At 50.7% G+C, this 115,343-nt stretch carries 95 protein-coding genes and 1 tRNA gene (2 of these 96 only partly in view); 50 read left to right on the top strand and 46 right to left on the bottom strand.

Translation table 11 applies throughout. From position 1 onward, the window contains the following. From thrS to hemF, 4 genes are all read right to left on the bottom strand, one after another. A protein-coding gene (thrS, locus tag METH11B_RS0125800; protein WP_026604520.1) for a threonine--tRNA ligase crosses the window boundary here: on the bottom strand, positions 1-230 show its 5' portion. It extends 1,678 nt beyond the left edge of the window; the window shows 230 of its 1,908 coding nt (coding positions 1-230); it begins with the start codon at positions 228-230; the stop codon falls past the left edge of the window. A 48-nt stretch (positions 231-278) separates the two neighbouring features. Then, a tRNA-Val gene (locus METH11B_RS0125795) sits at positions 279-355 on the bottom strand. Positions 356-430: 75 nt separating this feature from the next. Next, complete coding sequence (locus tag METH11B_RS0125790; RefSeq protein WP_155931194.1) at positions 431-1,480, bottom strand: hypothetical protein; 1,050 nt, start codon at positions 1,478-1,480, stop codon at positions 431-433. A gap of 141 nt (positions 1,481-1,621) precedes the next feature. Next, positions 1,622-2,536, bottom strand: coding sequence for an oxygen-dependent coproporphyrinogen oxidase (hemF, locus tag METH11B_RS0125780; protein ID WP_026604517.1), 915 nt, complete (start codon positions 2,534-2,536; stop codon positions 1,622-1,624). Between the two features lie 288 nt (positions 2,537-2,824). On the opposite strand from hemF, the gene METH11B_RS0125775 reads away from it, so the two are divergent. The 6 genes from METH11B_RS0125775 (at position 2,825) to METH11B_RS0125750 (ending at position 8,110) form a co-directional block, all read left to right on the top strand. Then, complete coding sequence (locus METH11B_RS0125775; RefSeq protein ID WP_020481992.1) at positions 2,825-3,292, top strand: ProQ/FinO family protein; 468 nt, start codon at positions 2,825-2,827, stop codon at positions 3,290-3,292. A 547-nt stretch (positions 3,293-3,839) separates the two neighbouring features. After that, positions 3,840-4,586: a DUF5765 domain-containing protein gene (locus METH11B_RS0125770; RefSeq protein ID WP_020481993.1), complete on the top strand. Its 747-nt coding sequence runs from the start codon at positions 3,840-3,842 to the stop codon at positions 4,584-4,586. A gap of 134 nt (positions 4,587-4,720) precedes the next feature. Continuing rightward, the gene (locus METH11B_RS0125765) at positions 4,721-5,464 is read left to right on the top strand and encodes a TorF family putative porin (protein ID WP_026604516.1); all 744 of its coding nucleotides are present in this window, start codon (positions 4,721-4,723) and stop codon (positions 5,462-5,464) included. Between the two features lie 125 nt (positions 5,465-5,589). Then, positions 5,590-6,150, top strand: coding sequence for an RNA polymerase sigma factor (locus METH11B_RS0125760; RefSeq protein WP_026604515.1), 561 nt, complete (start codon positions 5,590-5,592; stop codon positions 6,148-6,150). A gap of 4 nt (positions 6,151-6,154) precedes the next feature. Further along, positions 6,155-6,862 (top strand): anti-sigma factor family protein, encoded by a 708-nt coding sequence (locus METH11B_RS28185; protein WP_026604514.1) that lies wholly within the window; start codon positions 6,155-6,157, stop codon positions 6,860-6,862. Positions 6,863-6,868: 6 nt separating this feature from the next. Further along, entirely contained in the window at positions 6,869-8,110 is a 1,242-nt protein-coding gene (locus METH11B_RS0125750; protein ID WP_026604513.1) for a S8 family peptidase, read from the top strand. On the opposite strand, the gene METH11B_RS0125745 is transcribed toward METH11B_RS0125750, so the two are convergent. From METH11B_RS0125745 to METH11B_RS0125690, 12 genes are all read right to left on the bottom strand, one after another. After that, positions 8,107-9,249, bottom strand: coding sequence for a glycosyltransferase family protein (locus METH11B_RS0125745; protein ID WP_026604512.1), 1,143 nt, complete (start codon positions 9,247-9,249; stop codon positions 8,107-8,109). The genes METH11B_RS0125750 and METH11B_RS0125745 overlap by 4 nt on opposite strands. 13 nt (positions 9,250-9,262) lie before the next feature. Then, complete coding sequence (locus tag METH11B_RS0125740) at positions 9,263-10,783, bottom strand: alginate export family protein (RefSeq protein ID WP_026604511.1); 1,521 nt, start codon at positions 10,781-10,783, stop codon at positions 9,263-9,265. A 14-nt stretch (positions 10,784-10,797) separates the two neighbouring features. Next, a complete protein-coding gene (locus METH11B_RS28180) occupies positions 10,798-11,637 on the bottom strand; it encodes a hypothetical protein (protein WP_026604510.1) in 840 nt (279 codons plus the stop codon). Further along, on the bottom strand, positions 11,627-12,838 hold the full coding sequence (locus tag METH11B_RS0125730) for a glycosyltransferase family protein (RefSeq protein WP_026604509.1): 1,212 nt from the start codon (positions 12,836-12,838) through the stop codon (positions 11,627-11,629). Before METH11B_RS0125730 ends, METH11B_RS28180 begins: the two co-directional genes overlap by 11 nt. Next, positions 12,835-14,637, bottom strand: coding sequence for an ABC transporter ATP-binding protein (locus tag METH11B_RS0125725; RefSeq protein WP_026604508.1), 1,803 nt, complete (start codon positions 14,635-14,637; stop codon positions 12,835-12,837). The genes METH11B_RS0125730 and METH11B_RS0125725 overlap by 4 nt, the downstream gene beginning before the upstream one ends. A gap of 20 nt (positions 14,638-14,657) precedes the next feature. Continuing rightward, positions 14,658-15,941 (bottom strand): aminoglycoside phosphotransferase family protein, encoded by a 1,284-nt coding sequence (locus METH11B_RS0125720; protein WP_026604507.1) that lies wholly within the window; start codon positions 15,939-15,941, stop codon positions 14,658-14,660. Beyond that, positions 15,938-16,582: a histidine phosphatase family protein gene (locus METH11B_RS28175; protein WP_026604506.1), complete on the bottom strand. Its 645-nt coding sequence runs from the start codon at positions 16,580-16,582 to the stop codon at positions 15,938-15,940. The genes METH11B_RS0125720 and METH11B_RS28175 overlap by 4 nt, the downstream gene beginning before the upstream one ends. After that, positions 16,569-17,903: an aminoglycoside phosphotransferase family protein gene (locus tag METH11B_RS0125710; protein WP_026604505.1), complete on the bottom strand. Its 1,335-nt coding sequence runs from the start codon at positions 17,901-17,903 to the stop codon at positions 16,569-16,571. Before METH11B_RS0125710 ends, METH11B_RS28175 begins: the two co-directional genes overlap by 14 nt. After that, positions 17,900-20,023, bottom strand: coding sequence for an alginate lyase family protein (locus METH11B_RS0125705; protein ID WP_026604504.1), 2,124 nt, complete (start codon positions 20,021-20,023; stop codon positions 17,900-17,902). The genes METH11B_RS0125710 and METH11B_RS0125705 overlap by 4 nt, the downstream gene beginning before the upstream one ends. Next, positions 20,020-22,017, bottom strand: coding sequence for an alginate lyase family protein (locus METH11B_RS0125700; protein ID WP_026604503.1), 1,998 nt, complete (start codon positions 22,015-22,017; stop codon positions 20,020-20,022). The genes METH11B_RS0125705 and METH11B_RS0125700 overlap by 4 nt, the downstream gene beginning before the upstream one ends. Further along, positions 21,992-23,347 carry a glycosyltransferase gene (locus METH11B_RS0125695; protein WP_026604502.1) on the bottom strand — a complete coding sequence of 452 codons (1,356 nt, stop codon included), beginning with the start codon at positions 23,345-23,347 and terminating at the stop codon, positions 21,992-21,994. The genes METH11B_RS0125700 and METH11B_RS0125695 overlap by 26 nt, the downstream gene beginning before the upstream one ends. Positions 23,348-23,413: 66 nt before the next feature. Beyond that, positions 23,414-24,670, bottom strand: a complete 1,257-nt coding sequence (locus METH11B_RS0125690) for a glycosyltransferase family protein (protein WP_026604501.1) — start codon at positions 24,668-24,670, stop codon at positions 23,414-23,416. 520 nt (positions 24,671-25,190) lie between these two features. On the opposite strand from METH11B_RS0125690, the gene METH11B_RS30030 reads away from it, so the two are divergent. After that, complete coding sequence (locus tag METH11B_RS30030; RefSeq protein ID WP_269319493.1) at positions 25,191-25,319, top strand: hypothetical protein; 129 nt, start codon at positions 25,191-25,193, stop codon at positions 25,317-25,319. Between the two features lie 321 nt (positions 25,320-25,640). Here the strand turns inward: METH11B_RS30030 and cysK are convergent, their stop codons facing one another. The 9 genes from cysK to METH11B_RS27430 all read right to left on the bottom strand — a co-directional run bounded on the left by cysK (position 25,641) and on the right by METH11B_RS27430 (position 39,670). Then, positions 25,641-26,618, bottom strand: a complete 978-nt coding sequence (gene cysK / locus METH11B_RS0125675) for a cysteine synthase A (protein WP_026604500.1) — start codon at positions 26,616-26,618, stop codon at positions 25,641-25,643. Positions 26,619-27,647: 1,029 nt separating this feature from the next. Continuing rightward, entirely contained in the window at positions 27,648-27,971 is a 324-nt protein-coding gene (locus METH11B_RS0125665) for a hypothetical protein (protein ID WP_020482013.1), read from the bottom strand. A 154-nt stretch (positions 27,972-28,125) separates the two neighbouring features. After that, positions 28,126-28,833 (bottom strand): rhomboid family intramembrane serine protease, encoded by a 708-nt coding sequence (locus METH11B_RS0125660; RefSeq protein WP_026604499.1) that lies wholly within the window; start codon positions 28,831-28,833, stop codon positions 28,126-28,128. A gap of 42 nt (positions 28,834-28,875) precedes the next feature. Then, positions 28,876-32,769 carry an ATP-dependent RNA helicase HrpA gene (gene hrpA / locus METH11B_RS0125655; protein WP_036278378.1) on the bottom strand — a complete coding sequence of 1,298 codons (3,894 nt, stop codon included), beginning with the start codon at positions 32,767-32,769 and terminating at the stop codon, positions 28,876-28,878. A gap of 96 nt (positions 32,770-32,865) precedes the next feature. Further along, on the bottom strand, positions 32,866-33,726 hold the full coding sequence (locus METH11B_RS0125650) for a formylglycine-generating enzyme family protein (protein WP_026604497.1): 861 nt from the start codon (positions 33,724-33,726) through the stop codon (positions 32,866-32,868). 109 nt (positions 33,727-33,835) lie between these two features. Then, complete coding sequence (locus METH11B_RS29650; RefSeq protein WP_026604496.1) at positions 33,836-36,841, bottom strand: formylglycine-generating enzyme family protein; 3,006 nt, start codon at positions 36,839-36,841, stop codon at positions 33,836-33,838. Beyond that, positions 36,841-37,824, bottom strand: coding sequence for an AAA family ATPase (locus tag METH11B_RS28165; RefSeq protein WP_026604495.1), 984 nt, complete (start codon positions 37,822-37,824; stop codon positions 36,841-36,843). Before METH11B_RS28165 ends, METH11B_RS29650 begins: the two co-directional genes overlap by 1 nt. After that, positions 37,821-39,329, bottom strand: coding sequence for a hypothetical protein (locus tag METH11B_RS0125635; RefSeq protein ID WP_026604494.1), 1,509 nt, complete (start codon positions 39,327-39,329; stop codon positions 37,821-37,823). The genes METH11B_RS28165 and METH11B_RS0125635 overlap by 4 nt, the downstream gene beginning before the upstream one ends. Beyond that, complete coding sequence (locus METH11B_RS27430; RefSeq protein WP_026604493.1) at positions 39,329-39,670, bottom strand: trypco2 family protein; 342 nt, start codon at positions 39,668-39,670, stop codon at positions 39,329-39,331. Before METH11B_RS27430 ends, METH11B_RS0125635 begins: the two co-directional genes overlap by 1 nt. Positions 39,671-40,066: 396 nt before the next feature. On the opposite strand from METH11B_RS27430, the gene METH11B_RS0125625 reads away from it, so the two are divergent. The 8 genes from METH11B_RS0125625 (at position 40,067) to METH11B_RS0125590 (ending at position 54,788) form a co-directional block, all read left to right on the top strand. Continuing rightward, positions 40,067-40,543 (top strand): hypothetical protein, encoded by a 477-nt coding sequence (locus METH11B_RS0125625; protein WP_026604492.1) that lies wholly within the window; start codon positions 40,067-40,069, stop codon positions 40,541-40,543. Between the two features lie 1,126 nt (positions 40,544-41,669). Further along, positions 41,670-41,930, top strand: coding sequence for a DUF2024 family protein (locus METH11B_RS27425; protein ID WP_036278366.1), 261 nt, complete (start codon positions 41,670-41,672; stop codon positions 41,928-41,930). A 354-nt stretch (positions 41,931-42,284) separates the two neighbouring features. Then, on the top strand, positions 42,285-44,252 hold the full coding sequence (locus tag METH11B_RS0125615) for a TonB-dependent receptor plug domain-containing protein (RefSeq protein WP_026604490.1): 1,968 nt from the start codon (positions 42,285-42,287) through the stop codon (positions 44,250-44,252). Between the two features lie 13 nt (positions 44,253-44,265). Further along, positions 44,266-46,335, top strand: coding sequence for a TonB-dependent receptor plug domain-containing protein (locus tag METH11B_RS0125610; RefSeq protein WP_026604489.1), 2,070 nt, complete (start codon positions 44,266-44,268; stop codon positions 46,333-46,335). Positions 46,336-46,377: 42 nt separating this feature from the next. Then, positions 46,378-47,007, top strand: coding sequence for a YfiR family protein (locus METH11B_RS0125605; protein ID WP_231499676.1), 630 nt, complete (start codon positions 46,378-46,380; stop codon positions 47,005-47,007). Between the two features lie 32 nt (positions 47,008-47,039). After that, positions 47,040-49,784: a response regulator gene (locus tag METH11B_RS0125600; RefSeq protein ID WP_026604487.1), complete on the top strand. Its 2,745-nt coding sequence runs from the start codon at positions 47,040-47,042 to the stop codon at positions 49,782-49,784. Then, positions 49,784-51,928, top strand: a complete 2,145-nt coding sequence (locus tag METH11B_RS0125595; RefSeq protein WP_026604486.1) for a putative bifunctional diguanylate cyclase/phosphodiesterase — start codon at positions 49,784-49,786, stop codon at positions 51,926-51,928. The genes METH11B_RS0125600 and METH11B_RS0125595 overlap by 1 nt, the downstream gene beginning before the upstream one ends. Before the next feature lies 1 nt (position 51,929). After that, complete coding sequence (locus tag METH11B_RS0125590; RefSeq protein ID WP_026604485.1) at positions 51,930-54,788, top strand: EAL domain-containing protein; 2,859 nt, start codon at positions 51,930-51,932, stop codon at positions 54,786-54,788. On the opposite strand, the gene METH11B_RS0125585 is transcribed toward METH11B_RS0125590, so the two are convergent. Continuing rightward, positions 54,785-55,615 (bottom strand): PHP domain-containing protein, encoded by an 831-nt coding sequence (locus tag METH11B_RS0125585; protein WP_026604484.1) that lies wholly within the window; start codon positions 55,613-55,615, stop codon positions 54,785-54,787. The two genes, METH11B_RS0125590 and METH11B_RS0125585, sit on opposite strands and share 4 nt — an antisense overlap. Then, positions 55,615-57,411 (bottom strand): ABC transporter ATP-binding protein, encoded by a 1,797-nt coding sequence (locus METH11B_RS0125580; RefSeq protein WP_026146849.1) that lies wholly within the window; start codon positions 57,409-57,411, stop codon positions 55,615-55,617. Before METH11B_RS0125580 ends, METH11B_RS0125585 begins: the two co-directional genes overlap by 1 nt. Before the next feature lie 103 nt (positions 57,412-57,514). On the opposite strand from METH11B_RS0125580, the gene METH11B_RS0125575 reads away from it, so the two are divergent. From METH11B_RS0125575 to galE, 5 genes are all read left to right on the top strand, one after another. Continuing rightward, on the top strand, positions 57,515-59,431 hold the full coding sequence (locus METH11B_RS0125575) for a transglycosylase SLT domain-containing protein (protein WP_026604482.1): 1,917 nt from the start codon (positions 57,515-57,517) through the stop codon (positions 59,429-59,431). Positions 59,432-59,508: 77 nt separating this feature from the next. Next, positions 59,509-60,024: a 3-hydroxyacyl-[acyl-carrier-protein] dehydratase FabA gene (gene fabA, locus METH11B_RS0125570; RefSeq protein ID WP_026604481.1), complete on the top strand. Its 516-nt coding sequence runs from the start codon at positions 59,509-59,511 to the stop codon at positions 60,022-60,024. Positions 60,025-60,034: 10 nt separating this feature from the next. After that, positions 60,035-61,255 (top strand): beta-ketoacyl-ACP synthase I, encoded by a 1,221-nt coding sequence (fabB, locus tag METH11B_RS0125565; RefSeq protein ID WP_026604480.1) that lies wholly within the window; start codon positions 60,035-60,037, stop codon positions 61,253-61,255. A gap of 44 nt (positions 61,256-61,299) precedes the next feature. Next, complete coding sequence (ttcA, locus tag METH11B_RS0125560; protein WP_026604479.1) at positions 61,300-62,157, top strand: tRNA 2-thiocytidine(32) synthetase TtcA; 858 nt, start codon at positions 61,300-61,302, stop codon at positions 62,155-62,157. 15 nt (positions 62,158-62,172) lie between these two features. Next, entirely contained in the window at positions 62,173-63,219 is a 1,047-nt protein-coding gene (gene galE / locus METH11B_RS0125555) for a UDP-glucose 4-epimerase GalE (protein WP_026604478.1), read from the top strand. Here the strand turns inward: galE and METH11B_RS0125550 are convergent. Then, on the bottom strand, positions 63,216-64,337 hold the full coding sequence (locus METH11B_RS0125550) for a sensor domain-containing diguanylate cyclase (RefSeq protein ID WP_036278360.1): 1,122 nt from the start codon (positions 64,335-64,337) through the stop codon (positions 63,216-63,218). The genes galE and METH11B_RS0125550 overlap by 4 nt on opposite strands. Positions 64,338-64,604: 267 nt before the next feature. Here METH11B_RS0125550 and METH11B_RS0125545 point away from each other — a divergent pair, with 267 nt between their 5' ends. The 5 genes from METH11B_RS0125545 (at position 64,605) to METH11B_RS0125525 (ending at position 71,313) form a co-directional block, all read left to right on the top strand. After that, positions 64,605-65,132 (top strand): RNA polymerase sigma factor, encoded by a 528-nt coding sequence (locus METH11B_RS0125545; RefSeq protein ID WP_026604476.1) that lies wholly within the window; start codon positions 64,605-64,607, stop codon positions 65,130-65,132. Between the two features lie 84 nt (positions 65,133-65,216). After that, a complete protein-coding gene (locus METH11B_RS0125540) occupies positions 65,217-66,179 on the top strand; it encodes a FecR family protein (RefSeq protein WP_026604475.1) in 963 nt (320 codons plus the stop codon). A gap of 186 nt (positions 66,180-66,365) precedes the next feature. Next, positions 66,366-68,780 (top strand): TonB-dependent siderophore receptor, encoded by a 2,415-nt coding sequence (locus METH11B_RS0125535; protein WP_026604474.1) that lies wholly within the window; start codon positions 66,366-66,368, stop codon positions 68,778-68,780. Positions 68,781-68,859: 79 nt separating this feature from the next. Further along, the gene (locus tag METH11B_RS0125530) at positions 68,860-70,134 is read left to right on the top strand and encodes a PepSY-associated TM helix domain-containing protein (RefSeq protein WP_026604473.1); all 1,275 of its coding nucleotides are present in this window, start codon (positions 68,860-68,862) and stop codon (positions 70,132-70,134) included. Positions 70,135-70,374: 240 nt separating this feature from the next. Then, complete coding sequence (locus METH11B_RS0125525) at positions 70,375-71,313, top strand: OmpA family protein (protein WP_026604472.1); 939 nt, start codon at positions 70,375-70,377, stop codon at positions 71,311-71,313. Between the two features lie 116 nt (positions 71,314-71,429). Here METH11B_RS0125525 and METH11B_RS0125520 read toward each other — a convergent pair whose 3' ends face one another. From METH11B_RS0125520 to METH11B_RS0125505, 4 genes are all read right to left on the bottom strand, one after another. Next, the gene (locus METH11B_RS0125520) at positions 71,430-73,265 is read right to left on the bottom strand and encodes an Hsp70 family protein (protein ID WP_026604471.1); all 1,836 of its coding nucleotides are present in this window, start codon (positions 73,263-73,265) and stop codon (positions 71,430-71,432) included. Next, on the bottom strand, positions 73,262-73,912 hold the full coding sequence (locus tag METH11B_RS0125515; protein ID WP_026604470.1) for a DUF2760 domain-containing protein: 651 nt from the start codon (positions 73,910-73,912) through the stop codon (positions 73,262-73,264). Before METH11B_RS0125515 ends, METH11B_RS0125520 begins: the two co-directional genes overlap by 4 nt. Positions 73,913-74,024: 112 nt before the next feature. Next, on the bottom strand, positions 74,025-74,411 hold the full coding sequence (locus METH11B_RS0125510) for a hypothetical protein (RefSeq protein WP_026604469.1): 387 nt from the start codon (positions 74,409-74,411) through the stop codon (positions 74,025-74,027). 533 nt (positions 74,412-74,944) lie between these two features. Continuing rightward, positions 74,945-75,343, bottom strand: a complete 399-nt coding sequence (locus METH11B_RS0125505) for a hypothetical protein (protein WP_020482043.1) — start codon at positions 75,341-75,343, stop codon at positions 74,945-74,947. Between the two features lie 266 nt (positions 75,344-75,609). Here METH11B_RS0125505 and METH11B_RS0125500 point away from each other — a divergent pair, with 266 nt between their 5' ends. The 14 genes from METH11B_RS0125500 to METH11B_RS28155 all read left to right on the top strand — a co-directional run bounded on the left by METH11B_RS0125500 (position 75,610) and on the right by METH11B_RS28155 (position 89,900). After that, complete coding sequence (locus tag METH11B_RS0125500; RefSeq protein WP_026604468.1) at positions 75,610-76,545, top strand: hypothetical protein; 936 nt, start codon at positions 75,610-75,612, stop codon at positions 76,543-76,545. Then, entirely contained in the window at positions 76,500-77,633 is a 1,134-nt protein-coding gene (locus METH11B_RS0125495; RefSeq protein WP_231499675.1) for a flavin monoamine oxidase family protein, read from the top strand. The genes METH11B_RS0125500 and METH11B_RS0125495 overlap by 46 nt, the downstream gene beginning before the upstream one ends. 15 nt (positions 77,634-77,648) lie before the next feature. Further along, positions 77,649-78,110 carry a hypothetical protein gene (locus tag METH11B_RS0125490; protein WP_026604466.1) on the top strand — a complete coding sequence of 154 codons (462 nt, stop codon included), beginning with the start codon at positions 77,649-77,651 and terminating at the stop codon, positions 78,108-78,110. Between the two features lie 26 nt (positions 78,111-78,136). After that, positions 78,137-78,757, top strand: coding sequence for a glutathione S-transferase family protein (locus METH11B_RS0125485; protein ID WP_036276457.1), 621 nt, complete (start codon positions 78,137-78,139; stop codon positions 78,755-78,757). 222 nt (positions 78,758-78,979) lie between these two features. Further along, positions 78,980-79,783 (top strand): spermine synthase, encoded by an 804-nt coding sequence (locus METH11B_RS0125480; protein ID WP_026604464.1) that lies wholly within the window; start codon positions 78,980-78,982, stop codon positions 79,781-79,783. Then, on the top strand, positions 79,780-81,861 hold the full coding sequence (locus METH11B_RS0125475) for a YgiQ family radical SAM protein (protein ID WP_026604463.1): 2,082 nt from the start codon (positions 79,780-79,782) through the stop codon (positions 81,859-81,861). Before METH11B_RS0125480 ends, METH11B_RS0125475 begins: the two co-directional genes overlap by 4 nt. A gap of 96 nt (positions 81,862-81,957) precedes the next feature. Then, on the top strand, positions 81,958-83,070 hold the full coding sequence (locus tag METH11B_RS0125470) for a DegT/DnrJ/EryC1/StrS family aminotransferase (protein ID WP_026604462.1): 1,113 nt from the start codon (positions 81,958-81,960) through the stop codon (positions 83,068-83,070). Next, a complete protein-coding gene (locus METH11B_RS0125465; RefSeq protein WP_026604461.1) occupies positions 83,067-83,789 on the top strand; it encodes a WbqC family protein in 723 nt (240 codons plus the stop codon). Before METH11B_RS0125470 ends, METH11B_RS0125465 begins: the two co-directional genes overlap by 4 nt. Continuing rightward, positions 83,786-84,466: a formyltransferase family protein gene (locus tag METH11B_RS0125460; protein ID WP_026604460.1), complete on the top strand. Its 681-nt coding sequence runs from the start codon at positions 83,786-83,788 to the stop codon at positions 84,464-84,466. The genes METH11B_RS0125465 and METH11B_RS0125460 overlap by 4 nt, the downstream gene beginning before the upstream one ends. 187 nt (positions 84,467-84,653) lie before the next feature. Next, on the top strand, positions 84,654-86,123 hold the full coding sequence (locus METH11B_RS0125455) for a lipopolysaccharide biosynthesis protein (protein ID WP_026604459.1): 1,470 nt from the start codon (positions 84,654-84,656) through the stop codon (positions 86,121-86,123). Further along, positions 86,113-87,006, top strand: coding sequence for a hypothetical protein (locus METH11B_RS0125450; RefSeq protein WP_026604458.1), 894 nt, complete (start codon positions 86,113-86,115; stop codon positions 87,004-87,006). The genes METH11B_RS0125455 and METH11B_RS0125450 overlap by 11 nt, the downstream gene beginning before the upstream one ends. A 271-nt stretch (positions 87,007-87,277) precedes the next feature. Beyond that, entirely contained in the window at positions 87,278-88,438 is a 1,161-nt protein-coding gene (locus METH11B_RS0125445) for a glycosyltransferase family 1 protein (protein WP_026604457.1), read from the top strand. Positions 88,439-89,009: 571 nt separating this feature from the next. Continuing rightward, positions 89,010-89,321 carry a hypothetical protein gene (locus tag METH11B_RS28160; RefSeq protein ID WP_026604456.1) on the top strand — a complete coding sequence of 104 codons (312 nt, stop codon included), beginning with the start codon at positions 89,010-89,012 and terminating at the stop codon, positions 89,319-89,321. Positions 89,322-89,345: 24 nt separating this feature from the next. Beyond that, entirely contained in the window at positions 89,346-89,900 is a 555-nt protein-coding gene (locus METH11B_RS28155) for a methyltransferase domain-containing protein (RefSeq protein WP_081733886.1), read from the top strand. Positions 89,901-89,944: 44 nt separating this feature from the next. On the opposite strand, the gene METH11B_RS0125430 is transcribed toward METH11B_RS28155, so the two are convergent. The 10 genes from METH11B_RS0125430 to pgaB form a co-directional block, all read right to left on the bottom strand. Continuing rightward, entirely contained in the window at positions 89,945-90,907 is a 963-nt protein-coding gene (locus tag METH11B_RS0125430) for a glycosyltransferase family 2 protein (protein ID WP_026604454.1), read from the bottom strand. After that, a complete protein-coding gene (locus METH11B_RS0125425; protein ID WP_026604453.1) occupies positions 90,904-92,145 on the bottom strand; it encodes a glycosyltransferase family 4 protein in 1,242 nt (413 codons plus the stop codon). The genes METH11B_RS0125430 and METH11B_RS0125425 overlap by 4 nt, the downstream gene beginning before the upstream one ends. Before the next feature lie 14 nt (positions 92,146-92,159). Then, positions 92,160-93,287, bottom strand: a complete 1,128-nt coding sequence (locus METH11B_RS0125420; protein ID WP_026604452.1) for a sodium ion-translocating decarboxylase subunit beta — start codon at positions 93,285-93,287, stop codon at positions 92,160-92,162. Positions 93,288-93,431: 144 nt separating this feature from the next. Beyond that, on the bottom strand, positions 93,432-95,237 hold the full coding sequence (oadA, locus tag METH11B_RS0125415; RefSeq protein ID WP_036276451.1) for a sodium-extruding oxaloacetate decarboxylase subunit alpha: 1,806 nt from the start codon (positions 95,235-95,237) through the stop codon (positions 93,432-93,434). A gap of 53 nt (positions 95,238-95,290) precedes the next feature. Further along, a complete protein-coding gene (locus METH11B_RS0125410) occupies positions 95,291-95,530 on the bottom strand; it encodes an OadG family protein (RefSeq protein ID WP_026604450.1) in 240 nt (79 codons plus the stop codon). Between the two features lie 189 nt (positions 95,531-95,719). After that, entirely contained in the window at positions 95,720-96,190 is a 471-nt protein-coding gene (locus METH11B_RS0125405; RefSeq protein WP_026604449.1) for a peroxiredoxin, read from the bottom strand. 4 nt (positions 96,191-96,194) lie between these two features. Continuing rightward, entirely contained in the window at positions 96,195-96,719 is a 525-nt protein-coding gene (locus METH11B_RS0125400; protein ID WP_020482067.1) for a glycine cleavage system protein R, read from the bottom strand. A 78-nt stretch (positions 96,720-96,797) separates the two neighbouring features. Beyond that, a complete protein-coding gene (gene pgaD / locus METH11B_RS0125395) occupies positions 96,798-97,235 on the bottom strand; it encodes a poly-beta-1,6-N-acetyl-D-glucosamine biosynthesis protein PgaD (RefSeq protein ID WP_026604448.1) in 438 nt (145 codons plus the stop codon). Continuing rightward, positions 97,232-98,578, bottom strand: coding sequence for a poly-beta-1,6-N-acetyl-D-glucosamine synthase (gene pgaC, locus METH11B_RS0125390; protein WP_026604447.1), 1,347 nt, complete (start codon positions 98,576-98,578; stop codon positions 97,232-97,234). Before pgaC ends, pgaD begins: the two co-directional genes overlap by 4 nt. Before the next feature lie 7 nt (positions 98,579-98,585). After that, positions 98,586-100,445, bottom strand: coding sequence for a poly-beta-1,6-N-acetyl-D-glucosamine N-deacetylase PgaB (pgaB, locus tag METH11B_RS0125385; RefSeq protein ID WP_231499674.1), 1,860 nt, complete (start codon positions 100,443-100,445; stop codon positions 98,586-98,588). Positions 100,446-100,844: 399 nt separating this feature from the next. On the opposite strand from pgaB, the gene METH11B_RS0125370 reads away from it, so the two are divergent. From METH11B_RS0125370 to METH11B_RS0125325, 9 genes are all read left to right on the top strand, one after another. After that, the gene (locus tag METH11B_RS0125370) at positions 100,845-102,437 is read left to right on the top strand and encodes a SulP family inorganic anion transporter (protein WP_026604445.1); all 1,593 of its coding nucleotides are present in this window, start codon (positions 100,845-100,847) and stop codon (positions 102,435-102,437) included. A gap of 226 nt (positions 102,438-102,663) precedes the next feature. Continuing rightward, on the top strand, positions 102,664-103,284 hold the full coding sequence (locus tag METH11B_RS29910) for a hypothetical protein (RefSeq protein WP_026604444.1): 621 nt from the start codon (positions 102,664-102,666) through the stop codon (positions 103,282-103,284). Continuing rightward, positions 103,274-103,948, top strand: coding sequence for a DUF2130 domain-containing protein (locus tag METH11B_RS29905; protein ID WP_026604443.1), 675 nt, complete (start codon positions 103,274-103,276; stop codon positions 103,946-103,948). Before METH11B_RS29910 ends, METH11B_RS29905 begins: the two co-directional genes overlap by 11 nt. A 221-nt stretch (positions 103,949-104,169) precedes the next feature. Beyond that, positions 104,170-104,424 carry an AbrB/MazE/SpoVT family DNA-binding domain-containing protein gene (locus METH11B_RS0125355; RefSeq protein ID WP_026604442.1) on the top strand — a complete coding sequence of 85 codons (255 nt, stop codon included), beginning with the start codon at positions 104,170-104,172 and terminating at the stop codon, positions 104,422-104,424. After that, positions 104,418-104,807: a type II toxin-antitoxin system PemK/MazF family toxin gene (locus METH11B_RS0125350; protein ID WP_026604441.1), complete on the top strand. Its 390-nt coding sequence runs from the start codon at positions 104,418-104,420 to the stop codon at positions 104,805-104,807. The genes METH11B_RS0125355 and METH11B_RS0125350 overlap by 7 nt, the downstream gene beginning before the upstream one ends. Before the next feature lie 181 nt (positions 104,808-104,988). Then, positions 104,989-105,231, top strand: a complete 243-nt coding sequence (locus METH11B_RS0125345) for a type II toxin-antitoxin system ParD family antitoxin (protein ID WP_026604440.1) — start codon at positions 104,989-104,991, stop codon at positions 105,229-105,231. Beyond that, positions 105,231-105,374 (top strand): type II toxin-antitoxin system RelE/ParE family toxin, encoded by a 144-nt coding sequence (locus METH11B_RS29645; protein ID WP_197027001.1) that lies wholly within the window; start codon positions 105,231-105,233, stop codon positions 105,372-105,374. Before METH11B_RS0125345 ends, METH11B_RS29645 begins: the two co-directional genes overlap by 1 nt. A gap of 352 nt (positions 105,375-105,726) precedes the next feature. Next, the gene (locus tag METH11B_RS0125330; protein ID WP_026604439.1) at positions 105,727-107,352 is read left to right on the top strand and encodes a P-loop ATPase, Sll1717 family; all 1,626 of its coding nucleotides are present in this window, start codon (positions 105,727-105,729) and stop codon (positions 107,350-107,352) included. Positions 107,353-107,460: 108 nt separating this feature from the next. Further along, positions 107,461-107,994 carry an REP-associated tyrosine transposase gene (locus METH11B_RS0125325; protein ID WP_026604438.1) on the top strand — a complete coding sequence of 178 codons (534 nt, stop codon included), beginning with the start codon at positions 107,461-107,463 and terminating at the stop codon, positions 107,992-107,994. A gap of 77 nt (positions 107,995-108,071) precedes the next feature. Here the strand turns inward: METH11B_RS0125325 and METH11B_RS0125320 are convergent, their stop codons facing one another. Next, on the bottom strand, positions 108,072-108,815 hold the full coding sequence (locus METH11B_RS0125320; RefSeq protein ID WP_155931193.1) for a hypothetical protein: 744 nt from the start codon (positions 108,813-108,815) through the stop codon (positions 108,072-108,074). Between the two features lie 214 nt (positions 108,816-109,029). Continuing rightward, positions 109,030-109,893 carry a hypothetical protein gene (locus METH11B_RS0125315; RefSeq protein WP_036278349.1) on the bottom strand — a complete coding sequence of 288 codons (864 nt, stop codon included), beginning with the start codon at positions 109,891-109,893 and terminating at the stop codon, positions 109,030-109,032. Positions 109,894-110,278: 385 nt separating this feature from the next. Here METH11B_RS0125315 and METH11B_RS0125310 point away from each other — a divergent pair, with 385 nt between their 5' ends. After that, the gene (locus METH11B_RS0125310; RefSeq protein ID WP_026604435.1) at positions 110,279-111,832 is read left to right on the top strand and encodes a phytoene desaturase family protein; all 1,554 of its coding nucleotides are present in this window, start codon (positions 110,279-110,281) and stop codon (positions 111,830-111,832) included. Positions 111,833-111,847: 15 nt separating this feature from the next. Here the strand turns inward: METH11B_RS0125310 and METH11B_RS0125305 are convergent, their stop codons facing one another. Continuing rightward, entirely contained in the window at positions 111,848-113,047 is a 1,200-nt protein-coding gene (locus METH11B_RS0125305; RefSeq protein WP_026604434.1) for a cation:proton antiporter, read from the bottom strand. A gap of 149 nt (positions 113,048-113,196) precedes the next feature. Here METH11B_RS0125305 and METH11B_RS0125300 point away from each other — a divergent pair, with 149 nt between their 5' ends. Further along, a complete protein-coding gene (locus tag METH11B_RS0125300) occupies positions 113,197-114,477 on the top strand; it encodes an NAD(P)/FAD-dependent oxidoreductase (RefSeq protein WP_026604433.1) in 1,281 nt (426 codons plus the stop codon). 74 nt (positions 114,478-114,551) lie between these two features. Here METH11B_RS0125300 and METH11B_RS0125295 read toward each other — a convergent pair whose 3' ends face one another. After that, positions 114,552-115,343: the 3' portion of an IS110 family transposase gene (locus METH11B_RS0125295; RefSeq protein WP_026604432.1), read on the bottom strand. 162 nt of this gene lie beyond the right edge of the window; the window shows 792 of its 954 coding nt (coding positions 163-954); its start codon lies beyond the right edge, outside the window; it ends in the stop codon at positions 114,552-114,554.

The following is a 115,343-nucleotide window of genomic DNA, read 5'->3' as shown; positions in this document are numbered from 1 at the left end:
TGCGCAGTGGAGTGGCGAATTACATCAACACCCTCTTCGTCCTTGGCAGTGACGATTTGCAAGCTGACATCGGAATCGATTAGCGTGGAGGCATCCACCAACTTGCCATTGACCTTGCCAGCTAACGTGGCCTTCGCCAGACCCGTACCGATAGAAAGGGCCACATCCATTACAGACACCGCTTGGTCGAATTGACGCTGAGAGCCGTCGGGCAAAGTGATTACAGGCATTTTCGATTCCACAATAAAAAAAGCACCGTCATGCGGTGCTTTATGTTTTGGTAGGCGCGAGTGGACTCGAACCACCGACCCCCACCATGTCAAGGTGGTGCTCTAACCAGCTGAGCTACGCGCCTAAAGTCTATCGTTCGAGCCGCGCATTATAACGATCTAAACAGCTTATGCAAGCTTTTTCTCCGACGACCGCTGGTTCAAGCCGTTGCAGTTAAAATGGAACCCTTAGCGCCAGGGGTTGGCGAGTTGCTCTCACGATTACCGGACAACTTGTTTAAGAACTCCAACAAAGTCGGTTTTTTACCATTCACAGGAGTACCCAGCAAATTCACTAGCTCGTTAAAACTATCTTGCAATTCCTTATATTTACCGCCAGTTGCACCATTTGCGTCACTCAGAGCCGTGATCAAATTTTGCAAATTATCGGTGAATTTACCGTAGCCATTTCGACCTACCCCTCTATCACCATGCTGAACATCATCGTCGGAGCCGTGACGCCGATCCGCACTGTATTTCAAAGCCTGACGCAAATCGTGCAAGAAGCTGTGTAAGGCCTGACGAACATCGGCGACAGTTGCGCGTGGCGCGGACGTAGTGGTTGTAGCCGTTGATGTATTCGTTACCGGTACAGTTGTCGTAGTTGCCGGCGTACCGGCGTTATTCTGGACGCTGGTTGCAGGAGTTGCGGCCGGCGCTTGTGCAGCGCTTGTTGTTACAGGCGTCGAAGTAGTCGTAGTCGGCGTAACCTGCTTTGGCGGTGTTTGCACGGCACTTGCATCGCCTTGCGCCGCTGTAGAAGTTTGCTGCACACCACTTTGCTTTAATACCTGCCGTAAATCCTGCAAAAAGGTCTGCAACAACTGCCCGAGATTAGATGAGTTATTTTGACCGCCACCAGCATTGTTTTCAGTGGTGTCATCGCCGGCAGAATCGCTATTACCACCAGGAATATTCAGCCCGAAACTTTGCAATGTTTGCATGACATTGCGCATGAACGCCCCACCGCCATGATGATGCCCATGCTTCTCCCCTCTTCCACTGACCGCCGGACGCTCTGTGTCCTCGTCGTTGTGAGTGCTTTTGGTACTGGATATGCTGATGGTCGTTTGCGATACATACAATGATGTTGTCAATGAATTGATCGTAGTCATTAGATTCACCTTGACGCTGCATAAAAACAAATGGTCAATAGCCAAGGGCAGGATAGACATACGCAAATCAGTTCCTGTATTGGCGGTTACAACCATGCCGTTTCTTTTAGCGGCAGAAATTTTGTGAACTTTAGCTAACTATCCAAAAAAAAGACCAAACACGCTTGACTGAAAACAAAACCTCGCGAATAAAGTTGGCTAACAAATACCGACGCAAAGTTACTAACCGATTTCCAGCTAAATTCCCAGCCAGTTTTGTGGGCGTAAAAATGTGTCGTACAACTCGGCCTCTGCACTACCCGGCTCAGGCTGCCAATTGTATTGCCAGTGCGCGACGGGTGGCATGGACATCAAAATCGATTCGGTCCGACCGCCCGATTGCAGCCCGAATAACGTCCCGCGGTCGTACACCAGATTAAATTCGACATAACGCCCACGCCGGTACAACTGAAAATTACGCTCCCGGTCGCCATAGACTGTGTCTTTACGTTTTTGCACAATAGGCAAATAGGCATCCAGGTAATGGTCACCTACGCTCTGCATAAATGCAAAAGCTTGAGCAAAATCGGGCTCGTTCAAATCGTCAAAAAACAAACCACCGACGCCACGGGTTTCGTTGCGGTGCTTTAAAAAGAAATATTCGTCGCACCATTTTTTATAGCGTGGATACACATCCTCGCCAAACGGCAGGCAAGCTTCACGCGCCACTTGATGCCAATGCAATACGTCTTCGCGGAAAGGATAAAACGGCGTCAAATCGAAACCGCCGCCAAACCACCAAATTGACGGCTCACCGTCTTTTTTGGCGATAAAAAACCGCACATTGGCATGCGAGGTCGGCACATAAGGGTTGCGAGGATGCATCACTAAGGACACACCCATCGCTTCAAATTGCCGGTTGGCTAACTCAGGTCGTTTGACGGTTGCCGACGGCGGCAAATGACTGCCAAACACATGCGAAAAATTAACCCCGCCTTGCTCAAACACCTCACCATTGGCCAACACCCGCGAACGCCCGCCGCCACCCTCGGCGCGTTCCCACGCATCTTCAATGAAGCGAGCGGTGGGCTCTTCCGCCTCCAAAGCAGTACAAATTCGATCTTGCAAATTCAGCAAATACGTTTTTACAGCGGATATATCGTTCTCAATCATGATAAAGCGTTGTCCCGTTGATAGTAATTTTAATCAGCAACCGTTATGCCGCAGCCCATTTAGCGCAAATTATCACAAAATATAAAACTAAAACTCGGATAAGCAGTGCGCCGACACTTACGTCGGCACCCTGAAAACTCTAAACAGCACCAAATTATGTGCGTACGGCTAATTTACTTATCTCAGAAATTGTTGGCTTGGGATACCGAATTTCGATTGCACTATTTGGCTTGATGTTTCCCGATGTACAATCTGTTTTTTATTCCTTGATAACAGTGTGGATACATTATGGGATTTGAAGAACTAGCATCGCTCAGAGATGAACTTGTCAAGCAAGCGGCTGCCAATAAATCGGTACAACGGCAAAAAAAGATAGCGGAGAAATCACCTATCAAGAAGACCGGCAAAGCTGATGCCTTAGTCGCGATCATCGGCTTGCTGCAAAAGAAATTCCCTTTGGCATTTCCCAAAAAACCCGCCGCCAAACTGCCCTTAAAAATCGGTATCCACAAAGACATCCTGGCGCATGCCGATCAACTCGGCGCAGATAAAAACCAACTCCGCAACGCACTGAAGGCATGGTGCTGGGGACATCGTTATTGGGATTGCCTGACGGAAGATGCCGTCAGAGTTGATTTGCAAGGCATGCCAGCCGGCCAAGTCACAAAAGCAGATGCTGAACAAGCCAGCAAATTAAAAGCAGAACGACGAAAACAGCCCGAAGCAATCGAAGCATTACCTACCGAGGAAGCATAATTTTTTCAAGCAAAGATAATGTCAACCCCAGAAAAACACGGGGATCAAACTTTTGATTTTCTGGACGCCCAACTGCGCGGAAACGCCGAAACTGGGTGTTTCCCAAACCCGCTTGTCTGATTGCTAATGCGGCTACTCATCTCTGCCGAGTGAGCAGTACGTCCGGCTCGGAAATTCTGAACCAACCGATATGCACTCATTCACCCAAAGCAAACTCCGGTGCGTGCCGGCATCATCAGTTCCCGGAAAATTTTTGTCATAAAACCTCAACAAGCTATTAAAATAGCCACCGATTCTGCAAAGCTATCCCGGAATCACAAGGTATCGACTGCAAAATTTGCGTCATTTTCTTCTCGCGATCACGCCTTAGGTTTACCCACACCAAGGCAGTCTCTTCACGACCAAGCCTAAAACTAGGCAAAAGTCGGCAATACAGAGCCTTAAAGCCCCTCGGCATCCGCCAGGCGTTACTCTTTATAGACTTTTCAAACTCCGACACTGGATCGCAGTTTGCCCGATCCTAAATTTTTAGTTCCCAGGAGGAATTATGTGTTGGAGTGGCGAGGCATCCGCCGCGCTTGCCGTAACCGGCTTTGCGAGCACTGCTTTTTTTTATCGACGCGGCGAATCCAAGGTCTTATGCCTGGCATTGGCCTATTTCTCGCTGATGGAATTACTACAGGCATATACCTATTCGGTGATAGACCAATGCCTTAATCCGAACAATCAGGTTGCTACTTTTTTGGGATATATGCACATCGCGTTTCAACCGTTTTTCGTCAACGCGGTCACCATGCACTTTATCCCGGAATCCTTACGAAAACGTATTGCGCCGTTTGTCTACGCCCTCTGCTTTGCGGCGGCCACTGTATTCATGATGCGGATTTATCCGTTTCAATGGAGCAGTTTTTGCTTTGACCACTACTATCAGTTTTTACCCGGCACTAAGCTCAAATTCCTGATGCCATTTTGCGGCACGGAAATTTGCTCAACATCCGGACAATGGCATATCGCCTGGGCCATACCAGCCAGCGGCAGCATTCAAATGGCTAACAGTTACGTATACGCCGCCTTTCTGATGCCCTTGCTTTACGGTTCATGGAAACTGGTGCTCTATCATCTTACGACCGGTCCGCTGTTGGCCTATTTAACTACCAACAACATGAACGAATGGGCTGCCGTGTGGTGTCTATATTCGATAGGCCTGCTGCTATTATTAATTAAAACACCCATCCGCCAATACTTGCATGTTACTAATTGGTATGGCTGCCGCCATCCTCAGTTTTTTAAATAACTTGATAAATTAACCCCCACATCCCTCAAGTTTGTTGAAGGCTCAACCCAACTAGGAAATAATGCACAAAAGGGTAGTTCTATACTGACAGCCAATCGCCGACAATACCCACATAAATCTCAAACTACCCATCCATGGACTCAGATAAAATCTTCCGCAAAGGCTTGTTTGCACTCTTCGTAGGAGTTTTCGGCGTATCCTCGGTTTTACCTTACGCCCAAGCGGAATGGCATGGCGAACTCACTTTTCTCAGCGACTACTTGCACCGGGGTTACTCCAAGAATCGCGGCAATCCTCTGGCGCAAGCGCATATCGATTATCAAGATCCCATCGGTTGGTTCGGCGGTGTGGGCGTTTCACAAGTCAGTTTTGACGACCGCAGCTATAAAAATTACGCCGATGTCGAAATCAAACCCTATCTGGGATGGAGCCTGCCGTTAAATCACGACTGGCGCACTGAATTATCGGTAACCGGCTACCTGTTCGACGGTAAGATTTTTGGAAAGTATGCCGATTACGCCGAATTTTACGCATCCCTGCACTATCAGAACTGGCTCAGTGGCACCGTATCCTTTGCACCTAACGCCTATCGGCGTGAGGCAACGGTACTGAATTACGAACTCAAGTATCGCCGCGACATCCTGGACAACCTGCAATTTTCAACGGGACTGGGCTATTACCAAGCCAACAAACTATTAGATGAGGATTATTTTTACTGGAATGCCGGAGTTTCTTGGTTCATCACATCTAATCTGGCGCTAGACTTACGCTATACTGACGTCCATCTGGACGATCATCACGAAGACACCCATCACCACGAGTTTTATCCACACTTACAGGACAATAAATTTTTAATCTCCGTGACCGCCGGATTTTAAATAAAGTTTACCGCCTTTGAACCTTCCGGCTTCGCGGCGGAATACACTCGCACACCAAGCTAAAATCATCAGGAACCCAGGTTTGAGCCATGCTGCGTTTAGTACCTAACCTACATCGACCACCCATGCCCGAACAGCCCCAAATCGGCCCGGACGAGTACGCCTTGCTGCAACGTATCGGCGCAGGCGATACCGCCGCGTTTGAAGCTTTCTACAAAAACTACTATCCAAGGCTGTTTCGTTTCATCTTGCGCATGACGCGCCAACCCGAAGCTGTCGAGGAACTAATACAGGAAACCTTGCTGGTGGTTTGGGAAAAACCCCAGGGCTTTAATCATGAAAGCAAAATTTCCACCTGGGTATTCGGCATCGCCTATCACAAAACCCTGAAAGCCATGGCCAAAAGTGCCCGGCGTAACAACGATGTCGATATCGACGACTTGACCGAAACCATCGGCGACCCGACCGCAAATCCTGCGAATAATTGGGAAAACGAAGACTGGTTAAACTACGCACTGGCCACTTTACCGCCGGACCAACGTGCAGTCATCGAACTAACCTTTTACCACGGCTTGTCTTATCAGGATGTCGCCAGAATTCTGGATTGCCCGGAAAATACTGTAAAAACCCGTATGTTTCATGCCCGCAGGAAACTGCAGGTTTTTGCCGATGCACAGGAGAAATAAGGCCATGAACCCACAGATTTCCTCACCCACTAACCCCCACTCCGACATCGTTTTGTTATTGCCCTGGTATGTCAATCAAAGCCTGTCAACAGATGAACGGCAGCAGGTAGACCTGCATTTAAAATACTGCCTGGTCTGTCGGCGCGAATTGCAGACATTGCGCAAACTCGCATTGGCCGTGCAACAAGCAGCCGATCTGGACGTAGCGGCCGAAGCTTCTTTCGCCGGTTTTAGAGCAAAAATGCAAACAGCCAGTCAACTCCCGCTTACCGTAAAAGACGATAGCCCCCACGACAAACTGACTGGCTCTAATGTAAAACCATTCAGCGTTGCTCGCGGATTTTGGCGGATCGCCAGCAATACCGGAAAAGGCCTAGCTATTGCCGCATCCTTGTTATTGGTCACCCTGCCGGCTGCCGTGCAATATCTATCGCCGGCCAATACTACCGACTATCACACGCTTTCCGCAGCCAAGCCAGACGCAGGTCCGATCGGTGAGTTACGCGTGGTGTTTGCCAAGAATCTGACAGAAAAAGACATAGACGCCGCGCTTAGCCAAATTGGTGGGGTACGGGTAGACGGGCCGAACAGCGTCGGCGCTTACACTGTCAAAATTACCGCCGGCAAGCCGGATACTGACATGGCCGGCGCCTTGGCGTTGCTCCGCGGCCGACAGGATGTAATACTGGCGGAACCTATTTTACAACCGTAATTGATCATGAAATTAGTGCGCTTAAATCTGTTTATTTGCATGCTCGGGCTGCTTAATGCCTGCGCCAGCACCGGCGATTTATCGCGGCTGGGCGATAGCAAAACTGCGGAAGAACGCCGTCTGCTGGTCACCTTTACCGACCGCAGCATTGATCGCGCCTTGCCGGCCAATACTTTGGACGGGTATCGCTTGCGTGGCCAATACGGCAACTCCGGCTGGAGCGAACATATTGCACAGGAACTTGCCGAGCGCCATCATTTGCAATTCGTCGCCCAATGGCCGGTCACCACATTGGGTGTCAGTTGCGTCGTTTACGAGGTGCCGGACACCCTGCCCGTACAAGAGGCAATCGCAGAATTGCAACAGGACCGGGACGTTTCGTCCGTGCAACAAATGCATAGCTTTCAGGTTCTAGGTAAACAGACACCGCCTACTCCGGCGTATAGCGACCCGTATCTGCATTTACAAACCGGTTTTAACGCCTTGAGGATAGCCGATCTGCACCTTACCACCACCGGCCAAGGCGTGCGGATTGCCGTCATCGATACCGGCGTGGATACCGAACACCCGGACTTGAAAGGTCGAATTAAATACTCGGAAAACACTGCGCCGGAACCCAGCGATCACAATTTGGCCGATATTCACGGTACGGCGGTGGCTGGCGTATTATCCGCCCACCCCAACAACGGCATAGGTATTGCCGGCATCGCCCCCGAAGCCGAAATTTTGGCATTTCGGGCCTGCTGGCCGGAGAAACCCAATTCCTTGGCGGCGCGTTGCAACAGCTTTACCTTGGCATTAGCCTTGAATCAGGCCATTCGCATGAATAGCGATATCATCAATTTGAGCCTGAGCGGCCCCGAAGACCCCTTAGTACAGCAACTGATTGAAAAAGCGCTGGCCAAAGGCATTATTGTGGTCGCGGCTGTACCGAGTCAAATACAAGCCGGTGGTTTTCCGGCCAATATCGCCGGTGTGATAGCCGTTGGCCAGGAAAAGAACGGCAACAACCAGCAAATCGCCGCGCCTGGCAAAGACATTCTGACGACGGTGCCGCACCAAGCCTATGACTTTATGAACGGCAGTTCCTTCGCCACACCGCATGTCGCCGGCATGGCCGCTTTGCTGTTGCAACTGCATCCGGACTGGAAAGCAGCGGACATCAAACGCCGGCTCGGCAACGACGCCTCGACCGCCAATTTGCTCGATTCGAGTACCGCCCTTGCCTCTCCGGAACGCGCGCACTAGTCTTCACAAAACTCACCCTCAAGAATCACGCTTATCCGCCGACTGATTTCGGCCGCGCCATTAATGGCTATGGCCTGTTGCGGATAAGTTTGGTTTATCGTTTTCCTGATTTTGACACTTAGCCGCTCCGGCACCAGATCAGTTTCCGTCAACGGATACACAAAGCCCTTGCCGGCCAGTTTTTCAATGCGCAGACCTTGCTCGCTATTGCCGGCATAAGGGTAAGCCAACGCCGGCGTGCGAGTACTGATCACGTCCATCAATGTGTTGTCGCCACCCAGGCTGATAGACAAAGCGGCAGATTGCAAATTTTCCTGAAAGTCATTCAAGAAAGACACGACTTGGACATTAGGGCTGCGGACCAAGGCCTGCAGCTCGGCAATTTCGGTTACTGAAGCTCTGGAACTGGTGACAATCAAAAAATTGTAGTCCGGTAGCATAGGCGCGGTCTGGATAGCCGCGCGCAATAGAGTCTTGCCAATTTCGCCGCCACCCTGACTGACGACGATCTTGTTCTGTCGCGTCGGCCAGTTTGCGGGAGGCGGCGGACTAACGTAGCCCACGTAAACCAGGCGGTTGGCAATTTCCGCGGTCAAGCTGAAAGTTTCCTCGAAGCGCACAATGTTTGGATCGCCGCGCACGAATACCGTGTGAATATGCTCCCGTACCAGTTTGACCATGCGCCGCTCAGCTTCCACTGCTGCAGGCACCAGGATTTCCCGCACAAAACAAAAAATCGGAATCGCCCCGCAACGCTGCCTGACCGCGGCAAACAAACCCAGAATCTCTTTTTTCAGACGACGGCGGCCAAACGGGAAAAATTCGACCATCACCGCATCGTAGGGCCAATTTACAAACTCATTTATAGCGGCGGCGCGCTCGGTCCAGACGGCGTCAATGTGCTTGTCGCCCTCAGGCGCATAAAGTTCGTCGCTGGCGCTATCGATCAAGATGGTAGGTAGACGCAGATGCCGAAAGCCCGGCAATTCCGGCATCAGTTGTAAGCCTTGTCCGCCGTGGATCAAATCGACATCGGCGTATGTCGACAACTCGCGTATCACCAGCAAGCTACTGGTCAAATGCCCCAAGCCGACCAAGCTTTGGCAATAAAACAGGATTTTACGACGCTTTGACTGCATGCTAACCAAACCGTTAAAAGCTGTATTTAAAGGTCAGATCCAACTGAAAGGAATTATTACCCTCCAGTTGTCCGAAAGCAGGCCCGGCCATGAATACCGAACCGGCAAATTGCACCTGCAAATGCTTCCATTCATCCAAGGACAATACCAAATCGAACTCGTCGCCCAGGGTGCCGCTGTTGCCGTTAGGCGTGGCGCGAATCCGTGAATCGCGAATTACAGCCGAAGGCGTGGCCTGTTGGTAATGGTGATAGAGCAAGTCGATAGAGCTTTGCTCGGAGATCGGAAATCCTAACGCGGCGGTCATGATATTTAAATTCGATAGTTCCGGCCGAAATAACTCGCCGTAATAGCGAAAACGTTGGCTGCCGGATAGTTTGATCTTGTTGTTATGTATCCCCGATTGCCGGTAACTGCTGTCGGTACCGTCGCTGGGATTGGAATCTCCGGAGCCGTAGGCATAACCCAAGGTAAAGTAAGGTTCCAGAAACAGATTTGTATACCAAGTGATGCCGGCGTCCAAGCCCCAGGCTTCGACGTGCCTTGGGGTTTGCGCTCTGACCCGGGACACGTTGCTATTGATGTCGGTAAAAGTTTGCGTGGTCTCTTCTCCGAATACAAATGCCGAATCCAGCCAATAACCGATTTTACCGACATGCTCGATTTTGAATTTGCCCATTGCCCGGCCGCCGAACCAATTCAGATCGCCGTCGTTGGCGTCTTTACGATTAGCTCTGATCAAGTCGCCGGGGCGTTGGTTGTCCGAATTATCGAACTGGCTCAGAAAGAACAAAGACAGGTTTTGCTTCGGATCCCATTGCCAAACCACGTCGCCCATCATTCGCACCACCCGGTCGCTCACTGGATCGATGAAATCCTGATCCGACTGCTTGGATCCCAACTCCTTGGCAATCGCCAACTCGGCAAACAGCGTGTCTTCGCCAAAATACACCCGTGCCGCGTCCAGTTCGTCATTCCACCACCATTGACGCTTGTCGGCGATACGTTGCCGGCCCAATTGCAGACTAAACCCCGAATCCAGAATTTGATGAATGAACAGCCAGGCCTGGGTCAGTTTAATGCCGGCTTCGTATTGATCCAGACCGCTCTCGGTGTAGACCTCCGGGTCGTAATACACATCGGACTGCACAAAAAACGACAAAGACTTTGACCACTGATAAAACAACTCCAGTTTCAGGTCTTGATAGACATTGGCCACATCGTCGTCGCGGCGCGGGTCCAGACGCCGGTCTTCGACATAGCGCGGTTCCAACTCGTAGGCGCCGCCTATGGTCAATGGATGACCGAATACATCTACTTTAAATTGGTCGGCGGGCCTTTTGTCGCCAGGGTTGATACGCAAGGGTTCTTTTCTGACCCCATCGATATTGTCCTGGCGGAAGGTATTGTCTTTGGGCTTGTTAGCTGCCACCTGCCCGTTAGTGGTCTCTGCAAGTACGGATAAACTCAGCAAGGCGCCGCCGGCCAGTAATACGGTTTTTCCGGTTTTTAGTTTGAAGGAATTAAAGCTCATGAACGAAAGGCCAATCAGAGTGGTTTGGTTAGGAGGTATGACTGCATAGCGGTCAGCACAGCTTGGGGCTCGAGCGGAAACGCAGACGCCGGTGCATCAACCGCTTTTGGCTCGCATAAAAATTCGCGCATCAAGCGGCAGTGTGTAGTGGGATGTTCACGCAATAGTTGCAATAAGGCTTGCAGATGCTCAAGGTCGTCTACCCCCATCACTGCGTGGTGCAGCATAATGCCCAGGGGGGCCGGATACTCTGGATACAACACATCAGCAACGGCTTGGCCCAGCGCAAGCCAGGGTTGCGCGGATTTGATTCTGATCCCGCACCAGTCGATAGCTACCGGAATTTCCCGCAATGCCCCGATATGGAGTGGCGCCGCGCTGCGGTTGCGCGACAGGGCTTGAAAACCCAGTTTAAGCAAACTGTCGGCCGTGGACTGGCTACAACGATTCCAGGGCGGCGTGAAAATCCTGTCCAGTGCCGACCCGAACAAGCACTCAAGCTGCTGTTTACCAACCGACAAATCCTTAAATTGTTGCTCTTCGCTGCGGCTGATGCCAAATTCGCATTTGCGGCCTTGGGTTTCATGGTTGTTGTGGCTGTATCCATGTTGATGTAAGCCCAACAGAAATGGGTTTCGCCGCCAACGTCCCAGTAACGAGCCAGCAAGTGACGGACTTAGCGCATCGGGAATCACTGCAAGATCGATGGGTACATTGCAATCTCGAAAGCAATCCAGCAATGCATAGAGCCGCCCATCATCCCAGCCGGCGTCGTCGTCGCGAAAGAAAATCTCTATGGCTTGATCTCGGGCATCCAATGCCGCTCGGACCGGTGTAAGCCAATCAGCAAGCATGGGCGCACTCCTGTACTAGCGATTGACCGCTCGAATCCGATTTGCCGCCAAGTAATTGTTGAATCAAGCACACGGTATTGTCAGCACCGGCCAAATCCAGGCCGGCTGGATTGGGCGAAAAATCCCGCAATTGCAAAATCTCTTCCGCCAGGTGCTGACCAGTCAATTCCGCCGGATTCATTACCTTCACCAAACCCAATTGCGCCAATTTTTCCGCCCGCTGAGTTTGTTCGTCTTCCTGACCGCGCAGAAACGGCACGACCAAAGCCGGCGTGCGGGATTCGAGGATGTCCATCACCGTGTTGTAGCCGCATTGACTTACCGACACACTGTGCGCCTCCAGCAAAGGCTGCATAGCCGGCACCGAACGCAGCAGCGTGAGACCTTTCCTGCCTTCGACTTGCACCGATAACGCCTGCCAATCGGCTTCCGGCAAAAACGGTCCGGCGACGATGGTCATCGGCAATCTTTCACTTGCCCAATTGACGGCATGTGCCTGAACCGCCGCTTGAAACAAGGATGCGCCGACCATACCACCGCCAGCCGATACCAACACCCCAAGGCGGGGCGGTTTTATCGCTGTCGTGGTGCGACGCGGTCCGACAAAACCCGTGTAAAGTAGGGGCGTTTTCAACGGATGGCGAGGCTTAAAACTGTCTTCCAATCGGGCAAACCTAGGGTCCGCGTGTACCAACAGTCCGTCGAAATAGCGATCCGTTATCCAGCGCGCCCGTTCGTCGTGCCGGCTTTGGTCTTTACGGGCGTTAACCATGATGTCGCGCAGACTGCATAGCACCAGGGGCCGGGCATACTTGTCGCGGCGCGCGGCTTTCAAGAGCGGCAACAACTCGCTGGCCAATTTCTTGCGGCCGAACGGGAACAATTCGATCAACACCACTTCTGGTCTGAGTAACGCATAGGTATCCAGTATCAATTGCCGGCGCATCGCCAAGGCTTCGTTGACGTTGTAACGCTCATCCTGGCTATACAGCTGATGATCTTCACCCATGCCTAGCGGCGGCAGATTCAGCATATCCAGATCGGTAACGGCAGCCTGATGATCCGGTGCGCGGCCGCCGTTCAGGAAGGTCACCCGAAATTCGCGGCTCAAGGCATTGGCTAAGGTCATGGCTCTGACCCAATGGCCCATGCCCAGCGAGTGTTGGCAATACAAGAGTAATCGCGGTTTATGTTGGTTCATGCGGCACGCAACCCGTGTTGGAGTTTATACAGTTCGTGATAATGGCCGCCCATCTGCATCAAGGCCTCGTGGCTGCCTTGCTCGATAATCTCGCCTTGCTTGAGCACTAAAATCCGGTCGAAATTACGGATGGTGTGAAACTGATGGGCAATCACCAGCACGGTTTTACCGCCATGTAGATTGTCGATAGCATCGCGAATCAAGGCTTGCGACTGGGCATCCACCGCAGAAGTCGGCTCGTCCAGAATCAGAATCGAGGATTTGCGCAACAAGGCCCGCGCCAGGCATAGCCGTTGGCGTTGGCCGCCGGATAGATTACCGCCGCTTTCGCCTAATACCGTGTCGTAACCATCCGGCAGATTGCGGATGAATTCGTCGGCGTGCACCATAGTAGCGGCCGCTTCAATGTCTTCGATCGTCGCGTCCGGGCTGCCGTAACCAATGTTCTCGCGAATGCTGGTGCCGAACAGAATCGAATCCTGCAACACCACGCCGATCTCCCGGCGTAAGCCGGCGCGTTGGTAGCGTCCGACCTCGATCCCGTCGATCCTCACCCTGCCCTGCTGCGGATCGTAAAGCCGGATCAGTAAGCGGGCGATGGTCGATTTGCCGGCCCCGGAGGCGCCGACTAAGGCCACCCGTTCTCCGGGTTGAATATGAAAGGAAATATCCCGTAGGATGGGTTTGCCGGTCGGATAGCCGAAGGATACGTTGCTGAACTCGATTTCGCCGCGCAGACCTTTAGGTACCACCGCATCAGGCGGATCTTGGATATCCGGCTCGGTATCGAGGATTTCGCTGATGCGTTCGATACTGACGCTGGCCTTGGAAAAGCGCGTTGACAAGCGGGTAATTTGCCGAATCGGTTGATACATCTGGGCGATATACGAGCTAAACACCAGCACGTCGCCCGGGGTTAGTACCCCGGCAAACACTTGCAGGCAGCCGAACAACACCACGATGCCGGTACCCACTGCGCTGATGATTTCGATCATCCGGGTCGCCCCGGCCTCGATGCGCGCGGTGCGGACGCTTTCGGTCATCGATTGACTGCTTTCCACATCAAAGCGCTCGCGTTCGACATCTTCCATGCCGTAGGTTTGCACCAGGGGCACGGCGTTCAACAGTTCGCTGACCCGCGATGCCAAGCGCCCTTCGTTATGGCGTTGTTTGCGCGCCGAGCGTTTGACCCGGCTATAAATCATCACAATCGCCAGGCACAGCACCGGGAAACTGGCCAGTACAATCAAACTCAGCTTCGCGCTCAGACTAAACATGATCGCAAACATGCCCAACACGGTCAGCACGTGGGTGGTAAAGGTCAAGGCCGAATCGGCATAAACATCCTTTAAGGTGTTGGTATCGCTGGTGAGTTTGTTAAGCAACTCCCCGGATGGCGTGCTGCTGTGAAATGCCAGCGACAGGCGTTGCAGATGGTCGAACAACTCGCTGCGCAAGGTGTAGACCAGCAAATAGCCGATGCGTGAGGTCAGAAACAGCTGGTAGTAGGAAAACACGCCTTTGAATAACGCAATCACCACCATGCTGCCGCAAAGTATCCACAACGCTTGCTCGCTACCGCCATGCAGAAACGGTTGCGCGGGCGCCAGATGTGCGGGCAGCGGATGATTAAGTAACACATGGTCGAAAATCAGCTTCAGCGGCCAGGGCACGATCAGGCTGGTTAGCGTGGAACCTAAAATACAGACAATAGCGGCAAAAATACTGCCTCGCACCCGGCGCAGATGTGCAAAAACTATCTGCTTGAAGCGGCTTGTTGGTTGAATTTGCTTGGTCATAAGCGGTTTTCCTGATGAATTCAGCCGGCCAGCGGCCAGGGACGCAAAGCCAGGGCAATAAAATCGGCAACCCGTTGCTGGGTTGCCGATTTTTGCTGGATGAAGGCGCGGTAAGCGCGGGTCAGTAATTGCCCGCGCAGGTGCCAGGCAAAACGCTGTGAATCGATTTGACTTCGGTAGAAAGACGCATAGGCGGCAAACAGCTGCTGGACCAGTCGGTCTATCGCAGTAATGGAATAGGGATAGTTGTATAAATCCGCCGCGAAATTAGCCAAATCCTGCAACGGGTCGCCAAGGGCTAATTCGTCATAATCGAAGAGCGCTAAACTGCCGTTCGGCAAAACCAGCAATTGATCGATATGAAAGTCGCCGTGAATCAAACCCAGTATTTCAAACACCGGGCGATTTTGGCGCAATTCGGCAAGTAACGAAGTCAGCGCCGACTGGATGGCGGGATAGGCGTGGCTCAATTTATCCGCTTTCTTGTGCCATTCTTGCAGCTGTTGCTGCGAGGTAACTACGGGCAGCGACGGTGGCGTGAGTTGGTGAAATGCGACAAGTGCATTGGCTATTGCCGGGATTTTGTCTGCAACACCGGCGACGAAATCCAGCTCCGCCAAAGCTTGGCCATGCAAGCCTTCCAACCATAAAGTATGGTGGTCGGCGGTATACGCCAAGGCTGCAGGCATGATAAAGGATGCGTCTGACTGGGATTGCTTTTGCAGTACATGCAGATTGTCGTAAACCGTCCGCCCACGCTCATCGGCGTAAGTTTTACCGTAAACCACCCGCGCCGATTGAGCTTCGCAGGCAGCGAATCGGTATCGCGCCGTGCAACGGATTTCCGGCCGGTAATTGACGATTTCGATAGCCGACAATAGCGGTTGACCCAACTCGGGAATCTGCCCGCTATCCATCAGTCGCGCCAACCAGGGCATAGCCGGATCGTTCGGAAAGCGCCAGCCGACCATGCCCAGTTCCGCCAGATGAATCGCATTTTCACCGCTGGCTTGGGCTTGGGCAAATGCCTGATGGCTGCGCTGGCCTAAGTAGGCCCGGGCGTAAAAGATACGCTGATCGGCAATGGATGATGGCAATTGCCGGCCACGCAAGTGGTAGACCAGTGCCAAAAACGAACGCTCAAGGTTTTCAGCAAGCCGATAAGTTTTGTAACGCGGATGTTGAATTTCACAGCCCGTCACCTGCCAGTCGCCTGCCAGGCATTCGGGCAAATGCCGTTGCAGCGCCGAGGCCATCAATTCCGAATCCAGTAGGGGCGCAAATTGGTCCAGTGGATTGCTCATGTTCTCAGCCCCGGATATTGTTGGCCGTGATGTTCGCCGCCTAAACGAATGGTCATGACTTCGGGCCGGGCCGCCAAATCGATAACGTACAAGTATTTGTTTTTGACATTGATCTCGGCTGCGCAGGAAAAATCGTTAGCCAACAACCGGGCCAGTATCACTTCGTTGGTGTTGCGATGACCAACGAGCAGAATCGCCCCGCGACTATTGCTCAGGAGCGAATCCAAACAGCCCAGAACCCGAGCCGTAAAAGCCAAATAGCCTTCGGAGCCCGGTACGCTAAAGCCTTGTTTGTCAAGTTCTCGAGCGGCCCACAACCGGCAGGCTTCGGGGTCGCGCTTATCGACATGGCGACCTTCTAAAATGCCTAAACCAATTTCCCGCAAGTCGTCCAACTTCTGAATGGATAATCTGTGCATGGTGGCCGTGGGGCTGGCTGTCTGTATCGCGCGGGTCAGGCTGCTGCTATAAATCGCGCTCAAGGTTTCCTGTTTCAATACATCAGCCAACGCCTGGGCTTGCTCCAGACCTTTGGCCGCCAGACTGGCGTCGGCCTGGCCGGAGATGCGTTTTTGAAGATTCAGCTCGCTTTGGCCGTGCCTGGCTAAATATATGCGTAAGGGCCGATCAAACGAGTGCATCGTTGCCCCCTGTTGGCTGTTGACTGCGCGCCAGGTAACTAGCGGCAAGCCCTAAATAACTTTCTATATGCGCGATACGTAACTCATCCATTTGCCGCAAGCTGCGGCGAGTGACTTCGTGAATCAGCGCCGCCGCCACTTGCCAACGCAAGGCAGACAATGAAATAGCAAGGACGCTATGCGTCCGGTAAGTACTAACCAGTTGATTCACTAGCAGGTGTACCTGCTCGATAGCGTCGCCTTCGCGCAGGCCGTGCAGATAAAAATTGGCGATCAGACTAGCCAAATCGACTATCGGGTCGCCCAGGCAGACGCAATCCATGTCGATCAACCCCAGATTGTCGCCATTTACTAAAAAGTTATTCAGTTTCAGATCGTGGTGAATCGTCGTCAGGGCCGATTCCGGGAGATTAGGTGCTTGCGCCAACAAGCCGTCTACCAATCGTTCGATAAGTTTTGCGGTTTCCAGGCGGGATTGTTCGGCGAGCCTAACGGTTGCCAGGAGGCCTTCGGAAACATCGCTTTGGCTGAAACGTTTTGAGGTGTCGATTTCGCAGGCATGAAACGCCGCCACACACTGGCCGATTCGCCCGGATAATGCCCGGCCCTCGGCAGCTTGCAAATCGGCCCAGCACAATGTCGTGCCTGGGACAGGCGACTGCCAGAGCGTGCGGGTTTCAGCGTCGTAGGCCAGAGCTTTGGCGCCCCAGGGGAATTGGCTGCACAATTGCCGCATCACCGCGAACACGTCGCGGCCGCTATCGTCGGCGTAGTTCTTCGCGTACAGCAAGCGGTGGTCATCTGATCCGACCAACGCCACACGGTAGCGGATCATGCAGGAACGCTCAGCCAGATAATGCAAAACTTCGGATTCGACCGCCTGAACCCGCTCATACCCAGCTAGATCATGCGCACCAAGCCAGGTTTGGATAAACGCCTCATCTAACAGGGCTGGCAAATGAATCAGCTTTCTATCATAAGGAAATGCCCAAACCAGCATCGCCGGCTCGTGCAAAACCGTTAGCGCCCTTGCCGCCAGATCCGGCCGTTTGCTGCGTTCCAATTCAAACTCCCGGCTCGCCGAGTCCGGCGGACATAGGCAGCCGGTCACATACCGCGATTGGGTGTTTAGACCTAGTCGGCTATCAAGCCGATAGCCGATCACCAGACTTTTCCCTGGCTTATGGCGTTTTTCGCCAATGCCACATTCAACATGACCAGTTTTAATGCCGGGCATATCCAGCAACCAGGCCAGTAGTGGTCCCATCACCGCCGGATTCAGCGCGTCGGCCATTTGCGGGAAATGTGGGTCTTGGTTCATGCCGGCAAGCTCCCATAGATGGCGTCGATGTGCAGCTGGCCATTGGCGTAATTCAGGCAAACCGGATTGCCGCTGCTATCCAGTAATGTGCGTCCAGCAATTTCCAGCCATTCCGCCGCATAAGCCCTCACGCTATGGATTCCGCCTTCGGCATCCCGGCGAATAAACACGACTTGTGCCCGGCAAGTCACATCGGCAAAGCGGTATTCCGATAAACAGGACTGATTGGCGACGAAAAAGTAGTCGTGGTAACACGTGGTCTTTGCTTGAATGATGATACTCAGCGCCAAAGCCTGCGTGGCGGACACGGATTGCCCCAGACCGGTTACTGGTATAGTCTCCACGTGCAAAATTGGAGCGCTGTCTTTATAGGGATAAAGGACGGTTTGAAACCAGCCGCTACCGGAACTTTCCTGGCTAAAGCTCACGACAGGCGCTGGCTGCTTTACGCCATATTCCGGCGACACCCAGCCGGGTTTTACACTTATTTCAATCTCGGCGCGCCTGGCTTGGACAATCAACAGGTTTGGCGCACGAATACCCTGGCCTTGTAATGCGGTTTGGCCCTGCACTTCCGGTCCCAAATGGAAAAATTGTTCGTAACGATGCGCGTCGGTGGCGAGCAACACATCGCTGACAATCCAATATTCGGTTTCTGCAAAGAACATGCTGCGCTGGTGATCCACCTCGTAGAGCGGACTCAGAGCACGACCGTGCACAAAATCAAAACCCTGGTTGGATTCAAAGCTTAACACCGAAGCTATTGGTTGCGGGCCGACCGGCTCATGACATCGGTAGACCATCTGATCCTTACCGTCCACCATGACGGTGTTGTGCGCCGCAGTGCCTTTGAAGGCATGTCGCCAATTGATGCCGTCGCTTTCATGTTCGTGATAGGTGTAGCGCCCTGGGTCGACAATTAAAGAGCGGCCGAAAGCGGCCATTTCAAAATTTAATAAGTCGTAATGGCCGTGGCTGCCAAAACCCAACTGGCCGCAGTCGAAAAACAGATAACGCCCGTCTGCATAAGGCTGCTCCTTCCAGTCGCTACGCAGAATGCAGTAACCACTATCGGCGAATAGACGCGAACGTTGCATTGGCGGCTTGCCAACTTTTCCCTGGCTAAGTACATAGCTGAGTGCGTCGCTGGGATAGTAAGGTTCCGCTTTGCGCAGTAATCCCAGATAACTGTTGATGTCGCCGTCATTGATGGCCGGCAGCCAACCGTCCGGCTTGTGGGCATAAATGGAAAATTTCAACGCTTCACGCATCAAAGCGTCGAACTCCGCGGGCAGTGTCAACCTGTTTAATTTCGCCAGCTCCCGGACCCGCAGAAAGTTCTTCAATACCGTGTGGTGGTAGTCGGTAGATAGTTCCTTTTGCACGCCGTCCGCCAGAAAATCCTGGCGTAAATTGTCCAGCAATTCGCGTTGGGCAAACGCCAGTAACTCCGCCGAGGCACTGAGCTCGGGAAACAAAACCGCCACCGTGAAAATCGCCGACAATTCGATAGTGCGGTGATTACCTGCCGGCGTTAAATGGTTGCTGAGGAACACTGCCTGCGACTGTATCGAAGCCAAAAAATGCAGCAAAAATTCGGCGGTCACAAGCGAACAGTTCCGACCTGGCACAAAATAGTGATAAGCCAGCAGCCATTGCTGCAAACGGCGGCCGGTCACCTGGCTATTCAAAAAACCGTCCGGCACCTGCTCAATCCAAGAACTGACCAAGGCCACCCATTTATCGGCATAACGCTCGTCGCCGCTATAGTCGTAAGCCAGCGCCAGATCGCGAGAGTAATAAAATTTGTGCAGCAGAATCAGCCATTCCAGATCGGGGCTGGGGTTATGCAGCCAAGCAAACTCATCACCCAAGCGATGAGTTTCGTTGTTCAGGGTAAATTCGTTGTTGAGAATCGGCGTTGCGCTGGCAATATGTTTGTCTTTTCCGGCTGGCAAGGGAAAATAATTATCCACGGCACGCCGGCGAAAATGTGCCAGTAACTCAGCAGGAGTCAGCGCAGCAAATGGTGTCACCAGCAAGTACTGCATGGAAATCACCGTTTCGCTTGGCGCGTCCAACGGTGCAGAAGACTCCATGATGGGATAACTGGGTTTCATGACTTATCCGCGCTATGCCAAGCTAAGATCCGCCCCTGTGTATCCTGGCGACGGAATAAAAACGCACTTTCAGTGTTTAGATCGGCAAACTCATAACCGGCGCCCGCGCGATGCGCCAGGAATAGCTCGTCGTAGTATTCGCCGTGGGCTTGCTGACTATGAATCTGCAAGGCGCTAGCAATAGTATTGCCCACAGCTTGACCGTTTTGACTCACCGGTAACTGTTCCAGCGTAAGTTGCGGAGGTGTCGATTGATACGGAAACAGCACGGTCAAAAAGCAATAATTGGCGGCGGACGCGGAAAAATTGACAACCGGCGCCGGATGTTTACTGCCGTAGCTTGGCGAGACGTAGCCCGGCTCCAGCGTCAATTGGCTGTCCGGTTGCGTTGCTTGCAGGATGACCAGATTCGGTGAATCGACCCGCAACCCGGCTGAATTGACGGAAGTTGTGGTGCGATGCTCGGCCAACGCATCCAGATGAAACCGCAACTCATAGTCGTGAGCTTGCTCCGCGCGCAGTAAATCGCAGACCAGCCAATATTCGCCGGCGATAAACAGGATTTTGCGCTCGTGAATCACCGGATACTCATGACTGGCCGCGATGCCATGCAGATAGTCAAAACCCGGCCGGTGCAGAGCGCACTTGAATTCGCGCGTCGGTTCCGGGCCTTGAATCTTGTATTTGCGAATATGCGGCGCATAAAGAGTCTGGTTTTTGCCATCCACCTGCACGGTGTTGTGATAGCCGGTACCGCGAAACATTACTCGCCAATTAGTGTCGCCGGATTCGTCGTAGGTATAACGGCCCGGATCGACGATCAAGGATCGGCCGTAAGCCGCCACTTCGATATTGAGTAAATCCAGATGACCATGATTGCCGGCACCTAAAGGCGCGCAATCGAAAAACAGATAGCGTTCGTCTTGATACGCTTCAGCTTGCTCGCCCCAGCCGCTGCGCAAGATGGTGTAGCCGCTGGCGGCAAAGGTTTTCGAACATTCTGTTGGTGCTTGGCCTTGTTGACCGGCCGTGGCGACATAAAGCATCGCCGGATCGTCATACAGCGCATGGCCTTGCCGCAGCAAATCCAGAAAATTGGCGCTGTCGCCATCGCTGATGGCCGGGATAAACCCGTCCGGTTTATGGGCATGCAGGCAAAAGCTCAGGGCTTTTTTGATCGCCTCATCCATATCGGCGGGCAGCTCGATATTATTCAACATCGCCAAGCGGCGAATGCCCAGGAAATTGCGTAAGACGATATGGTGGTAATCGGTCGAGAGTTCACAATGCACACCATCAGCCAGCAAATCGGTTTGCAGGTTGCGTTGCAATTCGTGAATCGAAAAACTCAGCCATTCTTTAGCGCTGCGCAGTTCTGGAAACACGACGGCCGCCAAAAAAATCGCGTAAAGCTCCAACGTACGATGATTGCGGGACGGCGTGAGGTTTTCGCACAAATAGGCTACCTGCTGTTGCAGCGAAGCCAAAAAATCCAGATTAAACTCGGCATCGATGGCTGGTTCCGCGGCCTCCAGGACAAAATAGCGGTAAGCAAAAATCCAGTTTTGTACGCGCCGGCCGGTAACATCACTGGACAGAAAATCTACAGGTACGTTATCGATCCAGCTGCTGATTAGGGCCTGCCATTTATCGCGGTAGCGGGTGTCGCCAGTCTGCTGGAATTGCCTTCCCAAGCCGACTGCGTAATAAAATTTATGCAGTAAAATCAGCCATTCGATATCCGGGCTGGGGTTTCTCAGCCAATCGAATGCATCATCAAGCTGGAAAGGCTCGTGATTGAACTCGAAGCGGTTACGCAAAATGCCGTCCAGCTTTTCCGGGGTGTTTTGCTCTTCGTCGATCACTGAAAAATAGCGAATCTGCCGACGACCATGGAAATACGCCAGTAAGTCCACCGGCGTCATGGTGCAATACGGCGCCGCCAGACAGGCGAAGCGCGCATCTTGCTTAAGAATGTTCAGCACAGCAGACATGGGTTTCCACCGTTTGGCCTTCCAGGCAGGCATCGAAGAGTTTTTTTAATGCCACCGTGGTTTGGCGGGAATTAAAGTCCCGACAGACGGTTTGCCTTGCGGCTTGGCCCAGGCGCAAACGCAAGTCGCGGTCGCTTAGCAGGCGCTCGATCGCGTCGGCCATCGCTTCGGCATTTTTTTCTGGTACCAATAAACCGTTAACCTGGTCCTGAATTAATTCCGGGATACCGGAAATGTCTGTCGAGATTACCGGCATTTCCATCGCCATTGCTTCCACCAAGACATTGGGAATGCCGTCGCGATCGCCGTTATCTACGACCAAACAAGGCAGGGCGAACACGCTACCTTGCTGATAAATTTCGCGCAATTCTTCCTGCGTTACTGCACCGGGCAGGCTAACGATGTCTTGTAAATCCAAATCGGCGATGAGTTGTTGAATAACTTGTGCGTATTTGTCCGCGCCGCCGACGATGCGGCAGTTAAATCTGACGCCGCGATCGCGCAGAATCGCGCAGGCTCTCACCAAATAGTCGAAGCCCTTTTTCTCGACCAAACGACCGACCGATAAAATCGTAGGGATTTGCTCAGATAAAGCTTGTTCGCGCGGCTCCGGCACAAACAAATCAGTATCCAGGCCATGATAAATCCGATGCACATCGATATTGCTCCCCTTACAGGCATCCAGATGTTCCTGATTGGCGCCGGTACAGGTCACCGCGAATTTGGCGCGGCGCATTTTGATTTGCAGCAAGTCGCCGGGATTCAGTTCGCGCAAATAAATATCCTTGGCATGAGCGGTAAAACTGAATGGCAAGCCGCTGATCCGGCTGGCGAACATCGCAATCGTCGTCGCGCCGTGGCAGAAATGCGCATGTAAATGACTAATAGCGGGATTCTGTAACACCGCTTCGGCGATGTAGCCGGCTTGCAGGAACTCCTTGATGAAGACCGTGCGCGGCCATTCCAGCCTGCCAGACCGGTACTTGAGACTCATGCCCAAACATTCCAGCAACCCACCAAGGTAGGCCACCGGGCGTTTGAGGAGCAGCCGGCCGTGGCTGGGCGCGAATTTCGGCAGGTTTTCACTTAGCCAGGTTAAAAAACTGTGTCCGGTCAGATCGCTGGCTTGCGGCAGATACGTCACCGGCGCGCGGATGGCATCGACCACTGCGTGATGCTTTTGGCCCTCGAGTTGCTTGATCGAAAAAATCGACAGTTCGAGGCCGAGGGTTTCCAACAAATGGATTTCATTGGTGATAAAGGTTTCCGAGGTGCGCGGAAAGCCTTTGAGTATGTAAGCGACTTGCGCCCGGCTGCCATGGTTTTGCATTATAAAATCCAAAATTGTTCAGTCGGCCTTACACAGGCCGAAGGAGTTATCTCGAGGGTGAAGGGGTTAGTCGACTGCTACGCTGCGGCTCGAAGCTCTGATCTGCACTTGCGGTTTTTCCGCACTGCCATACAGTAAATCGCTGATCGATTCGCTAATACGCGGCAAGCCACCCATGTCGATTTGATACAAGCGGCTGTGATGAACGTTGGTACGGCCCAACTCTTCACGGACCGTGTCCATCAGTAGTTTTGGGGTCAGTTGGTTGGGGTGAATGGCACGAACCAAACCTTGCAGCGCCAGGCGTTCCGCACGTATCCATTGTTCCTGGGAAGGTTTGACCCGCGGCACCAAAATCGCTCGCTTGCGTAGGGTCAGTAATTCGCAGGTGGAGTTGTAACCACCCATGCTCACCACCAAATCAGCGGCTTCCATACAAGCCATCATGTCGGTGTTAAACTCCTGGATCACCACATTCCGGCAACTGCGCGCCAAAACTTCAAGCTGATGGCGGCGGCTTTCCGACATTTCCGGGCCGCAAATCATCAGGGTCATGGTGTTGTCGCCCAGATCCTGCCGATTCAGGCCTTCCAGATAACTGTGCAGCAATTGGTAGCCGTCTTCGCCACCGCCTGCGGTGACCAGCACCAGACGTTCCTTGGTGCAACCGATTTGCTCGCGAATCTCACCGGCTTTTTTGTCGCTGCGTTCGCGGGCTATGTAGCCGCAGAAGTCGACTTTCTCGTGGCTGGCGTCGGGAAATTCGTATTCCTTGCGCATGTCGTAAATGTCAGGAGAACCGACCACCAATACCTTGTCGTAATGCGACTGGATGGCGTCGTGATAGCCGTTTTTCTTCCAGACCGGAATCGTGCTTTCCGGACTATCGAGGATGTCGCGCAACAGCAATACCAGTTTGGCGCGGTGACCGCGACGTTGCATGAGCTGTAGAGCGGCACCCAATTCGTCGCTGACGCCATAGGGCTTTTTGTCCACTAAAATCAAATCGGCATCGAAATCCAGCACCGCGCTAAGGATGATGTTGCTGCGCAGCTTGAGCAATTGTTCGTATTCCATATCCAGGAATTTCACCGAGTAGTCGCCTTTGACGTTGCGAGACAAACAAGGCAATTTGATGTAATCGATACGATCGGGGATACGGAACGCATGCAGCATGGGGGAGCCGGACAGAATCAGTACCGAGACGTTCGGATCGGCATCCACCAGGGATTTAGAAATTGCCAACATCCGGCGAATGTTACCCAGACCGAAGGTATCGTGAGAATACACAATGATTCTTTTGGATTGGTTGATAAGCGTCATGGCCCGGATTCCTTTTGCTGCATCGTTCACTATGCGGGCGCAAGCAGTTTCCAGCGAGGATGATCTGGCGCCCGGTTCAATTTCGGTAACCAGACAAAACCGTGGTTACGTGCAGCGTCTATTCCCGGGCAAACAAGCAAGGTTCATTCAAATCGTCATTTTCATCAAACTTTAATGTGGCGATGTTATCGGGCTTGCCCACAGGCCGCATTGATGGGGTCCCCATGCAGCATGTCTTACAGTCGCTCGAAATAGATTGAGGTTTCAGGAAACCTGGGTTTTGAAACGCTTCGGCAATTTTTCGCCAACGGTTTACGGGATGAGGGATCGGTATTCGATCTGTTCTGCTTTGCTTCCAGATGGCGCAAGGGAATTAAGAGGTTTTTAAGCAAATAGGAGAACAATCCGCCGCGACTGAAACAATCCAACAAAGGAGGATATATGTTCAGGCTTATATTGATATTGTTAATCGGCGTGTTATGTTCCGGGACAGCTTTTGCGCATGGCGATGACTGGGGACATGGACACCATAGGCGGCATCATCACCATCACTGGCATGGTTACCGGCCCTATTTTAGGGGACATAGCCCAGCGAGAATGGGCTATTACCCGCCCCCGCCGCCGCGCTATTTTGCGCGGCCACCGTTAGACTATTACGGCTATCCGCAGCGGCCCATGCCGAGATATGACTACAGGGATCGCTGGTGATTATTAACCCGACACTTAAACTATGCCTTGCGGGTACAGAGGGAGAAGGAGATATTCTAATTTTTAGAAGCTCCTTTAAATGCCGTCGCTCCCGCGAAGGCGGGAGCCCAGCGGCTATGCTTGATTCACTAAGCGGTCTAATGGCCCCAGCCTTCGCGGGAATGACGAATCCAGCAAATTTAAGGGCCGGGTTAATTAGCGTTTGCCACGTTCAAAAACCCAGACCGCTATCCCCTATACGCCAGTATCGACGCGCGCCAAATCAGACCGCCACACCCTGCGCGTCGAACAAGCCTTCGAATAAGGCGGAACTCAAATAGCGTTCACCGGAGTCCGGAAGCACCACCACAATGGTCTTGCCGACATTTTCCGGCCGTTTTGCCACCCGCACCGCCACTGCTACTGCCGCACCGCAGGAAATGCCGGATAACAAGCCTTCCTCCCGCGCCAAACGCCGCGCATACTCAATCGCTTCGTCATTACTGACTTGCTCGATGGCATCAACCATGGACAAATCCAATACGTCGGGCACAAATCCGGCGCCTATGCCCTGGATTTTATGCGGCCCTGGCTGCAGATCTTGGCCGCTACGGTACTGACTTAACACCGGACTGGCTTCCGGCTCAACGGCAATGGAAACGATGGGTTTGCACTGCGTGAGTTTGATATAGCGAGACACACCGGTAATGGTGCCGCCAGTACCGACACCGGAAACAAATATATCGACCGCACCGTCACTGTCGTGCCAAATTTCCGGCCCGGTGGTTTGTTCGTGGATTTGCGGGTTGGCGGGGTTTTTAAACTGCTGCAAGAGTACGTAGCGCTCCGGATCGGAAGCGACGATCTCTTCCGCCTTGGCTATAGCGCCTTTCATGCCTTTTGCGCCCTCGGTCAATACCAGTTTGGCACCATAGGCCACCAGCAATTTGCGGCGCTCGATACTCATCGTATCCGGCATGGTTAAAGTTAGCGGGATGCCGCGCGCCGCAGCGACAAATGCCAGTGCAATGCCGGTATTGCCGCTGGTTGGCTCGATCAATTCTTTGCCAGGCCCAAGCAGGCCGCGCTGCTGCGCGTCGTTAATCATTGCCGCGCCGATGCGGCATTTCACCGAATATCCGGGGTTACGCCCTTCGACTTTAGCCAATAGGGTGACTTGAGCGCCGTCAGTAATGCGGTTAAGCCTGACCAACGGTGTTTTGCCGATAGACTGCGAATTGTCGGGATACCAATATGCCATAACGTTTTCCTTCAAAATGGATAGTCCAAAAAAAGCCAGTGCGCATTGACCTACACTGGCTGTTTATGGGGTTGAATTAAGCTCACACAGCTAAATCAGAAAAACGTGCTGCACACGCCCTGAGTAGCCGTAGTACCACAGTTCCAAGATTGCGCCTGTTTGAAGATTTTTGCAACCAGCAGCCAGACCTATCGCGCATCCCAGGGATAGCCGGTCATAATTCAAAGACATTAAACACAAGCAGCAGGCAAGCATCGGTAGCCCAAGTGTTGCTTTACCTGAAGTTGTGATTGAAGGTTTGAGAATAGAGCCTGAAAGCGCACACCGGTGAAGGCATGCGCGAAATCGGCAGAGTTTACTTTTTGGATGTTCTGATAATTGAAGTCAGATGACGACCGCATTGTGCACAAACGAAGTTTCCGGTAGGTACGCCGGAGACATATTCTTTGGCCAACGACGGATGGTCGCAGTGCTCGTCATTTCTGCTTTTAGTCGATGTGTCTAATTTCTTTGCGTCCATAATCTTCCCCTTGCTTTACACATACTTACATGATTATTTAACAAATTTATTTACGTTAAAATATAAGCAAAAAACATACACACAGAACACAAGCTTATGTACTTAAAAGACTTTTAATAGCCGCAGACTAAACCAAGCGAAAACCGAACGGTGAGGTGTAAATTTTCTCGACTTAGCAATTTATGCTAACCATCCGATTTACGGGTACCACAGCCACTTACCATGCCAATTTGCAGAGTTTGAGCGGCTAATATAGTGAAATCGAAAAAATCAACTGAACTAGTTTGTTTGCTTGCAAAAAGGCAGCTGTAAAAAATTTCGACAGCCGATAAACGCCCGGTGTCTGGCCGGCTATAAGGGAATTTACCGGGCCAAAATCCATTTTTCAAGCCGCCGGACCGCTCACACCCAGTTAAGATAATATTTGGGAAAACTAATTGACGTTTGGCAAACAGGCAGACACAAAAAAGGGGCTAGCAAGCCCCTTTTTTACGATTGCCTTCAGCAGTCTATTTAACAGCTTCAGCAATTTTGTTAAACGCCTCAACCCGCTGTTTGCCGGTGTTGGCTAAATCGATGCCGTTCTCAACAATCATCTGAATCAGACCTGGAGTGCTGTAGACGATTTTACCCATGTAAGCGACCACTGGCACAGCAACAATCGCACCGAACAATGTACCTATACCTATCAAATGCAGCATTTTAGTAATCAGCACCACGATATCCAGTGGTAACAAAATCAAAGTACCGAAGTACAACAACACAATGAATGTGAACAGCGCGAACACCACAAACTGCAGCAGTCTTACCAATGCGACATTAAGGTTTTTCATGTTTATTTGTCTCGAATGAATGAAGAATCTTTTGCAAACACAGGCAACGGCCTTGATTTTCGTTACCTTTTCAGCCGTTAGCCAACTCGCGGCATTATAAAATAAAAGCCCTACCGTTTCTTGCTTTTTTGCCGCTTAACCGCGGCTTGGGCGCCTATTCATCCGACTGGAATTGATATTCCGGGGGTTTCTTTTCGATAAAAAACGGATGTAACAACGCTCCGGCAACGAAACCTCCGAGATGTGCCCACCAGGCCGAATCCACCGCGACGTTATCTAAAAAAGTTGCCGTAAACACATCTCCGATTTGAATGATCACCCAAAACCCAAGAAAAGCTATCGCCGGCACATGGAAAAACAGCGGATAAAACAGGATGGGCACCAGTATCACCACGGTAGCTTGCGGGAAACGGAAGAAATACGCTCCCAACACCCCGGCAATGGCTCCCGATGCACCCACCACCGGCACCGCCATCTTTGGGTAGAAATACCACTGCGCATAAGTTGCCAACAGCCCGCATAAGACATAAAACACCACAAAACGTTTATGTCCCATCAAGTCTTCGATGTTGTCCGCAAATATCCATAAAAACACCATGTTCATCAGCAAATGGCCGAAACCGCCGTGCAGGAACATATTGGTAAAAAACGACAGATAATAATCCGGCGGCAAGCCGAAACTATAAGCCCAATCCGGATTGGAATACCGAATCGGCACCATCCCGTACATGTAGACAAAGTGCTGCCCCATTTCGTCGGGCATAAACAGCATCGCCACGTACACTGCTATGCAAATAGCCATGATGCCCCAGGTCACATAAGGCTTGATGTTACAAGGTATCGAATCTCGAATGGGTATCATCTTAGGCTTCCTAAAGTAGTGGGCACATAAATCAGAGGCTAATTAAAATTTTTCGTTCCAAGTCTTCTCCAGCCGCTGTACCGAAACCGGGTAAGCCGTTTTCAGTTGCTGCGCAAACAAGGACACGCGCAATTCCTCCAAACTCCAGCGGAAGGGTTCACGCTCGGGCATAGGTACCAACGTCTTCATTTGCTTCTCGACATGTTGCCAAAAGCGTTGCGACAGTCTGTGCAGACCTTGGATATCCGCCGAATCCGGCTTTTGCTTATCCAAACGACACTCTATAGCTTTTAAATAACGCGGAATCGCTTGTATCTGCGCCAGCGGCGTATACCGCAAGAAACCACTAAACAGCAGTAAACTAAGCTGTTTTTCCAAGTCTTCTCGCAAACTCGGGCTGACGCCGGGTTGTTTCAACCGCTGTCTGACCGCTTGGTAGTTTGCCATGATTTCCGTGACATGCTTGCCCACCTGAGTCCCAACCGTGACCAGCATAGCTTTTTTAGCCGCTAGCGCCGCTTCGAACTGCTGTTGACTGCGGATGCTACTATCAGCAACAAACACACTATTAAAGATTAAGAATAGTAGGTCTTCCTTAAAATCGCCGCCCAGCCGTGCTGGCAATAAAGGGTGCTTGGGCAGTTGGTTGTAGGCCAACTGCAAAGTAGCCTGGACGCCACTGTTTTTTAACAAATACTGCGCATCCTTCCGACATTGCAATTGAAACAACTTGGTCAAACCGTCGAAATGCGCCAACTCGGCCTTATATTGCGTGTCGAGTATCTTCACCCCCACCGTGTCGCCTTCATCGACAATCGCCGGAAAGCCAATGAAGGTCTGGCCTTTTTGCATAAACTGCCAAGTCTCCGGCAAGTCGTCAAATGCCCAGGCGATACAGCCGGTGTGGTTCATTTCCTCTTGCGCCAATTTATCGAAACTATCACCCGCCTTGGTCGCATAGTCCGCTTGTAATTTCGCCAGATTACGGCCATAACCCAAGGCCCTACCATGATCATCGACAATCCGGAAATTCATTTTCAAATGATCCGGCAAAGTATCCGGCTGCCATTCGTTAAGCGGTATCGATTCGCCAGTCAGTTTACGCAAACGACCGCTCAACCACTCGAACAACGAACCTTTAAAATCCGGCTCGATTTCCAGACAAGCCTTGGCGGTGTTCGGCACCGGCACGAAGTGCTTACGCAGATGCTTGGGTAAGGATTTGATCAACGCGGTGACTTTTTCTTCCAGCATGCCCGGCACCAGCCAATCGAACGGCGCTTGGCGGATTTGATTGAGCTGATGCACCGGCACGATGGCCGTCACCCCATCCTCATCGTGGCCCGGCTCAAAGCGGTAATGCAATTCAATCGTCAAATCGCCGATTTTTTTGCTGTCCGGAAAGTCCCAATCGTTGATCTGATTATCGTCGCTGCGGGTCAGGTCTTCTTTGGTCAGAAACAAAATCTTGGGATTATCGCGTTCGACTTTCTTGCGCCACTGATCGAGGGTAATGCCGCTAACTACCTCAGCCGGCAGCTTTTTATCGTAAAACTGATAAAGCCATTCCTCGTCTTCCACCAAATCGACCCGGCGGCCCTTGTGCTGAATGTAGCCCACCTCTTCCAGCAAGGCCTCGTTGGCCTTAAAGAATGGCGCGTTGCTGTGATAATCGTGATTGACCAGTGCATGGCGGATAAACATCTCCCGCGCGGCTTTAGGATCGACGTTTTCATAAGGCACTTTGCGCTTGGCTTGCAAGGTCAAGCCGTACAACAGCGTGCGCTCGTAAACCCCGCTGCGACCGGCGTTTTTCTCCCAATGCGGGTCGTAATAATTGCGTTTGACCAAGTGCTGCGCTGCGGCTTCGATCCATTCCGGCTCGATTCTGGCCACGGTGCGCGCGTAAACCTTGCTGGTTTCGACTTGCTCGGCGGCCATGATCCACTTCGGCCGCAGCTTATGCTGCCCGGAACCGGGGAAGATGAAAAACTTTAGCCCGCGCGCGCCCAGATATTCGTATTGCTCATGCCTAAAACCGATGTTAGAAAGCAAACCCGGCAACAGCGCGCAATGAATCTGCTCGTAATTGGCCGGATTGTCATTAAACTTCAGCTTCAACTCGCCGCGTGCCACCTGCATGATTTGCGCATGGATGTCGTACCACTCGCGCATGCGGATATAAGACAAAAAATTGTCCTGGCAGTATTTGCGCAGCTTGCTGTTGGTCAGGTGCTTTTTCTGCGCCTCAAAGGTATTCCACAGATTTAACAGCGTCAGAAAATCCGATTCCTCGGCCTTGAACTGCGCGTGCTTGGCCTCGGCTTGCGGCATTTTGTCGGCGGGTTTATCGCGTGGGTCTTGGATACTTAAGGCCGAAACGATGATCGCTACTTCAGTCAACGACGCCAATTCGGCAGCGGACAACAACATCCGCGCCAGCTTAGGATCGGTGGGAATCTTCGCCAATTGCCGGCCGGTGTCGGTCAGCTGGCCTTGCTTGTCCAGTGCATCCACCTCAAACAGCGCATTCTTGCCGTCGCGGATCATCTTGTCGTCCGGCGGCTCGACGAACGGAAAATCTTCGATGTCGCCCAGCTTCAAGGCCGCCATCTGCAAGATCACCGACGACAAATTGGTGCGCAGGATCTCCGGTTCGGTAAACTCCGGCCGCGCCAGATAATCCTCTTTCGAATATAACCTGATGCAAATACCCTCAGCCACCCGACCGCAGCGCCCTGCCCTTTGGTTGGCGCTGGCTTGCGAAATACGCTCGATAGGTAAACGCTGAATCTTGCTTTTGTGGCTGTAACGACTGATGCGGGCATGACCGGAATCGATCACGCAGCGGATACCCTGCACGGTCAAGGAAGTCTCCGCCACGTTGGTCGCCAGCACGATGCGCGGTTTGTTACCGCTGGGTTTGAACACCCGCTCCTGCTCGCTGACGCTGAGTTTGGAATACAGTGGCAACACATCGTAGCGAGCGTTATTGTGCGACTTGCGCAAGGACTCGGTGGTCTCGCGAATCTCGTGCTCGCCGCTCAAAAAAATCAGGATGTCGCCGCGCATATCCCGATACAACTCGTCCACCGCATCCAGAATCGCTTGCTGCAAATCGGCGGAGGTTTCGTCGTCTTCCTCGATTAACTCGATGGGCCGATAGCGCACATCCACCGGATAGGTGCGGCCGGAGACGTTGACGATGGGCGCATCATTAAAATGCCTGGCAAAACGTTCCGGGTCGATGGTCGCGGAGGTAATCACCACTTTTAAATCGGGCCGCTTCGGCAACAACCAGCGCAGATAACCCATCAGAAAATCGATATTCAGGCTGCGCTCATGCGCCTCGTCGATGATGATGGTGTCGTATTGATTTAAATAGGGATCGTTCTGCGACTCGGCGAGCAGGATGCCGTCGGTCATCAGTTTGACCAGTGAATTGGGATGCGTTTGGTCGTGAAACCGCACCTTATAACCTACCGCCTGACCGATGGGCTGACCCAGTTCCTCGGCGATGCGGTCGGCGACGGTGCGAGCGGCAATTCGGCGCGGCTGGGTGTGACCGATCAAACCAGTTAAGCCACGCCCTATTTCCAAGCAAATCTTCGGCAACTGCGTGGTCTTACCGGAACCGGTCTCGCCGCAGACGATAGTGACTTGATTACTGCGGATTAACCCGGCAATCTCGTCCTTCTTGCCGCTGACCGGCAAGTCCGGGTAATTAATCACCGGCACCGACGCGCGGCGCTGATTGCAACGCCCGACCGAACGCTCGATCTTGTCCGCCACTTGCTGTAAGGCCCCGCTTACATCCTTGCCCTTACTCGACTCGCTGCGCAAGCGATCCAGTTGCCGCTTCAAGCCGTGGCGGTCGGTGCCCATGCAGTTGTGGAGATTTTTGGCGAGTTGTTTTAGGGTTTCGGAAGCAGACATCGGAGCGTGATGTAAAAAAGCGCCGATTATACGGACTTGGCACAGAAAAGGCAGCGCGCCCCAACCTTGCCAGCACCACCCCGACATAGCGTTGGTTTACCCGGCCCCGCCCGCCAAACCGGGCCTAAGCTCAGCATGACCTAGAGCAAGACGAAAACTGAAATGAAGGCTGGGAAAACCCGGATAGCTGCGGCCCCGGATAGCTGAACGCACGTCCTTACCGCCGCCATACCACGAGCCACCGCGCAGCACCCGTGCTTCCGCAGCGCTGTTCAGCGGATCGATAACAGGCGCTGTTCCCAAATTCTGTCGCCAGCCATCCTGACACCATTCCCAGACATTGCCGTGCATTTCGAATAAACCCCAAGGGTTGGCCAGCAAGGATTTCACCGCTACGGTGTTTTCCCGATAAACACTCTTTTCCGCGCCGGCATAAGGATATTTGCCATTGTAATTGACCTGTTTCGGGCTGATGTTATTACCAAAGGAAAACGGCGTCGAGGTGCCGGCCCGGCAGGCGTATTCCCATTGTGCTTCGCTGGGCAATTGCGCGCTCAGGCCGGAAACATCCGAATTCAAGACTTCGATAAAACGCTGGGCATCGTCCCAGCTGACTTGCTCGACCGGATGTTCCGGACTGCCCTGAAAACGGCTCGGATTCTCACCGCCCAGCACCGCCAGCCAGAAGGCCTGAGTGACAGTGGTGTCCGCCAGCCAGAAACCTTGGCTCAAGGTCACCGGGCGCTGAGTTTCCGATCCCTCTCCATCGCCCTGCCACTCCCGCTCCGGTTCATCATTCGGCGAACCCATCAAAAACGTACCCGGCTCTATCCAGCGAAACACCTGTCGCACACCGCTATAGCACAAGGTCTGCCATAAGCCGTAAGCATCCTCGCCCCATTCGCAGGCCCAGGGACAGGGAAACATAGGCGGAGATAAGGTATTGCGGTTAGTCATGGCGATTATGCACGTTGGCTGGAAACGCAGGAACTTCTATAGTAACGGCTTTCCCACGTGCGTCGGGAAACTACGACATACTTGGTAGCGGTACACTAAAATACCCATATCATTTTATTTTGCCAATTTGGCGTCGTTTTCTTTTCAATAGACCTGATCTAAGCCAGTCAGCATATTTTTCCATAAGGCCAGGATTTGATATCGATACTTTGGTATTGTTTGTTGACTCAACCGATGGCATTAGGCATCGCTTGGAATTGGAGCGACCAAGTGCTAGACGAAAACCTATACTGTCATCTCGAAAATCTGGTTCGTAGTGAGAGCGACTAGCAGAACGCATGAATCTGCCATAACTATCCCATGCCCCCCCTCGCAGCACACGAGGGCTTTCCATGTCCTCGAAGCCAGTCACTTCCTCAATTGAAATCATTCCGTGATTTTCTTGCCAGCTATCCTGACACCATTCCCACACGTTACCGTGCATCTCGAACAACCCCCAACGATTAGCAGGCAAAGATTTGACCTGAACCGTTTTTTCCCGATAAAGCCCTTTCGCACAACCAACATATGGAAAGTCACCGTTGTAATTGATTTGATCCGGTGTGATGTATTCTCCAAATGAAAATGGGGTAGTTGTTCCAGCCCGGCAGGCATATTCCCATTGTGCTTCACTAGGTAGTTGTGCACTTAAACCAGGAGAGATTTGATTTAATTTACTGATAAAAATCTGTGCATCATCCCAGCTAACCTGTTCCACTGGATTTTTCAGATGATCCTTACAATAACTAGGGTTCTCGGAAGCCATAACAGCCAGCCAAAATTCCTGAGTTACAGCTGTGTCGGCCAACCAAAAGCCTTGCGATAAAGTGACGGGATGCTGTGATTCATGGCCAAAGCGTTCCGCTTCATCTAGCGGAGACCCCATCATGAAGCTGCCTGGTTCTATCCAGCGAAAACGCTGAGTGACATGGTTGACGGTGAGGTCGGCGTAGAGGCCGTATTCATCAAAACCAAGCTCCCCGGTATTGGCGAATTGCGGCTCCCAGCGCAGGTCTACGAGCACAGTTAAGCGGTCATAAGCTGGTGGATGAGTTTCAGTGTGCTCTTGAACAAACAACGCCGGAAATGGATCGAACGGACTCGGGACATGGGGATAGATACCGGGCTGGTAGCCCTTGCCTGCTTGCAATATAAACCGGTAATTTCTAGCGGCAAAAATAAGATTCACGAACAGTCCTGTCGCTTCTCGGGCGATACTTGCCGCCCAACTGGGCTTACGAAAAGGTGAGAAGGTTAGCCGAATACTGCCGGTGTCTAAGGTAAACGTTTGTCCTTGCAAGCAGTATAAAGCTTTGGCCGTTTCACTATCTTCGGGCAAACGAATAGTCATGTTGTTGATACGCATCCGACCTTCTATGACCTCAGTTACGCTCAGCGTTAGAGTGTCATGGACGGATTCGAAGTCGGCCAATTTTACGCCGCCAATCGCGGCCGGCGACATGCCAGCCGTTGCTAAACACAAAGTCTCGCCGTACTGCCAAATGGAGTAATGACGTAACGCAGTACGCTGGGCAATTGCGGCTTGCACAGTGGCGGCATCGTATTGTTCCGGCACCGGCGCACCCGCACGCAACTGTTCCCGATAGGCCAATCCGTAAAGCGTGCTGGTGTAGCTTGCCGAGTAATTACGGGTAGCCTCGGCACCCAGACGACTTAAATGTCGGCGCGCAAATTGGGTCATGCCTTCTGGCGCATACGACCCGGCCAGACCATTAGCAAAACGCAACATAAAAGTCTCCGCCTGCTCAACGTCGGCTAATGCCTGTAATGAAAAACTCACCAGCGGCTGTGCATTAAGCACTTCTTCCGCCCACACCGCCGGAAATTGGCCAATATGATGGCGTTTAATTAACGCTAACACTTGATACTGCAATTCAGCCGACTGTTGTTTAAACAGGGATTGATACTCTGCGCGGCACTCCGGTCGCACACTAATCGCGTTGTAGCCCCACTGTATATCGGCATGCAAACATACTGCCGCTTCTATGCCGCTGTCTGCTTGCTCGGCGGGTAAACAACCGAGGATGGCGCGCAGCAATTCCGGCTCGACATGCACGGCCACTGACAGAAATGCTAAGACCCGGCGAACTTTGGCTGCATGGGCAGCCTGGTCGGGATCGGGCTTTTGCGGTTTCAGGCTACTATGTTTATTCCACAATAACTGCCGCACCGATTGAGTGACCGCCGGGTCTTGTTGCGCGGGCGATAGCGGTGCCAGTATCAACGGGCTGATGTTTTGGCGTTGTAATTGCTGCAAAAACCTTTGCCAATTTTGCCGTATCGAGCTGTCTTGGCCGGCGAGTTGTCCCAGATCGCTAACGATCAACACCACACTTTGCGCGCTCAGATTTCGCCAAGGTTGGGTCTGCTGAGTATCATCGAACCAGTCCCAGTAGTCGCCTTGCGGGTTGTCGTCGATCACCCGAATTTCCAGGCCGTTGCGGCCATATTGGCGGACAATGCGTTCGCAGAGCAAGTGGGCATCCTGCCAAAACGGCAGCATGCGTTTATTCAGGTCTAGAATCAGGTAAATCCGCCCAGCCGGTACCACCCTGGGCCTGCGTGGCAGTTGATATAAGGTTTGCAGACGGGCGATGTGCCTGACCAAGCGCGGCACGTCGAGCTTTCGACCGCAAACATGGCTTAGATTAAGGCGCAAAAAATCATTAAGGCGGGCGTCGGCAATAATGGCTTGATGAGGAATGGGATCGCCGGTTTCGAAAGGCTGTAAATCGGCTTCGGATAACGGTTCCACGCCCCGCAATGCGGGAGACAAACCTGCTTCGACTTCATCCGGATTCGCGTATTGATAGCGATGCGCCAAGGCATAAAACTGTTCCGGCGGACGTTGTACTTTGACTTCGGGCAACGGGTTCGGAGGTGGTGGTGTTATGTCGCCATCGAGGGCTTCGGATTTACCGGGATTTTTGAATTCCAACGCCTCCCGCAATTCGTAGCCCAAAATCAAGCCACTCAGGCGTTTCTCCTCCTGAGTTTGGCAACGTCTGGTCCAGCGCAATAAATCGGCACGGCTGGTTAAATTGCTAACCGGCATTACAAGGCTTTGCGCAACACAAAATGTTGAATATCGGCCAGCAGACTTTCCTGGTGGTCATCCCGGTCTTTGTCTTGTAAACACCGGTCGGTCATTTCATCGAGCGCCGCCAACAAATCCAGGTATTCGGCGAGCCCGGCTTTAACGGTGCCGTGGCGTTCGGCTTCCTGGCGGTCAGCAATCAATTGCCGGGCCGCCAAGCGTTTGACCGTCTCGCTGCATTGGTAGTCGTCGTAATGTACGTTGGCTCTTTCCAACAACCAGCCTTCCACATCTTCGTCAATATGTAAGTGCAACACCAAACAGCGCCGGATAAAGGCAGCCGGTAATTCGCGCTCGTCGTTGCTGGTGATGATGACCAAGGGCGGCGTTAAAGCCTGCTTGCTGTCCGCCGCCGAATTTTTACCGATGGTTTCACCGAGCAACGGCACTTCGAACCCGCCGTTGCCCAGAACTTCTAATAGCGCGTTGGGCAGCGACGGCTCTGCTTTGTCAATTTCGTCGATTAGTAACACGATACCGTTTTCCAGGGCACCGTCGTTAGAGGTTTGTGGGCAATAAATTTTATGCCGGCATACATCGTTGTACTGGCTGGCAGCACTGTTCCAGCCGAATGCCCACCACAGCACCCCAGGATTGAGATAGTGTTTGGGGTTGAGTTTGTCGTCGTCTTTAATGCCGGCGTGGGCATCGTTGAGTCGGGCCACCGGGTCATAACGCCAAAGCAAATCCTGGCCTTCGGTGTTGATATTAATCACTTCGGCGATAAATTTACGCTTCAGTTTGGCCGCCGCCGCTCGCGCCAGATAACTCTTACCCAAGCCCGGATCACCTTTGACCAGCAATGGCCGCTTGGTCGCCAAAGCCATTTCCAAGGCATAAGCCGAAGCTTTATCCAGCAGGTATTTGCCTTGCCCCCAGGAGCCGCAATCGGGATATTCGATCACTTCCTGAGGTTGAAAATATTTGAGCGTAGTGGTCATAGATCATCCATGTATTTTTGGATTATGCGGAAAAATTCGTTCACCTGCGCACGCAGGTGCGCTTCGTTGTTACCGACACCTTTACCGTAGCGCACTATCGGCAGTTCGGACAAACAGTCGTTGAGCGCTTTGCAAACATCGGGGTTATGTAATGGATGCATTGCCGCAAGGTCCTCCGAAGAATCTACTTCTAAACGAATCAATTCTGGTTTAGCACCCTTTCTGCGGGTTTTAAGCGTGTGGTTTAGCTCTTCTAAGTCAAACTCATCGAGAGGGGCATCGGGCTCGTTGCTATGGAGTTTACGATAAACCTTATTAACTGCGATGTTGACGACATGGGCTAACTCGGCGGCATTTTTATCGGGTTGCCAGCCTACTTCCCGCATAAATCCGCTTTCAACGGCATGACGTCCAACCACGGCATTCTTCACGTCGGTTATCTTTTGCTTATTCAGGGTCAAATCGGGTACCAGACCATAAACCGAGGCTAAATATATTTCTGCCGCCATACGTGTACGGACCGGCAAATCGTGCTGACGCGACAGGGTAGCGGTAAAGCTTCCGGTATCGGTCAAACTTAGCAACAGCAAAAATAGATTTAAAGCGACTCCGGCATCTTGCCGGTCTTTTTCTAAAGATGATTCGACGGCTAGCCTAAATTGCTCCAGAAAAGCTATTTGATTGCCTTCACTGGCTTTTAGCAATTCTTTAACGACATTCTCAGGCAATGCTTGCAAACCAGGCGGGAGAAACTGCTCGACAAGCGTTTGAAACAGCATCGATTTTTGCATGGGCTCTAAATGCTTACAAATACGCTCATGAACGTTTAACGCTGGTAGCCCAACCGTTTTTATGCCTAGGATTTGGCGAAAAGTTGCACTATTACGGATTAACCAAGGAATGGATACGCCAACAAGTTGTTTTTCCATCCAAAGGTTATGCTCGGTGATGACAGCCTGAATTTTCCCACTGGCAATATCAAACACCGGCGCGCCCGACATACCACCCCAGCCGTTCGGCATAACGTTGGCACGAGCAACAGTTGGGTCAATGGTGTCATCCAAAGTTAATTTAATTACCGGCTTTTCCAAATCAGCACTAAATAGACCTGTAGCAGTTTCCAGGTTATTACTATTTACGTTTGGATAACCTGCTGCTTTCCACCCTGTCCTGGCTTCGGCAAATTTCTGGCTAAATATCATCCATGACACTGATTTTTGATGGATTGCTTTTGGTAACTGACAATCAAGCACAACCAGATCGCAATTTATGGGTTTGTCATCCACCAGCAGTTTGCCGTCAAATGCGATATTGCGGGCAACCGCTGTTAATGACCTGTTATTACTGTCTTTCAAGTCCGGCCATTCGACTGAAACGCTTCCTCCGTCATGCCATTTGACGTTTTGGACAACATGCCCAGCCGTCAGAAGTAAATTAGGGCCGATCGGATACGCGGTACCAATATCCCCTTGGTTATTAATTTTAGCAATCCATTTTGGCTCCATTAACTACCACCTTGCAGCCCGCCTTTTAGCTTGATTGTGCTGGGCAATCCCGTCTGCGGATCGGGATTCTTTACATCAACCGGCTGCAAGCTCAATTTAATCTTGTGCGTCGCGGCGCTTTTGTAACCAGCCGATGCCTCGGCGTCGATAGCGCCCAACACCCAGAAATTGAATTTACCGCCAGCTTTTCCACCCACCGATTTTTCGACCACCATTTGCAATTCCACTTCTACGCTATTGACGTTGAAGCGGATGGTTTCCGCCGCCCCTTGTGTAGAGGCAGTCGCCAGACTCTGCCTTAGTTCTTGTATCACTTCCGCTAAATTCAGCTTATCGTCCATAGAAATTCTCCGAATCGTTTTATAAAGTCTTCTGGGGTAACCCACCTGTGCTTCCGCTAGTTTTCATTTGCCGCTAGCCATTACAAGCCAATTTAAACGACGCTTGGAGTCGCACTGAGCAAACCATTTTTTATACAAGCAATATATCGTCAAAATCGAACAAAGGCTATTAAGCCGAATTCAACTGGTTGCCAAGCTCCAGTTGTCTGTATTTGCCGGGAAGCAATAGCTTCCAAGATTGAGTTTCCAAGCCAGAGCTTGGAAACCAGAAACAACCAGAAACAGCTCAAGCCCTAGTAAATATAATCACGCGCACATCTAAAAATAGCCTACGCTTTTCATCTGCGGACCACACCCCATCCTCCGCAGTATCACAAACGCCAAAAGGAGATAAACATGAGTCAACATCTGATTTCTTTAACCCTTTCCGATAATGATCTCGCCGACATAGACGCCGCTCTAAAGACCTTGGAAGACCGCTTCGCCGGCTTCCTCGTCTTAACCCCAGAAGAGCGCCGCACCATCCTGAAGATGGGTGACAAAACCGAAGCGTTCTGCCGCCAAACGCTGACGGTGGCCACCCAAAATACTCATGCCATTCCGCCCGGTCTCGATGTCATCGAAGCGCAAGCCGATTTGGTGACTCTCGACAAACTCCGCCCTCGCTTACATCGCCTGCGCGATTTATTGAGCCGAGGCGAAGATACCGACATGGCGCTGGGCAGCGATATTTATAGTTTTAGCCTGGATGCTTACGCCTCGTTGAAAATCGCCGGCAAAGGCGCAGGCTTGGAAACGCTGCGGCAGGCGATGTCTGTGCGATTTAATCGCGGTGCCAAGGCAAAAACCCAAGCCACCCAACCGGCCGGCTAAGCACTATAAGCAAAATAGCTCCCTGGCAAGGCTTTCCGGCTTGCCAGCTAACCTCCATCCAACGGCGGATTAGATGAAAGGATAGCTCGCAAGCCTTTTTGCAATAGCCGCTCGCTTAAAAGAGCTGCTCGCCATTCTAAATGCCTTGCCCGCAACGTAAATAGCCTTGCGGGCAAGGCTATTTGCCATAAGCGCAAGCCTAAATGGCTTATGCGCAAGGCCAAGAGCCTAAACCGCAAGCCTCAATGACTTGCACGCAAGCCAAATAGGTTGCCCGCATTAAACAAATGCCTTGCGTGATTTGTTCAACAACTTGCGCACGGTTCCGCGAAGCTTGCGAGAATGGCAATTAGCCTCGTCGTCAAAGCAAATCCCGCCCTTCTTGCAGCTGACGGGCTAATCTGGGTACATAGTCTCCGGCTTCGAATAATGGCGCTAATTGCGAGGCACGGAAAAGCGCTAGGTCATATCCGTCATATCCACACTCCTACTCGCCGCGTTGCGAACGCGTTCCAACTGCCGCTTTAAGCCTTGACGCTAGTTGCCTATGCAATTTTGGAGATTTTTGCTGTGTTGTTTAAGCGTGTCTTGAGCGCAAATGGGCGGGGAATAACTTGAACAAACAAGCGCCGTAAGGATTGAAATAGCAGTTTTACATTGGCTTGTCAGTTTTAACCTATTTGTGGCTTTGGTTATTCGAAGCAATCCTGGAGTGGCAGCACGGTTTCCGTCCGAGCAAAAACCACCCGCTATTTGCTGAATGTACAAATACTCAAGTAAGACTTGTCCGATTCCTTGACCATGTATTGGTTCAGAGCGCCGCTGAATCCGATGAGGCATTTGCGAGTAGCTGGATAAGAATAATGAAAAGCATTTTATATCGAATCGATATTAGTATAGAATTTTACCGAGTCCTTAGAGGCGTTTTCACCCCAAGGGGAACGGTTTCGCGGATCTCTGACGATGACGGATGTAAATCCGTCATCCCGGCATATTTGCCATGACCTTGTCGGGCAATTCCCAAGGTCAAACCGTCAGGGATTGACATGTGTATGCACAGCTTTCCATATGGCCGCTTGTTTTATGGCATGAGCCAATTTTTATTTTTTTCACCCAGGAGTTTTTGATGGAAATCCACGTTTACGATACCTATGTTAAAGCCCGCGATAACCACATCATGCACTTTGATGTATTCACCGCCAGCAAAGATAGTGATCAAGCTATTCGGTATGCCAAGCGGTGGTTGACGTCAATCGGCGAAACCGACGCGGTGGTATCCAGCAAGGAATGTCGTTTTTGCCACACTCAACAAGCGCCGGTTGACGTGATTGAAACCATAAATCGGCAGGGTTACTTCATTTATAAAATGGAAGGGTGTCCTTCTTAGCCTCTACTAATGGGTGGGAACACCAGATCCGCTTGACTTGAAGCGATTTTGCGATGCCACAGGTTTTCTCCAGTTTGCTGCGAAAACCTGTTGGACGCTAAGGGATAGGAGCTTACAAATGTCACTTCGCTAATAAACTGTTCCCACGATTTTTTAGCCAATCAGCCGATCTTTTCGAGTATCTTGGATAGATTCCTGTCAAAAAACGCCAGAATAAAAATCAAACTAGGCTGAATATCCGTAATCTATTGTAAAATAATCGCTTTTGTTTTCCGCGTTAATCGATAGATCGTACGCACCAAGCCGAGTCTTATCATTATTTATGTCCCTGCTATCCATTAGACAAGACTTTCAATGCGCGCACTGATCGTCCTCGGTATATTGTTGATGCCTTTCGCTACCGCGCAGGCGGTCAGCGCGGCGCCTGAAGATTTAACCGAGATGTCTATCGAGCAGTTGCTGAATGTGGAAATCATCAGCGCCTCCAGGCTCGGTCAAAAAGCCAGTCAAGCCCCTAGTTCGGTTTCGATTTTAACGGCAAACGACATTCGCACGTTCGGCTGGCGCACGTTGGCGGAGGCGCTGAACAGCATGCGCGGCTTGTTTACCAGCAATGATCGCAACTATAGTTTCGTCGGCGTGCGCGGCTTCATTCAGTCCGGCGACTATAACTCCCGCGTGTTGTTCATGATCGACGGCCAACGCATGAACGAAAATATCTTCGACTCCGGCAATATCGGCCAGGAATTCATGCTGGATATGGATTTGGTTGAGCGCATCGAATTTATCCCCGGCTCCGGTTCCACTATTTACGGTGCCAACGCGTTTTTGGGCTTGATCAACGTCGTGACCAAGAAAGGTAAAGCTGTGAACGGCGCGCAAATGACCGGCGAAGTGGGTAGTTTCGACACCTATAAAGGCCGTGTCAGTTATGGCAAGCAATTCGATAACGGCACCGATGTGCTGGTGTCGGCATCACATTACGATAGCCAGGGTGTGGAAGATTTATATTTCCCGGCTTTCGACGACCCCAGTACCAACAACGGTATCGCACATAACATGGATACCGAGCGGGCTGACCGCTTGTTCGGACGCATGCAGTTCGAAGAATTCACCCTCAGCGGCGGTTTTGTCGATCGATACAAACGGGTGCCGACCGCGGCTTTCGGCGCCGTTTTCAACGATCCCACCTCGCATACTTACGACAGACAATTTTTCACCAATCTGAAATATGAAAAAGCCCTGAGTGCGAAGACCTCGTTCATGGCCAAGGGCTTTTACCAAGGCTACGATTACATGGCCGAAGACCCGTTCAATGACGTTGGTAATTACATTTATCACGACCAAACCAGCGGCCGCTGGTGGGGCGGCGAAGCGCAACTAACCACTAGCGTATTCGACGGACATAGACTACTTTTCGGCTTGGAATATCAATATGACCAAACCCAACGCCAATTCGGCTATGTTACCGAGCCTTATCAGATTTACCAAGACAGTGACCTCAGCGGCCACCGCGTTGAACTCTATGCTCAAGACGACATCCAGTTACGGGAAAATTTGGTTTTCAGCGCCGGGCTGCGCCTGGATCAGACTCACATGCTCAAGCGCCTGCAACTTAATCCGCGTCTGGGCTTGATATGGAACCCGCTGGAGAACACCACCTTCAAGCTGTTGTACAGCTCGACATTTCGTGCCCCGCATGCCTGGAATCTGGATTACAACCCATATTATTACGGCGTCAGTCCTGAACTGCATGAAGAGCAAATCAGAAGCTATGAAGCGATTACGGAATGGCATTCGAATACCGGGCTGAAACTGCTGGTTTCCTTGTTTTACAACGACATCACCGAGTTATTGAAAGCCAACCCCGATACGGCGCTGCTGGATAACGTCGGCAAATATCATGCCTACGGTGCGGAATGGGAAGCGGAAAAACGTTGGGACAGCGGCAGAATGTTCAAAGCCTCGTACACCTACAGCCTGTTTACCAACGAAGGGAAACACGGGGTGTGGGCAACCGGTTCGCCGCAAAATATTTTCAAATTACACTATGCTGAGCCTTTGTTCGACGATTTTGTCCGACTCGGTATCGAGAATATTTACATTGGCGACCGCAAAACATTCCAGGGCGGCGAAGCCGATGCCTACAATTTGGTCAATCTGAATTTGAGCACGGATCGTTTGCTGCGTGGTCTGGATGTGTCCTTTGGGGTTTATAACCTCTTCGACAGCCATTATGAAATGCTGATCAACAGCGACCGTTTCGACCTGTTACAAATGAACGGCAGGGAATTTCGCTTGAAACTACAGTTGACGTTTTAGAAGGGCCGATCATATGAAAAAGGCGTTTTATCGACCGAAAGCTTGGGCCATTGGCCTGGGAGCACTTTTGTGTTTGGGACAACCCTCCTCACACGCCGCCAATCAAGAGCCTGAACGCGACAATTTACCGGATTTGACCGGCCTCAGCGTCGAGCAATTAATGAATCTCGATGTGACCTCGGTGATGAAAGTCCCCACCGATGTCAAACACGTACCCGCCGCCCTATTCGTACTGAGCAGCGACGAAATCCGCCGTACCGGCGCCACCACTATTCCGGAAGCGTTGCGCGTGGTGCCGGGCATGCATGTCGCTAAAGTTGACGGCAATAAATGGGCCGTATCGATGCGCGGCTTCAGCAGCCAGTTTGTCAACAAATTACTGGTTTTGGTAGATGGCCGCAGCGTTTATAACCCGCTATTTTCCGGAGTATGGTGGGATCAACAAGATGTGATGATGGAAGACATCGAGCGCATCGAGGTCATCCGCGGTCCGGGTGCCAGCTTGTGGGGCGCCAATGCGGTCAACGGCGTCATCAACATCATCACTAAATCGGCCAAAGACACGCAAGGCGGTTTGCTATCCAGCCATGTCGGCACCCAACGCTACGGCGGCGGTCTGCGCTACGGCGCCGATTTAGGCGGCGACGCCTATCTAAAAGTCTACGGCCGCTACGCTAACTACAGCGACTCAAAAACCCAGGGCAGCAGCGCTAAGGCCGGCGATGAAGGCGAGATGAGCAAAATCGGTTTTCGTTACGATAAAGCCATCGACTTTACCAATAAACTAAGTCTGCAAGGCGATGCGTTTCTCGGCGAGAGCAATGGCGCACTGCAACAATTCCCCTCGCTGACATCCCAGCTGACGCCGGTGCTCGCGCCGCCCTACTCGCGCACCTTACCCACCGATCAATTATTCTCCGGCCACTACATTCAAGGGCGCTGGGAACAACATCAAAGCACGGACTCCAATACCGTATTGCGCATGTATTGGGACAGACACAGCCGGAAATCGCCCTACCTGGATTCCGAATATCAAATCGACAATATCGACGTCGATTTTCAGCATAACTACAAGCTAAACGATAGCCATATGTTGGTTTGGGGCGCTGGCGTCCGATATAACCTGAATAACTTTCAGGATAGCCCGCAAATCTCGATGAATGCCAACAATCGAACCGACCGTATCTACAGCCTGTTTGCACAGGACGATATCACCTTGGTACCTGAGCGTTGGCATTTGACCTTGGGCAGTAAGCTGGAACACAACCCGGTCACACAATTCGAAGTGCAGCCAAACGCGCGCTTGCTGTGGACGCCCGACGAAAAGCATTCGTTCTGGGGTTCGGTATCCCGCTCGGTACGCACGCCCAATTGGGTCGAGCAGAACATTTCCTACGGTCTGCAAACCCAGCCATACACGATACGCGGCAATACCGTGCCTGTACTGCGCAGTCTAAACGGCAACCCCGATTTAACCGCCGAGAAAATGCTCGGCTTCGAACTGGGCTGGCGCGGCCAAATCAGTCGCCAATTGAGCACTGATATAGCCTTGTATCATTACAGCTACGACGATTACGTCAGTTTGACGCCTAACATCCAAAGGTTCGCCGGCTACTTGCTACAGACCCTGGATTACAACAACTACGGGCATGTGCAAGTATACGGTGGGGAAATCAGTCTGGATTGGCAAGCGACTGAAGATTGGAAACTGCGCGCCACTTATAGCCACGAAGAAGAACGCTTTCGCCTATCCCCGCTGGCACCGACAAACACTAGCCTTATATCGGGAGACAGCTACCCGGCCCACAAAGCCATGCTCTGGTCTATGTACCAATTCTCCCCACAACTCAAGCTGGATCTGAATTGGCGCTATTCCGACGCGACCGGTCTAAACGGCGATCAGTCCAGAGCCTATCAGGACCTCGATGCACGTTTGGGATGGGATTTGGGCGCGGGCGTGGAACTAGCGCTAGTGGGCCGAAATTTGCTGAATAGCAGTCATTTCGAATACGGCTCGGATATGTTTTCCACCGCCACAGCCGTGCAACGCGAGGTATACGGCACCTTGCGCTGGGACTTTTAAGCGACCCGACACTATGCATATAGCAAAGAACAGGTGTCGAATATGAAGCGAATCTTGCGCCATCGTTATGCAAGATTGTGCGGATCGTGCCGAAATTGCGGCTGCGATGCGTCGTGCCGGCGCCCTGCGGAAAAACCAAGATTCGCGCCTATCGCGCTACTCAGCAAAATGCTGTTGCTACCCTTACTGCTTAGCGGCCATTTGTGCCAAGCCGAAGCGGCCAGCGAAGCGGCGGTGAAAGTGGCGTTTTTATATAATTTCTTTAAGTTTATCGAATGGCCGGAGTCGGCAACCGCGCCGAATCGTTATACCTTGTGCCTGAGCAGTCATACCGATTTCGGCGACCATTTGTTGATGTTGGAAGGCAAAACGGTGAACGGCAAGCCCTTGGATATCGTCCGCAATATAGCAGCCAAAGATTTGAAGTCCTGCCATCTGATCTTTATCGATACCGCCGACAATCCGGGCGATTATGCACGCGAATTAAAAGGCTCGCCGGTGGTCAGCGTCAGCGACAAATCAGGGTTTATCAACCAGGGCGGCACCATAGGTTTGATTCAGGACGGCAATCGGCTCAGCTTTGAGATTAACTTAGAAACCGCCAATGCCGGCAACACGCGAATCAGCGCCCAGCTGCTGAAACTGGCTAAAAACATTTTGGCCGGTAAATAAGCCCGCATGCAGACGACATCTCAACGCCACCCATGATTCGCGACAAACTGGCCAATCTGCCGATGACCTACAAGCTGCAACGCTTGCAAGCCATCACCTTGGCATTGGCTCTGCTGTTTACCTTGTTAATTACCAGCATGACGCATATCTGGCAGGAGCGGCGAGAACTGTCAATGGAGGTGCGTTCGCTCGGCAAAATGATCGGTTTTAATGCCAACGCCGCGCTGCTGTTTGGCGACACCAAAACCGGCACCGAGATTCTGGCAACATTACGCGGCAAATCCGAAATCATCTCCGCGCAGCTCTACAAAAACGACGGCGAAATTTTCGCCCATTACCCCGCCAAGGCCGCACCGGACAGTTTCCCCGCCACCTTGGGCGATGCGGAACAACAACAACGCAATCAGGGCCTGCGGATATTGAGCCAGGTAATTTTGAACCCCTTACCGGACGATAACGGCGACGTGATCGGCACCTTGCGCTTGCAGCTCGACTTAAAGCCCATGTGGCGTATGGTGATTATTAGTCTGGGCCAAATTTTTTTGGTGATGGTGGTGTCGTTTATTCTGGCGGTATTTTTCGGACGACGCCTCGCGGAATCGATTGCCGCGCCGCTGATCCGTTTGTCGTCCTTGGCCAAACAGGTATCCAGGGACAACAACTACATGGTACGCGCCCAAGGCGAAGGCGAGGACGAAATCGGCGAATTGGTAAGAAGCTTCAACCAGATGATAGAGCGGGTACAACAACGCGATGCCGAACTGGAAAATCAGCGCGGCAACCTGGAAAAACAAGTCGATCTACGCACCGCCGACCTGCGTCAGGCCGTCGTCGATGCCCAAGCCGCCAATATCGCCAAGTCGCAATTTCTGGCAACCATGAGCCACGAAATCCGCACACCGATGAACGGTGTGCTGGGCATGACCGAATTACTGTTGGGCACTGACCTGGACACCACGCAACGCCAATACGCGGAAACCGTGTTCAGTTCCGCCGATTCACTGTTGACAGTAATCAACGACATTCTGGATTTTTCAAAAATCGAAGCTGGCAAACTGGAGCTGGAGGAAATCGATTTTAACTTGATCAATATCACCGACCAACTCGCAGCCTTATTCTTCGAACGCGCCAGCAGCAAAAATATCGAACTGGTTTGTACCGTCGACAACCGGGTGCCGCGCGACGTGAGAGGCGATCCTTATCGCTTACGGCAAATACTTACCAACTTGTTATCCAACGCCATCAAATTTACCGAAGCCGGCTCGGTGAAAATGCAGGTCAACGTTGCCGCCCCGGATCGCTGCCAGTCGGCCGACAGCATGTGTCTGGAGTTTTGCATCAGCGATACCGGCATCGGCATCCCCCCGGACACCCAAGCCCGTTTATTCAAATCCTTCAGTCAAGCCGACGGCTCCACGACCCGCAAATACGGCGGCACCGGCCTGGGATTGGCGATCAGCAAGGAACTGAGCGAATTGATGGGCGGCAATATCCAGGTGCAAAGCAGCGCGAACAGCGGCTCGGTATTCACCCTACACATCCCGCTCCGCCAAGCTAACGAAGCCCTGCCCGCGACCTTGCCCGGCAACGATCTGCAAGGCAAACAGGTCTTACTGGTGGAAGATAACGCCACCAATGCGAAAATCCTGGAAAATCACTTGACCGATTTTGGGATGTTTACCCGCGTCGCCAAAAATGGCGCACATGCCCTGGAGATTCTCGATCAGTCGGCACACTTGGGTCTATTTTTCGACATTGCCGTGCTGGACATGAAAATGCTAGGCATGAACGGCGTCGAATTAACCCAACGAATTCGTATCGACTGGCGATTTGCCAGTATCCGCATCGTCATCATCACCTCCAGCAACGACGAAGACGTATTAGCTAAGATTCGCGGCAGCGCCTGCGACCTCTACCTCCACAAGCCTATACACAGGCGCACCCTGCAAGATGCGCTGCTCGGGTTAATGTCGCAAAAACCGCAATCTATCAGTGTGCCGGCCTCGGCCCCTAGAACAATTCGAATCCTGCTGGCCGAGGACAATCCGGTTAACCAGAAAGTGTGCAGCGCCATGTTGCGCCAGCTAGGCTACACCCTGTCGCTGGCGAATAACGGCCGGGAAGTGCTGGACATTATCAGCCGCGAGCCTGTCGATCTAATCCTGATGGATTGCATGATGCCTGTCATGGATGGTTACACCGCAACCCAACACATCCGCAATCGGGAAAGCAACCGCAATTTGCCTCGAATCCCCATCATCGCCCTCACCGCCAACGCCATGGAAGGTGATCGCGAACGCTGTTTGCAGTCCGGCATGGATGATTATCTTAGTAAACCGTTTTTACAAAAAACCTTGCAAGACAAAATCCAGGCATTGGTAGCCCCGCTACCCACAGCAACCATCAATAAACCCGCACCCGAGATTAAATCGATTGACGCAACCCTCGACCCGTCCGCGCTGAATACCTTACGGGAAATTGGCGGCAGCGCGCTGGTCGAGGATGTATTGGCCTTGTTTGGGACGAATGCCGAGCAACATATCGCGATACTCCGCTCCGGCCTGCTGGACCGCAATACGGAAACAGTGCGGCATGCCGCGCATAGTTTAAAATCGGCCGCCGCCAACATTGGCGCACTAAACTTGGCGGAACAGGCTCGTGCGCTTGAAAATGCGGCACGGAACAACACTTTGCAATTCGATAGCCGGGTTGCCGAATGCCTGCAAACAGAATATAAAGAAATCCTCCAGCGGCTTTCGCAACTCAAACTTTCATAATGGCACGATTACCTGCACGCAGCCTGATTTTAGCGATAGACGACGACGATATGGTGCGTCTGATGTTGCAAGAAATTCTGCAAAGAGAAGCGTTTGATGTCATTTGCGCGGCTAGCGGCAAGCAAGGCTTGGCATTGGCAGCCAGCGAACGGCCCAATCTGGTATTACTGGACGTTATGTTGCCGGACCTCAACGGCTTCGACTGCCTGCAAGCTATCAAAAACATGCCCGGCAACAGCTTGTTGCCCGTAGTGATGCTGACCGGCATGGACGACCTGGAATCGGTCAATCGCGCCTTTCAATTGGGCGCGACCGACTTTATCCCAAAACCGCTCAATTGGCCGACCCTGCCACACCGCTTACGTTACTTGCTGCGCTCGGTTGCAACGTTAGAGGAACTGGCCAGAAGCGAAGCCGAACTGCGCCAAGCGCAAAAAATAGCGCAACTGGGCAGTTGGTACTGGTCTGTCGCCGACGACAATATGCAATGGTCGGACGAAGTCTTTAATATCCTCGACACCAATCGGTCATCGTTCGAACATAAATGCCGCGACTTATACAAATCCGTGCTGCAATCGGAAGTCGGCAAGCTGCAACAATCCATCGATCTTTGCGTAAAAAACCAGCGCAGTTTTCGCCTGGAATTACCGGTTACTCATCAGGATGGCGCTAATCATCTGATTCATATTCAAGGCAAACCCGTGATCGACGATGGGCAGGTAAGCCATATTCACGGCACTCTGCAAGATATAACCGAACGCCGTCACATAGAAGAACGGGTCCGGCTTTTATCCTACTACGACCCGCTTACCGGCCTGCCCAACCGGACGCTGTTCAAAGAAGTTCTGGCGCAAGCGATGTCCTACTGCACGCGCTACGGCACGGTAATTTCAACTTTATTTATCAGTATCGATCGTTTCAAACGCATCAACGAGACACTCGGGCCGAAAATCGGCGATCAGGTGTTGAAATTGTTCGCCGAGCGTTTACTGGCCGAAATTAGAGATTGCGACTACATCTCCATTAACGCCGATTACGAACTGGCGGACATGACTGTCTCCCGGCTGGGCGGTAACGAATTTACAGTGTTACTGAATCATATCGAGGACACGCGCGATAGCGTCAAAGTGGCTAAGCGGATTTTTCAGATAATGCAGCACGCTTTTCCGGTGGAGAACACGGAGCTGTTTCTGGGCATCAATATCGGCATCGCCGTCTATCCGGGGGACGGCCAGGATGAAGACAGTTTCATCAAAAACGGCGAGTTTGCGATGAACCATGCCAGCGAACACGGCCATAACAATTATCAATTTTTCAGTAAATCGCTAAATGTTGCCGCGTTTCATAAGCTGGCGATGGAAAACAGCCTGCGCCGGGCCATAGAACGCCATGAATTACAACTTTACTATCAAGCCAAAATCAATATCCGCCGCCAACAAGTCGTCGGTTGCGAAGCCTTGATTCGCTGGCAGCACCCGGAGCTAGGTTTAATTGGCCCATCGCAATTTATTCCGATTGCCGAAGATTCCGGCTTGATTGGCCAAATCAGTGATTGGGTGCTGGAAAATGCCAGCCGGCAAACTTTGCACTGGCAACAATCGGGACTAAGCCAAGGGCTGATCATGGCGGTGAATGTATCAGCCACTCAATTCAGACAATACGGCTTTGGCAATCATGTCCGCGAAGTATTGACCGGCATCGGCCTGGAACCGCGCTACCTCAAGCTGGAACTGACCGAAACCATTTTGCTCGACCATATCGACGACGCCTTAATCACGCTACGGGAATTGCAAGCTCTGGGCGTCAAAATCAGTATCGACGACTTCGGTACCGGTTATTCATCCTTGTCTTATTTGAAAAAACTGCCTATCTCGGAATTGAAAGTCGATCATTGCTTTGTCCGCGACCTTCCGCACAATGAAGACGATATGGCGATTACCGCGGCGATATTGGCGCTGGCCGACGCGCTGTCGCTGGAAGTCGTCGCGGAGGGCGTGGAGAATGAAGATCAAGCCAACTTCCTGCTGGACAGTGGTTGCGAGGTAGTGCAAGGCTTTTTGTACAACAAGCCCATGCCCGCCAATGAGTTTGCAGCATTTGTACGTGCATTCAATGCGCAACGCTTGTTAGCCGACAAAGTCTGACATGTCCGCCAAGCCGCGCATCCTGTTAGTCGACGACGATCCGATGGTCCGTCTGCTGGTCAGGCAAATGTTGCAAGCCGACGGCTACGAACTGATCGAAACCGAAAACGGCCGGGCCGGACTGGAACAATTTATCGCAGCGGAGCCGGATTTGGTTCTGCTGGACGTGATGATGCCGGAGATGGATGGTTTCACTTGCTTGCAAGGCATGCGTGCAGCCAGCGACAAAAATGTACCGATTGTCATGATGACGGCTATCGAGGATACGCAAGCAGTGGAAGACGCCTTTCGGCTGGGTGCTACCGATTTTATCGGCAAACCCATCCAATGGCCGCTGTTGCCGCATCGCATCAGCTATGTGTTGCGTTCGCACCGCACCACGCAAAGCCTTATAGAACAACAAAGTCTACTCAAGCAAAGCGAACAACGCTTCCGGGATTTGGTGGAAAGCATCGGTAACGAATACTTTCTGTATTCCCACGATACCGAGCGTATTTTTACTTATCTAGGTCCTTCAGTGGAGCATATCCTCGGCTACAAACCCGACGAACTATATTGCGACTGTTTCGATATCGCGACCAACAACCCGATCAATCGGCTTGCCAGAACCTACACCGAGCAATGCCTGGCGGGCATCAAACCACCGAACTACGAAGTGGAAGTGCGTAGTAAGGATGGCAGTCTGCGTGTGCTCAGCCTCAATGAGTCACCTATGCTCGACGATCACGGTCGTGTGGTTGCAGTGAACGGCCTGGCGCACGACATCACCGAAATGCGCAGCACACAGCAAGCCCTCGCCGATAGCGAGGAACGCTTGCGGCTGTCCATGCAGGCAGCCAAACAAGGTTTTTATGATCTCAATCCACAAACCGGAAATATGATCACCAACGCGGAATACGCCAGCATGCTCGGCTACGACCCCGCGAATTTCGACGCTACTATCGACAGCTGGATAATGCGCTTGCATCCTGATGACCGGCAACGCGTTTCCGACACTTACCAGCAGTACATCGCCGGGGAACTGGCAGAATATCGCCTGGAATACCGGCAGCGTTGCGCCGACGACAGTTGGAAATGGATATTATCGATAGGCAGTATCGTCGAGCGCGACGCCAATAATCAGCCGGTGCGCATGCTGGGCACCCACACCGACATCACCGATAGTAAAACCGCAGCCGAACGCCTGAATTTGCTGGCCAAAGTGTTCGAGAACAGCGGCGAGGCGATTTTCCTGTGCGATCCGGATACCCGCATCGTGTCCAGCAATCAGGCCTACACGACTATTACCGGTTACAGAGCCGAAGAAGTGCTACAGCAAACGCCCTCAATTCTCGATGCACGTCATCTTGACCTCAACCACTATCAACGCATCTGGCAGGCCTTGCGCGAAAACGGCTATTGGCAAGGCGAAATTTGGGATACCCGCAAGAACGGCGAGACCTATCCGGCCTGGCTGGGTATTTCCGCGATGTACAACACCCATGGCGTCATCAGCCATTACATCGGCATTTTTTCGGACATTACCGAGCGCAAGGCCGCTGAAGCCCAGATCGAATATCTGGCACGTCACGATCCGCTCACCAATCTGCCCAATCGCACCTTGTTGCGCGACCGCTTCGACCAGGCCATGGCCCATGCCGTGCGTAACAACACCCTGGTTGGCCTGCTGTTTCTGGACCTGGATCATTTTAAAAATATTAACGATACGATGGGGCACGACGTCGGCGACCGCTTGCTGCAAGGCATAGCAGAGCGCCTGGTGCAATGTGTGCGCGAGGTGGACACGGTTTGCCGGCAAGGCGGCGATGAATTCATCATTATCCTCACCGACATTCCCGACATCGACGCGATCACGCAAATTGTGCTGAAAATTCTCGATCAACTGACACAACCCTTTGTCATCGAAGGTGTGACCCTTTGCACCTCCTTCAGCATAGGCGTCAGTTTATACCCCAATGACGGCCTGAATTTTCACGGTTTACTCAACAAAGCCGACACGGCGATGTATTCGGCAAAAAACGAAGGCCGCAATACCTTCCGCTTCTTTTCCAACGATATGAACCTGGCTTCAATCGAGCGGATGAATATCGAGAATGGCCTACGCATGGCCTTGAAGCGCAAAGAACTTCGCTTGCATTATCAGCCGCAATATTCCATACACAACAATACGGTGATCGGTGCGGAAGCCTTGCTGCGCTGGCAACCGGAAAACAGTCCGATGATTCCGCCGGCCAAGTTCATTCCTATCGCCGAAGACAATGGCATGATCGTACCGATAGGCGACTGGGTATTACGCGAAGCCTGTAAGCAAAACAAGATTTGGCACGACGCCGGCATGAAACTACTGGTTACCGTCAACATCTCCGCCCTACAGTTTAAACGCGGCAACTTACTGGAATCGGTGCAAACCGCGCTGGCTGAATCCGGCCTGGAACCGCATTATTTAGAGTTGGAATTAACCGAATCGGTATTGATGTTCGACACCAATGCTGTCATCAATACGATTGCCCAGTTGCGCGCCTTGGGGGTCAGCTTTGCCATCGATGATTTCGGCACCGGTTATTCCTCGCTCAGTTATTTAAAGCGCTTTGCGGTGAACAAACTAAAAATCGATCAATCGTTTATCCGGGATTTAACCTCAGGCAAAGCCGAAGACACCGCTATCGTCAAAGCCATCCTGCAATTGGGCGATACGTTGGGTCTGCTGACCTTGGCCGAAGGTGTGGAAACCAAGGAGCAAGCCGAGCAACTGCATCTACTCGGTTGCCGTAAAGCGCAGGGGTTTTATTGGAATCAACCCTTGCCCGCCGACGAATTCTCCCAGCTGTTTACGCCTGATTATCCAAAACCGCCTGGTTAAAATAACTGCCAAACCGGCGCAGCGCCGTCCGGCAAGGCCGCCAGACGCCCCAGTTCCAGCCATTGATTACCCGGCGCATGAAAATCCGAACCCATCGACGCATGCAATTGATGTTTGCTGGCATGCAAATAACTTAAGCGAATATCGTCGATGCTGGCCCGCCCGGTCACCACTTCTATCCCCTGACCGCCAGCGGCCTTAAAAGCGATTAAGGCCTTGTTGATCCATTTGCTGCTGAGTTTGTAGCGCAGCGGATGCGCCAACACCGCCACGCCGCCCGCCGCCCGTATCCAGCCGACGCAATCGGCCAGACTGGCCCAAACAGTCGGCACATAAGCGGGCTTGCCCTTGCTCAAATAACGATCAAATGCGTCCTGCTGGGTTTCGACAAAACCTTGATTAACCAGAAAATCTGCAAAATGCAGGCGGGTGATTTCGCCGTTACCGGCGATTTGTCTTAAGGTTGGATAGGCATCGGCTATGCCCTTCTTCGCCAATTTTTCGGCAATTTTTTGCGCGCGTTGGTCGCGAATCAGTTGTTGCTTGGCAATACCTTCGACTAAGCCCGGATGCTGCGGATCGATGTTTAAACCGACAATGTGCAAACAATGGCTTTCAAAACTGGCCGACAATTCGATGCCGGGAATCAAGCGGATGCCCGCTTGTGCGGCGGCTTGAGTAGCCTCGTCTAAGCCGGCAGTCGTGTCGTGATCTGTCAAGGCCAGCGCTGTCACACCCTGTTGTCGGGCACGTAGTACCAGCTCGGTGGGCGACAAAGCGCCGTCGGACGCGGTGGAATGACTGTGTAAATCGTATAATTCCGACACTATTGGTAATCACCGTAAAGTTTGGCGTACAAGCCGTTTTGTTGTATCAAGGAATCGTGTTTGCCTTGTTCGCAAATCTGGCCTTGTTCGAAGACATACACGTGATCGGCCTGTTTCACGGCACTGAGTCTATGGGCAATAATGATGGTCGTGCGGCCTTCCAGAAAGGTGCTCAGGGCTTGGTGCAGTTTATACTCGGTTTCGCTATCCAACGCCGACGTGGCTTCGTCGAGAATCACCACCGCCGGCTGGCTGACTATCATCCGGGCGATGGCCAGACGTTGTCGTTGGCCGCCGGATAAACGCATGCCTTGTCTACCCACCACAGTATCCAGCCCTTGCGGCTGCTCCTCGACTGTGAGCTTCATTTGCGCAATCTCCAAGGCCCGCCACAATTCCGGGTCGGCAATCTCCCGGCCCAAGGTCAGGTTGGCGCGTATCGTATCGTTTAACAAGGCCGGATGCTGCAATACTGTGGCGACGTGCTCGCGCACGACGTCCAAGCCTATCCGATCCAGTGGCACGCCGTCGAAATAAATCATACCGCTGCCCGGCGGATATAGGCCGATCAGGGTTTGTGCCAAAGTAGACTTGCCGCCGCCGCTGGCGCCAACCAATGCGATTTTCTCGCCGGCCGGAATGGTGAGATTAATACCGTTCAGTACCGGTTCGTCTTTATAACTAAAATGCAGATTCTTAACGCTGACCGACACGGTTTTACGCCCGGTAAACGGGTTTTGCAAATGCGGATAATAGGGTTCGCGCTGCAATAGGGTCAGCTGATTAACGCGGGCCAGCGCCGCTTTGGCGGCATAAAATGACTGCTGAATACTCAGTATCTCCTGCACCGGCGCCATCATGAACCAGAGATAACCGAATACCGCCAGCATCTCGCCTATGGTCAGGTTGGAATACAACACCATCAGCATCGCAGTGGCGCGGAATATGTCGAAGCCGAATAAGAAGGTCAAAAAGCTTAGACGCACCGTCGCGTCGCTTTTCCAGGCATAGATGGTCGAGTGATTTTTCACCGCCAGCGCGCTGCCTATCAATTGCCGACAATAGTGCTCTTCGCGGTTGCTGGCGCGGATTTGATGGATCGCTTCCAGGGTTTCGCTCAAAGCTTGCTGGAATATCGCGTAGGCCTTGTTTTCGTTGGCTTTTAATTCCTTGACCCTGGAGCCAACCGCCCTGGCCAGATAAATCACCAGCGGATTTAAAAAGATAATGAACAAACCCAGCTGCCAATGCATCCACAGCAGAATCAACGCTGTGCCGAACACGGTCAGGACCGCCACCAGTAATTTACTGATCGTGGTGCCGATAAAATTATCCAGTGTGTCCAAGTCGGTCACCATGTGCGAGCTGACCGTACCGCTGCCCAGGCTTTCATATTCGGACATCGAAATATGTTGCAAGTGCTTCACCAAACTTTCGCGGATACGAAAGATCACATCCTTGGCAATATTGGAAAACTGCCTGGTCTGCATAATGTTAAGAATCAAGGCAAACAAGCGCAACAGCAAGCTGACCAGCAAAATAATGGCGATATAAACAATGGGTTGCCGCCACTCGCCCGGCAGCCAGGGGTTGAGACTATTCAGCACTACGCCCGGATGGTTGAGCAAAACCTCGTCTACCAATAAGGGCATCAATAAGGGCACCGGTACGCTGGCAACGGTTGCCAATATGGCGACTAAATGCCCGTTGATCAGTTGTTTTTTATGCTGCTTAGCGATGCTGTAGATGTACTGCCAGGAATATTCGGCTTGCGCCGCGCGGTGTGATGTTTTCAAAGTAATGAAACGAATTCGATGAAGTTTAACGATTATAATGGCCCGACCCACTTTGCAAAAACTTCTTGCTCAGTGTTTAGTCTCGGCTGTCGTGGAAATTGATATGCATTTTATCCCGTGTTTTTTAATGCTTGCCGCTCTGACCGGCGTTTTGCCGAACAGTCCCCAGGCGGATGAAATCTCTTTAGCCGCCCAACGTCAGCAATTTTTGCGCGCCGAGCAAGCGCTTGACCAGAATCGCGATGCCGAATATTTCGCGCTGGCTTCTGGCCTAAAAGGCTACCCGCTGTATCCTTATCTGCAATACCAATGGCTAAAAAATCATCTGGATGCCGATACCGACATCAAACAGTTTTTAAACGACCACGCCGCCAGCCGTTACGCGGCCGGGCTACGGCAAAAGTGGTTGCTGGCTTTGGGTAAAAAGCAACAGTGGCTAGTGCTGTTGAACTATTACCAAGGCAGTGACGATCCCGAGCTGCAATGCTACGCCGGCCTGGCTCAATTCCAAACCGGCCAAACTTTGGAAGCATTCAATCAGGCCCGCGCCTTATGGTTAAGTGGTAAAACCCAACCGGATAATTGCGATGCCTTGTTCGACGTTTATAAAACATCGCCGTATTTCAATAATGAACTGATAAACCAACGATTTCACGCCGCACTCAAGCGTGACAATCAAAGCCTTGCAAGCTCCTTGACCCGATTTTTCAGCGGCGCGGAACTCAATCTGGCCAACACCTGGTTGAAGCTGCACCGGCAGCCTGAAAGCGTTGCATCGGAGACTGGCTGGCGCGAATACCCCGAACACGCAGGTGAGTTGTTTGCCCATGCGATTGACCGCTGGCTGGAAACCAACGTTGAAGCGGCTATGACGGCTTGGGATAGCCTTAAATCGCAAATCTCTTTTGCGCCGGCAACGGCCGCTTTTATCGAAAAACGCATAGCTATCGCGTTGGCCTTAAAACACGATAGTCGCGCTTACGACCGTTTGTCGCGACTGGAAAATAGCGACGAATCGGCACGAGAATGGCGGGTCAGAGCCGCATTGAACGCACAAAACTGGCCAGATGTCGCTACCGCTATTGCCGGCCTGAACGACGAAGAAAGATCTCGGGAAAAATGGCAGTACTGGCAAGCTCGCGGTTTGGCGGAAACGGGTCAGAGCGCAGCAGCCAATACATTGTTTCAACAGCTGGCAAAAAATCGCAGTTTTTACGGTTTTCTGGCGGCCGGCAAATTAAGGCAAGCCATCGAGCTAGTCGATAGACCGTTGGCGGTATCCATCGAGAACCTCGAGACTTTACAAAATCGACTGGATTTTCAGGTGTTTTCTGAACTACTGGCTATCGACAGAAAACCGGAAGCCAAACGCCAATGGTGGTACGCGATAGCCAAACTCGACAGTAGTCAATTACCAGTGGCGGCAAAACTGGCACAACAAGCGAATTGTCCGGCCCTGGCAATTGCCACGATAGCCAAGGCCAACCATTGGGACGATGTGAATCTGCGTTTTCCATTGGCATATATCCAGGCAATCCAAAGCAACGCCGCCTCACAACAATTGGATCCGGGTTTAATTTTGGGTTTGATCCGCCAGGAAAGCGCGTTCGATGAATTGGCCGACTCGCCGGCTGGCGCTAAAGGTTTGATGCAGGTCATGCCAAACACCGGCCGACAAATCGCCGCAGACTTACGCGATAGTTGGGATAGCGACTACAGCCTGTTTAAACCCGAGCTCAACGTCAAATACGGCGCGTTTTATTTCAAAAAACTCCTGCGCCAATTCAATGGCCACGTCGCATTGGCCACCGCTGCCTATAATGCCGGCGCCAACAAAGTGAAGCGCTGGCTGCCGGAAAACCGCAAGCTACCAGCCGACATCTGGATCGAAACCATACCTTATAAAGAGACGCGGGGTTATGTGGCATCGGTGTTGATGTATAGCTTGATCTACCAGCAGCGGCTGCAACGCGACAGCTTAAAGCTCGACGATCTGTTGCGCGAGGTAACGCCCGGATGAAAAATTGAGCTGATTTTTTAAGCCGGTTATTAGATAATGCCGCAGTTTTTGAACCCACCAACCAGGTAAAAATCAAGATGGAGAAGCAGCACAGTTTCACGCGCGACGAATTATTAATGTCCGGCCGAGGCGAATTATACGGTCCGACCAACGCGCAGCTACCGCTTCCCAATATGCTGATGATGGACCGCATCGTCCATATTTCCGATGAAGGCGGCAAATACGGCAAAGGCGAAATCATTGCCGAGTTGGATATTACGCCCGAATTATGGTTTTTCGACTGCCATTTTCAAGGCGACCCGGTCATGCCTGGCTGTCTTGGTTTAGACGCGATGTGGCAATTGGTCGGTTTCTATTTATGTTGGCTCGGCGGTCCCGGCAAAGGCCGTGCGCTAGGTTGCGGCGAAGTTAAATTCACCGGTCAGGTGCTACCGACAGCCAAAAAAGTCACTTATAAAATCGACTTGAAACGTGTGATTTTACGCAAGCTGGTCATGGGCATCGCCGATGCCACGATGGAAGTCGATGGCAAACAAATCTACGAAGCGACCGATTTGCGAGTCGGCTTGTTTACGTCCACCCAAGATTTCTAAGGAAACCATCATGAAACGCGTAGTGGTAACAGGTTTAGGGATAGTTTCCAGCATCGGCAACAACCGTGACGAAGTGGTCGATTCCTTGAGAACCGGCCGTTCCGGTATCGTTCATGCGCCGGTCTATGCAGAGATGGGCTTTCGCAGCCATGTGCACGGCCCGGTCAACATCGACCTGGATGAAGCGATAGACCGTAAAGTGAAACGCTTTATGGGCGATGGTGCAGCTTACAACTATCTGGCAATGGAGCAAGCTATTGCCGACTCAGGCCTGGAAGCGTCGCAAGTTTCCAATATCCGTACCGGCTTAGTGATGGGTTCCGGCGGACCATCAACGTCCAACTTGGTCGATTCTGCCGACATTCTCCGCTCCAAAGGCGTAAAAAAAGTCGGTCCGTACATGGTGACGCGCGCCATGTCCAGTACCAATACCGCCTGTCTGGCGACGCCTTTTAAAATCAAAGGTGTCAATTACTCCATCAGTTCCGCTTGCGCTACCAGCGCCCACTGCATCGGCCACGCCATGGAATTGATTCAATTGGGCAAACAAGACGTCGTTTTCGCTGGCGGCGGCGAAGAACTGCACTGGACTATGTCGGTGATGTTCGACGCGATGGGCGCACTGTCTTCAAAGTATAATGACACGCCAGCCACGGCCTCGCGCCCCTACGACGAAACCCGCGACGGCTTCGTCATCTCCGGCGGCGGCGGCGTGCTGGTAATCGAAGAACTGGAACACGCCAAAGCGCGCGGCGCCAAAATCTACGCCGAGTTGGTCGGCTATGGCGCCACGTCCGATGGCTACGACATGGTACAGCCGTCCGGCGAAGGCGCAGTCCGCTGCATGCAACAAGCCCTGGCGACCGTACACGACAAAATTGACTATATCAACGCGCACGGTACCAGCACCCCGGTTGGCGATACCCGTGAACTGGAAGCGATGCGCGAAGTATTCGGTGCTGATGGCGTACCAGCCGTTAGCTCAACCAAATCCCTGACCGGACATGCTTTGGGTGCGGCCGGCGTCAACGAAGCCATTTATTCCATACTGATGATGGAAGAAAATTTCCTGAGCGCGTCGGCCAATATCAACCAGCTTGACCCTGGTGCGGCGGGCATTCCGATAGTTAGAGAATATCGGGATAACGTCACGCTGAACACCATCATGTCCAACAGCTTCGGTTTCGGCGGCACTAACGCCACGCTGATTTTCCAACGCTATAACGGCTAATTTAAGCGCGGCTAAACGTCCCTTTAGCCGCCTTTCCAACATCCATGTCAGATCCAGAACACAAATCCCGCACCCAGTTTAACAAACTGCAAAAACGCCTGAGACGCTGCGTTGGCGAAGCCATCGCAGATTTCAATATGATAGAACCCGACGACAAGGTGATGGTTTGCCTGTCCGGCGGCAAAGACTCCTACACGATGTTGGACATTCTGCTGAATTTGCAGAAAACCGCGCCGATTAATTTCGAGATAATTGCCGTCAATCTGGATCAGAAACAGCCGGGCTTCCCTGAACATGTTCTGCCCGAATATCTGCAATCGATAGGCGTGCCCTACCACATCATCGAGCACGATACCTACAGCATCGTCAAGCGCATCATCCCTGAAGGCCAAACCACTTGCAGCCTTTGTTCTCGGTTAAGGCGCGGCACACTGTACGGGTTTGCCAAGGAACATAAGATCACTAAGATCGCCCTAGGGCATCACCGCGACGACATCATCGAGACCTTTTTCCTGAACATGTTCTACGCCGGCAAGCTAAAAGCCATGCCGCCGAAACTGCTCAGCGACGATAAACAAAACATCGTGATTCGCCCGCTAGCTTACTGCCGGGAAAAAGACATCAACCGCTTCGCGGCTTTCAAGCAATTCCCTATCATCCCCTGCAATCTGTGTGGTTCTCAAGAAAACCTGCAACGCAAGGCGATGAAGCAAATGCTGAACGGTTGGGATAAACAATTCCCCGGCCGTATCGAAACCATTTTCGCCAGCCTGCAAAATATCGCACCTTCGCAAATGGCCGACGCCAGCTTGTTCGATTTTACCGGCCTGCGCCGCGACCCCGACGCAAGTCTGCCGCGTGTCGTCTCGGACGAAGCAGGACTAGACATCCTCGAACGCTAACCACGGAACACAACGATGCAAAACACAATTTTGGTGACGGGCGGTGCGGGCTATATCGGTAGCCATACCTGCGTAGAACTACTGAATAACGGTTTCGAGGTCATCGTGGTGGATAACCTCAGCAACAGCAAAATCGAATCGCTGAAACGCATCGAAACCATTACCGAACAAAAGTCCGGTTTTTATCAAGCCGACATTACCGATCAAGCGGCGTTGCGCGAGATTTTTAAGGCACATAAAATCGATGCGGTGATTCATTTCGCCGGCCTGAAAGCCGTCGGCGAATCCTGCCAGCAACCCTTGAGCTATTACCGCAACAATATCTACGGCACGCAAGTATTGCTGGAAACAATGCAAGAGTTTGCGGTGAAAAGATTGGTGTTCAGCTCGTCAGCGACCGTATACGGCGATCCGCACAGCGTACCGATTCTGGAAAGCTTTCCGTTGCAAGCCACCAACCCTTATGGCCGTACCAAACTGTTTATCGAGGAAATCCTGCGTGATGTCGGCAATGCAGACAGCTTGAACGGCAACAGCCAGCCCTGGCAGTTTGCAATACTGCGTTACTTCAACCCTATCGGCGCCCACAGCAGCGGTTTGATAGGTGAAGACCCGAACGGCATCCCCAATAATCTGATGCCGTTTTTATCGCAAGTCGCCATCGGTAAGTTGCCGGTCCTGTCGGTGTTCGGCAATGACTACCCCACCAAGGACGGCACCGGCGTGCGCGATTACATCCATGTCGTAGATCTGGCGCAAGGCCATATCAAAGCCTTGCAATATCTGCTTGGAAAAACTGCCGATACCGCTATTTGTGATGCGATAAATTTAGGAACCGGCAACGGTTATAGCGTGTTGGACATGGTCAACACCTTTACCGACGTAACCGGTCAGGCAGTGCCCTACAAAATCGCGCCACGCCGAGCCGGCGATGTTGCAGCCTGCTACGCTGATCCGAGCTTGGCGGAAGCAAAAATTGGCTGGAAAGCCGAGCGGGATTTAAAACAAATGATGACCGATACCTGGCGCTGGCAGAAAAACAATCCCAACGGTTACAACTAAACGGGCACCGTGACCAACACCAAACCACCATTCTCAATACGGTTTCTGCCTTTGCGTTTGGCTTCGTACAAGGCAGCATCGGCGGTTTGCACCAATTGCAACGCAATCTCGGTAACCGGTTTTTTTTGTGCCCGGCTGGGTTGATAAGTAGCAACACCAATTGAAATAGTCACCGGAATAGCTTGCTCGCCATACTCCACCTGCAAATTGGCAATACTCAATCGAATCCGCTCAGCGATTTCCGAGGCCGTACTTTCGTCACTTTGCGACAGCAAGGCCACGAACTCCTCACCTCCATAGCGCGCCAGCACATCGTTATTGCGCAGCAATTTCTTGATGATGCCAGCGACGACAGCCAGTACATGATCGCCGGCCTGATGTCCAAAACCGTCGTTGATACGTTTGAAAAAATCGATATCCAGAAATAGACAGGACAATGGCTCCCGATTGCGTTGACTGCGATCTAGTTCTTCCTCTATACGCTGTTCCAGGAAACGCCGATTATTCACACCGGTCAAGGGATCGACCAAGCTGGTACGCCGCATGGTCTCTACGTTTAAATTGTTTTCCAGACAAATGCTGATCACCGAAGCGATATGCTCGACAAAATCGGTGGCCATGCCTTGCATGAAGCGCTCGTTATGGTAACTACCCAGGTTCAAAGACCCCAAATACCTATCCCGGCGAATCAGCGGCGCAATCACCACAGACGCCGGTTTTTGTTGATTCGATTCGGAGAAAAACTTCTCGCAAATCGTGGTTTGATAGCTGCCCAGAAACGGCTGATCGGACAAACCAAAACTATGCCGCAATTGCCATTCGCTACTCGCTAAAAACAGCCCTTCCCTGTCCCGAAAATTATAATTATCCACGTCCAGGTAACTGGCGATCTCGTTTTTAGGGTCAATCAAACACAAGCTGATCACGTCCAAATCGAACAGCGCCTTGGCTTCACCCAGAATGAACTCGATCATTTCCGCCAGCGAACTAAGCCCCAGCAAACGCATTTCAAAGCTTTGCAATCGCTTTAAGGTCAGGCTGTTGTGTTGGACGCGGTTGAGCATACCGTCCAAATGACTTTCCAACACCCGCAGATCTGTTGTTATATCCTGTTCCAAGCTCAGCCCCACCCGCTTAATCGAGGTGATAAGACTAGCAGTTTTCGCAGAAAAAGTGTGTAGATATAAGCACTTCCAACTCTCTTGTCCTGGCCACTCTGATTGTGAATAAATCAGGCATTTCACGCATAAAAACGGCATATGCCACACCCTGCCGCAACGTGATATGTCATTTTATCTTTCAAAATCAACACTATTTAATTTTGGTTCGGATTTTGCTGTAGATCGATTCTACCTGGTTCCAAGTACGTCACATGCGTCTTCGCTATGAACAGCCTCGCCTTCAACATCGACGATTTATTTCTCAGCCATCGCGATTCGCTGATTCACACTATTTTCGGCATCGTCGGCTGCCCGCAAACCGCCGAAGATCTGGCGCATGAAGCTTACATAAAAATGCTGCACGCCCTAGAAAACCAAGACATAAGCTACCCACGGCCATTTCTGTACCAAATCGCAAAAAACCTGGCACTGGATCATCTACGCAAAGAGCGTGTTCGTCAACGCGCCGACGAACCAAAAACGGCCGATACGGACGACGATAGACCACTGCTGGAGAATTTGCCGGACGATACCCCGACGCCTGAACAGCAAGCTTCCGATCAACAAGAACTGGCATTGATGTTGGCAGCGCTTGAGCAATTACCCGAACGGCGCAGGCAAATTCTGGTGTTGCACAAATTTCACCATTGGAATTACGAGCGGATCGCCGCCTATTACGGCATATCGCGTAGCGCGGTAGAGAAGAATGTACAGGCAGCTCTAACTCATTTATTAGCCAGCCGGCAAGACTAGCCGTAACCTTAGGCCATACTGATTTTCCTTAACACAGCACCAATATTGATAAAATTCGCCCCAATACCTAACCCGCCAACCGCCATGCCTTTACGTTTTGATCAGGAAGTTCCATCGCTGGGTAATGTCCAAGATCAAGCACTTGCCTGGTTTGCCCGCTTACAAGACCATAAAACCGGTGCGGCCGATCAAGCCGAGTTTGCCTGCTGGTTAGCCGCCGACCCCACGCATCAAACCGCTTACGACAAAGTGGTGCAACTCTGGCAATCGCCAGCATTGAACGCCGCCCTAAGCCAATACGCCAGCATCCCACTTCGGCCGCCCGCACAGCATAAATCGACAATTAGGCGCTGGACTACAGCCGCCTGCATTACCTTAATTTGCGGCTGGTTCCTGGCTTCAACTGACTGGTTGCAACGCTGGCAAGCAGACATTACCACCGGCACCGGCGAACAGCGCCGAGTAATACTGGCAGACGGTTCCGCGCTGGTTCTAAATACCGATAGCGCAGTAAAACTGGATTACGCCGGTCAACAGCGCGGCATAACCTTATTAGGCGGCGAAGCGTATTTTGAGGTGAATGCCGACAAAAGCCGGCCGTTTATTGTGACGACTGAACATGGAACAGTGCGGGTGGTCGGCACCCGCTTCAGCGTCAAAACCGGCGATATTACCCAAGTGAATGTCGAAAGCGGCTTAGTGATTTGTAGCGCCGAACAAGGACAAAACCGGCAATTAAGCGCAGGCCAGCACACCGAGATCGATGCCCACAGCGTTGCGGAAATCAGCAACATAGATACCGGTAAGACCTTTGCCTGGCTAAAAGGCCGCCTGATATTTCAAGATCGAACTTTGGCAGACGTGATAACCGAATTGGACCGCTACCATTCCGGCACCATCATCATCGCCGACACCAAATTGGCAAACACCCGGATAACCGGAAATTACAAACTGGAAGATACCGATAGCCTGCTGCGAACCTTGGCGAACATAACCGGCGCCAAAATCGTGAATATTTCCACTTACCTGACGATATTGAAAAACTAAATCGCCCCCCAACCATTAGGTATTGATTGGAAAATCATTCGCCCGATTCCACAATCTCCGGCAAACGCCCTACTCGCCAATCAAAAAATAATTTTCTCGCCAACTGTGTATTCCTTTTCCTGAAACGTCTCGGTAGCGATGTGCGTTGCAACGCCTACCAGACAACAATCCAGACAAGGAGTACATATGAAGCCCCCACACCTGCCCCCGCCTTGTGCATTACGCAAACTCAGCATCGCCATAGCCCTGAGTTTGCCCGGCCTGATAAGCATCCCCGCGCAAGCCGCCGAGACCGTCGCCAGCCAACAAGGCAGTCAACGCTTTAATATCCCAGCCCAACCGTTGACTGATGCCATTAACGCCTTTATCAGTAGCAGCGACTGGCAAGTAGGCTATCCCGCAGACCTGGCCAAAAATTGCCTATCCAGCAACCTTAACGGCTACTTCACCCCGCAGCAAGCCCTACACATCTTGCTGCAAGGCACCGGCCTCAACTACCGCATGACCGGTGATAACAAAGCTACGCTGGAAAAGGTGGCCGTTAGTGAACCGCAATCGGCAACGACTATGCCAGCGGTGACGGTGACAGGGAAGGCGGTTTACGATTCGACCGATCCTTACAACCCGGATTACAACCGTACTAGCGCCAGCACGGCCACCAAAACCGACACGCCGATCATGGAAACGCCGTTTTCGGTGCAAATCGTGCCGAAGCAGGTTTTAGAGGATCAACAGGCCGTACGCTTGAAAGACGCGCTGAAGAACGTCAGCGGCGTAATGCCGGGAGGCGAGCAAGGCCGTAGCGACGAATTTATCATTCGCGGCTTTAGAAATAACACGATCTATCGAAACGGTGTTTTATCGCCGGCGTTAGGACAGAGAGTCGGCATGAATCGCCGAGAAACGGCGAATCTGGAAAGAGTCGAAGTGCTGAAAGGTCCGGGTTCGATTCTCTACGGACGCGCGGAACCGGGCGGCATCATGAACGTCGTGACCAAACAGCCCTTGGCGACACCTTATTACTCGCTGCAGCAGCAATTCGGCTCGTTCGATTTTTATCGCACCACGCTCGATGCCACCGGCCCGATTACCAAAAACGACAGCTTGCTGTACCGATTCAACTTCGCCTATCAGGATTCGAAATCGTTTCGGGAGTTCGTAGGGGACGAGCGCGTGTTTGCGGCACCTGTGCTGCGCTGGAATATCGATCCGCGCACGCAAGTCACTTTCGAATTCGAATATTTAAAGGACGACTATTCTCTGGAACCAGGCATTCCCAATGTAGGCAACCGTCCGGCACCGTTACCGCGCGAGCGTAATTTATCGGAGCCTTATACAAAACGCAGCAAGGAATTCATGCTGGCTAGCATGAATTGGTCGCATGAATTCAATGACAATTGGACTTTACGCCATCGTTTCAGCTACGAAAATTTCGAAAACCAGCATACCGGCTTGTTCTTTCTAGGCAATGTCTCCGCGAACGGTACAATCAACCGCCGTTTTTTTGTCGACAACTTCCCATCGCAGCGCTATTTCAACAATGTAGATCTCACCGGAAAGTTCGAGACATTTGGGTTCAAACATACCTTACTTCTCGGCGGCGATTATTTTCGCGCCGACGATCAGATTACTCAAATTGGCGTCGCTGCTCCGGCTATCAATATCTACAATCCTGTCCATAGTCCCCTGCCGCCGCTGCCAGCTCCCACTTTTGGCGACAAAACCACCGCTTGGTACGGGCTTTTTCTTCAGGATCAGATCGAACTGCCGTTCAACGTCCACGTTTTGGGAGGACTTCGTTACGACAACGCAACGGTCGATAACAACCTACTAGGCCGCACCGTTTCCGACGACGACCGAGTCAGTCCTCGCGGCGGTGTACTCTGGCGCCCTCTGAAATGGTTATCGCTATACGGTAGTTACACGGAGAACTTCAGCCAGTCGAATAGCCAGTTTAGGACGGACGGCGTCATTCTGCCACCGGAAACGGCCCAGCAATGGGAAACCGGGGTAAAAACCGAGTTTTGGGATGGCCGTTTATCGGCGACCTTGGCGTATTTCGACTTGACCAAACAGAACGTGCCCGTATTCGACCCTCTGAATCCCTTGGTGCCAAAAACGGCCGGCGAAGCCGAAAGCCGCGGTCTGGAATTCGACCTATCGGGCGAAGTTTTGCCGGGTTGGCGAATCATCGGTGCTTATTCGTATCTGCCGTTTGCCAAGATCACCAAAGATGTCGCAGCAGGTGAGGGTATTGGCAATACCGGTAAGCGTCTGGTGCTCGATCCGCGTCATTTTGGCAGCTTGTGGAATACCTACGAATTCCAGACCGGAGATTTGCAGGGGCTTAAATTTGGTGCCGGCGTCACCGCAGTCGGCCAACGGCAGGGCGATACCGCCAATACTTACCAACTGCCCGGCTATGCCACGCTAAATCTGATGGCGAGCTATTCGATGTCGATCAATTCGGCGAAATTAACTGCCCAAGTTAACGCTGATAATCTGTTGGACAAGCACTATTTCGCGGCATCCAATGACGGAAATCAAATATTTTACGGCGCCCCGCGCACCTTCATGGGGTCGATTCGGGTGGAATATTAATGCTCCGAAATAAGAGCTCTGACTTGTCAGTAGCCGCCTTAAAGACGCAAATCACACAACAACCTTGTGAGGATTTTCAATGCTTAGCTCGATAACCATAGCGAAAGCCGACACCCGACTGGCCAAACTCAAAGCCCGCCGCAAACTGTGGCTGGATGTGCATTTGTATCTAGGCCTGATTGCCGGTGCAGTCTTGGCCGTAGTCGGGTTGACCGGCAGCTTTGCTGTTTTCTTTGTTGAATTGCAGGAGGTTTTAAACCCGGAACTGGCTATTGTTTCCACGCCGCCAGAACATCGGCAAAAGTTGCGCTCTTTGGATGAAATCGTTGCTGCGGCGGAATCTGTCAAGCCGCAAGGCAGCCGTTTTTTCAAAGTCTATTACCCCCGTAAGTCCGATATCGCCTACAAGCTGCTGTATTTTGTCAGGGATGACAAACAAGCGAACAATGGCGACGGCTATTACATTTTTATCGACCCTTACACGGCAAGGGTCAACGGCACACAATTGTATTATCTTAAGGATCGATATTGGGGGCGGCCTATAGTCGGTTTCATTATGCAACTGCACTGGTGCTTGCTGCAAGGCAGAACTGGTGCCAACATTAACGGTATTTTGGCCGCGATTTCCAGCATTTCCGTATTGACAGGATTGATACTCTGGTGGCCGTTGACTGGAAAATTCAAACAGGCTTTGACCGTCAAACGCAATGCCAGTGTGGTGAGATTTAATTTCGACCTGCATAAAACATTTGGCTTTTATTCGGCTATCGTGCTACTGCCGGTATTGTTTTCCGGCGTTTATTTTAACCTGCCGGAGCAGATCAATGTGCTGGTCAAATTGTTTTCGCCGGTCAGCCGTCCGACCGCTTTCAACAGTATCCCGGCAGAAATTCGCAGCAAACCGCCGCAAGCCGGACAACAGGCCTTAAGTTTGTCAACCGTGGAAGCCATTGTGCAAGAGCACTACCCCACCGGCCGCTTATGGATGCTTGATGGGCCGAAAAGCCCTGAAGGCGTCTATAAGGTAATGAAGAAGGATGTGACCGAGTTAAGTCACTTTGTCGGTTATCGTGATATTGCCCTAGACCAATACAGCGGCGAGATAGTCAAAGTTTACGATAAAAGCACCGGCAGTAACGGCGATATATTTCTTGACTGGCAATGGCCTCTGCATAGCGGTTACGCTTTCGGTTGGACGGGGAGGATGTTGGTATTTTTTTCCGGCTTGGCTTGCCCGGTGTTGTATATCACTGGCGTGATTCGTTGGCTGCAAAAACGGCGGGCGAAACAGCCTCTAAAGTCACACCGCCAAAACCAAAGCCAACCGGCGCAGGCCGCGGAATCCGTTTATTAACCCGGCCCTTAAATCCTGTTCGCGCTCAGCCCGAACCGAATACCCGTGATAAATAGGAACCGAGTAAATAAGCCATTCAGGAAACCATTTCCCCGTCTGCCGGTCCATTTTAAGTGCGAGTTAAGCCTTTAAGGGTTTAATCGCCACGCAGTCGGAGGCCGGCTTCTATTGGTATACCCTGTAGAATCAACACGCCGCCCGACTCAACGTATTTATGAACAGCATCCAGGACGAAAAATAATGACTAAAAGATTACTTGCTATCGCCATCGGTACCAGCTTGTTGACAGCCTGTACCACTAACCCCTATACCGGCCAGTCCAGCATGAGCAACCTAGGCAAGGGCGCCGGCGTCGGCGCGGCAGTGGGAGCAGGCGCCGGTACTTTATTCGGCGGAAACGACTGGAAAAACGCCGGTCTGGGCGCATTAGCCGGTGCTGCGGTGGGTGCCGGTGTCGGTTACTACATGGATAAACAACAGGAAGAGATGCAGCAATCGCTGCAAGGCACCGGGATTGAAGTGCAACGCACCGCGCAAAACCAGCTGACCTTGAACATGCCCAGCACCAGTGATGTGACGTTTGCTTTCGGCAAGGCCGACTTGACACCGGAAGCCCAGAATGCGCTGGACCCCATCGCCAGAGTGTTGACCAATTACCCTGAGTCGACGATTTCCGTAACCGGCCACACCGATGATGTCGGCTCGGATGCCGACAATCAACGTTTATCCGAAGCACGAGCTACCAGCGTGGCCAACTTTTTGGCGCAACGTGGTGTGAACCGGATGCGTATTTCCCAGCAGGGTATGGGCGAAAGCTCACCGAAGGTCTCGAACAGCAGCGATGCCAATCGGGCGATTAACCGTCGGGTGGAACTGGCGATCAACGCCAATCAGAACGCCGGCGCCGCACAACAACCGCAGCAAGGCTACCCGCAACAGCAACAGACCCAGCCGACTCAACAACAAGGCGGTTATCCGCAACAGAATTACCCGCAGCAAAACCAACCGTATCAGCAGGGTTACCCGCAACAACAAAGTTACCCTCAGCCGAATCAGCAATACCAGGGTTACCCTCAGCAACAGGGTTACCCTCAGCAACAGGGGTATCCACAGCAAACTTATCCGCAACAGAACCAGCAATATCCGCAGTATCAACAGCCTTATTATCAACAACAATAAGGCTTCAGATACAAGCTAGCCCTAATAAAAAACCCGCTTCTTTCCGGGAAAGAAGCGGGTTTCATTTTAGCCCCCCGGAAATTCGGTTCGCGTTTAGCCGCTACATGTTATTGATATCAAGCCTCGCCAGCCCTAACATCAAACTCGATTTTCCAGCGTTGTTGATCACGTTTGGAAATGGCTTTCAACTCCAAAGTACCCACCTCGGTGACCGCTGCCGATAAATGTACCGGAACGATGTCGCCGGCATGGCGACCTTCTTCCGGTAACGTGATTTCTATTTCATCCAGTTCTTCCAGTTCGTCGTCTTGCCAATACTCCAAACGCACACCTACCGCATCGTCGCGGCGGGTTTTTGAACCGAAAAAGCGGAAGCGTACTGGTTCACCAATGATCAAACCGAATTCGTCGTTAGGCAATTCCTGTTCACTGCCCTCCTCCATCCCAAACGGTGCGATGCACAAGGCTTCGATTTCCGCAGGCAATCCGGGCACTGCCGGCATGGCACTCTCAATACCGACGTAATAAGCCGCCGCCGTGCCGCCTTTAATTCTTACGCCCTTGCCTTTGCGGACAAACCCGTAATATGCCGCGCCCCGTGCCACTGCCAAATCCAGATCGGCGCCTTGCAATAATCGGGCTGGGTCGGCTTGCTCGGTTTGCAGCCAGCTATTCAATATTTGCATCAAACGCTCAGCCATTACGCCGGCTTTTAACACCCCGCCGTTGAACAATACCGCTGTTGGATGCAAGAAGCTGGCATGTTCCGGCAAGACATGATCGGACAACTCGCCGGTCGCTTCTTTTTGCCGCGACAAGAATGCCGCTAAGTGACGAGTGATGCCGGCATCCTGCGCATATGGCAAACCGGCGGTGCGTAAACCGCTACGTGGCCTGACGACAGGTCTTTCGTTAACGGAAATCCACGGTAAAAAGCCCTCCACCAGCACTCGATTCAATTCGTCGCGAGTCAGTTCGGTGCGCAAGGTACCGCCAATCAAAGATGAGCCACGGCTGGCTACTACCAGAGGCATACTGCCCAAATCGGCTTGGTTGAATAGTTTTTCCTTTGCTTCCCGGCAAGCATGCGTTAAAGCCTGCACTTGCCAGCTTTCCAATCGTTTACCGGTTTCTTGTTCCAATTTGGCTTTGACGGTATAGGCCAAGGCCAAATCCATGTTATCCCCGCCCAGCAAGATATGGTCGCCAACCGCAACCCGATTCAATTGCAAAGTGCCGTCCTGCTCGGTAACCGCAATCAGCGACAAGTCGGTGGTGCCGCCGCCGATGTCGGCTACCAAAATCACATCGCCGATTTGCACATGATTACGCCAGTCGCCTTCGCTGTTTTCAATCCAGCTATATAGCGCTGCTTGCGGTTCTTCCAGCAACACTGCCTGCCCCAAACCCACCGCGCGCGCCGCCTCGACAGTCAATTCGCGAGCGGCCGGGTCGAACGAGGCCGGCACGGTGATCGTTACGTCCTGATCTTGCATATGGTGCTCTGGAAAACGATGATTCCAGGCATCGCGCAGATGTTGTAGATACGCTTTGGTTGCCGCAAACGGGGAAATGCGTTCCACATCTTCCGGCGCTTCGGCTGGCAAAATCGCTTGTTTACAATCGACGCCGGCATGGCACAACCAACTCTTAGCGCTGGATACCAATCGGATAGGAGTTTTGCTGCCCAGATTGCGGGCAATTTCGCCAACCAGATATTCCGGCTTAGCGGTCCACGGCAACGCGGTTGCGCCGTCGGCAATCTCGGCGGAATGCGCCAAATAGGTAAACGACGGCAGTTGCGCTTTGTCTTCGATAACGCCAGGGCTAGTCAGCTGCGGAATCGCCAACACATCCAAAACTACTTGGTCGTCGCCGGCTTCCAGATCGACATAAGACAAGACGCAATGCGTGGTACCTAAATCGATACCGACCGAATAACGTGCGGTCATAATTCCACCTCGGCCGGCGCGACGATCTTGGCGTTATGGCCTTCGGTTAATTTTGGCAAGCGCAGATCGGTGACTTGCCAACCTTTATGCACCAAAGTACCGGTAAACGGCGCTTCGCCGACGATATTGCCGGTCAAACGGAATGACGCTGCATCGAAGCCTTTGTTAAGGGTGACGCGATTGCCTTCGGGATCGTTGCTGACCGGCGCCAGCGTGAAATGCTCGCTTACCGCTTTGCTGCAACCTTGATGCACCACCCGCGCGGCCGCGCCGATTTCGGCATCGGAAAAGGCACTGACGTCTTCTTTGATGAAGTCAATAAAGCGGGCTTCTTTTTGCAGCAAACTCAATAATTGCAGCGCTGCATCCGGGGTAGCCTCCTTCAAAACCACCGGTTCAGGCGCCGGCGCCTGGACGATTTTTTCCACTTCGACAATCTTTTCGACGATTTTAACTTCCGGTTGCGGTGCGGGGGCGGGAGCGATTAATGCCGGTGCTGCGGATTTACAGCGGCGCATGCCCAGCAGAACCGAGACTAAAACCACAATCAGGAGCAAAGCCAGCAGCGCGGCCGTACCGGCCAAACACACGTGCCACAAATCGAAGGTGGTCGGGCGCAAGGATAAATCGATGGTGTAGGTATTCATGAATAACGAGTGATGGTTGTTAATTGAAACAATGGCTGTCGTCGAATCTTCAAGCCTGCCGCAACAGATAAAACTAAACTTTTACATCAATGTCGTTGCGGACAGCAGAGATTCAGTTGCCCGGCATGCCGGCTTTTTTCGCGGCTTCCGCATACATCAATTCCTGAAGCAAATTGCGCGTCACCTGGATACGCATTTTCTTCAAATGCCGGTCAGCGACCACGCCCGGCACTTCGGCGTCGGTATAAACTTTGCGAATTTCGGCCAAGGTCGGCTCGCAAGATTTAATAATCACATCGGTGGCATTGCGGCTTTCCATCTTGGCAAACTCGGGTTTTTGCATAGTATCCACTACACATTTTTTATACGTGTATTGCGCTTGCTGAATTTTCTGAATGGTCTCGTCTTTTAGCGTGGTTTCGTTCCATTCTTCCTTGGCTTCTTCGGCACAGGCCAAACCTGCGACCATCATCAATGCAACTACTAAACGGTATGTCATGATTTGCTCTCCAATCGGGGCGTAATAATGGCTGGCGATTTTACGCGATGCTGGCTGAAATGAACAATCAGTCGGAAGCGGCAGGCGGTCAGAGCAGGCTAGGCCTAGTCTGCGAGTTCACTGCGGCAAGTAGCTGACTCACCCAGGCTCCGAGCAAACTCACGTTTTAATGCCAGAGTACTAAGATACCAGGCAAGGAGTTAAAAGCGACGACAAGGGGGCAGAAACCCGCCAATTGAAGGTTTCTTGAGAACATTGAGGAGCCCGAGCTGTGAAGATTACGAAAGGCTTGAGCTCATTTTCGACATATCCTCTGCCAGGGAAACACAAAAGTGATGGGCGGAGCTTGGTCTGTAAGGGGGAAGCGACGTCGATTTTGCAGACCAATAAAGCAAAAACGCATCGCCTCCCTATCTATTTTTAAAGGGTTTGCATGGCGACAAAAACCCACCATATAAGGGCCGGCGGGGGTTTCTTGCAAATGACCGTATATTTTTACTGCGAGAAAACCAAACGAAATGGTGCGTTAAAACTCAGTGATCGCACACATGCCGAGACGAACCGGCTTGATTTTGGCCTTGAGTAGCATCAGGCAATAAAGGCATGGCTTCCGTTATTCCCTCACCGCACTGTTTCATTTGCTGCATGGCCTTGTTGGCCGACGCATCTTTACCAAATTCCATCGCTCTCGCCATCGCTTCATCGCGTTTTCCCGCCTCGCATAAGCTCTTCACCTCGGCACTCATTTGTTTGGCCTGCGCTTGAAAGGCCTGCATGTCCGCCTTATCAATGTTCTTCACGCAGTCTTGCATGGCTTTCATTTTCTGCATTACTTGCTGCATTTGCGCTTTATCCATATTTTTAAACGCATCGTTTTCAGCCGCAGCGGCGATTGGGACCAGTAACAGCATCGTTATCAATAAATTTCGCATGATTTTCCTAAAAATAATGTACGTACCTTGGAACTGTAGAAGTGTTCTACGTGGATAGCAAGCACTGACGATAACCCCGACGAAATTCCAGGGCTAGAGTGTTGTCGTGACAAGAATGCAGACTTTGTCGGATCCACGACATCGCTTGGCAAGTTGGCTTGGAGCAACAATCCCAATCAATCCATGATCTTCGCACGCATTCGGCCATTTGCTCAATTGGCCTCATTCTTGAATGCCTGATAGCTTTCGCCATCAGCAGCCCAACAATGGAACACATTTTTCCACTGCCCCGCCCTACGCCTACGCAGGCCAAACCAAGCAATCCAGTGCTACACGCAGGCCATCGCTACAGCATAGACACACAAAAACTGGCTGATAACCGACTCGGCGATGTGGAGCATGATCTGCAAAACGGCTTGCTCGGCGATTACCTGTTAAGCATCGAACGGGCTGAGGTAATGCCCGTGGAGACTAAACAAACACCAACACAGGCATTCGTTTGGAACAACGATTTACGGAGCCCACCGCTCATAAGTTGCTTAGCCCTTACCAGCGCTGACCCGCAGTTGCCCAATCAGAATCGTTTGACCTTGCTTGACATCGGCATGCCCGCGCCGACAGTAAGCTTGGCGGACGATATGCCAACCCTAAGCATTGCGCCTCATTTTGAACTGGAATGGGACACCGCCGGTTTTTGCAGCCAACTGGGTGTGTTGCAGTTGGTGGAGTCCAGCCGAACAGCACACTTTGCCGACGGCGAAACGATGACTTTAGTGGATACCGAGACTGAAGAAGGCGGCCCGGTTTTGTATCTGTCCGGCAAAGCAAGGCCTTTGCCGGTCACGCCGCTTGGTCCGTTTCAACAGCAAGGCCAGCAGCAAAAACTGCTGTTCAGCCAAGCCGTGGCGCAAGCTATTCCGTCTGAAATTGCCGGCAATGCCGTCGCATCGATTAGCGTTTTGGAAAAGTATACGGTGTATTTCATGCAAAACGCCGGACCGGACCGACCGGATCTTTATATTTGGGTACCGGTGCATTTACCTATCGTTTGGGGTTGGAGTATTCGGGTGCAGCAACGCTATGACGGCGTGTGGGATATTTTCCGCAAGAAATTGATCATGCCCAGCGCCTCAACCGAAGCGCCGAGACTACCCTTATGGCAGAGCAACTCCTTACTGTGCCAAACGACGCAGACGGCATGATGCCCATGCTGGACGTGGCGATCATTGGCGCCGGCCTGTCCGGCTTGTCCTTGGCTGAAAAACTGCTTCGGAAAAAATCCAACATCGGCGTGTTTGAAGCGCGCGAACGCTGCGGCGGCAGAATTTTATCCGCATCCGCTCCTGCCCAGGTTTTTACCGCAGACCTGGGCCCGACTTGGCTGTGGCCAATGGATCAACCGCTCATTACGGCATTAGCAGAACGCTTGGGATTAACGCTATTTCCGCAGTGGGACCGCGGTCAAAGCTTATATCAAGTACAAGCGAACGCCATACCAGCCAGCTATATCGACACCCAGACGCACGCGGATGCCAGACGGATTGCCGGCGGTTGCCAACAATTGATCGACGGCCTATTGCAACACATACCCGAACGCGTTCTGCACCTTGGACATCGGTTGCTAGGGCTGAGCGATCAAGGTAGTCATGTCGATTTAACATTCGCAACCGATAACTCGGTGAATACCATCCAGGCTCGCCAAGTCGTGCTGGCCGCGCCCCCGCGATTGCTGGCTAACAGTATTACCTTCCAACCGGCATTAGCGCTCGGTTTGCTGTCTCTGATGCAAGACACGCCTACCTGGATGGCCGGACATGCCAAAGCGGTGCTGGTTTACGAACAGGCGTTCTGGCGCCTACAAGGCTATTCCGGCAACGCCATTTCTCCTTATCCCAGTGCGGTGTTGGCTGAAGTCTATGACGCCTGTTCACACGATACGGGAACCTCGGCCCTGTTCGGCTTCTTTGGTTTGCCAGCCCAGATTCGCGAACAGTATCAAGACAGCCTGTCGGCGTTGATCGTTCGGCAAATGGTCGGCCTATTCGGTCCTGCCGCCGCCAATCCATTGAGTGTGGTGATTCAGGATTGGAGCCAGGAAACTTTTACCGCGACTTTAGCGGATCGTGCCCCGACATTCGAACACCCCTCCTATGGCCACCGCGCTCTGCAATTGGACCATTGGCAAGACAAACTGTATTTCTGTGGCACCGAAACAGCCAGTAGGTCCGGGGGCTATTTGGAAGGCGCATTAGAAGCCAGCGACCGGGTTTTTTGCGCATTAACACTCTAACTTAAGGACTTTGACATGAACAATCCAACGCTTAACGCTAACAGCATCGGCGAATTTAGCCGATTTATAATCGAGCAGAAAGCCAATATGAAGAAGCAATACGATCAATTATTGGCCCACGACCTATCGCATCAACAATGGGACGGCTGTTTTCAACGCAATGTACTGATCGTCTTGGAAAAAACCTATCAAGACGCCCTGGCTAAATTGCAGACCTTACCGTTCGATCACGCCGGCAGCACGGTCAATCAGGGCTTGGCGGATCTTACCAAATCTGTATTGACGGTATTCGACGGCTTCATCGACGAATTTCTGTTGATCGTAGTGGATAAACATCGCACTTCCTGTGCCTTATCCAATTTCCCCGATGAACACAAACCCGATCAGGTTTACCTGAGCGCCGTGCGTAGCGATATCGCCTTACTGTGGCGGAACTTTGCCTTGGACATTAATGCTTACTTTCTGGAATGCCGTTAAGCGAAACTTTTCCGACAGGATAATTTATGAAACTCTACATGACACCCGGCTCCTGCACCACCGGAATCCATATTTTACTGGAAGAGCTGGATCTGGTTTTCGAAGCCCATCTAGTCAATTTAATGGCCGGCGATCAGCATCAAGCCGATTATCTGGCATTAAACCCCAAAGCCACCATTCCCACCCTGGTCCGTAACGACGGTACCGCGTTGACCGAATTCCAGGCCATCGCTTACTGGCTGGCGCGCAGCTACCCTAAAGCCAAACTGTTGCCGGGCGACGCAGATGGCGACGCAAAAGCTATCGAGTTGATGGACTATGCGGTCGGTACGCTACATGGTCAGGGCTTTGCGAGAATTTTTACCACGGAGAAATTCACGCCCAATCCTGCCGATCACGAGGCGGTTAAAGCGCAAGGACTGGATATTGTTAATAAAGGTTTTGCAATATTGAATGAACAGCTACCTGCCGAAGGCTACGCTTTGGGTGCATTCAGCATCGCCGATGCTGCTTTATTTTACGTAGAGTTTTGGGCGGATAAAACCGGCGTAACCCTGCCGGACAACTGCTTGAAACACTATCGCTTGATGCTGTCGCGTCCGGTCGTTAAACGCGTGCTGATGGAGGAAGGTTATAGAGTGGACTGACCTTTATCTCTGCACCATCTTCTCGATAAGCAAAAACCGCCTGCTCCAGGCCTTCGATTTACGGTGCGAAATAATTCGCACCCATACCCATAAAGCAAGCCGCATTAATCCAATATCCCTTCATTTTTTCAAGGTGACTAAATCGTCACCAACGCACTATTCACAAGACAATCGCCGGATTTTCAAGGAAAATAGCCCTATCTTCACCGTTCGCTGCAGCGCATGTACAAATATGAAGGCTTGGTGGTACACCAAAGCCACGACGACGAGGGCATCATAGAAATCGTTGATAAGGAAGGCGTCAGGGCCTTGCACTTTGGCTCGCATGCCCGACAAAGCAGTATGCTGCTGGCCGAACCCAACCGCCTCCATTCCCTGTACGCACGGGCCATGATGGCCGGCTTGATGTTTCACGACACCCCCCGCGAAATACTGATGATAGGTTTAGGCGGCGGCACCATCGCCAAATTCATGTTGCATCAATTTGCCGATTGTCGACTCAAGGTAGTGGAATTTCGCGGCAGCGTGTTGAAAGTGGCGCGCAGTCATTTCGGCTTGCCATTCGACCCGCGCCTGAAAATCAAGATCGGCTGCGGCGCGCAGCATGTGCGTCAGGCCAGCCAGGTGCAAAGCGAGCAACACGACCTGATCCTAATTGACGCTTACGATCACGACGGCATGGCTCCGGAAGTGAGCAGCGAAACTTTTTTCGACAATTGCCGAACCTTGCTGACCAAGAACGGTCTGCTGGTGATCAACTTATGGGGTACCGACAAGGACATGTTCCAACAAGTGGTTTGGAATCTGGGCCGCATGTTCGATAGGCGTATGTTGTTTTTGCCGGTGCGCAATCGCGGTAACGTGATCGGTTTTGCCTTTGGCGAAGCCATGACAAAGCCTGGCGTCAAACAGCTGATCGACAAAGCCAAACAGCTTGAACAGTTATATCAGCTGGAGTTCTCCACCTATCTGCTGGACTTAAAACGCCACAACCCTAACGTCTTCAACCGGATTATAAAATCGTGATACACAACGCTCCCAACATCTTCGGCTATAAAAAATACTGGGCGCACCGCTTCGGGCCGGCGCCGGAATTGCCGATGACGCTGGCTGAAATGCAGCAACTGGGCTGGGACGCCTGCGACGTGATCTTGGTCACGGGCGATGCCTATGTCGATCATCCCAGCTTCGGCATGGCGGTGATCGGCCGGGTGTTGGAAGCCCAGGGATTCCGAGTCGGCATCATCTCCCAACCGGATTGGCATAGCGCCGAGGACTTTAGACGGCTGGGCCAACCCAAGCTGTTTTTCGGCGTGACCGGCGGCAATATGGATTCGATGGTGAATCGCTATACCTCTGACAAGAAAATCCGCTCCAACGACGCTTACACAGCCGATGGCGCAGCCGGTAAACGCCCGGACCGCGCCGTGAATGTCTACGCCCACCGTTGCCGTGAAGCCTATAAAAACGTCCCCATCGTCATCGGCGGTATCGAAGCCAGTTTACGCCGTATCGCCCATTACGATTATTGGTCGGACAAAGTGCGTAAATCCATCTTGCTGGATTCCAAAGCCGATTTACTGGTCTACGGCAACGCCGAACGGCAAGTAGTGGAAATCGCCCAGCGTCTGGCAAAAGGCGAGACCATTGCCGACCTGAAAGGCATTCGCGGCACAGTACATTTTGTGAAGCAGGTGCCGCAGGGCTGGATGGAGAAAGACTCCACCGACATCGATAAGCCGGGTGCGGTGATTTCGCACGTCAATCCCTATCAGGAAATGCCGGCATGTGACGATAAGCCTGAACTTGCGGCAGATGAAAAGGTTATCCAATTCAAACCCATCGCCAATAAGCAGCGCACACAAACCGTCATCCGCTTGCCGGATTACGAAGCAGTAAAAGACGATCCGATTCTATACGCACATGCTTCGCGAGTGATGCACGGCGAAACCAACCCCGGCAACGCCCGCGCCTTGATTCAACGCCACGGCAACCGCGAGGTGTGGATCAATCCCCCACCATTACCCCTCACCACACCGGAAATGGATGGCGTCTTCGACCTGCCCTACTCTCGGCTACCGCATAAATCTTACGGCAAGGCCAATATCCCCGCTTTTGAAATGATCCAGCATTCTGTGCTGATCATGCGTGGCTGCTTTGGTGGTTGCAGCTTTTGTTCGATCACCGAGCACGAAGGCCGCATCATTCAGAATCGTTCCGAAGATTCGATCATTCGAGAGATTGAAGCCATCCGCGACACCTCGCCCAATTTCACCGGCCATATCTCCGACTTGGGCGGACCTACCGCCAATATGTGGCGCTTGGCCTGCAAGGATCCGAAAATCGAAGAATCCTGCCGCAAACCATCCTGCGTCTACCCTGGCATCTGTCACAATCTGAATACCGATCAAACGCCGCTGGTTAAACTCTACCGGCGCGCCCGCCAACTGCCAGGCATCAAGAAAATCTTCATCGCCTCAGGTCTGCGCTACGACATCGCCGTGGAAACCCCGGAATATGTCAAAGAACTGGTGACCCACCATGTGGGCGGCTACCTGAAAATTGCCCCGGAACACACCGAGCAAGGCCCGCTGTCGAAAATGATGAAACCCGGCATGGGCACCTACGACCGCTTCAAGCAGATGTTTGATAAGTATTCAAAGGAAGCGGGTAAGGAGCAGTATCTAATCCCCTACTTCATCGCCGCCCATCCCGGCACCGAAGACAAAGACATGCTGAACCTGGCACTATGGCTAAAACGCAACGGCTTCCGCGCCGACCAGGTGCAAGCCTTTTTGCCCTCGCCTATGTCCATCGCCACGGCGATGTATCACTCCGGCAAAAATACCTTGCACAAGGTGGCTCGTAATAGTGCTGATATAGCGATTCCGAAAAGCATCAAACAGCGCCGCTTGCATAAGGCTTTTCTACGCTATCACGATCCGAAAAACTGGCCGTTGCTGCGGGAGGCCTTGAAAGATATGGGGCGCGCGGATTTGATTGGTAATGGTAAGCAGCATTTGGTACCGAGTTTTCAGCCGAAAACTGATGTTATACCGTTCAAAAACGAATCTAGAACAAAGCAGTTTAGAACGAAGCGCTGATCGTATTAAATTTAGACTCTGCTTAGGCTATGAGAATGGTTAGTACATGACTACACTTGGAAGCATGTTTTTACGATCCAATTGAAAAGGTCACATGTGAACAATCAAATATATGTAACACAACCGTCATTACCACCCCTTGATGAATTTATTCCATACTTACAACAAATTTGGGACAGTAAAATACTGACCAATGGCGGGCCTTTTCATCAACAATTTGAACAAGCACTTTGCGATTATTTAGGCATTAAATATATTTCATTATTCACTAATGGCACTATAGCTCTAGTTACCGCATTGCAATCGTTACGTATTACTGGAGAGGTTATCACAACGCCGTATTCATTCGTGGCAACCTCGCACTCCCTACTATGGAATGGAATAAAGCCGGTATTTGTTGACATTGCTCCCGATACACTTAATCTCGATCCTACAAAAATAGAGTCGGCAATCACTCCGCAAACAACAGCGATAATGCCAGTACATTGCTACGGCCACCCTTGCGACGTCGATGCTATTCAAAATATTGCCGACAATTACAACCTCAAGGTTATCTATGATGCTGCTCACGCTTTCGGAGTAAAAGATAATGGAGGTAGCATTCTAAGACATGGCGACTTATCTGTGCTGAGTTTCCATGCCACCAAAGTATTTAATACTTTTGAAGGCGGAGCTATCGTCTGTCCAGATGCAAAAACCAAACAGCGTATCGATCACCTCAAAAATTTTGGCTTCGTAGATGAAGTGACTGTAGTTGCGCCAGGTATTAATGGCAAAATGAGTGAGTTTAACGCTGCTCTTGGACTTTTACAGCTCAAAAGCATTGATCAAGCATTAAATAAACGTAAAGCTCTTGACGCTCATTACCGTAAAGGATTGGCATTCATAAAAGGTATATATTGCTTATCGAATTCCCAAGAAAAAACAGCCAACTATGCCTATTTCCCTATTCTAGTGAGCTCAGAGTATCGGCTTAGCCGTGATGAGTTGTTCCAAAAACTAAGAAACAAAGGCGTTTATGCTCGCCGCTACTTCCATCCGCTAATTAGCGAATTTCCAATGTATAGAGGCTTATCCTCTGCTAATCAATCAAATTTGCCAATTGCAAGCAAAGTTGCAACTGAAGTAATTTGTTTACCAATTTATCCAGATTTGCACCACGATCAGATTGATTTTATTCTCGAAGTAATCACCAAGGAAAATGAATGAAAAGCTTGGCCGTCATGCAGCCATATTTTTTTCCCTATATTGGCTATTGGCAGCTGATGCATGCAGTAGATCGCTTTGTTATCTATGACGATGTAAATTACATTACTCGAGGATGGATCAATCGTAATCGCCTATTAATTAACGGAAAACCTAATTATATTACAGTACCTTTAAATCGGGCGTCGCAAAATAAGCATATTTGCGAAATACAGATGCTATCATCAAACTGGCGAAATAAAATATTGAAATCTATTGAGATAACCTATAAAAAGTCTCCATTTTATTGCGAAGTATTCCCAATAATAGACAGAATAATTCGCTATAAAACAGATAGCCTATCAGATTATCTGCGAAACCAACTAGAAACACTTGCGTCTTTTTTATCAATTAAAACTGAATTTCGATTGTCTAGTTTATCCCATAAAAACAATGCATTATCAGGCCAAGAGCGAATCTTAGATATATGCAAGCGCGAAGGCGTCACAACTTATATTAACCTGCAAGGTGGTCAAGATTTATATGATATTGAAGCCTTTCGCGCTGCAGATATTGACCTACGAATTATTGTGATGAAACCTTTCACTTACAAACAGAGATCAATAGGCTTTACTCCCTCTCTTTCCATCATTGATGTACTGATGGAGGTTGGACCAGTTGATACTAAAAACCACTTAAATGCTGTCCATTTAATATCTAACGAAAAAAAAATATTGCAATGATAAATATTGTTATTATTTCCTCCACCAATGGAGGGGTTCTTAGCAACCTTTTGGAAAACACTTATTTTAGAGAACGCATCAGACATGTCGTCTCAGATCGCAGATGTGGGGCTATTGAAATAGCAAAGAATTTTGGTATACCAACAAAGGTTTTTGAATCAAAAAGTGCAAGTAAGTTTTCTAACTCTTTGTTAGAAGAATATAAATCAAATCAACCTGACCTATATATATCTTTTTATACTAAGCTTTTTAAAGGTGAATTTCTATCAGCCTCAAGAAACAGGCTAATTAATCTCCACCCATCGATTCTACCAGCATGCCGAGGACTAGACGGCTTTGGTGACACAATAAAATCAGGATCAAAGTTTATTGGCGCAACGATTCATTTTGTTAATGAAGGGATAGACACAGGTTATCCTTTGATTCAATCTGCAACGCCATTTAATCCAGAAAAAAGCATTGCAGAAAATAGACACCGTATCTTCATTCAGCAATGTAAAATGTTATTGCAAGTATTGAGGTGGTGGGAGGAGAATCGCATACAATTTAGTGACGAAGGGTATCCAAAAATAATTAATTGCTCTTATCACGTTGGAGAATTTTCACCAAATCTAGATTTCGATGAGGCCATGAAATTCGATGCAATAATGCCGAACACTCTAGCTCAAACAACCTAAATTCAAAGTCATATTAACCCAATACCACCAGCACATCCGACTTCTAATTAACTTTACTGTGATCATTAAATGCAACAAAAATCAGAATAAGATGAGATGACTTGCTCTAAAGTGCTAGTCTAAATAGAACAGGTACCTATCGTAACGCAGCCAATAAATATATAATTAAAAACATATCCAACCAAACTTGAGCTTAAAAGAATTGCAAAATTTAGAATCAAAAGGGATAAAAGCATTTCTTTGGGATTTCTCGGGAAAAACCATCAGACAAATAATTGGATTTATTACATCAATTATCCTCACACGCACATTAGAACCAAAGGATTTTGGCTTAATGGCACTAGTTATAGTAATTATTGGCATAACAAATATATTTAACGATTTCGGGCTGAGCAGTGCACTTATTCAGAAAAGAAAAACACTACAAATACATTATTCTTCTGTTTTCTATTTTAATATAACAATAGGTCTATTACTAACATCGGTAACATTTTTATCGGCCAACTTGATTGGGTTATTTTACGCTAATGAAACGCTAACTCCAATAACGAAAGCAATGTCCCTATTATTCATTATAAATGCTTTTGGTAACGTTAGCACAATAAGACTTCGCAAAGAATTAAGCTTTTCAGCACTAACAAAATCCAACTTATTAGCTACTTTACTAAGTGGTAGTCTGGGCGTAACGCTAGCCTTACATAACGTAGGCGTATGGAGCCTAGTAGCCCAAGCGTTATCAATGGCATTCTTTTACAATATTATTATTTGGAAGGTCGCCAAATGGACACCTATTTTGAACTTTTCGTGGAAAGCACTTACTCAATTATGGGGTTTCGGCTTTAGGATGTTTTTATCGGCAATAATTGCTTCAATATTTGAAAGAATAGATATACTAGCCATTGGAAAGATAGTTACATCGGCGACACTAGGTTACTTTGAACGCGCCAAGTCTCTAAATGCCATGTTAGTTCAATACTCATCCGGGAGCCTCATAGAAATATTGTTTCCAGCTTTAAGTAAAATTCAAAACGATTTGCCAAAGTTTCAAGGTATCATTCTAAAAATGATCGGAATAACTAGTTTTGTTTCATTTTTTTTCACCGGAAGCTTATTCTTAATTTCAGATGAAATAATAATTATGCTGCTCTCAGAAAAATGGTCACCGTCTATTGAATTCTTTAAATTATTTGTCATAACTGGATATAGTTATCCTATTAGCGCTATTTTGGTAAGTGCCTTGAGTTGTCGTGGCAATTCAAGATCATTCCTTCGCCTAGAAATATATAAGGCGGCAATATTAAGCATAAACATTGCCACTCTATACCTTTCGGGAGTTCAAGCATACCTATACTGCATGATCATAAACTCTCTATCCATGCTTCTATTAAATATTTTATTTACATCCAATGAAATAAGAGTTCCTTATATGAGCATTGCGAAACCAATTATAATCCAAATGCTAATTTCAATTATATCTGTGGCATTTGCTATATTTTCGTCAAGAATAATTACAGAAAACCTCACACATTTTTTTATAATCAAGCTATTGATTTTTACCCTTCTATATCTTTCCGCCAACAGCTCAATTAAAACTGACGCTTATATATATTTAAAAAAATTGTTATTCATGTTAAAAATACACGAGAATGAAAAATAGATTCATTATTTACTCACCTGAATTTAATGAAAACATAGGAGGTTCCATTGCATTACACCGACTTTGCCATTTTCTAAATCTGGAGGGCGAGACTGCGTTAATATGGCCTTTTGACAAGCCGGAGTGGATATATCCACAGCCGATAAAAAGTATTTGCGCATTATGGCATAGCCTAAAATACGGCAGACTAGAATATAAGATATCCCGAAACCTTATTACGCCAATAGCAAATTACTCCGATTTAAAAGACGCTATTATAATTTACCCAGAAATAATTGGCGGAAACCCCCTATTTGCAAAAAAAATTGTCCGCTGGTTTTTACACAAACCAGGCTTTCATACCGGAACAGTAGATTATCTCGAAAACGAGTTGTATTTTTTTTATCAACAAGCGTTCAATGACAAAAATCTTAATAAAGATGGAGATAATTTATTGCAAATAATTTTCTTACGCAACGACATTTATTACCAAAGTAATTTTGGGGAAAGAAAAGGTACGTGTTACATCCTGAGAAAAGGTCGTGGCAAAAAAATAGTACATGACCTCACTAATTCAATATTAATTGACGACTTGCCGCACAAGGAAATCGCAGATATTTTCAACTCCGTTGAAATGTGTATTTCGTATGATTTGCATACCATGTATTCTGAGTATGCTGCGTTATGTGGATGCACAAGCATTGTTATTCCCGAAGAGGGATTAAGCAAAGACCGATGGAGATCAGAGGAAAGCAAACGTTATGGCATTGCATACGGATTTGATGACATCGATTACGCAAAAAATACCAGACAGCATCTATTGCCAACCCTCATAGAACAAGAAAACATTTCAAGAAGAATGGTGAAAGACTTTATAATCAAATGTAAAAAACACTTCAAATGAATCTCTGATTAATTAGCTGTATCGAATTTAAGCGCCAGTCAACTCAATGATTTGCGCATCAACCAAAGGCTCCCAAAGAAAACTAATAAATCACAGCAGTTTTTATTTATAAAATCATGATTGACGCATAAATACTCAAAACTTGGCTCCCTCCATACTACTATAACAACTCGATATATCATACATAAAGAGCTTTATCGTTGAAACTAAGTTTTTGGATAGTTTTTCCATTTGAAATAATTGGTAACATTTAAGAAATATGCATCGCCAAATGAAAGAAATTCAATTAAAAAAAGCCGTAACAGTATCTGTCTATTCAAAAGGTTGCACAACGGATGCATGCTCTGTTATCAGACTTCTTTATCCTATATCATCACTTAACTGGAATATCATTTGGAATACTAGAAAAAATTGCCTAAAGAAAAACTTTGACATCAACCCAACTAAAAATGCAGATTTAATCATTATTCAACGAGATTTTCCAAGCAAAAAAACCGCAGAGCTATTATTATATTTATTAAACATAGGGATTCCCGTTGTTTACGATTTAGATGATTTACTTCTCGATAATCAACCGGAACACCCTCGTATTTTTTATTTTAAGACAGTTTCACCATATATTAAATGGCTAATAAAAGAAGCTGACTTAACTACTGTTTCAACAGCACCATTAAAAAATGAATTAACTCCATACACTGACCGACCCATTCATGTAATAAAAAACCTCGTAAACTATAACTTATTCCTCAGCAAAGCAAGCCCGCACCACGATAAGTTTAATATACTGGTATCAGGAACAGCCACACACCAAGAAGACTGGGCGATCATAAAGGAACCTGTTTTCGAAATATTAAAAAAATATAAGGATCGAGTTAATGTAGTTTTCTTCGGGGATGCCCCAAAGGCCTTTCGTAACCATCCATCAGTTAGAAGCATCGACTTCAAACCAAACTACAAAGACTATGCTTCTTGTCTTAAGGAATTGGATATACATATTGCGTTAGTACCACTAAAAGACACAAAGTTTAATCAATGTAAAAGCAATATTAAATGGCTCGAATATTCTGCCGCTGGCATTCTCGGAATTTATAGCGACATTACACCATATTGCTCATGTATTAATAACGGCCTAAATGGTATTCTAGTGGAGAACAACCCTAAATCTTGGTTTTTAGCAATTGAGAATATCCTTCTTGGCAAGATAAAAACAACTACAATGATAGAACATGCACAAGAGGAAGTTTTCTATAAATATTCAATTGACAATTCTATAGACATATATTCACACCCCTTTCAAACTATTTTAAATATTGCCCCCCCCCTAAAAAGATCACCCTCTCCGCCACCCGCGCGTGCTTTTTTGACTATTTATTATAATCTAATTGATAAAGTACTAATATTATATAAGATATTCTCTAAAATAAAAAATTAGCACCTAAAAATAATTCTGCTAAAATCCAACAGGATTACCCATAGGCCTCAGCCAACTTGAGCAATCACCCAGGCATAACAGGTAAAGCACTGCCCCTCCTCCAAGCAAATCCTATAATAAGTCATGACTAGCCAACAAAACGACCTTTTAGATTCCATTTTTGAACGCTGCGGCCAACGCTTTGATCTATTAGTTAATCCGTTTCTGGCTATATCAACTGGGGAATTGTCCGTCAGCTTTTGAACCAGGCCCACACCAAGCTATATAAATCGTCAGCAGAGTGAACACGCAGGGATCTCTTTCTAACAAACATTCAAATCGCTTATTGTTTGGCGGCCTCCACCCTCTCTGGGCACCGAACGACTTAACCGAAACAATATTTACGAATTTAATCTCCAATACACTAGTATCATGACTAATCTTGGCCAAATGACAACTACTGAACGTCATCCCCCATGCAACACAAGCTATCGTTTTACAAGAAGTATAACTAGGCATCAATTCCTTGGTTAAAATCAACGTTACGTCCAGGCATTGACGATTTTTAAATCTTTAGAGATATTCCCTAAATATGATTAAAAAAGCTAAAGCTATTTTACTTAAAAAAGGATTTTTTGGATTAGCAAGATCCATCTATCTTTATTTTCTTAATATATCACTATATCAAGCCAAGTGCTTTCCAGAATTACGGCATTCGTTTAAAGGTAAAATAGGCATAGAAATTGGGGGACCGAGCTCAGTATTTATGAAAAAAGAAGTTTTCCCAGTTTATTCTGTTGCATCTCGAATTGATAATTGCAATTATATGAACGAGACGACTTGGGAAGGTACTATTGAAAACGGACAAACATTTTATTTTAATCCCAAGAAAAAGCCAGGCTAGCAATTCTTTTTTGAAGCAACCAACTTGACGAATATTGCATCGAATTCTTATGATTTTCTATTATCATCACACATGCTCGAACATTCCGCAAACCCAATTCTGGCATTATCTGAGTGGATCAGAATATTGAAAGATAATAGCTTATTAGTAGTATTGCTTCCGCACAAAGATGGCACTTTCGATCATCGCCGACCGGTGACCACAATGGAACATCTTATTTCTGACTTTATGGCGAATACTGGAGAAGATGACCTTACACATATGCCAGAAATTCTTGCATTACATGACTTAGAGCGTGACCAGCAAGCTGGCGACATAGACTGCTTTAAGGCCCGTTCTGAACGAAACTTTGAGAATCGCTGTTTTCATCACCATGTTTTTGACACCCATCTTGCCGTTAAACTCATTGACTACATGCAATTAAAGATTATAGCGGCTGAAGCTATTGAACCGTTACATATTTTGGTTGTAGCTCAAAAAACTAGTCAAGGCGATTTAATTGACAATTCTGCGTTCACTTCCGACTCAGCCCATTACTTTAAAAACAGCCCATTTAAAACTGACCATTCAATAAATTGAGCATGCTATTAAGCAGTAAATTTATAGGGCATACTAAAAATTACTCATAAATCGTGCGTATTATCAAAAAAACGCGAGTTTTTTTTCAGTCCATCCCTAATCCCAGTCAATATATATTTTGCTTGCATTTTTCCATTTCCATCAAAAATACAAAAATATAAAAATGTAAATATAATTTTCAATGAAGCATTAAGAATCCAAGAAAATGGCACATGTTCAAACTTCCATAGCCAAATGGCGTTTCTTACTATTGTATAGTGTCTTTCCGGGGACCTATGCGGCATATTGCGCCAACCGAAAAACCAATAACGACATACTTTATCACCCATATAATGTATCAGATGGCTTTTGCTACATAAACCGTAGCATTTAAATCCTAAATATCTAACCCTCATATACCACTCTGTTTCCACGTGGTCTATAAAAAAATTTTCATAAAAAGAGCCGATAGTTTCCCAGTGCCTTAAAAAAATAAGACTACCCGACGAATTAAGAAATTCACATTTAATTAGATTTCCTAAATTAGTTTCACACCCAATTTTTTTCCAAACACCCCATTTAAGCAAAGCAAACTTGGCATAACTATTTGATCTAGGGTCGTACAAGCGTGGACCAACCGCCGCTGTTTGCGGCTCAGTCTTCGAAAGCAGATTTGCTGTGCCTAGCATTTCCTCAAGCAAACCATCCTGTGGGATACTATCCTGATCTAACAAAAGCGCGTATTTATGACTATCCTTTATCGCTTGATCGACCCCAATATTTAAGGCTTTGGCAATACCGTAGTTTGTTTCCAAACAAATCAACCTAATCCGATCAGAGTGCTGTTTAGCCAATTCCCTTACATAACCAGTCGACTCATTGGAATACCAATTATCTACAATATATATAGATACATGCGACTTCAACAATTGTGAAATCACCGAATAAAATATATTTCTATCTGGATTGTATGTGACTATTACGCAAGCTATCTCAGCTTTGACACTTTCCTTAACTTCAAAACTCATTTGTCTCGTATCGAATTTGACTCTCTGTATAAATTAACGAATTTACTAGAGATTGTTAGCCAATCGTAATCTTGTGCAGCTTTGCATGCCTTTATGCTCAAGGTCTCTCGGAAATTTTTATCGTTAAGTAGTTTTTCAATGGCGGCGGCAATTTCAATAGGTTTGCCTGGATTTACCAACAGCCCAGTTTCTCCATGAGCTATGACAGAGCTAATTCCGCCGACATTAGTTGTAATGATCGGTAAGCCGCTCGCCATCGCTTCCAATAACATTACCCCTTGACCTTCAGTATCGCCTTGGATATCGATAATGGACGGTGCAATAAAAATATCGGCAGCAGCGTAGTACCCAGGCAACTGCTGGTTCGGAATACGCCCCAAAAAACGAATCGAATTTACGTGTTGAATGTTCCTCGCCAAGCTTTCGAGTTTTTTACGCTCATATCCGTCACCGATAATCCACAATTCAGTTTGTTTTCGTAATATCTCTGGTAGCAACACATAGGCTCCCAGTAAATCGGCTACACCCTTTTTTTCCACTAAACGTCCGACAAACAACAGCACTAGTTTTTTCGGGCCATTTCCCATCAGCGTTCTTTCGCAATCTGCGCCTGCAAATTTCTTGCAGTCAATGCCCATCGGAATTATCTGTGGTTTGGGTAGATCAGAACCTACAGCAGCGGAAGTTGCACTAGTATTGCTGGTCCATGCCGAGCAATTTTTGACGGTCCAACGTTTTATAGCTCCGACAAAAACCCCCTTCAATGCAAAGGCGTCACCACCGTGCGCAGTAACGATTGCTGACACCCTAAATAATTTACTTAACAATACCGCCACTGTGCCTTGCGGAAAAATCCAGTGGGCGTGTATCAACGACGGCCGCTGGACAACCATAATCCAGGCCGCAGTCACAGTCATGGACATAATGAAAAAAGGCACCTGCAAAAACAGGCATGGCGCCGCCCGCAAGTTGGGTAAAATCCCCGAACCGTAGGCTAACATTTGTAGCTTACGCGGCCAAAAATAGCGAAAATGCTGGCAGACTATACCGTCAGGTTGCGTAGTGGCTTGGACTTCCGGATGATCAGGGGAAAGGATATGAAGACTAACTTTCTGGTTGGCCAGGGCTTCCGCTAAATAGCGCAAGAAAACCGAAGCACTGTCGTCTTTACTGCGAGGATAACTTGATGTCAGCCAAAGTACCTTGATAGGCTTATCCTTGGCTGACTGAGCACTCATACAGAGTCTTAGTGTTAACGCACCAAACTCAACAACACGCCCGCGGCCACGGCGGAGCCGATCACACCCGCTACGTTGGGTCCCATGGCGTGCATTAACAAAAAGTTATGCGGGTTGCTTTCCAAGCCTATTTTATTGGCTACCCTGGCTGCCATCGGCACGGCGGAAACACCGGCAGCGCCAATTAAAGGATTAATCGGCGTACTGCTGAAACGATTCATAATTTTTGCCATTATTACGCCACTGGCGGTACCGATAGAAAAAGCGACTGCGCCCAGGCCTAAAATACCCAGTGTCTCCATTTTTAAAAACGCCTCGGCGCTCAGCTTGGAGCCAACCGACAAACCCAGAAAGATCGTGACGATATTGATCAATTCGTTCTGCGCGGTTTTGCTCAACCTGTCCACCACGCCGCTGGCATTCATCAGATTACCCAAGCAAAACATGCCGACCAGCGGTGCCGCCGACGGCAGCAACATAGCGGTCAAAACCAGCAGCATTAATGGAAAAACGATTTTCTCCGCCTTGCTGACTACTCTGAGCTGCTGCATTTCTATCCGCCGTTCTTGCTCGCTAGTCAATGCGCGCATGATGGGCGGTTGAATCAAGGGCACCAATGCCATGTAAGAGTAAGCCGCCACGGCAATCGCCCCCAACAATTCAGGGGCCAATTTGGACGCTACATAGATCGCTGTCGGGCCGTCGGCACCGCCGATGATGGCAATGGCTGCGGCTTGCTTAAGCGTGAAATCCATGCCCGGAACCGCATTTAACGCCAGAGCGCCGAATAGAGTCGCAAAAATACCGAATTGCGCAGCGGCGCCCAAAAACAGGGTTTTGGGATTGGCAAGCATCGGTCCGAAATCGGTCATCGCTCCGACACCCATAAAAATCAGCAGCGGGAATATGCCGGCCTTGATACCGCCATACATATAGTAGAGGATACCGCCCTCGTCTATCATGCCGGCAACCGGGATATTACTCAGCACCGCACCAAAGCCTATGGGTAATAACAGTAAAGGCTCAAAGCCTTTCTTGATAGCCAGATACAACAATAAAAAACCCACCGCCATCATAATGACTTGCGGCCCGGTAACGTTATAAATACCCGTGCTTTCCCACAACAGTCTAAGATTTTCCATGGAGTATGTATTAAATCGGTTGTTTGATCAGAATCACTGATACCCGCGCCAGCCAGCAGCGTGGCGCGAATAGCTGATCAGAGGATTACTTAGATCTCGGCCCCAAGCTATAAGACCAAGACTACTTTTTAACGATAAGAATTATTACAAGGTGACCAATACATCGCCGACCGCCACGGAATCGCCCTGACGGACGTTTACCGCGCTGACGATACCGGCGACTTTGGCGCGGATCTCAGTTTCCATTTTCATCGCTTCCATAATCAAAACCACATCGCCTTCGGAGAGATGGGAACCGACATTGACATTGACTTTAAGCACCACGCCGGCCAGCGGCGATTCCACAAAGCCACTGCCACTAACGATAGGCGCGGTCGCTGCCAACATGGGGCCGCTGTCCAAAACGGACTGCACTGTAACCGGTTTAACAACTAAGTCGGCACCACCTGGCGCCACGGCTACGTGATAGTTTTTACCATCGACATTAACGGTATAAGTCTCAGCGACGCCGGGTTTCTGAGCAACTGCGGGCACCGCCGCTGCCACGCTCTCAGCCCCCGGCACAGGTTCAAAAGCCCCCGGGTTACCGCGGTTTTGAATGAACTTCCAGCCAATTTGCGCAAACAAGCCATCGATAAGAGCATCTTCTTCAACACTATCTGCCAGCTTCACACCTTCTGCCTCGGCTTTGGCTTTTACTTCGGCAATCAGTTTGTCCATCTCGGCTTCCAGCAAATCGGCTGGTCGGCACGTAATCGGCTCAGCGCCATTCAAAACGCGGGCCTGTAATGCTTTATCAACAGGTGCTGGCGTAGCCCCGTATTCGCCTTTCAGCACACCGGCGGTTTCCTTGCTGATGGTTTTATACCGCTCGCCGGCCAGTACGTTCAACACTGCCTGGGTGCCGACAATTTGCGAGGTGGGCGTGACCAGAGGGATATATCCCAGATCTTTACGCACCAACGGAATTTCCTGCATCACCGCATCGAAACGATCAGCGGCGCCCTGCTCGCGCAATTGACTTTCCATGTTGGTGAGCATGCCGCCCGGCACTTGCGAGACCAAAATCCGGCCATCGACGCCTTTCAGGCTGCCTTCAAATTGTGCATATTTTTTGCGGACTTCGCGGAAATAAGCGGCGATTTTTTCCAGCTTGATTAAATCCAGCCCGGTTTCGCGTTTTTGGCCGGCCATTGCAGCCACGATGGTTTCGGTAGGGCTGTGACCGTAGGTCATACTCAGCGACGAGATCGCCGTATCGAGATTATCTACACCTGCTTCGATGGCCTTGATATACGTACCCACACTCAAACCCGTGGTGGCATGGCATTGCATATGAATCGGAATCGCCACGGCTTTTTTCAGCTTGCTGATCAGCTCGTAAGCATCGTAAGGCGTCAGCAATCCGGCCATATCTTTGATGCAGATAGAATGCGCACCCATGTCCTCGATTTGCTTGCCTTGCTCGACCCATTTCTTGATCGTGTGCACCGGGCTGGTGGTGTACGAAATGGTACCTTGAGCATGGGCATCGGTATGTAGCACGGCTTTAATCGCACGTTCGATATTACGCATATCGTTCATCGCATCGAAAATCCGAAATACGTCTATACCGTTGACCACGCACCGTTCGACAAATTTGTCGACCACATCGTCGGCATAATGCCGGTAGCCTAAAATATTCTGGCCACGGAACAGCATTTGCTGCGGGGTTTTGGGCATGGCTTTTTTCAACAGACGTAAACGCTCCCAAGGATCTTCGCCCAAATAGCGAATGCAGGCATCAAAGGTGGCGCCTCCCCAAGACTCGATAGACCAGTATCCGATTTGATCAAGCTGCTCGCAAATCGGCAGCATGTCTTCGATACGTAGCCGGGTCGCCAGAATTGACTGATGGGCGTCACGTAATACCACCTCAGTAATTCCTAGGGGCTTATTTACCTTTTCCACTCTTTTCTCCTAAAGACGTTTTTGGGTCGATTACTGCTACCTTGTGGGTATGATTATCCGTGTTTATGTTTTTTGCGGTATTGATGTACAGCGGCGGTAATAGCAGCGATTACTGCCTTATCGTTCCCTGCCACGACAGGTTGATCCGAAAACTTGGCAGGCATTTCCGGAAAATAGCGGCGTACCAGTTTAGACATCACATTGATTGCCACAATCAACATGGCTAAAAATGCGTAGACCATACCCATGCCTATTAACATCAGCTCAATCCCTGAGGACAGCATTTCGTTCATGTGTTTCGTCCAAATGATTAAAACTGAGTTCATTATCGCCAAAACCGCCGGATTAAACAATCCTGAGCGGGGCGAAGGGTTTAATTGCCTTAGCCAGCGTAAGGCAAAACAGGATTCTTAGACTGTCGTTTGCTTAGTCTGACGCTAAGTGAAGAGCATGATCAATAGGAATGGACTGGCACCGGTCTATTAAACGGCCGATTGCAAATAATCCAACACTTCGGCGATGTGGGTTTTAACTTGGACCTTGCGCCATTCCTTGACCAACACGCCGTCTTCGTCGATTACGAAAGTGCTGCGCTCTATGCCTCGCACTTGCTTGCCGTACATGCTTTTCATTTTGATGACATCAAATAAATTGCAAAGGCTCTCATCCTGGTCAGATAGCAAATCGAACGGAAACTCCTGTTTGCATTTAAAGCCTTCGTGCATTTTCACGCTGTCACGCGATACACCGAGAATAACGGCATTTAATTGATTGAACTGTTCGATATTATCCCTAAAGCCTTGACCTTCCTGGGTACAGCCGGGGGTGTTGTCCTTGGGATAAAAATATAAAACGACTTTTTTGCCGCGATAATCGCTCAGTTTGACGGTTTTTTCACCGGTAGCGGCAATTTCGAAATCGGGAACGGCGGAGCCGAGAGTGGCTAAAGTCATCAGATCACCTTTTGATGGGTTCAAGAATAGCGTCGATATTCAAACTGTCGCAAAAATCCAGAAATTCTTCACGCAGCGATAAAATTCGTACTTCCGGCGGCACCAGCAATACATATTTTGTGGAAAACACCGGTGTGTTAAAAAATGCCGCTTGATGGCGGCTGGCCGTGACTTCTTCAATACAAATGCCTCTTTCCAACAAAAACGATGTGACCGCGAACAGCACGTCGTTCTTATCCATGGAAATGGTTTCTAAAGTATAAGGAACCCCCTCCAATACCGGCGGCATTTCATCCGGCCGTAAAAAACTCATCTGAATTTCGAATCGAATTTTTATCGCTTCCAGCATGCCTTCCAGCTTGGCAATATGATTCCAATTGCCGGCAATCAGCACGTAAGCCGCAGTGATTTGCGTCAGATTGGACGTCCGCAGCTCCACCACGCTGCATTGACAGGCACTCAGCGCCGACAGGATTTCCGCGATAAAACCGTTGGACTTGTTGCCCAACACTGTGATTGCAAGTTGCATAAAATAAGTCCTTGATTACGCCTAGCGCAGTGTAACATCAACACTGCGAAAAGCAGAACCGCGACCAAGCAATCCCGACTACTGTGAATCTATATCGGTAATCACCGCGTGATTATCGAAGTGTACCGTTACTTTCTTGCTGGCTCGCGCCGCCGTTACCAGGGTCTCATCGACTTTAAACGCGACCGCCAACTGTTGATCCGTTACGGGGGCGGTGCGCTTCGGCGCGACGCTGGAATGCAGCCAGGACAAATACAAGGTCCAAAACAACCAGATACCGGCAATGATCACCACAATCTCGCCGTACAACTGCAATAATTCCAACAGCGTTTTATACCCGCCGAACCAGCGAATCTCGTCGGACAAGCTTTTCAAACCCATCAGCCAGGCACTGAGCGTAAACAAGGGCCACAAAAAGTACAGCCAAAGTATCCAGCTTAATAGCGACATAAACGCCGAACCGCATTTTTGTTGGAAACTTTGCAAATGCGGTTGGTTGATGATGATGTCTTTCATTTTTGCCTCAGGCCTCTATCCAAAGTCACCCACACCGCACGCTGGCCGCGCTTTTTGCGTAACGCCTTGATGCAACCGTTAATCGTGGTGCCAACGTTGATCAGCCAGTAGATAATCGGATACCAGATCATCCAGTAGTAATGCTGCGCGGAGCCGCCGCTTTTGCGCTCATAACTGGAATCGATGGTCAAACTGACCGCGAACTGAATCAAACAGGTGACGCACAACAACATACTGGTCCAATGCGGCGACAAATCCTCCAAAGCATCCTGAGGTTCGCTGCTAAGCCACTCGAACGGCACCAGCGCCAGCATCGCCACCACCAGAAACGCCCAGGTCAGGCTGATACAGCATTCCAGATACAGCAGCCACATACCACGCGAACGCCAGCTAAACAGCGCCCGGAAATAACGTAACAACACCTCGACCCCGCCCTGCGCCCAGCGACTACGCTGCTTCCACAAGCCGTTTAGCGTCTCCGGCATCAATACCCAGCACAAGGCATTCGGCTCAAACCGAATCGCCCAGCCGGCCAGCTGCAATTTCCAGCTGATGTCGATGTCCTCGGTCACCATATCCGGACTCCAATAGCCGACATCGTGCAACGCGGTTTTTCTAAATCCGGCAATCACCCCGGAAATGGTAAACACATGACCATAGGAACGCTGCGCCCGCTTGATCATACCGACGATGGCGGAAAACTCCCCCACCTGAATCTTGCCCAACAAGGTGGAACGGTTGCGGATACGTGGATTGCCGGTTACCGCGCCGACATGTGGATCTTCCAGAAAATGTCGGACGATCCAGGCCGTGGCATTCGGCGCCAGTAAGGCATCGCCGTCGATACCGATCAAAATTTCGCTATTGGCTAATAATGCTGCGGTACGTAAACCCACCGCCTTACCTTGATTGCTGGCCAAATTGACCACCCGAATTTTAGGGTGCTGGTCGGCCAACTCATGCAAAATCTCCAGCGTGTTGTCCTTGCTGCCGTCGTTAATCGCGATGATTTCATAATTGGGATATTGCTGATGCAGCAAGTATTCGATGGTCTCCCGGACGTTCTCGCCCTCGTTATAACAAGGGATCAGAATCGATACGGACGGATATTCGGACAACTCGGGCAGATCGGACAAAACATTGCCGCGATTCCGCTCCCAACGAAAGTAATAAATCATGCCCCCCAACATCCAGACATAGGCCATGAGTAGCGGATAATAAAACACAAAGCGCGACAACCATTCGTTGAATTGCCACCAGGGTACTTCCTGCAAATTTTCCTGGGTGATTAACCACCAGTCGATAAATTGCTGTACCCACGCTTGGTCTATCAAGTTCTCCATTTATCGCTTAATCCTTTTTGGAAACCGGAAAGAATTTTTTCAGCTCCGCCAACTTCGGCTGATCGTTAAACACGTTATCCGGATAGTAACCAATGTGTTTAGCGCCGCGCTTTTTCAATAACTCGAATTGCTCGGTAAAAATAGGCATGGGAATATCTTGCTTGGTTTTCCAGTTAACCGCCTGCAATTCGAACACCATCTTGTCCAAGCCACCCGGATATTGCGCGGTCTTTTCGACTAACTCTATCAACCACTGCTTGGGATTTTCGGCTTCTTCCATAAAGGGCATCGCCTCGACCGCCACATAGTCGTAATGCTTTAAAAATGCCGGGAAAGACTGCGCATACCATTCTTCGCTATACGGCTTTAACAACGGCAGGGAGTAAAAATTGCGGGCGGTTTTAATATAAGGCCGATAGAACCTGACCTTGTCGGCCAAATAATCGGTGAACTGACCAATCAACTCGGTTTTATGCTGCGCCCAGCGCAAGCGTAACTCGCTAGACGCATGAATGGTATCGAACTCGGCCGGCATCCCCCACACATTGCGGCTAAACTCCATCGCCAGCGGCGACACGTCTTCAAAATCCGACAAGATCCCGTCGTCATGAAACAGAATGCCGTTAAAGTCACAATGCTTAGCCAGGTCTTCGTAAATTTCGCCGACAAACTGCCGCGCTTCCGGGTTAAACGGCGACAAACGGGTATAAATATGTCTGGATAACTGCGGCTCGCCGTCGCGCCATTCTTTCACGTACCATTTCAACGGCACATCGGCTTTGTAAGCCATGATCGGCATCCAGGCATATACTCTGACGCCGGCTCGCGTACGCAACTGCAAAGTTACATGATTGAACATGTCGCGGCGCACCGGCAAATGCCGATTGGGGAAATACAGTTTATCGGCGTTACCGTCGCCGTCCGGGTCGGAATAGGCTTGCAGATAAACGGTATTGGCTCCGCTGGCTTTAATTCTCTCTACTACCAGGGCCAAATTCTTCTCGGTCTGTTCCTCGTCATCGTCGTAGATATAGTCCATATCCACGTGCGCTACCCGCAGCTCCTGGCCGACCCGCTGATTTTTGACGATTTCGCCGAACTGTTTGGCATTGACGTCATCGGTGATCATCATGCGCTTCATCACGTACGCATCAGCCAGAGTATTGGCACCGTCGTTCAGGCCCATGGTCAAACGCATACCCGCCAATTTCGTGGCTTCCAGCGCAATCGCGTTAAATTCGCCGTAAGGCCACACCATCACCCGCGGCCGTTTGCCCAATATCTGAAACAAACGCTCGGAGCTTTTATCCACTTCCTGGAAAATCCGTTTACGATAGTCTTCGTCTTTCTCGTATTCGTCGTATTCGTTGCTGTACAAACGCGAAGTGACCGCGCTTTGCTGATTGCCTTGCGGATTGGCGACGATACCGTGATGTAAATCATAGGTGTGCGAAGCAATCTCGACCAGACCGCTCTCGGCCACTTCACGAATCTGCGCAGGCGTCATTAGCGGTTTAACGCCGGGCACATTTTGCTGCTCCAGCCAAGAACCTACTACCGCCAAGGTGGCCGGATATTTGTATTTTTTCAGCAAGGGCATGGCCCGGGTATAAAAACTCAGGTAGCCGTCGTCAAAGGTCAACATCACGGCTTTAGTCGGTAACACCTTGTCGCCCTTCATGCAATCCAGCAAATCCTGGACGCTGATGACGTGAAAGTTGTTCTGCTTCAACCAGGCAAAATGATCGGCAAGATGGTCTTTGTTGACCGCGATCCGATCAAACGGCGGCACCCGCTCTTCTTCTTCGAGAATGTCGTGATAATTCAATACTAGAAAGCTGGAGTTACCCGAATCAGCGGCCAGCAAGGGCCCTGTGAACAAACAGAAAAAGACAAAAATTACACGGGCAACAAAGTGCATATTCATTAATTTAAAGCGGGAAAAGAGACTGGAAACAGCTGGTTCTCAGTGTTAAAAAAGACCAGAATTGGACGGCGCATTTTACCCGAATCATAAGGCTTGGCCTGTTTTATTTGTCCGTGCGACACACTGTCGCAGGCATGGTCAAACATTAAAACCAGCCTGCGACTAAGGCCGTCAACTCCAGTTTAACCACGCCCATGACAAAAAGCTCGAACGTCATCCGCCCCACAAACTTCATAATGTTCGGAAAAAACTGGTTATGATTGAATAAAAAACCTCATCCAGTCCACCAACCGATTAACTCGACGTATGGCGGGCCAGTACACCACCCCTGGAGAATTCATGCAAAAAACCTCGCTAGCAAATCATTGGCGGCAAGACCTGACTGCCGGCTTTTTGGTGTTTCTGATCGCCTTGCCCTTGTGTCTAGGCATCGCTGTCGCCTCCGGCTTTCCGCCCATGGCCGGCATCATATCCGCCATCGTCGGCGGCTTGCTGGTATCGCGGATCGGCGGCGCGCAATTAACCATCACCGGCCCGGCAGCCGGTTTGATAGTGGTAATTCTGACCTCGGTGCAAACCCTGGGCGACGGCGATGCAATGGCCGGCTACCGCTACACTTTGGCGGCAATCGTCGTCGCCGGCGCTCTGCAAACCGTGTTGGGTTATTCCAAAGCCGGCCGGCTGGCGGCGTTTTTCCCGGCCTCGGTGGTACACGGCATGCTGGCGGCGATCGGCATTATCATCATCAGCAAACAATTACCGGTCATGGCCGGCGTGCAAAGCCAAGGCGCCAGCATCCTGTCCGGCATAGCCGCGTTGCCGCACAGTCTGATTTACTTTATGCCGCAAATCGGCTTGATCGCGCTGGCCGGCATCGTGGTGCTGATCGGCTGGCCGCACATCCAGCAACCCTTGTTGCGCAAGATTCCGGCACCTATCATCGTCATCGCTTCCGGCATCCTGCTCGGCCATCTGTTCCATCTGGATCAATTGCAACCGGGAGACGCGTTTGTCGTCCCCAAAGACATCCTATTTGCGCCGCACTTTCTGGTGACTTTCCCGGACAGCCTGCTAGCTAGTTTCTATCTGCCGGATTTCGACAAACTGAGCGCGTTTGCTTTTTGGGAAAGCGTGGTGTCAATCTGTCTGGTAGGCAGCCTGGAAAGCCTGCTCAGCGCCGCAGCCGTTGACAAGCTCGATCCGGAAAAACGCTACTCCGACTTAAACAAGGAGTTGCGCGCAGTCGGCATCGGCAACGTGGTGTCCGGCATGATAGGCGGCTTGCCGATGATTGCGGAAATCGTCCGTAGCTCGGCCAACATCGACGCCGGCGGCCGCAGCAGCTGGGCCAATTTCTTTCACGGTGGCTTCGTACTGCTATTTGTCGTGTTGTTTCCGGATTTGATTTCGACAATACCGTTGGCTTCGCTGGCCGCGCTACTGGTCTATACCGGCTTTAGACTGGCTTCGCCGCAAGCCTTTGCCAAAAGCATGGACTTGGGCAAGGAACAGCTGGCTTTGTTCGTGATTACCATCTTCGCAATATTGGCCAGCAACTTGTTGATCGGCGTGCTGATAGGCATCGCCGCTAAATTGTTGCTGCACATCGGTCGCGGCGTGTCTTTGGGTAACCTGCTATCCATATCTTATAAAATGCAAGCCAACGGGCCGAACAGCTGGATTATTAAAGTCAGTGGCGCGGCGCTGTTCTCCAACTTTCTGGCGTTAAAAAGCCAAGTCGCCAGCCTGGCCGACGGCCAAACCGTGATCTTCGATTTAAGCGCCACCGACTTGATCGACCACACCGTGATGGAGTTTATCGCCCATTACCGAGAAGACTACATCGCTCGCGGCGGCCGTTGCGAAATTCATGGCCTAGCCGATCTGGAATCCCTGGGCGACCATGCTTTAGCCGCTAGACAGCGCAGATAAATATAGGGCGCCTCAAAAAATTAGTATCTCTTCAGCGCAAAGGACCGCAGATCCTCTCCAGCGGGAGAGGCAGGGTGAGGGGAATCAAAATAAGGCACTTTGCCAGTTTAATTCTCCTCACCCCAGCCCTCTCCATCAGGAGAGGGGACATGCTTTCGGCGGCTTGCCGGGTTTTGCGATTTGCTGAATAGTTACACCTATTCTTACTATCTAAAAACCACCCAACATGACCGAAGCCACCATCATCTGCCCCAATTGCAGCACGCAAGTACCGTTGACGGAATCGCTAGCCGCGCCATTACTCGCCGCCACCCGCAAACAATTCGAACAGCAGCTGCAACAAAAAGACCAAGCCATCGCCCTGCGCGAACAAGGCATCAAGGATCAGGAAAAACAACTGGCGGAGGCCAAACGCGGCCTGGACGATCAAGTCGCGCAGCAAGTCGCCAAACAATTGCAAGCCGAGCGTCAGCGTGTAATCGAGGAAGAAACCCGCAAAGCCAAACAGGCTGCCGCCGCCGAACTGGAGCACAAAAGCCGGGAGCTAGCCGAACTGAACGAAGTATTGAAAGTCCGCGACGCCAAACTCGCCGAAGCCCAGCAAGCCCAAGCCGAGCTAATCAAAAAGCAGCGCGAACTGGACGACGCCAAGCGCGAGCTAGAACTGACCATCGAAAAACGCGTACAAACCAATCTGGCCGAAGTGCGCAACCAAGCCAAACGTGAAGCCGAGGAAGGCCTGAAACTGCGGGTAATGGAAAAAGACCAAACCATCGCCTCCATGCAGAAAAAAATCGAAGAACTGAAACAAAAAATCCGAACAAGGCTCACAGCAATTGCAAGGTGAAGTACAGGAACTGGAGCTGGAAAACCTGCTGCGCGCCAAGTTTCCGTTCGACAATATCGAGCCGGTCGCCAAGGGCGAATTCGGCGGCGACCTGCTGCAACGCGTGGTCGGCGGCTCAGGCCAGTCCGCCGGCAGCATCCTTTGGGAAGCCAAGCGCACCAAAAATTGGAGCGACGGCTGGTTGGTAAAACTGCGCGAAGACCAACGCAACGCCAAGGCCGATATCGCCGTCCTGGTCAGCCACGCCCTGCCCAAAGGCGTGGACAGCTTCGAAGTGATAGACGGCATCTGGGTCACCGCCCCGCGCGCCGCCTTGCCGGTCGCCACCGTGCTGCGCCACACCCTGCTGGAAGTCGGCATGGCCCGCCTCGTCGCCGAAGGCCAACACGGCAAAACCGAGATGGTCTACCAATACCTGACCGGCCCCCGCTTCCGCCACCGCGTGGAAGCCATCGTCGAAGCCTTCTCCACCATGCAGGAAGACCTGGACAAGGAACGCAAAGCCATCACCAAACAATGGGCTAAGCGCGAAGCGCAAATCGAACGGGTGATGAACGCTACGGTGGGCATGTACGGTGATTTGCAGGGCATCGCCGGCAAGTCTTTGCAGGAAATTGAAGGTTTGGAAATGCGGGCGCTTGGAATGGATGATGAGTTGGACTGAGCTATCGACCAGCCGGTCGATCTGGTTTCGTCTGGTTCCCAAGCTCCGGCTTGGGAACCCCGGCCTTGGAAGCTCCAGCTTCCAGTCTGTTTGTAGATAGGAAGCTAAAGCTTCCGAGATAGCATTCCCAAGCTGGAGCTTGGGAGCTAGAGAAATTCACAAAATTGACCCGAATATAAAACCATGTTTATACTCGCGTTTAAACATTTCAGAGAAACATCATGACCGAAGCCATACTCGACATCAAACAATGGGGTAATAACCTGGGCGTGCGCCTACCGGCGGCCATTGCCAAAGCAGCCCATTTGCACAACCATCAACGAGTACGGGTATCCGTTGAAGACGACAAGGTGATTATCACCCCGTTAGCCGACGAGGCTTTAACGTTGGAACAACGTTTAGCCCGTTTCGATCCCGAGCGGCATGGTGGCGAAGCCATGGCAGCCGCGGAAGAAATCGGTGCCGAACGTTGGTAAGCCACAAGCAAACAGCGGCTTGGGTACCGGAAAGGCAAGACATCATCTGGATCGATTGCAATCCGCAAGTCGGCCAGGAAATGCGCGACATCCATCCGTTTTTAGTGCTTTCGCCACGCATCTTCAACGAAAAAACCTCGCTCGTGATCGGCCTGCCAATGACAACCGCCGCCTATAACGCCGACAATCCGTTTGCAGTCGCCGTCGGTAAAGCCGGCGGCCGCAAAGCCGAACAAACCAGCTATGTGCTTTGCCACCAACCCAAATCCTTCGACTGGCGCTTGCGCAAAGCCAAACCGCATCCGCTCAAATCCTTGCCGGGCGATTTGTTCGCTCAGGTTTGCGAGCGGTTGAATCAGATTATTCAAGTCGGCTCTGGCTGATCTACCGATGTGCCGGATTGAGCCGTGATCTGGCTCTGGTTGCTCTGGTTCCCAAGTCCGGCTTGGGAATCCAGGCCTTGGAAGCTCCAGCTTCCTGTTTGGATGTGGATAGGTAAAACAAGCGTTTGGCGCAAGCCCCGTTGTATATTAATATCTAATACACCTTATCGGGAGCGAGATCATGCCTAGAAATACTTCCGTCACCCTGGGTGACCACTTTGATAATTTTGTGCAGGAAAAAATACAGCAAGGCCGTTTCTTGTCGGTTAGCGAGGCCGTTCGCGCCGGTTTGCGTAAACTGGAAGAAGAGGAACTTAAGCTGCAGACATTAAGAGCCAAGCTGCAAGCCGGCGAAGACAGCCCGTTGCAGGAGGATTTCGACGAAGAACAATTTCTGGCCTCGATGCGAAAAAATCACAGCTAATGAAGCCAAGCTATCGCATCAGGCAACTGGCGGCGGCGGATTTGGAGCAGATTTGGCTTTATACGTTTCAACAATGGGGTCCCGAGCAAGCCGACCAATACCTACGCGCACTGTTCGAGCGTTTCAACTGGCTTGCGGAATAACCCAATCTAGGCAACGCGCGCGACGATATAAAACCCGGTTATTTTTGCTTCCCCGAAGGCCGGCATTTAGTTTTTTACATCACTACCAATACCGGCATAGAAATAATCGGCGTTCCCCACCAGAGCATGGATGTATTTAATCATGTTGGATGAGTTGAATAATGACATCAGAGGCGTTTTGATCTGGGTGATCTGGTTCCCAAGCTCCGGCTTGGGAACCCCGGTCTTGGAAGCTCTAGCTTCCGGTCTGGTTGTGGATAGGAAGCTAGAGCTTCCTAGATAGCATTCCCAAGCTGGAGCTTGGGAACTAGCGAAACCTAGCATAAAAAACACTAAATTAGGAAGAAAACGAATGGATAACTTTGTTTTTCGTAAACACGACAATGTTGGTGCAGCAGCTGCAGAACATGACTCTCAGTTTCTTGACGACTGTTTTGTAGATACTGGAGACATTAAGTTTCTATTTGACAGAAAAAACCCGAAAAGAATTATAGTTGGCAGAACTGGGGCAGGAAAAACTGCGCTGTTGTATCACTTAGCACATTCAAATAACGATGTAATTGAATTATCACCCCACGATTTATCACTTAACTTCATTGCAACCAATAAAGTATTGGCGTTCTTCGAAGAAGCAGGTGTTAATTTATCTCCATTTTACGTTCTCCTATGGAAACACTTACTTGTTGTAGAACTTATAAAAGCAAAATTTAAAATTAAGGACGAAGCGTCCTATAAAACTTTTATGAGAACAATCAGTTCAATTATAAGGAAAAAAGATAGAAATAAAGAATTAGCGATTGACTACTTTGAAACTTGGGGCAATAAATTTTGGTTAACCACTGAACAACGGATTCATGAATTAACTAGTCGAGTTGAACAGAGCCTGACTGCTGGTGTTAATGGAAAATTCTCTAATATCACCTTTAACGCCGAAGGAGCTAAAAAATTATCCGTTGAACAACGTGCCGAAGTCAAAGAACATGGGCTGGATGCCGTTTCAAAAGTACAAATACGTGAACTTGAGAATATGCTTACAGTTTTAGAGGATAACATCTTTGATGATGAAAAAAGGCCATACTACGTAACAATAGACATGCTAGACGAAGATTGGGCCGATGACCGGATCAAGTTCAAACTGATTAGATCCTTAATTGATGTTGTCAATCGATTTAAACAGTTATCAAATGTCAAAGTAATTTTAGCAATTCGACACGACCTTCTATATAAGGTACTTCACCTAGAGACAATAGCAGGATTTCAAGAAGAAAAATACAAAGCACTTTACCTAAATTTAAAATGGGAAAAATCAGAGCTTGAAAAAATAGTACAATATAGAATCAATAAATTAATTAAGCATCATTACACAAAAGGCGACGTATCATTCAAAGATGTTTTCCCTGCTCATGTAGATACAAAAGATACTTTTGATTATATGCTAGAACGAACATTTTTCCGTCCAAGAGATATTATTGTGTTTGTGAATGAGTGTTTAGAGTTATGTACTGGAAAACCAAGAATTACTGCAACCATAATTAAAGAAGCTGAAAATAACTATTCAGCCGAAAGATTACAATCGTTGTCAAATGAATGGAGCATAATATTGCCAGACCTAATGCATACATCTCGGCTTCTTTATGGATTAAAAGACCATTTTGAAGTTCGTATAATCACCCAAGATTTTTTAGCGGGAAAGTTTGAAGAAATTGTTTTTTCTCTAAATGAACAAAGCACGGACCCAATCACAAAATCCCTTTATAGCTTATACTCGGCTAAAAGCGCTAATTTTGACTCTGTACGAAACTATATTTTGCGGGAATTTTACGCAATAGGCCTTATAGGTATAAAGACAGGACCAACTGACTCCACGAGCTGGACTCGCACAAACAATCTTACAAGACTTGAAGCCGGCCAAATACGTCCAACATCAACTGTATTTATTCACCCAATGTTCTTTCGCGCTTTGGGCGTAAGATTGTAGCCTGTGTCGGAGGAGCTCGATGCGGTAAACAATGTGCACCGCATCAATCGCATTGGTGCTGTTTAATATTTACCAAACTTCAACCTCCATCCCCACTCACCATAGCCAATGACCCGCAGCAGCTACCGAGTCCTGCAAAACCCCAGCCCGCACTTCCTGACCGCGACGATAAACCATTGGCTGCCGCTGTTTACGCGCCCGGCGACGGTGAACATCGTGCTGGATTCCTGGCGGTTTTTGCAGCTCGACAGCGGGTTTCAGCTATACGGCTACGTGATCCTGGAAAATCACCTGCATCTGATTGCCGCTTCGCCGGATTTAAGCCGGGACATGCAGCGTTTTAAGGCTTACACAGCCAAGCAAATCATCGACTATCTGCAACAAAGCGGCTCTGAGCGGGTGTTGAAGTTATTGGCGTTGTTGAAGCGGCCGCATAAGATCGAATGCGAGTATCAGGTTTGGGAGGAAGGTAGCCATCCGCAGCTGATCGAATCCGAGGCGGGGATGCGGCAGAAGCTGGATTACATTCACCTTAATCCGGTGAAACGCGGTTATGTGGATTTACCTGAGCATTGGCGTTATTCCAGTGCGCGGAATTATGCGGGAATGGAGGGCTTGATTGAGGTGGTTAAAGACTGGTGAGGATTTGGGAAGCTGGAGCTTCCGAGGCGTGGGTTCCCAAGCTGGAGCTTGGGAACCAGTGGAAATGACGTGGCATATCACGCCGACAAGTCGATTAAGCCCTTTCCGACCTTATTTGCATCGAGATTCTGGGCATAGAACACCCATCCCCCGTCTCCCTTCCGAAATCCAAAAACAACGGCTTTTGAATCGTAATACACCGTATCTTTCGCCGATGCATTGTATTTTTTCCATGATGCGCCCTGTACCGACGGCTGCGGTTTACTAACCGACATACGCCGGGTTCTTACAACTGGAAGTGGCGGAGCATTTTGCGCTTCCATGTCATTTCGGGTATTGCCGCCCGTGAAGCCGCCTTCACCTTTCACATCGCCCGCAACATGCATGACGGTCACGCTATTCCCGTTTTGGTCGTGAAAATGAATCGTGAACCGACAATTACTAAATTCGGAAGTCAAAAAGTACGGCGGCGAATCTTTATCAAGAGTCACTTGGGTTAAACTCTTATTTTTCCACGGCAAATAATATATTCGTCTCTCCTTATCCCCGCCCTGACCGGGATACATTTTAATGATATTAGGCTTTTCAAAGTGCCATTCAATATCTCGAACGCCACCATCGGCCCGAATACCGGCATTGGCATCTTTCCAGTCAAAACTCACTTCGTCTATTTCCAGGACGTAATCGGTAAACGCTTTCTCCGGCTCCTTTATTAATAATGCTCTGAAATCTTCCAAGCTAGCCATATTCCACTCCGCTTCGACTTTAATTAAACGTTGAAAATGTTTATCGCATATCGCCAAATCATTGGTTTGGTCCAATGCCACTAACCGGATAAGGATAGCCGAGTTTTCTAGCTGTACATTTTTCCTCGACGACTAATAATATCGGGACTCAGTATAGAGGATGTCGGTCAGCGCGAATCGCTAACCCTTCGAATGGTAGACACGGTAATATCGTGATTTGTCCCACTCGCGAACTGGCCGGCCAAGTTTGTAAGGAAATCCTCCATCTGACCCGCTTCAAGCAAAATACTCAACTCGTCACTGCAGGACCACACAATGAACGCAGGTAATCCAGCACGCGTGCCTGACGCCAACGGTCATCGGCAGCACAGTGAGCGATCCGGGCGCGCTGGCAGGCGAGGATGGCTTCGTCTCTGCCTTTGTCTGTCCAGGGCCTGAGGTCGGCTGGCGTATCGGCCAGTAACGCGGCCGCTTCCTCATCCGGCGGCGGCGGGCCTTCACGCAGCCAGGCTTCGGCCTGCTCGAAGTTGTCGCGACACATCAATGCAATCATATAATCGCAGGCCGATTGCAGCCCGGACCGCAACCGGCCGGGACTGACCGATACCATGGGTAACAGCGGCGCCAGCGAGGGCAACAGGTGATTGGCGTAGATAGTCGCGCCCCAATAGGATTCGGCGGTCCGGCGAAAATGGGCCAGATCGCGCACGGCGACCAAGCCGCTGGCCGCGAGCGGCAGAATTTCCACCGGCGCTTTGTTCACGTCCACGGTATCGTTGGCGACATCGACATACAAGCCGCCGAATTGCAGCGCGTTCTGGAAATATTGTTCGCGCAACACGCCCCATACCGAGCGCACGATACCGCCTTGAGCCATGAAGTCGTGCAATAGCTGTTCGATCGGCGCCTGCGGTTGGCGTAACCGGGTCGCCATTAGTGCGTAAAGCTCGCGGGTGATCTCCTCGCAACGGCCATAAGGATAAGCCTTGCCCGCAGCAGCCGGCAGTTGAGGCGCGAGCAGCGCATCGACCTGAACCCGCAAGCCCAGAAAATAAGCCTGCAATGCATCGATCCGCTCCGCCAGATAGGCATCGGTCAATGCACGCTGTTGGGTGTCAACAGGGGCGATTTGTTGAGGAAGTAAGGGCGTCATGGCGGAGCGGGATTGTCGCCGCGAATCCCCATCGTTGCAAGCTTCCATCATTTTGCTGGTTCCCAAGCTCCAGCTTCCGTTCCGTCTTATTCACCACAGCGCATCACCGGCTGCCGCAGCTTACTCGCCCAGCGACAGTGAATATCGTGCTGGATTCCTGGCGGTTTTTGCGGCACGGAGGATTTGGTAGACAAAGTGCATCGCAAGCGATTGGTACGATTCGTTAAAACACACCCCTAATGAACAAACACCGCCTTTCCTAACCTTGTATTGAATGACAAGTGACTATTTGTTGCCGGGATTGCCCCGACAAAAACCAAGCACTTGTTTTCCGTCGAGTTTGTTCCTAAGCTAACCCGCTATTTATCCTCATAGAAGACACTCAATGCGCGGCGTTCACACGGAATCGGCAAAAGAAGTTTACGACGTCGTCGTCATTGGCGCGGGTATCGGCGGTCTCAGTACCGCCGCATTGCTGGCGAAAACCGGCAAGTCGGTGTTGTTGGTGGAAAGACACGACAGGCCGGGCGGTTATGCCCACGGCTTCAAACGTCGAAACTTTCATTTTGATTCCGGCGTACATCTGGTCAGCGGGTGCAGCGCAGAGGGTTATGGCAATGGCAGCACTATGAATAAGATCTGCCGGGTGGCGGGTATAGATCCGGAGGAACTGTTCATCCCTGTCCCATCATACGCCCGCGCGGTTTTTTCGGATTTCGAAATCCCGTTACAAGCCGGCGAAGCTGCGTTCGTGGCTGGCTTGACTGAACACTTTCCGCAGGAAAAAGACCGCCTGCTGGCGCTGATCCGGCTTTGTAAAGTATTGGCGGAAGAAGCCATGCTGGCCGAGGAAGTGTTGTCGCAAAGTAAAGTAACGCGGGTTTCGCCGATGCAAACGCTGGGCAATTTATTCCGCTATCGGCGTACCACGTTGGCCGAAGCGCTGGACGAGTTTCTAGTCGATGCTCGCCTGAAAAGCGCTTGCGCGATGCTCTGGCCTTACTTGGGTTTACCACCGTCACAATTGTCCTTCTTGTATTGGGCCTCGATGATGGCCGGTTACACTTACGAAGGCGGTTATTACTGTCGAGGCAGTTTCCAGGTTTACGCCAATCAACTGGCCGCCGCCATCGAAAATCAAGGCGGCGAAGTGTTGCTAAATGCTAGCGTGCGCCGCATTTTAGTCGAGCAAGGCAAAGCCTGCGGCATCGTCTTGGAAAACGGCCAGCTGATTCGTTCTGAAACGGTAGTTTCCAACATCGACATCCAGCACACCGCCGAGCTGTTAATCGGTCGGGAGCATTTGCCAAACGGCTATTGCGAAGGCTTGGCAAAGCTGTCGCCGTCCTTATCGATCTTCGCCAGTTATATCGCCACCGACCTGCCTCTCTCTGAGCAAGATCATGCTCATGAAGGCTTTTTCTTTGAATCGTTCGACCACGAAGCCAGCTATGCATTAAGCCAAACCGGCCAGAGCAATTGGTTTTCTGCAACGCTGCCATCCTTCGCCGACTCCTCGCTGGCGCCGCCCGGACAAAGCATCATGATGCTGACCACACTGTGTCCATTTGACGTGGGGGAATCCTGGCGCATCGCCAAGAACGGTTTTCAGCAACGCCTATTAGAAAAAGCCGAGCGACATTTTCCCGGCCTGAACGACCATTTGTTGGTAGTGGAGTCCGGCTCGCCTCGCACCATGGAGCGCTACACCCTAAACCGCCACGGCGCAGCCTATGGTTTTGCGCCCAGCCCGGATCAGATCGGCCCGAACCGGCCAAGTGTAGTCGGCGCCCTGCCCGGCTTGTTCCACACCGGCCATTGGACTCGGCCTGGCGGCGGTGTGGCCGGGGTCAGCGTTTCGGCCTTACTCGCCGCGCAAGCAGTACTGGGTATCGCTAAGCAAGAAGACTTTTGGAAAACTTTAGGCCTGGATGACTAAGGGCGTCTGACCTACTTATTCTGCACGCGAGATAAGCGCCTGCATCCGCGCCAATTTCGGCGATACCACCGGCACCGTCAGCATGGTACTGAGCACGGCCATTAGTAACAGGGCGGTGAAGGTTTCGCTGCTAATAATTTCTTTATCCAGCAAGACATTGGCAAAGATAATCATGATTAAGGCTTTGGTTTGCAGCAGCCAACCAATCAACGAAGCCTCGCCGCGCCGCCATTTCAGGATTTTTCCGGCCAGATGGATACCCAGCAACTTTCCGAACACCGAGACCAACAACAATACCCCGGCGACGACCAGTACCGCCGCGCCGCCCATTGCCCAATTGGTTTTCAAGCCGGCGCTGATGAAATAGACCGGCATCACCGTCAGTAACAGATGGTGGCGGAGCATGTCCAGCTGGTTTTGATTAAACCAACAGCCATCCAGGATAGCGCCGGCCAAAAACGCCCCCACCATAAAATGCAGCCCGGCCCAGTCTGCGGCAAAGCCGGTAGCGGCCAGGGCGATGATGCCGACATACCAACGGTCACGTTCCGGCAGCCAGGCCATTAGTTTACGAATGCCGTAGGCGCTGATTGCAAAACCCAACAAAAAAGCGCCCTGCCGGCCTACCCGCTCCCAATCCAACAGAATCAAGGCCAGCACCGCCCAAATTGCAATATCGTCCATGCTGGCGTAACGCAAGATGCGCTGGCCGATGGGCTGACGCAGAATTTCCAGTTTTTCCATCAACAAAATCAAGATCGGCAGCGCCGTCACGGCACAGGACATCCCCATCCCCAGCACAAATTGCCAAGGCATGGCCTTGGCTCCCATCCAGCCTTCGAACATCAGCATGCCCAAAGCCACAACGCAACCCAAGCCCAAGGGCACGCCCAGCGCCAACCCAGCGGTGATGCTGGTTTCCAGCCGATGTTGCCAGGCCTGGCGCAGATCCAATTCAATGCCTGCCACCCAGACAAACAGCATCACCGACCACCAGGTGATACCGTTCAGCGCTTGTATCACCTGTTTGTTAAAAACAAAGGCATAATAATCCGGAAACGCGGCACCCAAGACCCCCGGCCCCAGCAAAATTCCGGTGATAATCTGCACCACCACCAAAGGCGCGAAATAGTCGGTCCGGCCGATTCGCCAAATCAGATACGGCAGGCTGTAGATAATGGTTAAGGCAATCAGAAATATTTCAGTGGTGTTCATCGGCCAATCGTTTGGAGTGAGTCGCGTTAGGCAGGTATTATTACAAAATCAGCGTTAGCCAACTGATGCTTTTGCATCGGACATTTGACTGAACAATATGAAATCTACGATGAAACTAAACCGGTTTTCTTTAACACAGGTGAAACAGCATGCCGCCATCTGAACGCTTCGATGCCGCCGTCATCGGTGGCGGCCCGGCCGGCGCCAGCGCGGCGATCATGTTGGCCAAAGCGGGTAAACGCGTGGTGTTGTTCGAACGCTCGCGCTTTCCACGCTTTCAAATCGGCGAATCTTTATTGCCGGCTTGCTGGGAAATCTGGCGGCGGCTGGGTGTCACCGAAAAAATCGAAGCCGAAGGCTTTACGGTCAAGCAAGGCGCGAACTTTGGCATGTTCAACCAAAAACCCGATGTGTTACTGCTGACCGCGGAATATCCGGGGTATTTCGAACGGCCCTATACCTATCACGTCGAGCGCGCGCGCTTTGATCAAATTCTGCTGGAGCATGCCGCCGAATGCGGCGTGGAGGTGCGCCGGGAATGGTCGGTCGCCGATGTGTTATTCGACGGCGAACGCGCGATTGGCGTTAGTGCTGGCAAAAATGGCTCTGACCCGGCGCCGATTCATACCTCAGTCGTCATCGACGCCTCGGGCCGCGAATCTATGATCGCCCGCAAGTTAAACTGGCGGCGGCCCTTGCCCGAGCTGAACAAAATCGCCCATTTCGCCCATTTTAAAGGCGGCTTTCGCCGCGACCCACACGGTTTTATCAATTTTGGCGAGGTGATGGACGGCTCGGTAACCACCGACATCCATACCATCGACGGCGGCTGGGTTTGGTACATTCCGCTACGAGACAATATCACCAGCGTCGGCGCAGTGTTGGACAGCCGCTTTGCGAAAAGTCTTGGCGATTCGCCGCAGCAACGCTTCGAGGCCGCCATCCAAAGCTGCGAGTGCGTTCGCGAGTGGTTAACGGGCGCGCAGCAAGCCATGGATATCAAAACCATTTCCTCTATTGGCTACATGAACGAACGCTTTCACGGCGACGGCTTTTTACTGGTGGGCGATGCCTCGATGTTTGTCGACCCGGTATTTTCCGCTGGGGTGACGCTAGCGATGCGCAGCGGCGTGTTCGCTGCCGATGCGGTGCTGGACGGTTTCGCTAACGGTGGCGATTTCAGCGCTGCTCGGCTGCGTAATTATGAGGAGCGCATCCGCGAACCGATGGAGCGGATTTTTCAGATGATTTACAACTGGTACCGAATCCTGGAACAAAAAGACGCCAATAACATCATCCTGCGTTCCCGGCAAAGCCCCATGCTGCGGGAACGCTTTATTGTCCTGCTGTCCGGTGGTTATGACATGGTCAGCATGAAACAAATTCTGGAAGCCGGCCAGGAACCGAGTTCAACCTATTTGGTTTCTTGAAACTGATTGGAGTTTATTAACCCTGCCCTATTTATCACTGATACTCCGTTCGGGCTGAGATTCTATGGTTTTCGTCAAGCTGCATTGTTGAGGCAAGCAATTTTCTGAGCGTCAAATCGGGCATCGGCTTGTTGCCAAAGCGAGAATGCGATGCGTAATAATTTTCTGGCGATAATCACTAGCGCCTGAGTTGCCGAGAACTCTCTGGCTCTTAACTCTTGGTAATAGGGTTTCCACACAGCCGTTTTGGCGGCTGCCTGGGCGCAGTTGTATAACAGCCGTCTCAGTTCACCCGGTCCCCGTTTGGATACGCGTCGGCGGCCCCGCTTTTGGCCTGAGTCACAGGCTCGGGGATCCAGCCCGACAAAGGCTACTACGGCATCGCTGCGGCTTAACGGGACCCGATCAAACAAGACAGCCAGCTGTGTTGAGGTTTGCCGGCCAATACCCGGTATGCTCTCAAGACGTCGGGCCTCGGCTTTCAGTGCAGGCTGCAAAGTTAATAAGTCATCCAGTTGCTGATCGATATGCTTGAGCAATCCGTCCAAGGCGACCACGGTATCAATGAGTGGCGCTTCAAGTTCCTTCACGCTTCGCAAGGCTTTTTGCAGAGCTTGACGATGCTTGACGACCGTCGCACGGCGCCGTTGCAGTAAAGCCACTTGGTGCTGCATCGCCGAAGCAGGTTGATAGGGACGTAAATGACCCCGTTCAGCGGTGATAAATCGCCGGATCATTTGGGCGTCCACTCGATCCGTCTTGCCCCGTCTGCCCAAACCCAGGGCATAATGGCGCATATCCCGTGGGTTCAGCACATAGACGACCATGCCCATCAATACCGCTTGCTCTGCCATGAGTTGATGATA

Origin of the sequence: Methylomonas sp. 11b, from assembly GCF_000515215.1 — a bacterium.
Lineage (GTDB): Bacteria > Pseudomonadota > Gammaproteobacteria > Methylococcales > Methylomonadaceae > Methylomonas.
Note: the sequence above shows the minus strand (reverse complement) of the source record. Positions and strands in the feature narration are given on the sequence as shown.

Coding starts and splice junctions, on each gene's coding strand:
- METH11B_RS0125740 (WP_026604511.1), bottom strand. CDS start 10,783: ATGAGCTTTAATTCCTTCAAACTAAAAACCGGAAAAACCGTATTACTG.
- METH11B_RS0125345 (WP_026604440.1), top strand. CDS start 104,989: ATGCCTAGAAATACTTCCGTCACCCTGGGTGACCACTTTGATAATTTT.
- METH11B_RS29645 (WP_197027001.1), top strand. CDS start 105,231: ATGAAGCCAAGCTATCGCATCAGGCAACTGGCGGCGGCGGATTTGGAG.
- galE (WP_026604478.1), top strand. CDS start 62,173: ATGCAAAACACAATTTTGGTGACGGGCGGTGCGGGCTATATCGGTAGC.
- METH11B_RS30030 (WP_269319493.1), top strand. CDS start 25,191: ATGGACACCATAGGCGGCATCATCACCATCACTGGCATGGTTACCGGC.
- METH11B_RS0125445 (WP_026604457.1), top strand. CDS start 87,278: ATGAAAGAAATTCAATTAAAAAAAGCCGTAACAGTATCTGTCTATTCA.
- hemF (WP_026604517.1), bottom strand. CDS start 2,536: ATGATTGAGAACGATATATCCGCTGTAAAAACGTATTTGCTGAATTTG.
- METH11B_RS0125485 (WP_036276457.1), top strand. CDS start 78,137: ATGAAACTCTACATGACACCCGGCTCCTGCACCACCGGAATCCATATT.
- METH11B_RS0125540 (WP_026604475.1), top strand. CDS start 65,217: ATGCCTTTACGTTTTGATCAGGAAGTTCCATCGCTGGGTAATGTCCAA.
- METH11B_RS0125775 (WP_020481992.1), top strand. CDS start 2,825: ATGGGATTTGAAGAACTAGCATCGCTCAGAGATGAACTTGTCAAGCAA.
- METH11B_RS27425 (WP_036278366.1), top strand. CDS start 41,670: ATGGAAATCCACGTTTACGATACCTATGTTAAAGCCCGCGATAACCAC.
- METH11B_RS0125605 (WP_231499676.1), top strand. CDS start 46,378: ATGAAGCGAATCTTGCGCCATCGTTATGCAAGATTGTGCGGATCGTGC.
- METH11B_RS0125705 (WP_026604504.1), bottom strand. CDS start 20,023: ATGAAACCCAGTTATCCCATCATGGAGTCTTCTGCACCGTTGGACGCG.
- METH11B_RS0125465 (WP_026604461.1), top strand. CDS start 83,067: ATGAAAAGCTTGGCCGTCATGCAGCCATATTTTTTTCCCTATATTGGC.
- METH11B_RS0125315 (WP_036278349.1), bottom strand. CDS start 109,893: ATGACGCCCTTACTTCCTCAACAAATCGCCCCTGTTGACACCCAACAG.
- METH11B_RS0125650 (WP_026604497.1), bottom strand. CDS start 33,726: ATGACTAACCGCAATACCTTATCTCCGCCTATGTTTCCCTGTCCCTGG.
- METH11B_RS0125595 (WP_026604486.1), top strand. CDS start 49,784: ATGGCACGATTACCTGCACGCAGCCTGATTTTAGCGATAGACGACGAC.
- METH11B_RS28175 (WP_026604506.1), bottom strand. CDS start 16,582: ATGCACTCGTTTGATCGGCCCTTACGCATATATTTAGCCAGGCACGGC.
- METH11B_RS0125745 (WP_026604512.1), bottom strand. CDS start 9,249: ATGCAGTCAAAGCGTCGTAAAATCCTGTTTTATTGCCAAAGCTTGGTC.
- METH11B_RS0125720 (WP_026604507.1), bottom strand. CDS start 15,941: ATGAGCAATCCACTGGACCAATTTGCGCCCCTACTGGATTCGGAATTG.
- METH11B_RS0125355 (WP_026604442.1), top strand. CDS start 104,170: ATGACCGAAGCCATACTCGACATCAAACAATGGGGTAATAACCTGGGC.
- METH11B_RS0125760 (WP_026604515.1), top strand. CDS start 5,590: ATGCCCGAACAGCCCCAAATCGGCCCGGACGAGTACGCCTTGCTGCAA.
- METH11B_RS28180 (WP_026604510.1), bottom strand. CDS start 11,637: ATGCTTGCTGATTGGCTTACACCGGTCCGAGCGGCATTGGATGCCCGA.
- METH11B_RS0125405 (WP_026604449.1), bottom strand. CDS start 96,190: ATGACTTTAGCCACTCTCGGCTCCGCCGTTCCCGATTTCGAAATTGCC.
- METH11B_RS0125480 (WP_026604464.1), top strand. CDS start 78,980: ATGTACAAATATGAAGGCTTGGTGGTACACCAAAGCCACGACGACGAG.
- METH11B_RS0125545 (WP_026604476.1), top strand. CDS start 64,605: ATGAACAGCCTCGCCTTCAACATCGACGATTTATTTCTCAGCCATCGC.
- METH11B_RS0125530 (WP_026604473.1), top strand. CDS start 68,860: ATGCTTAGCTCGATAACCATAGCGAAAGCCGACACCCGACTGGCCAAA.
- METH11B_RS28160 (WP_026604456.1), top strand. CDS start 89,010: ATGATTAAAAAAGCTAAAGCTATTTTACTTAAAAAAGGATTTTTTGGA.
- METH11B_RS0125515 (WP_026604470.1), bottom strand. CDS start 73,912: ATGAATACCTACACCATCGATTTATCCTTGCGCCCGACCACCTTCGAT.
- METH11B_RS0125460 (WP_026604460.1), top strand. CDS start 83,786: ATGATAAATATTGTTATTATTTCCTCCACCAATGGAGGGGTTCTTAGC.
- METH11B_RS0125660 (WP_026604499.1), bottom strand. CDS start 28,833: ATGATACCCATTCGAGATTCGATACCTTGTAACATCAAGCCTTATGTG.
- METH11B_RS0125330 (WP_026604439.1), top strand. CDS start 105,727: ATGGATAACTTTGTTTTTCGTAAACACGACAATGTTGGTGCAGCAGCT.
- METH11B_RS0125625 (WP_026604492.1), top strand. CDS start 40,067: ATGAGTCAACATCTGATTTCTTTAACCCTTTCCGATAATGATCTCGCC.
- pgaC (WP_026604447.1), bottom strand. CDS start 98,578: ATGGAGAACTTGATAGACCAAGCGTGGGTACAGCAATTTATCGACTGG.
- fabA (WP_026604481.1), top strand. CDS start 59,509: ATGGAGAAGCAGCACAGTTTCACGCGCGACGAATTATTAATGTCCGGC.
- METH11B_RS0125790 (WP_155931194.1), bottom strand. CDS start 1,480: ATGGTTGTAACCGCCAATACAGGAACTGATTTGCGTATGTCTATCCTG.
- METH11B_RS0125535 (WP_026604474.1), top strand. CDS start 66,366: ATGAAGCCCCCACACCTGCCCCCGCCTTGTGCATTACGCAAACTCAGC.
- METH11B_RS0125400 (WP_020482067.1), bottom strand. CDS start 96,719: ATGCAACTTGCAATCACAGTGTTGGGCAACAAGTCCAACGGTTTTATC.
- ttcA (WP_026604479.1), top strand. CDS start 61,300: ATGTCAGATCCAGAACACAAATCCCGCACCCAGTTTAACAAACTGCAA.
- METH11B_RS0125665 (WP_020482013.1), bottom strand. CDS start 27,971: ATGAAAAACCTTAATGTCGCATTGGTAAGACTGCTGCAGTTTGTGGTG.
- METH11B_RS0125600 (WP_026604487.1), top strand. CDS start 47,040: ATGATTCGCGACAAACTGGCCAATCTGCCGATGACCTACAAGCTGCAA.
- METH11B_RS0125505 (WP_020482043.1), bottom strand. CDS start 75,343: ATGCGAAATTTATTGATAACGATGCTGTTACTGGTCCCAATCGCCGCT.
- METH11B_RS0125750 (WP_026604513.1), top strand. CDS start 6,869: ATGAAATTAGTGCGCTTAAATCTGTTTATTTGCATGCTCGGGCTGCTT.
- METH11B_RS0125590 (WP_026604485.1), top strand. CDS start 51,930: ATGTCCGCCAAGCCGCGCATCCTGTTAGTCGACGACGATCCGATGGTC.
- METH11B_RS27430 (WP_026604493.1), bottom strand. CDS start 39,670: ATGGACGATAAGCTGAATTTAGCGGAAGTGATACAAGAACTAAGGCAG.
- METH11B_RS29910 (WP_026604444.1), top strand. CDS start 102,664: ATGACCGAAGCCACCATCATCTGCCCCAATTGCAGCACGCAAGTACCG.
- METH11B_RS0125300 (WP_026604433.1), top strand. CDS start 113,197: ATGCCGCCATCTGAACGCTTCGATGCCGCCGTCATCGGTGGCGGCCCG.
- METH11B_RS0125410 (WP_026604450.1), bottom strand. CDS start 95,530: ATGAACGAAATGCTGTCCTCAGGGATTGAGCTGATGTTAATAGGCATG.
- METH11B_RS0125525 (WP_026604472.1), top strand. CDS start 70,375: ATGACTAAAAGATTACTTGCTATCGCCATCGGTACCAGCTTGTTGACA.
- METH11B_RS0125450 (WP_026604458.1), top strand. CDS start 86,113: ATGAAAAATAGATTCATTATTTACTCACCTGAATTTAATGAAAACATA.
- METH11B_RS0125575 (WP_026604482.1), top strand. CDS start 57,515: ATGCATTTTATCCCGTGTTTTTTAATGCTTGCCGCTCTGACCGGCGTT.
- METH11B_RS0125770 (WP_020481993.1), top strand. CDS start 3,840: ATGTGTTGGAGTGGCGAGGCATCCGCCGCGCTTGCCGTAACCGGCTTT.
- METH11B_RS29650 (WP_026604496.1), bottom strand. CDS start 36,841: ATGCCGGTTAGCAATTTAACCAGCCGTGCCGATTTATTGCGCTGGACC.
- METH11B_RS0125765 (WP_026604516.1), top strand. CDS start 4,721: ATGGACTCAGATAAAATCTTCCGCAAAGGCTTGTTTGCACTCTTCGTA.
- METH11B_RS28185 (WP_026604514.1), top strand. CDS start 6,155: ATGAACCCACAGATTTCCTCACCCACTAACCCCCACTCCGACATCGTT.
- pgaD (WP_026604448.1), bottom strand. CDS start 97,235: ATGAAAGACATCATCATCAACCAACCGCATTTGCAAAGTTTCCAACAA.
- METH11B_RS28165 (WP_026604495.1), bottom strand. CDS start 37,824: ATGACCACTACGCTCAAATATTTTCAACCTCAGGAAGTGATCGAATAT.
- METH11B_RS0125305 (WP_026604434.1), bottom strand. CDS start 113,047: ATGAACACCACTGAAATATTTCTGATTGCCTTAACCATTATCTACAGC.
- METH11B_RS0125710 (WP_026604505.1), bottom strand. CDS start 17,903: ATGAACCAAGACCCACATTTCCCGCAAATGGCCGACGCGCTGAATCCG.
- METH11B_RS0125310 (WP_026604435.1), top strand. CDS start 110,279: ATGCGCGGCGTTCACACGGAATCGGCAAAAGAAGTTTACGACGTCGTC.
- METH11B_RS0125610 (WP_026604489.1), top strand. CDS start 44,266: ATGAAAAAGGCGTTTTATCGACCGAAAGCTTGGGCCATTGGCCTGGGA.
- METH11B_RS0125725 (WP_026604508.1), bottom strand. CDS start 14,637: ATGACCAAGCAAATTCAACCAACAAGCCGCTTCAAGCAGATAGTTTTT.
- METH11B_RS0125635 (WP_026604494.1), bottom strand. CDS start 39,329: ATGGAGCCAAAATGGATTGCTAAAATTAATAACCAAGGGGATATTGGT.
- METH11B_RS0125690 (WP_026604501.1), bottom strand. CDS start 24,670: ATGACGCTTATCAACCAATCCAAAAGAATCATTGTGTATTCTCACGAT.
- METH11B_RS0125615 (WP_026604490.1), top strand. CDS start 42,285: ATGCGCGCACTGATCGTCCTCGGTATATTGTTGATGCCTTTCGCTACC.
- METH11B_RS0125510 (WP_026604469.1), bottom strand. CDS start 74,411: ATGACATACCGTTTAGTAGTTGCATTGATGATGGTCGCAGGTTTGGCC.
- METH11B_RS0125370 (WP_026604445.1), top strand. CDS start 100,845: ATGCAAAAAACCTCGCTAGCAAATCATTGGCGGCAAGACCTGACTGCC.
- METH11B_RS0125420 (WP_026604452.1), bottom strand. CDS start 93,287: ATGGAAAATCTTAGACTGTTGTGGGAAAGCACGGGTATTTATAACGTT.
- METH11B_RS0125730 (WP_026604509.1), bottom strand. CDS start 12,838: ATGAACCAACATAAACCGCGATTACTCTTGTATTGCCAACACTCGCTG.
- METH11B_RS0125520 (WP_026604471.1), bottom strand. CDS start 73,265: ATGACCGCACGTTATTCGGTCGGTATCGATTTAGGTACCACGCATTGC.
- METH11B_RS0125495 (WP_231499675.1), top strand. CDS start 76,500: ATGGCAGAGCAACTCCTTACTGTGCCAAACGACGCAGACGGCATGATG.
- METH11B_RS0125325 (WP_026604438.1), top strand. CDS start 107,461: ATGACCCGCAGCAGCTACCGAGTCCTGCAAAACCCCAGCCCGCACTTC.
- METH11B_RS0125700 (WP_026604503.1), bottom strand. CDS start 22,017: ATGTCTGCTGTGCTGAACATTCTTAAGCAAGATGCGCGCTTCGCCTGT.
- hrpA (WP_036278378.1), bottom strand. CDS start 32,769: ATGTCTGCTTCCGAAACCCTAAAACAACTCGCCAAAAATCTCCACAAC.
- fabB (WP_026604480.1), top strand. CDS start 60,035: ATGAAACGCGTAGTGGTAACAGGTTTAGGGATAGTTTCCAGCATCGGC.
- cysK (WP_026604500.1), bottom strand. CDS start 26,618: ATGGCATATTGGTATCCCGACAATTCGCAGTCTATCGGCAAAACACCG.
- METH11B_RS0125695 (WP_026604502.1), bottom strand. CDS start 23,347: ATGCAAAACCATGGCAGCCGGGCGCAAGTCGCTTACATACTCAAAGGC.
- METH11B_RS0125425 (WP_026604453.1), bottom strand. CDS start 92,145: ATGAGTGCTCAGTCAGCCAAGGATAAGCCTATCAAGGTACTTTGGCTG.
- METH11B_RS0125430 (WP_026604454.1), bottom strand. CDS start 90,907: ATGAGTTTTGAAGTTAAGGAAAGTGTCAAAGCTGAGATAGCTTGCGTA.
- METH11B_RS0125500 (WP_026604468.1), top strand. CDS start 75,610: ATGGAACACATTTTTCCACTGCCCCGCCCTACGCCTACGCAGGCCAAA.
- METH11B_RS0125490 (WP_026604466.1), top strand. CDS start 77,649: ATGAACAATCCAACGCTTAACGCTAACAGCATCGGCGAATTTAGCCGA.